We start from the raw sequence: 100,456 nt of genomic DNA on the forward strand, positions 1-100,456 counted from the left end.
ACAAAAAACCCCCAAAAATAGTTATTACAGTGCGAGGCACATAGGCTGTAGGGACTCTGGGGGTGTTGTGGTGCCCCAACCCCCCCACACAACCCAGCCTGAGCCCTCTCGGCATCTAGGAAGGGCAGGCATGAGCGAACATCGCGAGACGACCGGCCGGTGCTATGCGTGCAAGCGCACATTCAGCTTCGACCCGAACGAAGTCATGACTCTCCTGATCGACCCCGAGACCCACATGCCACCGGGAATCACGGTCCTGGGCTCTCTTCGTCCAGCCAAACCGGAAGCCGTGGCCAGGTCTGTTGACGAGCCCATCTGCCCTGACTGCGTGACCAGGGCGAAGCAGTACAGCGAGGAGAACGGATCGGGTAGCTCCTGGGAGAGCTGGCCGCCGAGCAGCAACTGAACCCTTGTGGTCTGGCTCCGCGCCATCGTCGTGATCTGGCTACGGCAGGGACGGTCTGTCGGGTGCGCTGGTGGCCCGGATGAAGCGGGCGCCCCACTCCTGGACGTGTGCGGCGAACTCCGGTGGCCCCAGCACCTCGAACTCGGCACCCACATTGCCCAGCGCCTGGGTCGGCCAATCGAGAGAGGCCGAGGTCATGGTGATCCGGCAGGTGTCGTGGTTGAGCGGTTCGATCGTGCCCCACTGGCCGACCGCCTGCCGTACCCGGGTCGCGGGGGCGTGGACGAGCGCCTGGACCGTGTACGGCGCCGGGGCTCCGGCGGCTGCCTTGACGAAGGCCGCGGCGTCCTCGGCCGGGAGTGGACGCGGCCGGAATCGCGTGCCGGTCCCGGCCGGCTCGGTCAGCCGGTCGAGGCGGAAGCTTCGCCAGTCGTGCCGGGTCAGGTCGTAGGCGACCAGGTACCAGCGTCCGCCGAGGGCGACCAGGCGGTGCGGCTCGACCTCGCGCTCGGTGGGGGCGGAGCCTCTGGCGGTGTAGCCGAAGCGCAGCCGCTCCTGGTCCCGGCAGGCCTGGGCGACCGCGGTGAGCACCTGCGCCGCGACGACCGGCCCGGACGAGGCGACGGAGAGGGTCATCTCCCGCAGGGCGTCCACGCGGGCCCGCAGCCGGGGAGGCAGGACCCGAACCACCTTGGTGAGCGCACGCAGCGACGCCTCCTGCATCCCGGCGATCCCGCTCTGCGCCGCGTCGCCGATGCCCACCGCGAAGGCCACCGCCTCCTCGTCGTCCAGCAGCAGCGGCGGCAGGACGGCGCCGGGCGCGAGCTGGTAGCCGCCGTCGGTCCCCCGGGCCGCGCTGACCGGATAACCAAGCTCGCGCAGCCGGTCGACGTCGCGGCGCAGGGTCCGCTCGGATACTTCGAGCCGTTCGGCCAGTTCCGTGCCGGACCAGTGGCGGTGGGTCTGCAGCAGCGAGAGCAGTCGGAGGGTCCGTGAGCTGGTGTTCGCCATACCGCCCATCCTCGCCGGACTTCCGGTCAGAAAGTGACCGGAAGCCTCTTTAGAGTCGATTTCGAAGGCCCTACCGACATAAGGACCAAGAAATGATCACCCGTGAGATCCAGCTGGCCGCACAGATTGCCGGCACCCCCACGCTCGACCACTTCACCGTCGCCACCACCGAGGTGGACGGCGAGGTTGTGGTGCGGACCGACCAGGTAGGGCTCGCCGCGACCTACCTGGAGCTGATGCGCGCGGACTGCACCCTCCCGGTACCGGCCTGGCAGCCGGGCCAGCGGGTGGGCGTGGCCGCCATCGGCACCGTTGTCCGGTCCGACAGCCCCGAGCTCGCGGTTGGCGACCTGGTGCAGTCGATGACCGGCTGGAGCGAGTACTCGGCGGGCCCGGCCGCCCAGTACCTCAAGCTTGATCCCATCGCCGACCCCGGCTACTACCTCGCTCAGGGACCGACGGCCTACTACGGGATGGCCGACGTGGCGGGCGTCGGCGAGGGCGACGTGGTGTTCGTCTCCGGCGCCGCGGGCGGGGTCGGCTCGCTGGCCGGGCAGATCGCCAAATGCCTGGGCGCGGCGCGGGTGATCGGCAGCGCCGGCAGCCCGGCCAAGGTCGACTATCTGGTGAACGAGCTCGGCTACGACGCCGCGTTCGACTATCACGACGGCTCGCCCGTCGACCGGCTCCGAGAGCTCGCGCCCGAGGGCATTTCGGTGTTCTTCGACGTCGTGGGCGGCGAGCAGTATCAGGCCGCGCCGCAGGCGGCCAGGCCCGGCGCCCGCTTCGCGCTGTGCGGCTCACTGTCCAGCCAGCTCGGCGATGCGGCGGAGCGCTTCCCCGAGCCCGATCATTCCGCGGTCCAGGCCAAGGATGTCGAGCTGCTGCCGTTCTCCTGCTACCACACCCCCGACCAGATCGCCGCCTGGCGGGAACACTTCAGCACCTGGCTGGACGAGGGCCGCTTCGTCTACCCGCAGACCGTCATCAAGGGCGCGGTCGAAGACGTGCCGCAGGCGTTCTTGTCCCTGCTCCAGGGCTCCTACCGGGGCAATGTCTCGGTGCGGCTGTCATGACGACTCTCTCGAACAGGGCCCTGAACCGGGCCCTGCTGGGCCGCCAATTCCTGCTGGCCCGCACCGATCACACCCCGCTGGAGGTGATCGGGCGCCTGGTCGCGCTGCAGGGGCAAGAGCCCAACTGGCCCTACGTCGGGCTGTGGAGCAGGATCCACGGCTTCACCCACTCCGAGCTCACCACGCTGCTGCAGGACCGGAAGGTGGTCCGCTCCGGCCTGCTCCGCAGCACCCAGCACCTCGCCGCGGCCGACGACTTCCGCCGGCTGCGGCCGCTGCTGCAGCCCGTCCTCGACCGCACCGCCCGCTCGGCCTACTTCGCCCGCAACAACGCGGGCCTGGACACCGCCTCACTGATCGCCACCGGGCTTGAGCTGCTGGCGGGCGAAACGACACCGCGAAAGGAGCTGGCTCGACGGCTCGGCGAACGCCACCCAGGCCGCGACGGGCGCCTCCTCGCCGCGGAGGTCGAGCTCAGAACCCCCCTCATCCACAGCCCGGCCACCGGCACATGGGGCTCCTGGGGCACCCGGTCGGCCATCTCTGTCACGCCCGCCGAGACCTGGCTCGGTCGGCCCATGGCTCCGGCAACCGCCAAGGACCTCATCCGCCGCTATCTGGCGGCGTTCGGCCCAGCCGGGATCATGGACGTACAGGCATGGTCCGGGCTGACCCGCCTCGGCGAGATCGTCTCCGACATGCGCGCCGAACTGCGCCACCACCGCGACCCCGAAGGCAGGGAACTGATCGACCTGGCCGACGCGGAACTGCCCGACCCCGACACGCCCGCCCCCGTGCGGCTGCTGCCCGCCTTCGACAACGCCCTGCTCGGCCACGCCGACCGGACCCGCATCATCAGCGACGAGGACCGAAAACGCGTGATGCCCGGCCAGGCACAAGTACGGCCCACCTTCCTCGTGAACGGCCAGGTGCACGGAACCTGGTCCCTCGAAGGCGAGACCCTGCACCTCACTCCGTTCCACGCCCTGACCGCGACCGATCAGGCCGCCTTGGAGCAGGAGGCAGAGCGCCTGCTGCCGTTCGTGGGAGGCAAGAACGTGTCCTGCGGCAGCCCGATCGCGACCCGGTCATCCTCCGGACGCCGGGCGTGACGACGGCCGACCATCCGGTGAGCCGCTCCGGGCCGTCCGACCGGACCACTGCGCCCTGCCGTAGCCCCCACACGACCGCGCGAAGCGCGCCTCGCATGCGACAGCGCCTCCCAGGGGGCGGAAAGCCGCCTGGGAGGCGCTGTCTGGAACCCCGGGCGACGAAGCCGCCCACGGGTGGAAGGCCGTGCTGCTAGCTGGGGCGGGTCCCCGTGACCAGGTAGACGACGTCCGCCGCCACCCGCACCGCGTGGTCCGCGTAACGCTCGTAGTAGCGCCCGATCAACGTGATGTCGATCGCGGGCTCGACCCCGTGCTCCCAGTCCTTGGACAGGATCGAGCGGAACAGCCGCCGGTGCAGCCGGTCCATCGCGTCGTCGTCCTGCTCCATCTCCAGCGCCGACTCCACGTCCCGCGAGGCGATGCAGCTGCCGGTCTTGGTGACGAGGTTCTCGGCGATCTGTCCCATCTCCACGATGGTCGAGCGCACGTCGGCCGGGATCGCCGACTCGGGGTGGCGCAGGCGGGCGACCTTGGCGACGTGGACGGCCAGGTCGCCCATGCGCTCCAGGTCGGTGCCCATGCGCAGCGCCGTGATGACCATCCGCAGGTCGACCGCCACCGGCTGCTGCCGGGCCATCAGGTCGAAGATCGAGGTCTCGACCTCGGCGAACGTCGCGTTCACTTCCTCGTCCCGGGAAATGACACTCTCGGCGAGCTGAAGGTCGGCGTCGAGGAGGGCCGTGGTGGCACGGGAAATGGCCGACCGGACAAGTCTGGTCATCTCGATCAGCTTGTCGGTCAGCGAGTCAAGTTCTTCATGGTACGCGTCGCGCATGTGGCCACCGTACGTGTCTCTCGATGAACGAACCTCTACCGACAGATGAACTTTCCAGGAAAGGGGCCTTCCATCCCTGATGAGAGGGTCTGCCTCTTGGACAAGGCCACCTACCATCGAGAGCATGAGTGAGATGGCCATGAGCTTCGCGGCCCTGGCCGGGTTCGTCGTGGGCGCCCTGGCGGTCCTGTTCTACCGAAACCAGATCGAGGCTCCAAACCGCACTCCGGCGGAGGACGGCACACAGACCGGGAGTGCGCTGCCGCAGGGCGTGGCGTCCGTGCTGGCCGTGCTGCCCTCCTCCGCCGTGGTGCTCGACGCGCATGACAAGGTGCTGCGCGCCAGCTCCGCAGCGCGGGCGTTCGGGCTGGTCAAGGGCGACCGGCTGATGGCCGCCGAGCTGCTGGCGCTGGCCAGGCAGGTACGCCGCGACGGTGAGATCCGCGAGAGCGAGATCGACGTCGCGGGGCACAAGTTCGGACAGGAGACCACGAACTTCGCGGTACGCGTGGCTCCGCTCGGCTCGCACGGCCAGGTCCTGGTGCTCGCCGAGGACCAGACCGAGCGGCGCAGGGTCGAGGCCGTACGCCGTGACTTCGTCGCGAACGTCAGCCACGAGCTGAAGACCCCGGTGGGCGCGATGAGCCTGCTGGCGGAGACCATCCAGGACGCCGCCGACGACCCCGAGGCGGTCGGCCGCTTCGCCGGGCGCATGCAGCACGAGGCCGCCCGGCTCAACTACCTCATCCAAGACTTGATCACGCTCAGCAGGATCCAGGGCGCCGAGCCCATCCCCACCCCCGGACAGGTCTCGATCGACGAGTCCATCCACGACGCCATCGACCACTGCAACACCAAGGCCGTCGCCAAGGACATCACCCTCGTCTCCGGCGGCACCGAGGGCCTGCGCATCTGGGGCGACGACGAGTTGCTCGTGACGGCGTTGCGCAATCTGATCGACAACGCCGTCGCGTACAGTCCGGAGCACACCCGGGTGGTGGTCAGCGTGCGGCCCGCGGGGGACTCGGTGGAGATCAGCGTCAGCGACCAGGGCATCGGCATCCCGGAGGAGGCGCTCGAGCGCATCTTCGAGCGGTTCTTCCGCGTCGACGCGGCCCGGTCGCGGGCGACCGGCGGCACCGGGCTCGGCCTGGCCATCGTCAAGCACGTCGCCGCGGCACACGCCGGCGAAGTGTCCGTATGGAGCAAGGAAGGGTCCGGCTCCACCTTCACACTCCGCCTGCCCGCCTTCGGCGGCACGGCGGTGGCAGTACCACCCTCGATTCCCCTGGAGACAGCCCAATGACCCGCGTACTAGTCGTTGAAGATGAGGAGTCCTTCTCCGACGCCCTTTCCTACATGCTCCGCAAAGAGGGTTTCGAGGTGTCGGTCGCGGCGACCGGGCCCGAGGCCCTCGACACGTTCGACCGCAACGGAGCAGATCTGGTGCTGCTCGACCTGATGCTTCCGGGTCTGCCCGGCACGGAGGTGTGCCGCTCCCTCAGGCAGCGCTCCAAGGTGCCGGTGATCATGCTGACGGCCAAGGACAGCGAGATCGACAAGGTCGTGGGCCTGGAGCTGGGCGCCGACGACTACGTCACCAAGCCGTTCTCGTCGCGCGAGCTGGTGGCCCGCATCCGCGCGGTCCTGCGCCGCCAGGGCGACGTGACGGAGGAGCTGGAGACCGCGGTGCTGGCCGTCGGCCCCGTGCGCATGGACGTCGACCGCCACGTGGTCGCCGTACGCGGGGAGCAGGTGCAGCTGCCGCTGAAGGAGTTCGAGCTCCTGGAGGTGCTGCTGCGCAACGCGGGGCGGGTCCTGACCCGCGGCCAGCTCATCGACCGCGTCTGGGGAGCCGATTACGTGGGCGACACCAAGACCCTCGACGTCCACGTCAAGCGCCTGCGCGCCAAGATCGAGTCCGACCCGTCCAACCCGCGCTGCATCCTCACCGTGCGCGGTCTGGGCTACAAGTTCGACGCCACCGAAGAGTAAAAAACCCTTGTTCCGGTACGGATCGCGTACCGGAACAAGGGTTTTGGCGTTTCCTGAAGGGTCAGTGGGCTTCTTCGGAAGCGGACGCGGAGGCGGACGGCGACGGGGTGGGGGCCGCGGTGGCGTTCGGCGCCGGGGGGTAGTCCTTGAACTCGCGGCTGCGCGTCACCACAGGGACGTTCATGGACACGATCCCGGCGTTGGCGAACTGGAGGTCCAGCTTGATGCTCTCGCCGCCCCTGAGGCTCTTGGGGATCGCCTCGAGCATGATCTGAGGGGCGGGCTTGCCGGTGTTGACGAGCTGCTTGCTCGGGAGCTGGATCGGGGCCGTGACCTTGACCGTGCCCATGTTCCCCGCGGAGACGGCCTGAAGGGTGTCGGGGGTTTCGGCGGTGTTGAGGATGTTCAGGTAGATCGGGGCCGAGCCGCGCCAGGCGATCTGCGCACCGGCGTCGGGGCCGAGGATGAACGCCTGCGGGATCTGAATGCCGCGCGTGCCGTAAGCACCGTTCTCGATCAATACCTGTGCCTCGTTGGGCGCGTACGGCTTGTTGGTGGTTGCGTCGAATCCAGCCCCACAGCCCGCGAGCACGGGGGCTGCCAAGAACGCGGCGGCGACGACAATCCAGCGACGGCTGGTCACGGGCGGGTTCTCCTTGGTGTTGCGGAGGGCTCGCGCATGCGCTAGACGCAGGTGGCGCGCATGCGTGATGTGCAGCGCCCACCATATCCATCCGAATCCATGGTCATATCCACACCCCCGCAGGTCATTCGCTATGTCCGGAAATGCCAGACATAGAGTTGAGCACTTGTCAAGCCCTAATATGCGGCCTTGACCTGCAGTTATGAGGATTTCACTGTTCCGGGAGGCTGTGGATGCGTGGTACCCTGGAGTACAGCGGAAGGGGTACTTGTCACATGACTTTCCAGGTCGGCGACACAGTCGTCTACCCCCACCATGGGGCTGCTCGGATCGAAGCAATCACGAAGCGATCCATCAAGGGTGAGGAAAAGACCTACCTGGTGCTCAAGGTCGACAAGGGCGACCTTACCGTCCAGGTGCCAGCTGAAAACGCAGAACTCGTCGGTGTGCGCGATGTTGTCGGCCAGGAAGGCCTTGAGCGGGTTTTCGATGTCCTGCGGATGCCGCACACGGAAGAGCCGACCAACTGGTCTCGTCGCTACAAGGCCAATCTGGAGAAGCTCGCGTCCGGCGATGTGAACAAGGTCGCCGAAGTCGTTCGGGACCTGTGGCGGAGAGACCGCGAGCGCGGCCTGTCCGCGGGCGAGAAGCGCATGCTCGCCAAGGCGCGTCAGATCCTGGTCAGTGAGCTCGCCCTGGCGGAGAAGACCAACGAGGACAAGGCTGAGGCCCTGCTCGACGAGGTTCTCAACTCCTGAACACGAATCTTCCACGGGTGGGCGTCGGAGTCGACGTCCACCCGTTCGCTTCAGGATCTTCGGGGCGCGAGCTCAACCTCGCCGGCCTGCACTGGCCGGGCGAGACCGGGCTCGAGGGCCATTCGGACGGCGACGCGGCAGCGCATGCCGCGTGCGACGCGCTGCTTTCGGCGGCCGGCATGGGCGATCTCGGGCAGCTGTTCGGGACCGCGGACCCGCGTTGGGCGGGTGCTTCCGGCGTCGCACTGCTGGAGGAGACCGCGCGGCAGGTGCGTGCCGCCGGTTATGAGATCGGCAACGTGGCCATTCAGGTGATCGGCAACCGGCCCAAGCTGGCGCCGCGCCGTGCCGAGGCCGAGAAGACGCTCAGCGCGGCCGTAGGCGCGCCTGTGAGCGTGTCCGCCACCACCACTGATGGGCTCGGGCTGACCGGGCGAGGAGAGGGCATCGCGGCCGTCGCGACGGCCCTGGTCGTCAACCTTTCCTGAACGCCGGGCGTCTTACGTATGGATGCGTGAGGGTGTCCCGGCGGGTTGTCGCGAAGCCCGCTGTATCCGGAGGCGGCGGTTCGTCACTGGCGCGGTACGGACCGCCGTCTCCTTTTGGTTGTTTTGCCTGCTCTGAGGGTATGTGTCCCCACGACATGTGAACGTCTCGGGGGGAGCAGCACATGATCGGCGCGATAGTTTCCGCGATAGTCATCGGTGCCATCATCGGCGCCCTGGCCAGGCTGATCGTTCCTGGCAGGCAGAACATGTCCATCGGGCTGACGATCATCGTCGGCATCGTGGCCGCCTTGATCGGAACGCTGATCGCGCAGGCCGCCGGCGTGGCCGACACGCGAGGCATCGACTGGATCGAGCACATCCTCCAGCTCGTGCTGGCGATCATCGGTGTGCTCCTCGTGACGCGCTTCACCTCGGGACGCACCGGGCGTACACGTGGAACGCCGCCCGGAACACCCACCTGACCTGCTCATTCGTAAATACCGCGCATAAAGGCGGTAGATCGGGTAGCGAGCATCTCCGTGGGAGTGAACCGCTCACTCTCACGGGGAGGTTTCGCACCATGACAATCCAGTCCATCCTTGGCGCCATCGTGATCGGCGCCGTGATTGGCGCAATCGGTCGCCTCCTGCTCCCCGGCAGGCAGGCCATCGGCTGGATCCTCACCATCGTCGTCGGCATCGTGGCCGCCCTGCTGGGCACGGTGATCGCGCAGATGCTCGGCGTGGCGACCACCCCCGGCATCGACTGGATCGAGCTGGTGATGCAGGTGGTGCTGGCCGTGGTGGGCGTGGGCCTGGTCGCCGGGCTGCGCCGCGGCTCCAGCGTCTAGAAATAGCCGGGCCCGCCCGGGGATCGCGCCTGGGCGGGCCTGTTTTCAGTCCTCTGGGGGGCGTGGGGTGCTGCGGAGGCGTTCCGCGGGGGCCGGGGTGTCGTCGTCCTGGATCACCGGGTGGGGGGCGGTGTCCTCTAACTCGTCCTCCCGCGGGCGTTCCCCGTCGTCGGCGAGCTCGGGGCCGTGCCCGGGATCCGGCAGGTCGTCCTCGAACACCGGGTGGGGCTGGGTGTCCGCGTCCTTCTCGTCCTTCTCGTCGACCTCGTTGGCGCGCGGGTGGACCAGGACGTCGGTCGGCCTGACCCGGTCGCCCCAGCGGACGGGGCGGGTCGGGGGCTCGGGCGACTCGTTCTGCACGGGCCACTCCGCCACCTGCGCCGCCACCGGGGCTTCGGCTTCCGCGACTTCCTGTACCGGCTCGTGGATCGGCCGAGTCTCCAGGACCGGCTGGGGTGGCGTTTCCGAGATCCGGTCGGCGTAGACCTCGAGGGGGACCTCGACGGGCGGCCGCTCCGGATAGGTCTCGGTCTCCGCGGACAGACCCGGTTGGAAGGGGACGATGTCCCGCTCGGCGGCGGCCTCCCCGCTCCTCTCCTCCCGGTGCGCCTGCACGTGCTTGATCAGCAGCAGCCAGAGCCACAGGGCCACGGCCAGCATGACCCAGGGCGCCAGAGCCGCGCCCACGGCCACCTGCCGCACGTCGAACGCGAACCGCACCGCCGTCGCCACGTTGGCCGCCGCGGCCGCCACGATGAGCACGACCAGCACTAACGCCGCCTGAATGCGTACCAGCAGCCGGGCGGAGCGCAGGAGCAGCACGTCGATGAGCGCGATCACCAGGAGCGCGTCGAAGGCCGCCGGATAGAGGAAGGCGAGGTCCTGGCGCGCCTCGCCGGTGATGGCCAGCGCGCGCAGGTCGTCGAAGGAGAGCGCGCACGCGGCCCCGGCGAGGGCGGCGACGGCGAGCCCGGCCAGGGCGATGCCCAGGCGGCGGAGCACAGAGGGGGGAGTCACGTCCATGGCGGTTCGAGCCTACAGAAGAATGGAGGTCAGGACCGATCAAGGGAGATACATGGCCGAGCTGTCGGAAGATGCGCGCAAACTCTTGGATGCCCCGAATTATGCGACGGTGACCAGCCTCAACCCTGACGGCGGGCCTCAGTCGACGGTCGTGTGGGTGCGTACGGACGGTGGCGACGTGCTGTTCTCGACCGTGCGGGGCCGCAGGAAGCCGCGGAATTTCGAGCTCGATCCGCGGGCGAGCCTGCTGGTCATCGATCCGGACAATCCGTACAGGTATGTGGAGGTGCGCGGGCGGGTGACCATGACGCCCGACCCCGAAGGGACGCTCATTCAGGAGCTCTCGCACAAGTACCGAGGGATCCCGTGGGAGGACAAACCGGGCGTCGAGCGCGTAATCGTCCGGATCTCGCCGGACAGAGTAACGTTGCGGGGCTGATTTATCGCCGTGACGGTGGGATTTATCGGCCTGACTAGGCCTCTGAGGCGTTAGCCTTGCCTTCGTGAGCCTGCACATCTACGACACCAGTACGCGCGCCATCCGTGAATTCGTTCCGGTCGAAGCCGGCCGGGCGTCGATTTACCTGTGTGGGGCGACCGTGCAGGCTCCGCCGCACATCGGGCACATCCGCTCAGGTGTGAACTTCGACGTGCTCCGGCGCTGGATGACGCGATCCGGTTATGACGTGACGTTCTGCCGCAATGTCACCGACATCGACGACAAGATCATCAGGGTGGCGGCCGAGGAGGGCGTGCCCTGGTTCGTCGTGGCCGAGCGCAACCAGCGGGCCTTCACCTGGGCGTACGACACGCTGGGCTGCCTCCCGCCGACCGTCGAGCCGCGGGCCACGGGGCACGTACCGGAGATGATCACGCTGATGGAGCGGCTGATCGCCCGCGGCCATGCGTACGCCTCCGGCGGCGACGTCTACTTCGACGTCCAGTCCTACGCCGACCGCTACGGCACGCTCTCCAACCAGAAGCTGGACAACATGCGGGCCGCCGCCGACACCGACGACGAGTCCTGCAAGCGCGACCCCCGCGACTTCGCCCTGTGGAAGGGGGAGAAGCCGGGCGAGCCGACCTGGCCGACCCCTTGGGGCCTCGGCCGTCCCGGCTGGCACCTGGAGTGCTCGGCCATGGCGACGAAATACCTCGGCCCGACCTTCGACATCCACGGCGGCGGGATCGACCTGATCTTCCCGCACCACGAGAACGAGATCGCCCAGTCCCAGGCGGCGGGCGACGGGTTCTCGCGCTACTGGATGCACAACGGCATGCTCAAGATCGGCGCCGAGAAGATGAGCAAGTCGCTCGGAAACTCGCTGCTGATCCCCGAGATGGTGCAGAAGGTCCGGCCGGTGGAGCTGCGCTACTACCTGGCCGCGCCCCACTACCGCTCCTCGATCGACTACTCCGAGGAGGCCCTGCTGGAGGCGGCCGCCGCGTACCAGCGCATCGAGGGCTTCGTCACGCGCGCCGCCGAGGTCATCCACGACGTCGACGCGGACGCGCCGCTGCCGCAGGCCTTCGTGGACGCCCTCGACGACGACCTCGGCACGCCACAGGCGCTGGCGGTCGTGCACGAGGTGGTGCGCGAGGGCAACGTGGCCCTCTCGCGCGGCGACAAGGAGGCCGTGGCCCGGCTGCTCGCCGAAACGCAGAACATGCTGGACGTCCTCGGCCTCGACCCCCGCTCACCGCAGTGGCGAGGGGCCGGCTCGGACCTGTCGCCGGTGGTGGACGCGCTGGTGGCGGTGGCGCTGGAACAGCGCAAGGCGGCCAGGGAGCGCAAGGACTACGGGGCGGCGGACGCGATCAGGAACCAGCTGACGGCGGCGGGGATCACCGTGGAAGACACCCCCCACGGCGCCCGCTGGGAGCTCACCCGCTAGCCCCACCACCCACGCCGAGACCTCCGCCGACCCCTGGGCTGTGCCGAGGCACTGCACAACTTGACCCGGCCCGACGCCACGCCACGTGGCGCCGGGCCGAGTCCAGTCTGTGGCCGCTCCGTGGGCCAGTGTCGGCCCAACCAGGCACTGCACCGCCACCGAGCCGGGCACTCACGTACGGACGCTCCGCACCGGGCAGCGATGTACCGCCGCTCAGCGCCGAGCCGGACAGCCGTGTACGGACGCTCAGCGCCGAGCCGGACAGCCGTGTACCGCCGCCCAGCGCCGAGGCGGGCAGCTATGTAGCGCCGCTCAGCCAGCCCCTGAGCACTTGAGGTCAGCCACACGTCCAGCCGCCTCGGAGGACCGAGCACCCGAGCCGCCAGGGACTGGAGCAGCATCAAGGCAACCAGTCCCAGCGGCAGGCCGAGCACCTGCCCGCTCCGAGACGTCTGGAGACGTCTAGAAGGGCCGCTGCCGGCCCGCCGTTACCCGCGGCGTGCGACCTTGTCCCCCTTCGCCTGCATTGCACGGAGCGGCTCGCCAGCACCATCCCTCCCACGCCCCCCAAAGCCAAACTTGAGACGGGACGCCAACTGGGGGCAGGACGATCGACACCCAGCACGGTCCGCGCAGCATCCCGACATCCGCCGCTGACCCGACCCGACCCGGCGTTGATCTGCACGGAATCTTCCACATCCCGAACCCGAAGGAACGCCCCGTTCCCGCCGTGGGATCAGGCGCCCGGCGGTCCGAGTACCCTTGTTTGCATGGCAGCAGGCGGTAGGGCTTCGGGCAGGCCCGCGAAGAAGAAGGGCCCGTCCAAAGGCGCCGGAGGGCAGGGCCGCCGGTCGCTCGAGGGCAAGGGCGCGACCCCGCCTGCCGAAATGCGGCATTGGTACAAGGACAAGGCCCGCGCCGAGCGCATCGCCCGCGAGGAACAGGGTGGCGTCCGGCGTCCCGCTCCCACGCGGCAGCGGCGCTCCGAGGACGCGCCCGAGTACATCGGCGGCCGCAACCCCGTTCTAGAGGCTCTGCAGGCGGGCGTCCCGTCCAACGCTCTCTACGTCGCCCATCGCGTCGACAACGACGACCGCGTACGCGACTCCATCAGGATCGCGGCCGAGCGTGGGATCGCCCTGCTCGAGGTCACTCGCGACAAGCTCGACCGCCTGACGGAGGGCGCCGTCCACCAGGGCGTCGCGCTCCAGATCCCCGCGTACGACTACGCGCACCCCTCGGACCTCGTGGAGATCGCGCAGGGGGCCGCGGAGGTCCCGTTGATCGTGGCCCTCGACTCGGTCACCGACCCGCGCAACCTCGGCGCCATCGCCCGCTCCGCCACCGCCTTCGGCGCCCACGGCCTCCTCGTCCCCTCCCGCCGCTCGGCCGGGGTGACAGGCGGGGCCTGGAAGACCTCCGCAGGCACACTCGCCACCATGCGCGTGGCCCGCGCGTCCAACCTGACGGCGGCGCTGCGGGAGTACCGCGACGCGGGCCTGTTCGTCATCGGCCTCGACGGCGCCGGCGAAACCGACATCGGCGACGTCGACCTGCTCACCGAGCCGCTGGTGGTGGTCGTGGGCTCAGAGGGAAAGGGGCTCTCGCGCCTGGTCCGGGAGCAGTGCGACGTGGTGACCCGGATCCCGATGCAGGCGGCCGCGGAGTCGCTGAACGCGGGTGTGGCGGCCGGAGTGGCGCTGTACGAAGTCGCTCGTCACAGGCGCCTCTAGCGTCTACACTGAAAGGCCGCGCCGACGTAGCTCAATCGGCAGAGCATCTGTCTTGTAAACAGAAGGTCAGGGGTTCGATTCCCCTCGTCGGCTCTGCAACAGGAAGCCCCTGAACAGGCGATTCGCCGTCAGGGGCTTCTGCGTTGTCAGGACAATGTCGAGACCTTGCAAAGCAAGGTGGCTCCCGTCCTCAGCCGTTGACGGCCTTGGCGAAGACGTCGGCGGCGGACGCTGCTTGCTCGTGGATGACGTGGGCGTAGACGCGCAGGGTGATCGCCGGATCGGCGTGGCCCAGGCGGGGCCGCGACGACGTGAACGGGGACGTCGGCCAGGAGCAGGGGCGTGGCGTGGATGTGGCGGAGGTCGTGCAGGCGGGCGTGGGGGGGAGTTGGGCTCTCGGGTTCTGCTTGTTGTGGGTCTCGATGAGCTTGGGCATCAATGAGCTGGGCGTGTCCGGGAAGAGGGGATCGCCCCAGCCCGGTGGCAACTCGCCGCGACGAGCGCCGGTGTGTGCGGCCAGGTGGAAGAAGGCGTACAGACGGTGCTCGTGGGCAGTCATGAAGAACGCGTGGAGCTGAGCCGGGTCCAGATCACGCCCGGTTCGGTGGCCGATTCGGGGTCACCCTCCACGCGGGCAGCGCTCTGCTGATCCTCGCCGTCCTCGACAAAGGCGGCCCCACCGCCCCACATCTACGCCAAACCGAAAACGACGACTTGAGCGGACGCGGCTTCCACCTGGTGGAGACCCTGACCGCACGCTGGGGCGTACCCGGCCGCGCCGCCTGGGCCCTCATCCCTCTCGCGCCTCACGGCAATGCCGCATGAACAACTGTCTCGCTCTGCACCTCCCGGAGCCGCTACCGAACTGCACGCGGCTGGTTTGGTTCACCGCCCGCACCGACCAGCGCTGCAGGACGCTCGTTTGGACTTGTCACTGCGCCCACGTCATCCACGAGCTGTGCACCGCAGGCGGACAGTTGTACTTCCGACGTATCGACCTGAAGACAAACAAGATCGTCGAAACCCGCCGTACGAGCACTCGTGACGGACAGGCTCTGTGGGAAGCCTGCTCTCGGGCCGCACACGGTAGCGATTTGCGCGAAGCGTTTCATCCTCATGTGGCCCGCGTGATGCGGTTATTCACGATCCGTGATGATGTGTAGTTGATCACTGCCAATTGGTTCGTGGTGCGGCGCCCACAAACCCAGTCACTCTTCCCGGAGGGACGTGGCCTCGTCGCAAATTTGTTGTACCTGCTCAGCGGTCAGGCGTCGAACGTCCCACACCAACCCAGCCAGGTCAGCCGCCGCCGAGTGCGCCGGTGGCGCCTCCATGGGAAGACCGATGCCGGTCACGGCGGCCAGGTCGCCGGCGGGGATGCCCAGCACGGTTGCGAGTCTGGCAAGCAGGTCAGGACTTAGCTCTTTACGGCTGTGGCCGATCTGCCCGATCGTGACGCTGGACAGGCCCAGGCCGGTGAGGCTGTACAAGGTCTTGGCCGCAGGCGTCCAGTGCAAATTCCGGTTGGCGAGCATTCGGACGAGCGCCGCGCCAAAGCTCGGATCGTACTGCTCGTACGGCTTCGGCGGTGGGTACGGGCGGGTACGTGGATGTTGTGGGAGCGACCGAGCGAGCCCCCGCAACTGATCGATGAATTCCGGTCGGAGGCACACGGCCTGATTCACCAGTGAGGCGGTCCAACTCCCAGCCTCGGCGTCCAAGGGCGTGAGTTCGTCAGGCACCGGCATCCCCGCGAGCACGAAGAGGTCCACGTCGTGCCAGTGAAGTGCCGGTGCGAGCCGCAGGAGGAGTGATGGACTGGGCCCCACGCCGTCAAGCACGTTCTGAAGCTCCGACTCGGAGACCTCCGCCAGACGAGTCAGGTCGCGGAGGCTCAGTCCTCGGAGATCGGCTAACCGGGTTAACAGCACGCCGAACCGTGGATATCTCATCATCCCCGCCAATGTTGATCAGTGCGTTACTGGACAGACAGACCACTCGCGATCATGCCACTGTCATGCCTTTGTTCCGGGATGGAGGCGATTCTGCGCCGCTGGCCGATGGGAAACATTCCGCTCAGGTGCGCGCGGGCCTAACGCGGCCGGCGCCGCTCGGAGGTGAAGCCGAGCAGGGCCGACAGCACTGCCAGCGTGACCAACTCGGCATCACTCAGCCGCGGTTGCAGACCTACATGAGGTCGGTGAGGTGCCAGATCCGGTGAAGCGATCAGCTGATCGTCGATCTCACGTATATTGCTGTCGCGAGGGTGTTCAGTTCTGTCGTCACAAACGGATCTTGAATGCTCTCGCTTCATGTCCGCAGGTGAACAGCCGAACTCCATCCCTTGGAATCAATCATCTAGCCGGTTGCGTGCTACGGCGAGCGCTGCTGTGAGGTGGTTGGGGCGGTCACCCCACGAAGGCGTTGTGCTCGACAGCGAACGGAGTTCCGTCGACTGGCCAGGTGAGTTGCTCGCGAAGTCGGTCAGGATCGCCATTGCGCCAGTCGGCCAAGGCTCTCTCCATGTCTGCCCGGGCTTCGGTGGGTAGTCGAGGGGAAGCCCAGCGGCGAGGAAGGCTCGGTGATCATCGGCGAACTCGATGCCGAACTCGCCTCCAACGCGGCTGAATTCCGCGTCGGTGAGACCTGTGCCTATCTCGAAGCAGTCGAGGTCTTTGAGACGTTGTGCTGCGCGTGTACCAAGGGGAGCACCGTCTGAGTTGATCACTGGCGGAGGATGGCAGTGCTTCTCGCCGCCAGAGGGAAGTCAGGAGTCGGCTGCCGGACGGCTCCCCTCAAGCAGGCTCTCCCAGAGCTTGTAACTGTAGGTAACGAATCCACCCCTAAGCGGTGACCTCATAGGCCCATAAAGGTGGACCATTAACCAAATTTCGGGCATGCTTGTCTAGATCTTCAGTCAAATCGAAGGGACATCACGTGCGAGTTCCTCGCAAGGCCATCCTCTTCACGACGGCACTGTGCCTGAGTGGCGTCTTGGCAACTCCAGCGAACGCCGCCGCCCAGAGCCCAGAGGGCATCTGCGGGGCGGGTTTCGGCCGCGTCACCGGTGGTACGAAGGCCGTCACGACACCCAGCGGCCGCCGGTACGGCACGGTCTACCTGCTCTACAACGGCAAGACCCAGCAGAACTGCGTGGTCACGATCAAGTCAAGCTTCACCGGTACGAAGACTCCGGTGAGCGCTGAGCTCACCGTCATGCCCAAGGCGATCAAGGACACGAAGCAGAGCCCGACCGTGCGCCGGGACAGCGGCAATTTCAAGTACTATGCCGGACCGGTGAAGTACTGGGCCAAGCAGGCCTGCGTGAAGTTCTGGGGCACGATCAAGCCGCTCGGGCACGACCCGGCCGTGGCACGGGGCGGACGTCAGAGCTGGGGTAACTGCGGCGGATAGGCGGGGGTTCGATCCCGTCTGATCCCGAGTTCAGGTGCCGCGCCGTGCGGGGGGTGTTCTTGCCGGCGAGGCGGCGGGTCATGAGGTCGGCCATGGCGAGGCGGATCATGGCTTCGGAGCGATCGAGCCGGGCGGGCATATCCTGCCGGGTCGGACCGACAGGCGGGCCACACGGACCTGGCAGCAGGAAGTCGGCGAACGTATCGCCTCTCGTAGTGTCGGACGAGAGCAACTCGCATTCCTGAGCCGTAGCCGGATGGCAGCGAGCGACAACTGACGTCAGCCCGGACCGGCGTTCGCACGCAAGAGATCGACATCCCTGAAGCGGAAGCGCTGTACAGCAACCCCGTTTCACTCACTCAGGCGCCACCGGCCTGCGTTCACCGTGTCACCAGAGCCGCAGGTAACTGACGAGGTGCCCGCCCTGCCCTTGTGAACAGAAGGTCAGGGGTTCGATTCCCCTCGTCGGCTCTATGTATTGACCAGGGAGTTCCTTGATCACAAGGGGCTCCCTGAGTCGTCTCCAGAGGCCGGCTGTAGCAGCCGGAATCCGTACGGCGAGGTTCGCCGCAGTTCCCTCTCTGGCGTGGTCGGGTGGCGTCCGGCTTGTGTTCAAGTGAGGCCGGCTTAGACAAGATCGCGACGGTTTGCGCGAATGCCATGTCATGGGAGGAGGCGACGGCGTCCCGCCACGGTGTGAAGCCGTCGCCCACCCGCCGTCCCGGCCCTTGCTTCGCCTATCGAAATTCGATAGATTCTCATCGCAATTCGATGGAAGGGTGGGACATGGGAAAGCTGGCAGTGCGTGCGCTGCGCGCCGTGCTAGTCGTGGTGCTCGCCGGCACCGTGCTCGTACAGGCGTTGATGGTGTGGGTGTTGGTCAGCGGGAGCGACCCGGAGGACGGGTCGCTCCCGCTGACCGCGCTGCGTGTGATCACGATCCTGGGCATGGTGTCGGGCCAGGTCGCCCTGGTCAGCGTATGGCGGCTGGTGACGATGGTGCGACGCGGAACCGTGTTCTCCCACGCCGCCTTCCGGTACGTGGATGCCGTGATCGGCGCGATCGTGGCGGCTGCCCTCCTGTGGTTCGCGGTCACGGCCCTCAATGCGCCGGGTCAGCGGGCCGATCCGGGCGTCACCGTCATCATGGGCGGGATTGGCGTGGCCATCCTGGGGGTCGCGCTCATCGTGCTCGTGCTGCGGATGCTGCTCGCCCAGGCCGTCGCGCGCGACGTCGAAGCGACGCAGATGCAGGCCGAGTTGGACGAGGTGATCTGATGCCGATCACCGTCGACATCGACGTGATGCTGGCCAGGCGGAAGATGTCCGTGGGCGAGCTCGCGGACCGCGTAGGGATCACGCCCGCCAACCTGGCGGTACTCAAGAACGGCCGCGCCAAGGCGGTGCGCTTCACGACGCTCGCCGCGCTCTGCGAGGTGCTCCAGTGCCAGCCGGGCGACCTGCTGCGCTGGGAGGCCGAGGACGCCGCGGGCGTATGACGTGCCCCAGAGCGGGCGTGAAAACGCGTGGCACCACCGGCCTGACCCGGTACGTCGACCGCGTGGACGTGAATCGCCGATCGCCCGAAGCGTCGTCCCGACCTGCACCGCACCGTCCTGGTTGACGATCGCGACCGCCCCACCGCCCCCGTTCTTCCATCGCGGAAGGGCGGGGGTTCGCCGTAGTCACGTGACGCCCGATTCGGGAAGGTCTGTCAGTTCGACGGGATTCGTGACAGGCACGGCCTGGTCGCCGTTCGGATGGCCTCGATCCCCGAAAAAGCCGTGACCAGGTGGAAACACTGCGGGAGATATGATCCGGTCATGCCTTTGACGGTGGATGACGTCGACCGGTTCGAGCTGTCGAGGCCCCGTCTGGAGGCGATCGCCTACCGTCTCCTCGGCTCCGCGGACGAGGCAGAGGACGTCGTGCAGGAGACGTTCCTGCGCTGGCAGGCCGCTGACGTCGACCGCGTCGAGGTTCCCGAGGCCTGGCTGACGAAGGTCCTCACCAACCTGTGTCTCAACCAGCTCACCTCCGCGCGGGCGCGCCGCGAGACCTACGTGGGCCGATGGCTGCCCGAGCCGCTGCTCGCCGGTGACCCGATGCTCGGCCCGGCCGACACCGCCGAGCAGCGCGAATCGGTCTCGTACGCGGTCCTCACCCTCATGGAGCGCCTGTCTCCCAACGAGCGAGCGGTGTATGTGCTGCGGGAGGCCTTCGACTACCCGCACCGGGAGATCGCCGCGATCCTCGACATCACCGAGGCCGCCAGCCAGCAGATCTTCCACCGCGCCAAGAAGCACGTCGCCGACGGCAAGGCCCGCACCGAGATCGACGAGGCCGCTGCCCGGCGCATCGTCGAGGAGTTCCTCGCGGCCGCCACCAGTGGCCGGACCGATGAGCTCGTACGCCTGCTCACCAAGGACGCCATCTCCGTCGGCGACGGCGGAGGGAAGGTTCCGGCCCGCGTCAAGGCGTTCGAGGGCGCCGTCGCGGTCGCGAAGTTCGTGTGGGGCCTGTTCAAGCCCGCCGAGGCCAAGCGCGCCATCGTCGGCGGCTCGCCCGAGATATACGCCTGGGCCGCCAATGGCGAACCCGCCGTTGTGGCTGTCGTGGAAGGCCGGGTCGTCGCCATCATGTGCCTGGAGGTCACCGCCGAGGGCATCACTGCCTGCCGTACCCAGGCAAACCCCGACAAGCTCGAACGCGCGACCGAGCAGTGGGCGGCGGCCGGCCATGGGGAGCCCCTGCTCGTGATGTGACGTGTGTCACCTTTGGTTCCTGTCAGGAAAAGGCTGCCCATCCGGTTCAAGTGACGAATCCGAACCGGACAGCAAGGGAGCCGACGATGAGAGTGCTCGTGGCGGGAGCGACCGGAGCGATGGGCAAGGAACTGGTGCCGCGGCTGGTCGATGCGGGACACGAGGTCTTCGCCATGATCCGCAGCGAATCCGGCAAGGCCAGGGCAGCACAGCTGGGCGCGGTACCGGTCATCGCCGATGCGCTCGATCGCGCCCAGGTCGAGGAGGCCGTGCGCCAGGTGGCCCCGGAGATGATCGTGCACCAGTTGACCGCCATCGGGCACATCGACACCCGCCATTTCGAACGCAGCTTCGCCGCCACTGACCGGCTGCGGATCGAGGGCACCGACAACCTGCTCGCGGCCGCACGCGCCACGGGAGTACGACGGTTCGTCGCCGCGAGCAACGGCGCGTTCACGTACACCCGGACCGGCGGGCCGGTCAAGAACGAACAAGACCCGCTGGATCGCTCACCCGTCAGCCAGATGGCCTCGATGATCGCCGCGGTCGAGCACTTGGAGAAGGCCGTGCTGGGCGCCGGCTGGATCGAAGGGATCGTGCTGCGCTACGGCGCGTTCTACGGACCCGGCACCTCCATGGCACCAGGCTCCGCGCAGCTCGAGATGATCCGCAAACGCAAGTTCCCGGTCGTCGGCGACGGCGGCGGGGTGTGGTCGTTCGTCCACATCGCCGACGCCGCCGAGGCCACGGTCGCAGCCGTGGAGAACGGCGGCCGCGGTGTCTACAACATCGTCGATGACGACCCCGCCCCGGTCGCCGAATGGCTGCCGGAACTGGCAGCGATGCTGGGGGCCAAGAAGCCGATGCGCGTACCGCGGTTCATCGGACGGCTGGCCGCCGGGCAGGCCGGAGTCGTGCTCATGACCGAACTGCGCGGCGCATCCAACGCCAAGGCCAAGCGCGAACTGGGCTGGCACCCGACACACCCCACCTGGCGCCAGGGCCTTCGGGTTGGGACGTGACTTGCTGAGCGTCGTTCTTCCTGGCCCGGTAGGTGTTCGGGGAGCCGAACGCCTGTCGAGCTGCCCTTCGATCGTGCCCGTCAGCAGCACTTTGCTGACGTGGCTTCCTTTCTTCGGGCCTTTCGGCCCTGCGGTACAGGTTCGTGCCATCGACGGGTCGGCGACGCCACCGACCTGAGCCGCTGTGTACAGCAACACCGCTGCCACGTGACCAGGGCAAGGAGCCATCAACTTCGTGACCGGATCCCGTTTGCAAGTAGGAAGTCGGATAACAGGTGGGATCAGAGCCCGAGCGTGAGCGTTCTTCAGGGCGTTTCGTTCTTGCGGGCCGGCCAGACTGACGTCGGTTTCTTCTTGGCGCAGGTCAGAAGGGGCCGCTCTCCGGATAGCCGGCCTTTATGGCGGCCTTGAGGGTCTTCGCGTTGAGTTTCTTCTCGCTGATGACCTTGCCGGCCGCCGGTGCAGTGATCTTCACCTTGGCGCCCCAGCCCGAATACTTGGTATCGGTGTGGAAGACCATCTGGTCATAGGCCGTGCTGTCGTCGTCCGGGTAGGTCGTCGTGTCGATGACCGTGCGGGTGAGCAGGTTGCGTTCATCGAAGTACAGGCTGAACTCGACTTTGCCTTCCCCGGCGGACTTGTCGTGCCGGAAGTCGGCGAGTGTGGCGGTGCCCTGATATTGGCCGGTCGCTACTTCTGATGCGTTGTTCAGCATGAACTGCAGTTCCGCTGGAGTGATGTCCATGTTGAGGATGGCGTTTTCGCGCCCACTGGCCTTCGACTGGATCCAGGAACGACCAGAAGGCAGCGCCTTGGCGATGCCGGCGTTGGTCACGTAGGCGTTTCTGCCCTCAGCGATGACCCGGTATGGAGGGTTGGGCCCTTTCTGGCGTGAGGACATGCGGACCCGGAGGTCGGCAGCCGCTACGTTACCTTTACCGAAAGTGAGAGTGCCGACCGTCTGAGTGTTCACCTGTACCTGCATCGCCTGGTCGTCGGCGGTGAAATCGAGGGTGATGCCGCTTGATTCGGTGATCTTTACGCTTTTGCCCGGGGCCAGTTGGGCCTTCAGGGCTTTCACCGGGTTCGCTGGAGCGGCCTGCTCGGATGCGGCGGATGCTGCCTGAGCGGGTACGGCTACCGCGCACACAGCCGCGACCGTTGCCGCGAGACCTGCTAAGAAGAGTTTCATTAGCGTCCTTGCTTAGTAAGGAGATATAGCAGGGAAAAGAGTAAGAGGGTGGTGCTGGCGAGATAAGGGATTTCTTGTAACAATCCTGTGGAGACCTTTGATCCCGAGTACCGCCTTCTTGGCGAGCTTGGAGAACGTGTCCGGAGCCGAGGGGCTGCCGCGCCGTGAGAGCCGAGGAGGCCAGCGTGTTACTCGCGATGATCCTTTGGTATGCGATACCAGTCGTTATCGTCGTGGCATCGCTCTTTGTGTGGTCCCGTAGCCCGCGACGCAAGGTCCGCTACTTGTCGGTTACTCTCGCCATCTTGATCACGGCGCTCGTGTTCGCCTGGATGGTGGATCGGGAGGAGTGGGGAGTCTGGCTCTTCTTCGTTCTCCCAGCGGCACTTGTCACGGGGGTACGGCTGATCGTCGCCTCCGTCGTTGCGTCCGAGGGCGTCCGTCGGTGACCGAGTTCCGACGTTCAGGACGGACCGAGCACTCGGCCGAGCCTTTATCCGCACGTCGGTGATCCGCCGGCTTCCAAGACACCGTCGCCGCGTCAGTGCCCTGACGCGTTGCCGTACGGCTCACCAAGCAGGTACGCGGGCGGGCTTGCCGGCGGATCACCACGACGAGTATCGGCAGCTCATGCGGGCACTGGCAAGCTCATTTCCGGGAGCGAGTGTGACGGAGGAGGGGATCAGGCCATGCCTCCGGTGGGAGCATTCCGCCAGCGACCGCTCCTGCCAGAGAGAGCCGCTCTTCTCGCGCGGACCGCAAGACGCTACGCTGATCACGATGAATACCTCCAACATCAGATTGGGGGCCCCGTTCACGCAAGGTGAGTGCTGATGCCGCACTCCACCCCGAACGAGGATCCCCGCCTTACCCTCTGGCTGCGCGTGCGCGAGTTCGCCGTGCCGCCCCCCATGATCGAGTCAGCGACCGCCCGCCGTACCACCGGAGACTGGGCAGCAGCGTGCGCGGCAGCACACGTGGACGTCGATCTCAACCTGCGCCGCATAGCGCGCCTCCACGGCCGGGAACTGGCCGCCCACCTCCGGACCGACCTCCGCCATCTGGCGCCTGACCTGCTGCGCTGGCACATGCCGAGGGTCGCCCCCAACGGCCTGATACGTCCGGGCCTGACCCTCTCGCTGGCCCGGTACCACGAGAGGGACAACCCGGTTCACCTCGTGGTCAGGACCCCGCCGGCCTGGGCGGATGCCGGTCAGCGGATCAGCCTGGCGCTCTGGGACGGTTCCCGGTCCGGACCGCATCCGCATCCCCATCCGACTCGACGCTTCCGTCTCGACCTGCATCGCCACCTGTGGGATGCGCGCAGGGCCGGTGAGCTGCGTGCGCGTTCCGAAACGGCGCCGCACGCACGGGGCTGGGCCGTCGATCGGTGGCCGGCCGAGGCCCGCTTGCTGCTCCGTGCCGAGGGGCAGGACGGGGGTACGGTCGCCGTCCGGGTCGGCGGGCGGCGTCAGGTGATGCTCGATGTGGACGCGTCCCAGGTCGGCGACGAAGGACCCGCGCCGCCCCCGATCCTGCCTGACGCGGCGACCTGGGTGCTGCCCGACCTGGCGTTGCTGCGTGCCGGGCTGATCGAGGCCGACAGGCTGCACCCGCTCGTCGCGGCGGCGCTCGTACCCGGCCGTTCGCCGGACGCCAAGCCGCACGGCCACCGGAGCGAGAACGGGCCGCGACTGGTCGAGTGCCGCGGCGCCCAGCACAGGATCGCGCTCGTGAACGGCGTGCTGGTCGCCCTGGATCACGACGCGAGCGAGATCCGGCGCGAGAAACTGCTGGCCGAGTTGACCGGCACCCCGTTGCCCTGTTTGCGACTGATCGAGGAGGCCCACCGCTCCCCGGAGTGCCTCCTCGACGTCCGCGCGCGGCTGGAGCACGGCGACGCCGCCGGTGCTCAGGCCACCGTCGACGGTCTCCTCGGACCTGGCGCGCAGCTGCCCGAGGGCGAGCTGCGCGACGTGCTGGAGAAGGCGGCGCGGCGGCGGATCGACCACGGGGTGTTCCGCGCCGGGCTCGGGTTGGAGCCGGAGCCGGCCGAGCGACCGGACCGCCGCTCCCGTAAGAGCCGGGCGCGCCCGCGCCACGCCACATTCCGCTGACACTTTCTAGACCTCAAAGGTGATTCATCATGCTTTCGTCTGTTCACACGTCGCGCCTTGAAGTCGCCGACGATCTGCTTTCTCTGCTCCGCGACACCACCACGGAGCCGCGTACCGACCCGCAGTTGGAGGCCCTGACCCTGGCCGTGGCGGCCGACCTGCCCGTTCTGCTGTGGGGGGAGCCGGGGATCGGCAAGACCGCGGCGCTGCAGCAACTCGCCGAGGCGCTCAACCTGCCGCTCACGACGGTGATCGCCAGCGTGCACGAGCCGTCCGACTTCTCCGGCCTGCCGGTGGTCGGTGACGACCCCGCGGTGCAGGGCGTCCCGATGGCGCCGCCGGATTGGGCCGTACGTCTGGCTCGCGCGGGCCGGGGGCTGCTCTTCCTGGACGAGCTGTCCACGGCACCGCCCGCCGTACAGGCCGCCCTGCTCCGCCTGGTTCTGGAACGGCGGGTCGGGGCCCTGCGGCTCCCGGCAGGTGTCCGGATCGTGGCGGCGGCCAACCCGCGTTCCTCTGCCGCTGATGGCTGGGAGCTGAGCCCGCCGCTCGCGAACCGGTTCGTCCACCTGCAGTGGCGTCACGATCACGATGTCGTCGTACGCGGCCTCGGCGGAACCTGGCCGCACGCGACCCTGCCGTGGCTCGACCCGGAGCGGCTGTCCGGGGCGGTGGCGTTCGCCCGGCGTGCGGTGTGCGGGCTCCTCACCGCCCGCCCCGATCTCGTGCACCGGCTGCCGAACAACGAGGCGCACCGGGGCGGCCCGTGGCCCTCGCCTCGCAGCTGGGAGATGGCGCTGCGCCTGACCGCCTTCGCCACCGCGGCCGACGCGTCCAAGGACGTGCTGTCCATGCTGGTCAGGGGCACGGTGGGAGACGGGCCTGGGCTGGAGCTGCTTGCCGCCATGGATCGGATGGACCTTCCCGACCCTGAGGCGCTGCTGGCCGACCCGGCGACGGCCGAGCTGCCCCAACGGGGTGACCTGCGTCAGGCCGTACTTGACGGGGTGGTGGCGGCCGTGCGGAAGCGGCCGGAGAAGGGCCGGTGGGACGCGGCATGGGCGCTGCTGGTGCGCGCGCTGGAGACCGGCGCCCCGGACCTGGTGGTCGTGCCCGCCTCCACGCTCGCCGCACTGCGCCGCGCGGACTGGAAGGTCCCGGCCGCGATCGAGAAGCTCGCAGGGGTGGTCGCCTTGAGCAGGAAGGCGGATGAGGTCGCGGCGCGGGTGGCGGGCTGATGGACCTTGAGAAGCTCTTCACCGCCCGGTTGTACGCCGCGCGGGCCCGGCCCTATCTGGCGACGGCGCTGTTCGCGCTGCACCCGGTGGAGTCGCGATCCGTGCCCACGATGGCCGTGGACCGGCACTGGCGGTGTTACGTCTCACCGGCGTTCGTCGCGCGGACCCCCGTTGAGGAACTGGCGAGCGTGTGGGTGCACGAGGTCTCCCACCTGCTGCGCGACCATCACGGCCGCAGCGACCGGGTCGCCCGGCAGCGGGAGCTGACGGGACGGGGAGAGCGGTTGCGGATGAACATCGCCGCTGACTTCGAGATCAACGACGACGTGTACGGTGACGGGCTGGCCTGGCCTGATGGCGTCGTCCAGCCGAAGATGCTGGGGCTGGAGGAAGGCCGGCTCATGGAGGACTATCTGCGCCAGTTCCGGCTCGGGGCGTACACGCAGGATCTGGTCTGGCTGGACTGCGGGAGCGGCGCCGACGGACTCGAACGGGAGTGGGACCTCGGGCCGGAGGGCGCGAACGGGCTCAGCGACCACGAGCGGGAGGCGGTCCGGTTCCGGGTGGCGCAGGGCATCAACGCCCGTCCTGGGAACGTGCCGAAGGGATGGCGGCGGTGGGCAGAGGAGGCGTTCCACCCGCCGCAGCCGTGGCGGGAACTGCTCGGCACGGCCATCCGCTCGGCCGCGTCAGGACCCGGTGTGGGCGAGGACTACACCTACGGCAGGCCGCCGCGGCGCTCGGCCGGCCTGCCCGGCGTCATCCTGCCGAGCCTGCGGCGCAGGCCGCCGCGGATCAGCGTGGTCATCGACACCTCCGCGTCGGTCAGCGACGCCGAACTGGGGAGCGCGTTGCTGGAGGTCTCCGCGATCGTCCGCACCGTGGGCGGTCGGCGCGACCTGGTCAGCGTTCTGTCCTGCGACGCGGCGGCCCGGGTCGCGGAACCGCTGTGCCGGGCAGAGGGGATGACGCTGGTGGGCGGCGGCGGCACGGACCTGCGTGCGGGCATCGCCAAGGCGCTGCGGGCGAGCCCGCGGCCGGACGTCATCGTGGTCCTGACCGACGGGCAGACGCCGTGGCCGCAGGAACGGCCGGCGTCCCGCATGGTGGTGGGGCTGTTCGCCCGGACCAAGCGGTCGTACGAGGACGATCCCGACTACGTGCCGGACACGCCGCCTTCATGGGCGCGGGTGGTCGACATCGGGTAGGTGTGGGCACTCGCTGTGACCGCTCCCGTCGCTGGGCGCAGCGCTACAGCGAGCGGGGTGCCGCCAGGAGGAGCGACCGCTCCAGCAGGCTGTGTCGTACCTGACCCGGACCGAACGGCGCATCATCAATGCCTGGCTACTGCGCCGGTAGGGAACGGCAGTGGGGAATCCAGGGTCGCTGGAAGATGGGGCGGGATTTGGAGCAAACAGCCAGCCCTCCTCATTGCTGGCCGGTTCGGGGAGGGACCAATATGCACGCCGGAAGCCGATGCTTTGAGGGTTTGCCTCAGCGATGTCATGCCTACCTGTGAACAGATCGCCAGAACGCGAGGCACGGTCCCCAACCAGGGCCGAGACGTCACGCTCAGTCAGGAAGTCCCATCGCTGGGACCGGCGAATTCGTCGCCGGTGAGCTGGGATATCGCCCGTTCGAACGCGGCCGAGAGGGGGAGTCGGCTCAGTTCGGCGGCTTGGCCGGTGGCTGTGATCGTCCGCGCGAGCCGGACGATATCTGGGTTGTGGCGTTCGTGCGCCCGCAGAGCCGGCGTGTCCTGAGAACGACGTAGCTGAAAGAGTGCCGAGCACAGGACTTGCCAGGCACTCAACGGTGAGGTGAGTGGCCCGTCCCACGTCGGCCATTTGCGTGCGACATGCTCGTTCAGCTCGGGAAGGGCTTCTAGTCCGGCCCACAGCGGGTCGGCAGCCGCGTACCTCACGGTTCCGATCGAGCAATGGATGACCGCCGTCGTGCACAGCGAGCAGGGCTGGAGCGTGGTGTAGAGGACATGATCGCTGTAGTTGCCGCACGGTAGCCCGGTCAGTGCGTTGACCTCCGCGTGAGCAAGGCTGGTCCCGAAGAGTTGACCGACCGGGCCTGCCACCTCACCCCGACGATTGCGGCCCGAGGCGACGACCTCGCCAGTGGGTGCCAGCACAACGGCCCCAATGGGTGAGCTACCTGACTGAAAGGCCTCCCACGCCAACATGAAGCAGGTGGCCCAAGGCTCACATACCTGGGTCCACTTCACGTCCACCTCCGTGGCTGGTTCCGGGCTGGCGGGCAGTCCGGCTACTGGAATCGCCACAGAGCCGACAGCGCGGGTATGGCTGGATCTGATAGGTCGCGCGCGGACATGGGTTCAGGATAGACCTGCGATGCCCGCACTGCGATCTTGCTGGTACGCATGACCACAACGGCTTCGAATGATCTCGGGCCCTTGGGGATGGACCTGCCCAAGCTGTGCTCAGCCCCTGGCTGCACGTCTGGGAAATTCAAATGCGTGGAGGCGCGGCTGGGTGTTGCATGGTTCAGATGATCGACGAACCGCTGGAGCGGCTCCGCATCGCCGCACGACGCGCTCGGGAGCTGGCCCGAAATCGGGCGGTAACCGGCCTGCGCCACGAGGACGCCGACGACGACGTGGGCACGATCGACACGGACGGGGCTCTCGGGTTCGACCCGTTCCCGCTGCTCGAAGCCCTCCACCGAAACGGCGTCCGGGCCGTGGTGATCGGCCAGGTCGCCGGCATCATGCATGGATCCACCGAACTGACCGGCGATCTGGACCTGCTCTGGGACGGTGTCCCGGCCCACGCCCCAGCCCTGGCGGCGGCCTTCACCTCTGTCAACGCCCAACTCGCCGACGAAACGGGCACCCCTCTTGCAACTGACCCGGATTCCTTTCTTCGCCCCAAGGTTCAGTTCACCTCACCCGGAGCCGGCGGTGACTGCTGCACTCCGGCGCTTCCCTGGGGGACCCTCTCGGTCCGAGAGTTTCTCGACCGCGCGATCATCGCGGTCGATCCGAGCGGCCTGGAGGTTCACTATGCCTCCCGGGAGGATCTGATCCAGATGCGCCGGGCCTTGGGCCGGCCCAAGGACCTCCGCCGAGCAGAAGAACTGGACTCTCTACGCGCCCCCTGACCTGAGTGACGCGCACGATGCTCCCCACGATCACGGCCGCCGGGTGATCCGTGAGGCTCCAGGCACTGCGCCGTCAGGTTGGGATTCGGTGTCGCAGCGCTGCGGCTGTGCGTCGAACCGCCGGTTCAGGGGTCGCGGCGCAGTGAGGACAGGCCCCACAGTTCGGCGATGCGGCCGTCGCGCACGCGGAAGATTTCCAGCATGGTCGGAGGTTGCCAGCCGGGAATGCCGTGCACGCTGGTGCGGACGGCGGCCGTGTCTCCTTCGACGACCATGTCCTCGACGACGACCTGGGCGTCAGGGAATGCCTCATGGAACCGTTGCCACGACTGGGCGACGCTCTCGGGGCCGGTCGTGGCCAGAGGGTGGCTGTAGAAGTCCGCTGTGAAGATCTCCGTCGTGGCGGCGTGGTCGTGGGCGTTGAACGCCGCGTACATGCGTTGGGCTGCGGCCCGCACGTCTTCGGTCATCGGCTCTCCTGCTTCGTCATGTTCGCGCGGACGCGGTGTAGAACGTCCAGCACGATTTCCTGCTGTTGTGGGGTGATGGCGTCGAGAAGCTGCTCCTGGTAGGTCTGGTGTGATCGCTCCAGATCGGCCGCGACCCGTTTGCCTTCGGGGGTCAGCGCGGCCAGGGTATAGCGGTTGTCCGCCGGGTCCAGGCGACGACCGATCAGCCCTTCGGCTTCGAACTCTTTGACCAGCCGGGTGACGCTCGCGCCGTCGATGCCCAGGGTCTGGCGCAGGTCGCTGTGGCTGGTCTCGCCGTCACGCCACAGCCGGATGAGCAGCTGTACTCGGTGGGGGCTCATGCCCACGTGCCGGGCGAATGCCTGCCGCAGCTCGGCGCAGGCCCCTCCGAGCTCTCGGAAGAACGTGTCCTCCGACGTCTCTTCACGCACTATCTCTTTATATCTTCAACTCTTGAAGCCATCAAGAGATGCGGTGCAGGGGGGTTGATTTCCCTCGTCGGCCTGGAGCCGGAAGCGGATTCGGATCCTCGTGCGGTGACCGCGCTGCTCGTCACATGCCCAAGCCGTCGTCGGGAAGTCCGGGCGGCGGAGGAACGCAGTCATGGGCATTGATCCAGACGCCGGCCTGTTCCAGGAGAGGCGTGGAACTCTCGGCGGTTCGGAACACGAAGCTGACACCTGCTGGTTGGGTGCGCAGTTCAAGGCTGCCGGGCGCGTCCTTCGGTTCGGACTGCCAGCGGCAGCCGGCCTCGTTCAAGGCTTCCGTGATCTGCCCGTAGGTCAGGCGAGCAGGAAAGGTTCCTCGGGTGGGAAGCTCGATGGAGTCGTGGCGTGCTTGAACGCTGATGCCCGTCACCGTGCGGCAGCGGCAGACGCACAGCTCGACGTGTCCGTAAGAGAACAGGTGTGGCCACCTCTTGCGCTTGCTGATGCGGCCGAGGTCCCATGGCCGGCCGAGAGTCTTGACGATGTCGTTCATCGATGCGCCGCAGCGTAGGGGGCCAAGCTCGCCTGTCGCACCGAAGAGAGCCAGGGTGGTGAGCGCTGTCACGTGCTGGAGGATAGTCGCGTGGCGGTTCGATCACCGCCGTTGACTCAGGCGACGGCGGGCCGCTGGTCTGGGACGCGGTCGAGCGGGGCGATCCGACGACGCCGAGTGTGGCGGCGGTGTAGAGGTACTGGGCGGGTCGCGTGCAGATGGTCCCGCGGGTGGGGCGCCGCCCGTACCGTCGCTGGGTATGCGGACAGTGGACGTACTGGTCGTGGGTGCGGGCCTGGCCGGCCTGCGCACGGCCCGCCTGCTCGCGCTGCGAGGGTTGGACGTGATGGTGGTCGACCGGCGCAGGTCGCTGTCGACGGGCATCCGTACGACCGGGATCTTCGTGCGTCGTACCCTTGACGACTTCGACCTGCCGGACCAGCTGCTCGGGCCCGGTGTCCGGGACGTACTGCTTTATCCGCCGTCGCGGCGGGCGCCGATCCGCCTGACCAGTGAGCGGGACGAGTACCGCGTGGCTGACATGTCGGCCGTCTACGAACACGCGCGCCGTGCGGCGGAGGCGGCCGGGGCTCGGGTCCTCCTGGGCGTACGGTATGTCGACGCGTCGACGGGACTCGTACGGTTCGAGGGCGCGGAGCCGGTGACGGCCCGGTTCATCGTCGGCGCGGACGGCGCCCGCTCCCGGGTGGCGCGTGATCTCGGCCTGGACGTCAACCGGCGGTTCCTGGTCGGCGCCGAGATCGTCCATCCGATCGCATCGGGCACGACCACCCCGGCGTTCCACTGCGTGCTGGACCCTCGGGTCGCTCCGGGGTACCTGGGGTGGGTCATCGACGACGGCAGGCACGCGCATGTCGGCGTCGCGGGGTATCCGGACGCGATGCGTACCGGCGTCCGCCACCTGCTGGACGCTTTCGCCGCGGACGCGCCCGGCCGGGCGGCGCCGACCGGGCCGGTCGAGCGGCGAGGTGGTCCGATCCCGGTCGGCGGGGTGCTGCGACGGCTGGCGTGCCCCGCGGGGCTGCTCGTCGGGGACGCGGCGGGCGCGGTGTCGCCGCTGACGGCCGGTGGGCTGGATCCGTGCTTACGCATGTCCGAACTGGCCGCGGCGGTCGCGGCCGGGTACCTGCGTACTGGCGACCAGCGCGTGTTGAGCCTGTACGACGGGGGCGCGTTGCGGGCCCGGTTCCGGGGGCGGCTGGTGTTGCGCCGCGTGTTCGCCGGTATCCGAGCCCCTGCTGCGGCAGAGGCGGCGGTGGCCGTGCTGCGCGGGCGTGCCGGTCGTGCCCTCGCGGCGCGGATCCTGTTCGGTGACGGCTCGTTTCCGGCTGTCGACCCACGGCTCGTGGGCTCCGCGGTCGATCACCTCTGCCGGTAACGTCAACGCGTGGTCTGACAGGGCGGGTGAAGCCCGGGCGGAGGAGGGTTCGTGTGGAGGGTGATCGCGGGGCTGTTCCTGGTGCTGTTTCTGGGCTCCTGCGGCCGGTCGCAGGGCGTTCCGCCGGATGAGTTCGAGAGTCGGGCGCGGGAGGTGGCGGAGCGGTGGCAGGGCTCGGCCGACGACCGCGACTGGCGCGGTGGGTTCGTCGCGCTGGAAGTGCTGAACCCGCGAGGATGGGCCCGCGTGGGCTCTGTCCCGGCCTGGGTGAACAGGAGCGCGCACAACGGGGCCTGGCGGCTGGCCGCCGAGCTGCCCGCGGAGTCCCCGCGCCGCGCCGATGTGCGGTGGCCGGACGGTGAGGTCTCGCAGGTGCCGCTCATCACGGCGGCGAGCGCGTACGCGGAGTTCAGCGAGCCGGCCGGTCTCATCGAGGAGGAGTGCCCGGCCAAGGGGTGCCGCCCGCTGCGGGTGACCGGCGCGAAGCTGGGCGAGGTGCCGCTGGAGACCAGCCGGGGCGCGGTCCGGGTGCCCGCCTGGCTCTTCACCGTGGAGGGGGTCGAGCAGAAGAAGGTTCACGTGGCGGTGGATCCCGCGGCGGTCGCTGCCCGTCCCGAGCGGGTGCAGGGGGCGGTTGAAGAGGTGATGGGGTACGACGTCGTCGGCGGCAAGCCACGTGACCTGGTGCTCCGGTACGGATACGGCGCCTGCGACACCGTTCGCGGGGCACGCGCTTATGAGACGGACCAGGTGGTGGTGGTCGACGTGGACGAGGAGGGCCCCGGCTTCGGCAAGATATGCCCGAAAATACTCAAGACGGCCACGGCCATCGTCACACTCGGGCGACCGCTGGGCGACCGCCTCGTGCTCGATTTCAGTACGGGGCTGCCGGTGCTGCGGGGGCTGGGTCGGCGCTGATGGCTCGCCGGTCCGGGGGACGCTGCTTGCTGCCAGGTCGGGGGGCCGTCTCGGCGCACCTGCGGTGAGCACTCCTGTTCGGGTGCCATCGTGGGAGCATGGAACCCACCCCTCCGAGTCGAGGCCCAGGACGCGTCATCATCCTCAACGGGGCCTCCAGTTCCGGGAAATCGACCCTGGCCAAGGCGCTCCAGCGCGCGATCGACGAGCCGTTCATGTACGTCTCCTCCGACCAGTTCGTGGCCAGCGGCATGCTCCCGGAGCGGCGTGAGCGCGAGGGGCCCTTCTCCTGGTGGCTCGAGATGCGGCCACGCTTCTTCAAGGGCTTTCACCGGTGCCTGCCCGCCCTGGCGAGCGCGGGCAACGACCTGGTCGTCGAGCACATCATCGAATTCCCGGCCTGGCGCGAAGACCTGTCGCAGTTGCTGGCAGGTCTCGACGTCTTCCTGGTCGGGGTGCATTGCGATCTTGCGGAGATCGACCGGCGAGAGCGCGAGCGCGGGGATCGCCGCATCGGGGAAGGGCGTGGGCACGTCGAGGTCGACGGCATCCACACGTTCGGCCCGTACGACTACGAGGTGGACACCAGTCCAGGCGTTTCGACGGCACTCGTGGAGTCCGTGCTGACCGCCTGGCGCGCGAGAGGCACGCGACGCGTGCTGACCGCCGCCCCGCAGGACGGTCAGGGGGAAGGGATGCCCGCGATGGCCTGAGCCAGGGCGTTGCTCCCCGCCGGAGTCACCGGTTCGGTCAGGAAGACGGGCGTCTGGGCCATGAACCTCGGCTCGTCGCCTCGATGTTCGTCGGCCGCGTGGACGGTGAGGGGATGGACCAGGTAGATGTCGCCCGGCAGGCCCGTCGCGTAGGCGGTCGGACGGTGCGAGCTGGCCGCGTCCACCATCGGCCCGGCCTCGAACGGGTCCAGCACGCGCCCCGCCAGCGCCGCGGCCGCGTCCCGGTGTGAACCGACCCTGATGCGGGTCGGCGCGTCGTCGGGGCCGACCTCCGACAGCAGGACCAGGAGCAGCAGCGTCTGCGGATGCCCGCCGCACAGATAGCCGCCGTCCGGCTGGACGATACTGGCATCGACATGCCAGCCCCGGTCGTCGGCGGGCGGGAGGCGCGGGAACCGGATCGGCACCATGCCGAGTGAGCCGCGCGGCCCCCAGCCACCGGCGCCGCAGAGCTCGTCGAGCGCCCCGGCGAGGCGGGGGCTCCGGATGAGCTCCCCGAGCGGGCCCTCGCCCGTGAGGTCCGAGGCCCACACCACGGGCTCCTTCCAGGTGGCCGGGTCCTGCGGCGACAGGCCGGTCTGCCGCCACAGCAACGCCCTGGCGGCGTCGCCGACCTCGCGCGGGGCGGCTGCTTCGAGCTTGACGAACCCGTCGGCGACGAAGCGATCAACGTCTACTACGCCCATGCCTGGGACGCTAACAGCCATGTCCATCCATTTTCGGGAGCCGATGGCCATTCGGCCTACTTCCCGCGGCGGAGGCCGCCGGTCGATATCAGGGTTGCCGTGGGTGGTTCCTCCGATGCCGTACTGCCCCGCCATGGCCGATCTTGATGTGGCGGAGGCCGAGAGGCGGGCTCCGGGAGGAGGAGCAACGTGAAGCGGAAGTGTGTCAGTGTGGCCGTCGCGGCGGGTCTGGTCACGTCGACGGTGGTGGCGGCACCTGCTGAGGCCGGGTCGAACGCCGGCGGCCGGGCGGACTACCAGGCGCTGCTGGACAAGATCGTCGATGCCGGTGCGGTCGCGGCGATCGTCGAAGTACGCGACGGGAACAAGGTCTGGCGTGGCACCAGCGGCAGGGCGAGGCTCGGCAGGGCTCAGGCGGCTCCGGCGGACGGGCGTTTCCGGGTGGGAAGCGTGACCAAGTCGTTCACCGCGACCGTGGTGCTCCAGCTCGTGAAAGAGGGCAGGCTGGAGCTGTCCGACAGCGTGGAGCAGTGGTTACCCGGGCTCGTGGACAAGGGGGCCGACATCACGGTCAGGCACCTTCTCCAGCACACCAGCGGCCTGGCCGACTACACGGCGGGCCTGTTCGACGAGGCGAGCGTCCCCAAGGAACGCTTCCGGTCCTGGACGGCGCGAGAACTGGTCGAAAGGTCGGAGAGACTCCCGCGCGAATTCCGGCCCGGAGCCAGGTACAGCTACTCCAACACCAACTACATCGTGCTCGGGATGCTGATCGAGAGTGTCACCGGCAGACCGTACGCGACGGAGATCAGGGAGCGGATCCTGCGGCCGCTCGGCCTGCGGCGCACCCTCCTGCCGGGCGCCTCGCCGGAGATTCCCGGGCCGCACACCCACGCTTATGAGCAGGTCACCAAGGGAGGCAAGGTCGATGTCACCCGGTTCGACCCCACGATCGCCGGCGCGGCCGGTGAGATCATCTCCACGACGGAGGACCTCAACCGGTTCTATCGCGCGCTGTTCCAGGGCAGGCTGCTGCCCGCCGCCCTGCTGAAGGAGATGAAGAACCCCGGCACGACCAAGGGGACGTACGGGCTGGGCCTGGAACTGGCGCCGTTGCCCTGCGGCAGCGCGCTGGGCCATGGCGGGGGCGCTTCCGGCTATCTCACGGTGGCGTTCAGCTCGGCCGACGGGGCGCGGCAGGTGGCTCTGTCGATGACCCCGTTCTCGGGCGATCCCGAGAAGGCGGCCGTGGCGCTGCTGACCTCCGCGCTCTGCCCTGGGCGGTCCTGACTGCATATGCCCAGGTCATGGCCGGTATCAGAGTGTGAATCCCGGGAAATCCGGATACAAGATCTGGCATGGAAACCGCGCCCAGCTTCGCCGCCGACATCAAGCCTCTCTTCCGGGAGATGGACCGGCAGGCCATGCTCGACCATTTCGACCTGTGGAGCTACGACGACGTCTGGCACAACGGCCAGAGGATCCTCGACAAGCTGATCACCGGCGCCATGCCCTGCGACGGCGCGTGGGGCGAGGCGAACGTGGCGACCTTTCAGAACTGGCTGGACTCGGGCATGAACCCCTGAGCCAGGTCGTGGCTCAACGGCAGCCGCGGCGGGTGCAGCTCGTCCCGGTCAGGTACGTCCAGCGCCCGCTGTTCTTCTGGAGCAGGTCCACGGTGACCTCGGTGATGCCGCCACGCCGGTCGTACTGCCGCCGGAAGCCGTGACCCCCCGTCCGGGAGCACACGACCCGCTCCGCCTGCCCGACCAGCGTGCGACCGTGCCAGAACTTGTACCGGGCCTTGGCGCAGTTGTCCTCGTTCGCCTTGAGCGAGGCGCCGAGCTGCACCGTGCGGTTGTACCAGATGATGTTGCCCTTGAGGGTGTACTCGCCCCGCCCGTAGGACAGGCTGTAGTGCGTTCTCGGGTTGACAGCCGCGTTCGCCGCGGGCGCGTCGGGGGCCGCGGCCATGATGAGCAGGCCGCTGATGAGCGTGGCCGGCGCCAGGAGGATCTTCTTGTTCATGCACAGGACGATGGCGCACGCCGGTTGAGGATCCGTTGAGTTCCTGTTGACCTGGCCGGCCGGACCCGGCCCGCCGGACGCGGCCGGCGGGCCGGTGGCTCACCGTACGGGGACGCCGAGTTCGCGGCCCTGGTAGAAGCCTTCGCGCTCGTCGAGGACGTAAGGGCTCATGATCTCGCGCCGGCGGTTCTCGGCCTCGGAGTTCCGCCAGGAGTCGCACGCCTCCTTCGAGTCCCAGAACGACACCCCGGTGATCTCCTGCCCGTCCTCGGACCAGTACGCGTAGGCGTGGCGCAGGCCCTCCGGGTACGGGTCAGGACGCCAGGCCCTTTCGAACTCCTCCAACGCGCCCGGCCTGATGCGGCGCGTCGTCACCCAGACGAAGTGCTCTCTCATCGCAGCCTCCTCCGCGGAGCCGATTCGGCTTTCATTCCACCATAGGCTCCGGAGGTGGTGATATAAGGGAAAATATCGTCGTAAAAGGCTGCTGTTTCTATGCCCTGCCTTGGGGCTTGCTTGACGATCACGGGTAACCGACGTCATCATTGATCCAAGCGATGACACGACGCCCAGATTGAGGCCCGCAGAGATGCGGGCCTCAAATCTTTCACAGGTCGGTGGCGATGATTTTCTCGATGTTCCGCTCGGCCAGGGCCGTGATGGTGACGAACGGGTTCACGCTGGTGTTGCCCGGGATCAGCGCCCCGTCGATGACGTACAGCCCGGGGTAGGCGGCCAGCCGCCCGTAATTGTCGGTCGCCTTGTTCAGGACGGCGCCCCCGAGCGGGTGGTACGTCAGATGGTCGCCCCAGATCTTGTAGACGCCGAACAAGTCGGTGCGGTAAATCGTCCCCTCTTTCGCGTTTATTTTGTCGAAAATGGTCTTGGCCATGTCGATGGACGGTTGTTTCCAGGCCGTTTGCCAGTTCAGGTCGACCTTTCCTGTCGCGGCGTTCCAGGCGAACTGGGCCCGGTTCGGGTTCTTGGTGATGGAGAGATAGAACGACGCGAAGGTCTCGATCCCGGTGGGAAGCGGGGCGATTTCCGCGAAGGCGCCGCCCGCGGCCCAGTTGTCGATGCCGCAGCACGGGATGGACGACTGGAGCGACCCGGTCGGGTCCCAGAGGTGGTTCGCGCGGCCGCACATGACGTTGCCGTTGTCGCCCCAGCCCTTGCCGACCTCGCCGTTCAGGTTGGGCAGCGCGCCGGTGGCCTTCAGCTTGACCAGTAACTTGCTGGTGCCCACGCTGCCGGCCGCGAAGAACACCCGGTCCGCGGTCACGGTCTTGGTGGCCGTGGTGTCGCCGCCGGTGTTCAGCTGCTCGATGGTCACCGTGTAGGCGCCGCCGGAGGCGGGCGCGACCGAGGTCACCCTGTGCAAGGGGGAGATGGTGACCCTGCCGGTGGCCTTGGCCTGGGCGAGATACGTCTTCTGCAGGGACTTCTTGCCGTAGTTGTTGCCGTAGAGGATCTCGCCGGCCAGGGCCGACTTGGTGACCGTTCCGGCCGCTTCCTGCTCCATGTAGTCCCAGTCGTACACGTCCGGCACGAAGGTGAACGGGAAGCCGGAGCGCTGGGCGTGCTTGCGGCCCACCCGGGCGTACTGGTAGCAGTCGGTGGTGTCGAACCAGGCCGGGTCCACGAGGCCGACTCCGAGGCCGGCGTTCGCGCGGGGGTAGTAGGTGTCGTACATCTCGGCGGGGTTCACCGAGGGCAGGATGGCGGCGAAGTTCTCGCGCTTGGGGGTGACGGCCATGCCGCCGTTCACCAGCGAGCCGCCGCCGACGCCGCGGCCCTGGTAGACCGTGATGCCGCTGAACTCCTCGGCGTCCAGGACGCCGGTGTAGCGGGAGATGTCCCGGTCGATGGGGAAGCCGAGGAAGTAGTTGAGCGGGGCTTTCGTCCGGGTGCGGAGCCAGTAGGAGCGGTTGTCCGGCTGGAGCGTGTTGCAGAAGATCTTGCCGTCGGAGCCGGGCGTGTCCCAGGCCATGCCCATCTCGATCATGTGCACGTCGACGCCTGCCTGGGCCAGGCGCAGGGCGGCCACGGAGCCGCCGTACCCGGTTCCGACGACCAGGACCGGTACGCGTGCCCCGTCGGAGATGGGGCCGGCAGCGGCGGCGGCCGGGCGGCCGAGGGCCGCCGCGCCCAGGATGGTTCCGGTGCCGACGAGGAAGCCGCGGCGGGAGATGTCGGGGGAGGAGGTCTTTCCGATGCTGCTCATGCGGTACCTCACTTCATGGTTCTCATCTTCCGGGGGCGGGTGATGAGCCGCCGGTCAGCGTGCACGCGGTGTCGAGGCCGAGTACGTGGTTGAGGCGGCCGAATGCCAGCCACGAGCCGAGGCACATGCTCAGCTCCACGATTTCGAGCTGGCTGTAATGCGCCGCCATCCGGGTCCAGAACTCCTCGTCCAGGCCGTGGTGGTCCAGGGCGTACCGCTCGGCGTACTCGGCGGCCAGGCGGGTGCGGTCGTCGAACGCGCCGGTCGTGCGCCACTCCATGACGGCTTCGGCGAACGTGTCCTCGACCTTCTGCCCGTCCCGCTCCGTACGCCAGTCGAGGCAGAAGGCGCACCCGTTGATCTGCGCGATCCGCAGCCGCGCGGCCTCGAACTCGCGCAGTCCGAGCGTCGTGTGGGTGTAGACCGACATCGAGAACTTCGAGGCGGCGATCCCGATGCCGGGGACCATCTCGCCCCACACGTACGCGATCGGGTCCTTGCCATCGGGGATGTCGATGTTCACGGTCGGTTGCCTCCGAGTCTGCCGGGTCGCAGCGGGACGTCGAGCGCGTCGTACAGGCCGGGTCCGGCCTCCACGAGCCAGTCGATGGCGCCCACCAGCCGGGCGACCGCGGTGGCGTTCCCCCCGGCGGACAGGTTGCCGCCCTCGTCGGTGGCCTCCACCGTGACCTCGATGCGCGGCCGGCCCTCGATGATCACGCGGTGCGCGCCCACGCCGTTCGGCGCCGTCGGCCAGTCGGGCGCGCAGGAGGAGTGGATGCGGGTGACGTGCTCGACGACGATGCGGGGCTCGCCCTCGACGACGCCCTGCACCTCGAACCGCACCGCGCCCTGCGTCCCCGCCTCGAACTCGCCCACCGTGGCGTCGAGCGCGCGCCGGTCCCGGGTCTCGCGGATCTCGTCGAGCTCGACGTCGAGCGCCCTGGCCATCAGCCGGACCTGACCGCCCCACACCATGGTCGGGACCGTCGGCGCGATCATGGGCGGTTCGTAGTCCATCGGCTGGCCCATGCCGACCAGGTATCGGACGGAGTCGGGCTGGTCGTACGTGGAGTAGTCGAAGATCTCCTGGCAGCGGATCGCGTCGATCGTGGAGCCGAGTCCGCTGATCAGCAACGGCAGCACGTCGTTGCCCCAGCCGGGGTCGATCCCGGAGACGAACAGCGAGCCGCCGCCCTCGCCGATCGCGGCCAGCACCGGCTCGCGCAGCTCGGGCGGGGCGTTGCGCTGGTCGTAGAGCGCGTAGAGGGAGGGGGTGACGACGACGGCCCCGGCTCGGACGGCCCTCGTGACGTCGGCGAGGGCCTCCTGGGGGCGCAGGTCGCCGGAGGCCGCGTAGACCACCGCGCGAGGGCTCGCGCCCAGGACTCCTTCGACGTCGTCGGTGGCCGCGACCCCGAGCTCGTGATCGAGCCCGCCGAGGTCGCCGGCGTCTTTGCCGACCTTGTCCCGATCGTGGACGAGTACGGCTGTGAGCTTCAGCCCCGGATGGGCTTCGACCGCGCGAATGGCCGCGCGGCCGACGTTGCCCGTGCCCCAGACAACCGTGGACATCATGGGCGGAGCGTAGCAAGCGCTTGGTTAGTCGTACAGAGGTCAACCGCGCACGGCGCACAGCAAGCGGTTGTTCCCCCGCTGCCAGAGCGTGCCGATCTCTGAGAAGCCGGCCTCTTTGAGCGCCTTGACGTGATGCGACAGGAGGTGCGACTCCGAGCCGTGGTGCGTGGCCCCGGCCGTGGTCCGGCGCGCCTCGCTGAGTTCGGCGAAGGCCGGGTCCGCCGCGACGGCGTCCCACCAGGCCCGCCAGTCCTCCGGCGGGTTCGCGCCGAACGTCCGCTCCGTCTCCCTGTCGTGGACGGCGCGCTCAAGGTGGGCGAGGGTCGGGGCGGCGTCGTCGCTGTCCAGGTGGTCGCCGTTGAGCAGCAGGCCGCCGGGGCGCAGCACGCTCGCCACCTCGCCGTACACCCCCTTGAGGTCCTCGGCGGAGATCCAGTGCAGCGCCGTCGTGCTGATCGCGGCGTCGGCGGGCCCGTCCAGCCCGAGCAGTTCCGTCCAGCCCCCGGTACGCAGGTCCGCCGCGACGAACGTGAGCCCCGGGTACGCCGCCCGCCCGAGCCCGAGCAGCAGCGGGTCGGCGTCCACCGAGATCACCCGCGCCTCGGGCAGGCGGTCGAGCAGCCGCGCCGACAGGGATCCGGGGCCGCAGCCCAGGTCGATCACCACCGGGTCGGGCCGGCCCAGCGCCTCCACGGCGTCGATCAAGGCGGTGAAACGCTCCTCGCGGTCGGGCAGGTAGCCCTCCTGCTGGCGGTCCCAACGCGCGATCCACTCCAATGCGGCATCGTGAGTGAGCACGTACGTCTCCTTGTGACTGTCGTTTATGCTTTGGGCAGTCACAACCTAAAACACGAAGGTGTAACCGGTCAATTGGATTACAACAGTCACACGGATGGCGTGGTCAGGACCACGGTGGCTATCGTCAACGCGCTGACCCCCGGCGAGCAGCGGGGACGGGCCTATCCGGCGCCGGGCAGCGCCGGTGCCGCGGCCGCCGAGAGCCTGCGTACGGTCTATCCGGATCACCGCGAGGTCTCCGACGCGGAGGGCGCCGAGCTGGCAGAGGTGGCCGCCCGCCTGCGCACGGTCTTCGCCGCCGTGGCCGCCGGCGACATCGACGCCGCGGCCACCGAGGTGAACGCGCTGCTGGAGGAGAGCCACGCCAGGCCGATGCTGGAGCGGCACGACGGCGAGCCGTGGCACCTGCACTTCCACGGCCCCGGCGGCACGCTGGCGGGCGAGTGGGCGGCGAGCTGCGCGACGGGGCTCGCGATCGTGCTGGGCAGCGAGTTCAGCGACCGCCTCGGGGTCTGCACGGCGCCGCACTGCGACCGGGTCTACGTGGACGTCTCGCGCAACGGCACCCGGAGGTTCTGCTCCACGGCCTGCCAGAACCGCGTCAAGACGGCCGCCTTCCGCGCCAGGAGCCGGGCCGACTGACGGCTAGAGGGCCCTGATCGGGGCGCCGGCCAGGAAGGCGTCGATGTCCTCGACGGCCTCGCGGAAGTACGTGCCGTAGTTCAGCTCCGTCACGTACCCCAGATGCGGCGTGGCCAGCACGTTGGGCAGCGTGCGCAACGCGTGGCCGGCGGGCAGCGGCTCCGTCTCGAACACGTCCAGCCCGGCCCCCGCGATGCGCCCCGCCCGCAGGGCCGCCACCAGCGCCTCCTGGTCGACGATCGCCGCCCGCGAGGTGTTGACCAGGTACGCGGACGGCCGCATCAGCGACAGCTCGCGCTCGCCGATCAGCCCCCGCGTGCGGTCGCTCAGCACGAGGTGGACGGAGACGACGTCGGACTCGGACAGCAGCGCGTCCTTCCCGGGGGCGAGCCGCACGCCGAGCGCGTCCGTGCGCTCCTCGGTGAGGTTCTGGCTCCACGCCACGACGTCCATGCCGAACGCCCGGCCGATCGCCGCCATCCGGGACCCGATCTTGCCGAGCCCGAGCAGCCCGAGCGTGCGGCCGTGCAGGTCCGTGCCGACGGTGGCCTGCCAGGGGCCGCCCGCGCGCAGGGCCGCCGCCTCGGGCAGCAGGTGGCGGGCGAGGCCGAGGATCAGGGCCCAGGTCAGCTCCACCGGCGCGGTCGAGCCGCTGGCCGTGCCGCAGACCGTCACGCCGTGCGCCCGCGCGGCGGCCAGGTCGACGGCGGCGTTGCGCATGCCCGAGGTGATGAGCAGCCGCAGGTTCGGCAGCCGGTCGAACACCTCGGCCGGGAACGGCGTGCGCTCCCGCATGATGACCACGATCTCGTAGTCGTGGAGGGCGGCCACGAGGTCGTCCTGGGTGGCGAAGTGGTCGCGGAAGCCGGTCGCCCGCACCCTCGACCAGTCGGCCAGGCCGAGAGCCACTCCCTGGTAGTCGTCAAGCACGGCGCAGCGCAGCATGACCAGCAATCCTACGGAGTGCCGATCCGTCCCCCTGCTCCAGCTCCCCCGGTGGGGGAGCTGGAGCCCGCTCATCAGGCGGTCAACTCTTCCGCCTCTTCGTGCAGCGCCAGGATCAGGGCCAGCTCCAGTTGGAGCTCCTCCAGATCGGGCGCCGTGAGACCGTGTAGGACGCGCATGTCGGGCCTCCCTGACCATAGGACGCCCCACATGTCACAACGGTTCACATTTCAGGTCTCGCTCCTGAACCGTTCCCATGCGGATTGCCGCGTCATGCCGAGCGAGGCGCCGATGCGTTCCCAGCTGACGTCCCTGCCGCGAAGGTGTGCCACCCAGTCGCGCAGGTTGTCGTCCACCTGAGCCTGTACGGCGGCGATTTTCGGGAGATGGTCGAGTATTTGGTCCTCTGTCATGGACTCCCACATCGGGAGCCGGGGCTCGGTAGAGGTGGCGAGGCGCTCCTGCGTGAGGATTTCATTGCACAGTTCGATGCATTGGTCGCAAATGTGCACACCGGGACCGGCAATCATCTTGCTCACCTCCGCGCTCTTCTTGTGGCAGAAAGAGCAGCGGATCTTGTCCTTCCAGTCGTCAGGCATGACCTGACACTAGCGCCGTCAGGCCACACCTGACAACCCCAGCTGCTCCTGCAGGATGGCCTGACGCTCCTCGGCGATCTTGCGACAGATCGTCACGTACGCGTCGAGCACCTTGCGGTACAGCCCGCGCGTATGTTCCAACTGGGCGCGCAACTCCAGCACGCGGTCGGCGTCGCCGCGCTGCTCGGCCTCCGCCAGCAGGGTCCGTGCCTCGTCCACGATCTCCTCGGCCCGCAACCTCGTACGGCGAAGCACGGCGGAGCACTGATGCAGCTCTTCCAAGCGAGCCGCGGAGACGATGAACTCGGCAGAGTGCACGGGCGAGTCGTCCGACGCCCGCCTGCGGAGATCCGATGCCATTTACCGCCACCTCCCGGTCAAGGTTGCCTAACTGTAGACGCGCAAGCCCGTCGAGCGGATCACCGGGGGGCGGCCGGGGTTAGCCAAATGCTCCTGGCGGAGAGGTTTCTATTCCTCGGTAGGAAAACCTCATTCCTGAAACTCATTCGGTCCAGGATAAATGTGGTACTGCCAGGGGCTATTAGCGGAATGCCGTAAATCTCCGTTGGCTGCAAATGAACGGGGTGAAGACATACGATCGGCCCTCGCAGGGGCCGGGGCTCGTCACATACTGAAGCGAGACGGCAGCACAACGTGACTCTCTGAAGTGGTGGCGGTGGTGGCGATGTCTGCAACGGGGAACGGTGACGACGCGGTCGATGTCAGCGTCGTCATCCCCGCACACAACTGCCGGGCCTACCTCGACAGGTGCCTCACCTCCGTGCTCGTGCAGCGCGTCAAGAAGGAGATCGTCGTCGTCGACGACGGCTCCACGGACGGCAGCGCCGAGCTCCTCGACCTCTACGCCGCCTATCACAAGGCCAGCGTCAAGGTCGTCCACGTCGACGGCGGCGGCGGCGCGGGCCGGCCGCGCAACATCGGCATCGAGCACGCCTCGGGCCGTTACGTGTTCTTCTGCGACGCCGACGACTACCTCGGCCCCGAGGCGCTGGAGCGCATGGTCGCCATGGCCGACAAGAACGGCTCCGACATCGTCCTCGGCAAGATCGTGGGCCACGGCAGGCGGGCGCCGGTGTCGATGTTCCAGCAGAGCGCCGCCCGGGTGACCCTCGGCGACAGCAACGTCTACAACAGCCTGTGCTGCTTCAAGCTGTTCAGGAGGGACCTGCTGGAGCGCCACCGCATCAGGTTCGGCGAGGGCATGCTCGTCGGCGAGGACATCCTCTTCACCGTCCACGCCTACTGCCACGCCGGGACCATCTCCGTGGTGGCCGACTACGACTGCTACCACCTCGTATCCAGACCTGACGGCTCCAGCATCATGCAGCAGCGCGGCAGTAGAGACCCGCTCGCGTGGCTGGCCATGATCAGGGCGCCGATCCGGCTCATGGCCGAGCACGTCGAGCCGGGCCCGCTCCGCGACCACCTGCTGCGCAGGCACTTCAGGCTGGACGCGTTCGCGCAGCTCGGGGCGGTGTTCCTGGACAGCGACGACGTGCGGCGCAAGGACATCGCGCGGGAGGTGGCCGCCCTCTGCGACGAGTGGTACACCCCCGGCGTGCACGAACTGCTCAACAGCGTCGACAGGCAGCGGGTGACCGCGCTCGACGACATCGACCGCCTCGTGCGCCTGGCGCGCATCGAGAACGCCGCCGTGCGGCGCAGGCTGACCGGGCTGTGCTGGGACGGCGACGACCTCGTGGTGCGGGGCTCTGCCGGGCTCGACGGCATCAGCGCGGACGACGGCCTGGCCGTGGTGCTGCGCGCGCGCAACGAACCGGCCGTCGAGGTGGTGGTCCCGGCCGAGCGCAAGGGGGGCGAGTTCACCGCGCGGGTGGACGTGTCCGCGCTCGGTTCGGGGATCTGGGACCTGCGGGTGGCGGTCGAGATCGAAGGCGTGGTGCGGCTCGGCCGGCTCGGGGCCGAACGCGACAGCGGCGTCAACCGCCCGCCGCCCCGGCTGATCGGCGCCGTCGTGGCCCTGCCGTACTTCACCAGGGACAACGGCAACCTCAGCATCGACGTCGGCGGCCACGTCGTCGGGGTGCCCGGCACGGTGCGGCTCCTCAGGACGCGGTGGGCGCTGGGGCACCGGCTGCTCATCGACGGCGAGGTCAGCGTCGCGGGCGCCGCTCCCGCGGGCTCGGCGGTCAAGCGGGTCGTCTGGCGCGAGCGGCGCAGCGGGCGGGAGCGGTTCGAGCGCGTCGTGGCGCTGCCGAGCGGCGGTTTCGTGGCCAGGCTCGGGGTCGGCTGGCTGCCGCCCGGCACCTGGGACGCGTACCTGGAGCTGGATCTGGGCGGGCCGCCCGCGCGGTTCAGGATCGAGACCGACGCCGAGACGGTGGCGGCGCCGCGGCGGTGGTGGGGCGCGGCGCTGCTGCGGAGCGTGCGTCCGTACGCCACGTCGGGGAAGGGGCGGCTGAGCACCGTCGTGCGGCGGCTCACGGCGCGGACGATCATCCGAAGGATCATGCGCTAATTGCCACCTATATGCAGGTGCAAGGCGATGTCCTAAAGTAGGACCGTTTGCTCTTGCAGGAGGTGTGCTGTGCACGTACCAGATGGCTTCTTCAACGCGGCGACATCCGTCTCGGCCGGAGTCGTCGCCGCGGCCGGATTGGCCGTCTGCCTACGGGGGGCGCGGCGCGAGCTCGATGATCGGACCGCTCCAATGGCCGGGCTCGTCGCGGCCTTCATCTTCGCCGTCCAGATGCTGAACTTCCCCGTCGCCGCCGGCACCAGCGGCCACCTGCTGGGCGGTGCGCTGGCCGCGATACTCGTCGGGCCGTACACAGGCGTGCTGTGTATGGCCGTGGTCCTCCTCGTGCAGGGCGTGTTCTTCGCCGACGGCGGGCTGACCGCGCTCGGCATCAACATCACGATCATGGGCATCGTCACCGTGCTGGTCGGCTGGGGCGTCTTCCGGCTGATCGCGGGGCTGTCCAGGGGGCGCGTGACGGTGGCGGCGTTCCTGGCGGCGCTGGTCTCCGTGCCCGCCTCCGCGCTGGCGTTCACGCTGCTGTTCTGGATCGGCGGCACCGCGCCGATCGAGGTGGGCGCGGTGGCGGCGGCCATGGGAGGCGTGCACGTCCTGATCGGGATCGGCGAGGCGCTGATCACGGCCGCGACGGTCGGCGCGGTGCTGGCCGTGCGGCCCGACCTCGTGTACGGCGCCCGCGGCCTGGCCAAGCCGCTGGTCCTGCGCGGAGCCGAGGGCGCGACCACCACCGTGGGCGAGCCGGAGCCGGCCGCCGCCCCCGGCAGGCTCAAGCCGTTCCTGCTCGGCGGGGTCGGCCTGACGCTGGTGCTGGCCGGGGTCGTGTCGTTCTTCGCCTCGTCCTCGCCCGACGGGCTGGAGGCGGTCGCCGAGAACAAGGGCTTCCTCAGCCAGGCGAGCGACCACCTGGTGACGTGGGGGCTGGCCGACTACGGCGAGGTGGGCGGCATCCCGGTCGGCGTGGCCGGGATCATCGGCGTCGGGCTCGTGCTGCTCCTCGCCGGGGCCGTGGCGTACGCCGCCCGCGGGCGCGCCGCGACCAGGGTGTGACGCGTGGGCGCGGGGCACCATCACCAGCTCTACCTGCCGGGCGACTCGGTCGTGCACCGGCTGCCGCCGCAGTGCAAGCTGCTGGCCGTCTTCGCCTTCGCGATCGTCGTGGTGGCCACGCCCAGGGAGCGGTTCTGGGCGTTCGCGGTCTATGCCGCCCTCCTGGGGGTCGTGGCCGTGGCCGCGAGGGTGCCGGTGACGTACGTGCTGCGGCGCATGGTGATCGAGGTGCCCTTCGTGCTGTTCGCCTTCCTCATCCCGGTCATCGGGCTGGGGGAGCGGACCACGGTCCTGGGCGTCTCGCTGAGCGTCCCCGGCCTCTGGGCGGCCTGGAACATCCTGGCCAAGGCCACGCTCGGCGTGATCGCCTCCATCCTGCTCGCGGCCACCACCGAGCCGCGGGTGATCCTGATCGGCGCGCAGCGGCTGCGGCTGCCGGCCCTGCTGGTGCAGATCGCCATGTTCATGCTGAGGTACATGGACGTGATCATGGACGAGATGCGGCGGATGTGGGTGGCCAGGGAGTCACGCGGGTTCGTGGCGCGTGATCTCCGGCACATCCCCGTGATCGCCCGGTCCGCGGGGGCGCTGTTCATCCGTTCGTACGAGCGGGGCGAGCGCGTGCATCTGGCCATGCTCAGCCGGGGATACACCGGCCAAATGCCGATAATCCAAGATATTTCGGCATCTGTACGTCAATGGGGCATCGCGCTGGCCCTCCCGGCCGCGGCCCTCGCAATATGGGGACTCTCGTGGTGAACTCTCTCGACGTCAGGCAGCTCGCCTACGCCTATCCCGACGGCACGCAGGCGCTGTTCGGCGTGGACCTGTCGATCGCCCGCGGCGAGCGCGTGGCCCTGCTCGGCCCGAACGGCGCCGGCAAGACCACCCTCGTCATGCATCTCAACGGGATTCTCACCCCGGGTCACGGGAGCGTCACCATCGGCGGCACGCCGGTGCGCAAAGACACGCTCAAAGAGGTCAGGCAGCGCGTCGGCCTGGTCTTCCAGGACCCGGACGACCAGCTCTTCATGCCCACGGTCCGCGACGACGTCGCCTTCGGCCCGGCCAACGCGGGCCTGCGGGGCGAGGACCTCGACCGCGTGGTCAAGGACGCGCTGGAGCGGGTCGGCATGCTGGCGGCCATCGACCGGCCGCCGCACCACCTGTCCTTCGGCCAGCGGCGCCGGGTGGCGGTGGCGACCGTGCTGGCGATGGCGCCGGAGATCCTGGTGCTCGACGAGCCCTCGTCCAACCTCGACCCGGCCGCGCGCAGGGAGCTGGCCGAGATCCTGCGCTCGCTCGACGTGACGGTGCTCATGGTCACGCACGACCTGCCGTACGCGCTGGAATTGTGCGAACGTTCGCTGATCCTTTCCGGCGGCGTCATCGCCGCCGACGGCACCACGCGTGAGCTGCTCTCCGACGCGGAACTGCTGGCCGAGCACCGCTTGGAGCTTCCATACGGATTCGCGATCCCTGCGGTGTGAGTGCATTTATCCGCCTCGCGCCCGCCTCTTCGTAGTTTGTGCATGCCCGGGACCCGGGGATGTCGAAGTACAGTGGCTCATCGAGGAGGGGCCAAATGAAGCTGCGGCTTGCGCGACACGCCCTTGGCGATGCCGTGGTGGTGGCCGTTGAGGGAGAGCTCGATCTGTTCACCGCACCGTTCCTGCGCGACGAGGTGCGTGACGCGATCAAGCAGGACAGCGCCAGGCTGGTGCTCGACCTGCAGCAGCTGTCGTTCATGGACTCCAGTGGCCTGTCGGTGCTGATCGAGGCCTGGCGGCTGGCGACGGGGGAGGGTGGCGGCGTGTCCCTGGCGGCGCCCCAGGCGCCCGTCGCGCGCATTCTCCGCACCACGGGGCTCGACCGCCGGATCAAGGTGTATGCCGACGTCGACAGCGCTGTGGGGGAGATTTGACGCCCCCCGAGTAGAACTTCATTCGGTCGGCGGGTTAGGGTCCGGGATATGGACGTGAACGGATCTGCAGCAATCATCTCCGGCGGCGCCAGCGGCCTCGGCGAGGCCACGGCCCGCGAGCTGGCCCGCGCGGGCGCCACGGTCGTCGTCGCCGACCTCAACGAGGAGCGCGGCAAGACGGTCGCCGACGAGATCGGCGGGGTGTTCGTCAGGACCGACGTGTCGGACGACGAGCAGGTGCAGGCGGCCGTGGACGCCGCCGTGGCGACCGGCAAGCCGCTGCGCGTGGTGGTCAACAGCGCCGGCATCGGCTGGGCCGAGCGCACGGTCAACCGGGACGGCAGTCCGCACAACCCGGCCTCGTACCGCAAGGTCATCGAGGTCAACCTGATCGGCACGTTCAACCTCATGCGCGTCGGCGCCGCGGCGATCGCCAAGACGGAGCCGGCCGACGCCGACGGCCAGCGGGGCGTGGTGATCAACACGGCCTCCGTGGCGGCGCTGGAGGGCCAGACGGGGCAGCTGGCGTACTCGGCCTCCAAGGGCGGCATCGTGGGCATGACGGTGCCCGCGGCGCGCGACCTGGCCGCGATCGGCGTACGGGTCAACACGATCTGCCCGGGCATCATCGACACGCCCATCTACGGGTTCACGCCCAACTCGGAGGAGTTCAAGGCCAAGCTGGTGGCGCCGGTGGTGTTCCCCAAGCGCATGGGGCGGGCCGACGAGTTCGCGCACCTGGTGCACTCGCTGATCCAGAACGACTACATGAACGCCGAGGTCATCCGCTTCGACGGCGGCATCCGCTTCCAGCCCAAGTGAGGTCTCGTTGTCTGACGAAGTGCTCGTCGAGGAATCCGAGAACGTCGCCGTAATCACGATAAATCGCCCCAAGGCGCGTAATGCCGTGAACGGGGCGGTGGCGCGGGGGATCGCCGAGGCGCTGGACACGCTCGACGCCCGCCCCGACATTTCCGCCTATGTCCTGACCGGTGCTGGCGGCACCTTCTCCGCGGGCATGGACCTCAAGGGGTTCCTGTCCGGCGACTTCCCGGTGGTCGAGGGGCGCGGCTTCGGCGGGCTCGCCGAGTCGCCGCCGAAGAAGCCGCTGGTGGCCGCCGTGGAGGGGTACGCGCTGGCGGGCGGGTTCGAGCTGGCGCTGTCGTGCGACGTCATCGTGGCGTCGTCGGAGGCCAAGTTCGGGCTCCCGGAGCCCAAGCGCGGGCTGGTGGCGGGCGCGGGCGGCGTCATGCGGCTGCCGCGCCGGATCCCGTACCACGTGGCCATGGAGATCGCCCTGACCGGCGACCACTATCCGGCGGCGCGGCTGTACGAGCTCGGGCTGGTCAACCGGATCACCCCGCCGGGGGAGGCGTTGGAGGGGGCGCTGGAGCTGGCCCGCAAGATCGCCGCCAACGCGCCGCTGGCGCTCGCCGCGACCAAGAAGGTGATCATCGAGTCGCAGGACTGGTCGCTGGAGGAGATGTTCGCCAAGCAGGGGGCGATCGTCGGGCCGGTGTTCGGCTCCAAGGACGCCATGGAGGGCGCGGCCGCCTTCGCCGAGAAGCGCGCCCCGCGGTGGAAGGGCGAGTGACGGGCGGGCGGTAGACCCCTCGCGGCCGGGAGAGCGGCCCACCGCCGCTCTCCCGCACACCTGCCGCGCGGTCGCCACGTGCGTCTGTGGCGCTCTGTCGCGCGGCCACTGCGGTCCGCGTCCATTGCGGCCCCCGTGCGGCCCCCGTGCGGCCGCTGTGCGCGTCTGTGGGCTCTCCGGCGCCTCTCGGGTTGCCCGCCGCTTCCCCTCGCCCACCAGGGATCGGATTTAGCGCGTGCATAAGTGTTCCTGGCTACGGTAAAGAAAGAGAAGGCAACGTACCGGGAGAGCGCATGAGCGACTATTCGGGTTACAGGTTCGAGTCGGCCAAGCGTGGCGCCGGGGCGCTCCTGTCCGGTGCGCTGAGCGCGCTCATCATCGTGGTCGCCATGCTGGCCGTCATGTGGGTCGTCGAGGGCGTCGACTACGTGCTCAACGGCGCGCTCGACCGCGAGTTCGGCATCATCGGCTGGGAGCCCGACGGCCTGATCGGCATCCTGTTCGCGCCGTTCCTGCACGGCGGCTTCGGCCACCTCATGGCCAACTCGCTGCCCCTGCTGGTCCTCGGCTTCCTGGCCGGCCTGCGCGACCTGCGCAAGTTCCTATGGGCCAGCGTGCTGATCATCCTCATCGGCGGCTTCGGCACCTGGCTGACCAGCCCCAACGTCTACACGGTCGGCGCCAGCGGCCTGATCTTCGGCTACTTCGGCTACATCCTGGCCCGCGGCCTGTTCGACCGCAGGCTGCTCGACATCGCCATCGCCGTCGGCGTGGGGTTCGCGTACTGGGGGATCCTGGCGGGCCTGCTGCCCAACCAGCAGGGCATCTCCTGGCAGGGCCACCTGTTCGGGCTCATCGGCGGCGTGGTGGCCGGCTGGGTGCTGCGCCGCAAGCGCCAGCTCCCGGCGTACTGAGGGTCACAGATGTGAGCGCGTGTGCTCCGCGGGGGAGGAGGACAGCAGGCGGTCGATGTAGGCGAGGCCGATGGCCGAGGCCACGAAGGCCAGGTGCATGATCGTCTGCCACATGATCTTGTCGTTGGGCGTCGACTGAGCCCTGATGAACGTCTGCAGCAGGTGCACCGACGAGATGCCGATGATGGCCGTGGCCAGCTTGACCTTCAGCACGTTCGCGTTGACGTGGGAGAGCCACTCGGGCTCGTCGGGATGGTCGTTGAGGTTGATGCGGGAGACGAACGTCTCGTAACCGCCGATGATCACCATGATGAGCAGGTTGGAGATCATCACCACGTCGATGAGCGCCAGGACCGTGAGCATGACCACGACGTCGGCCGACGGCGTCGCCGACGTGGCCGGCGCGGTGTGCAGGAACACCGTCTCGATCAGGTGCCAGAGCTCCAGCGCGAACTGGTAGACGTACACCGCCTGCGCCACGATCAGGCCCAGATAGAGCGGGACCTGGAGCCAGCGGCTGGCGAACATCAGATAACCGAGGCTCTTCGGCCGCGAGATTCCCTGGCCGGAGGTGAGCTTTTCGGGCAACAATGTTTCCTACTAATCGAGCCGGAGGGTTGGTCAGTTGGCGAACCTGGGGTCCCTGGAACGCGCGATCATGGACGTGCTGTGGGATGCCGGTAAACCTATGCGCGTCAGGGAACTGCTGGCCAGGCTCAACGAGGAGCGCGAGCTGGCGTACACGACGGTGCAGACCGTGGCCGAGCGGCTGGTGAAGAAGGGGCTGCTCGTACGCACGCCGTACCGCAACGCCTTCCGCTATGCCACGGTCAAGTCGAGGGACGAGCACGTCACCGACCTCATGCTCGAAGCGCTCTCGGCCGGCGGCGACAGGTTGCCGGTGCTGGCCAGGTTCGCGCAGAGCGTCGAGGAGGAGGACGCGCTCGCCCTCATGGCGGAGCTGTTACGCCGTCAGAGACGCTCGACCACGTAGTCGACGCAGACCGTCAGCGCCTCGATGTCGGCCGGGTCGATGGCCGGGAACATCGCGACGCGCAGCTGGTTGCGGCCCAGCTTGCGGTACGGCTCGGTGTCGACGATGCCGTTGGCCCGCAGCACCTTGGCCACGGCGGCGGCGTCGACGGACTCGGCGAAGTCGATCGTGCCGACGACCTGGGAGCGGAACTCCGGAGCGGCGAACGGCGTGGCGTAGGCCGACTTCTCCGCCCACGTGTAGAGGCGCTGGCTGGACTCGCCCGTGCGGGCGGTGGTCCAGGCCAGGCCGCCGTTGGAGTTCATCCAGTCGAGCTGGTCGGCCAGCAGGAACAGCGTGGCCACGGCCGGCGTGTTGTAGGTCTGGTCCTTCGCGGAGTTGTCGATCGCGACCGGCAGGCTGAAGAACTCCGGCACGAAACGGCCGGTCGCGGCGATCTCCTCGACCCTGGCCAGCGCCCGCGGCGACATGATCGCGATCCACAGGCCGCCGTCGGAGGCGAAGCTCTTCTGCGGGGCGAAGTAGTAGACGTCGGTCTCGGCGATGTCGACGGGCAGGCCGCCGGCGCCGGAGGTGGCGTCGACGAGCACCAGCGAGTCGTCGGAGCCCACGCGCCCGATGGGCATGGCCACGCCGGTCGAGGTCTCGTTGTGGGTGAGCGCGTACGCGTCCACCCCCTCCTCGGTCACGGCCGTGGGGTAGGTGCCGACCTCGGACTTGATGACGCTAGGGTCGGCCAGCCACGGGGCCTTCTTGGTGACCGTCGCGAACTTCGAGGAGAACTCGCCGAACGACAGGTGCTGCGACTTGTCGCGGATCAACCCGAAGGCGGCGATGTCCCAGAACGCGGTGGTGCCGCCGTTGCCCAGCACGACCTGGTAGCCCTCGGGCAGCGAGAACAGGTCGGCGAGCCCGGAGCGTACGCGGCCGACCAGGTTCTTGACCGGCTTCTGGCGATGGGAGGTGCCCATGAGGCTCGCGCCGGAGGCGGCGAGCGCGGCCAGTTGCTCGGTGCGTACCTTCGAGGGCCCGCAGCCGAAGCGGCCGTCGGCGGGCTTGATGTCAGCGGGAATTACGATGTCAGCCACCTGACCAGGGTACTGATCCCGCGCGGCTGATTTGGGACCGGGGCGGGAATCTGAGAAGAACCCCACAGCCAAAAGATCGCAAATGCCAACGAAAAGGGCCCCGGTCGACACGCCGGGGCCCGATTCCGATCCGTCAGTACGTCACTTCCCGGCGACCTCGGCGGCGCCGGGGACGTCGCTCAGGGGACGCGAGGCGGGGCCGATGTAGTTCGCGCTCGGGCGCACGAGGCGGCCCGTGAGCTTCTGCTCCAGGATGTGCGCGGCCCAGCCGGCCGTGCGGGCGCAGGTGAACATCGAGGTGAACATGTGGGACGGCACCTCGGCGAAGTCCAGCACCACGGCCGCCCAGTACTCCACGTTGGTGGCCAGCACGCGGTCGGGCTTGCGCGCGTGCAGCTCGTCCAGCGCGGCCTGCTCCAGCGCCGCGGCGACCTCGTAGCGGGGGGCGTCGAGCTCCTTGGCGGTACGGCGGAGCACACGGGCGCGCGGGTCCTCGGCGCGGTAGACGCGGTGCCCGAAGCCCATGAGCCTGTTGCCCTTGTCGAGCTCGCTCTGGACGTACTTCTTGGCGTCGCCGAGCTGCTCGACGCCCTCGATCATGTGCAGGACGCGGGCCGGGGCGCCACCGTGCAGCGGGCCCGACATGGCGCCGACGGCACCGGAGAGCGCGGCGGCCACGTCGGCGCCGGTGGAGGCGATGACGCGGGCGGTGAACGTGGAGGCGTTCATGCCGTGCTCGGCCGCGGAGGTCCAGTAAGCGTCGATGGCCTTGACGTGCTTGGGATCAGGCTCACCGCGCCAGCGGATCATGAAGCGTTCGACGATGGTCTCGGCCTCGTCGACCCGGCTCTGCGGCACCATCGGCAGGCCGAGGCCGCGCGCGGACTGCGCGACGAACGAGAGGGCCATGACGGAGGCGCGGGCGAGCTGGTCGCGGGCCTCCTCGTCGGTGATGTCGAGCAGGGGCTTGAAGCCGTAGGCCGGAGCCAGCATGGCCAGCGCGCTCTGCACGTCTACGCGGATGTCACCGGAGTGGACAGGGATGGGGTACGGCTCCGCCGGGGGCAGGCCCGGCTGGAACTTGTTGTCGACCAGCAGGCCCCAGACAGCCCCGAACGGGACCCGGCCGACCAGTTCCTCGATGTCGACGCCCCGGTATCGAAGGGCGCCCCCTTCTTTGTCCGGTTCCGCGATCTCAGTCTCGAAAGCTACGACGCCTTCGAGCCCGGGTTTGAAGTCGGACATGTGCGGCCGCCTCCCTTTCCCTTGCCATGTTTGGGCAATGCTGTGTCAATGGTCGCGGCCGCTTCGGAGGTCGTTGGCATCGTTTGCACTCACTCTCTCCCCCCGAGCTCCTCCGCTATGTTGATGTCGAGATACCGGCGGGTCAATTTAACCCCTTCCCAGCTCGTGCTCGGTCTCGGGACCCGCCGTAAGGCCAAACCCGCTGGTGAGGGGGGGTGCATGGGATCTACCACACAAGCGCGCAAGAATACCGTCTCGTGGATGCCACCCCGCGCCCGCCCGTGCTGGCGGGGCTACGCCGAACGTACGAGGGCGAGCCGCTGCTCGAATCCGACCTCGCGTCGGACCCCATAGAGCAATTCACCTTCTGGTTCCAGGACGCGCTCGAGTCCGGCCTGCCCGAACCCAACGCCATGGTCCTGGCCACCGCCTCGGCCGGCGGCCGTCCGAGCGCCAGGACGGTCCTGCTGAAGGGCTACGACGAACGCGGATTCGTCTTCTACACCAACTACGAGTCCCGCAAGGGCCGCGACCTGGGCGAGAACCCCCGCGCGTCCCTGCTGTTCCCCTGGCACCCGATCCGCCGCCAGGTACGCATCGAGGGCACCGTGACCCGGATGTCCCACGAGGAGTCGGCCGAGTACTACAACTCCCGCCCGTACGGCTCGCGCATCGGCGCCTGGGCGTCGCGGCAGTCGGCCGTCGTGCGGTCCAGACAGGAGCTGGACGACCGCTACACCGAGCTGGCGGAGCGCTGGCCGGAGAATCCCCCGGTGCCCGACTTCTGGGGAGGTTTCCGGGTCTATCCGATCGAGATGGAGTTCTGGCAGGGACAACTCGACCGGATGCACGACAGGCTCCGCTATCGGCGCACAAGACCCGGTTGGGCCCTGGAAAGACTGGCCCCTTAGTGTTCATGGAGTGGCGATCGCGGAGCTGGTCAAGCGTCATCTGGTAGACACCCGGCCGCTCGGGGTGCCCGAGTACCGGCGGCTCTGGCTCGGCCAGGCGGTCTCGCACGTGGGCGTCGGGGCGACCGTCGTGGTCGTCGGGCAGCAGGTCTGGGAGCTCACCCACTCCTCGTTCTACGTGGGGCTGCTGGGGATGGCCAACCTGATCCCGCTGATCGTCTTCGGCCTGTGGGGAGGGGCGATCGCCGACGCCGTCGACCGGCGCAAGCTGCTGATCGTCGGCTCGCTCATCGCGTGGTCGGCGACGCTCCTCATCCTCACGCAGGCGCTGCTCGGCCTGGGGAACGTCTACCTGATCTTCGGCGCGGTCGCCCTGAACGCCACCGGCTTCGCGATCACCAGCCCGACCAGGGGCGCGATCATCCCCAGGATCCTGGAGAGGGAGCTGGTGCCCGCCGCGAACGCGCTCAACTCGCTGGTCTTCAGCATCGGCGCGGTCGCGGGTCCGATGATCGGCGCGGTCGTGCTGACCTCCGCCGGCTTCGCGACGGCGTACGCGATGGACGCCCTGCTCTTCACCGCGAGCCTCTACGCGGCCCTCAGACTGCCCTCACTGCCCCCGTTGGGCGAAGTGCGACGTCCGGGTGCCCGGGCGGTGCTGGAGGGGCTCAGCTTCATCGTCAGGAGCCCGGTGCTGCTGATGTCGTTCGTCGTGGACATCATCGCGATGGTGTTCGCCCTGCCGCGCGCGCTCTTCCCGGAGCTGACCGCCGACAGGTTCGGCGGCTCGATGATCGCGCTCGGCTGGATGAGCTCCGCCATGGCCATCGGCTCGGTGGCCGGGGCGCTGTTCTCCGGCTGGGTGGCGCGGGTCTCGCGGCAGGGGGTCGCGCTCGTCATCGTGATCGCCGTCTGGGGCCTGGCCGTGGCCGCCGCGGGGCTGGCGAACGAGCTCTGGCTGGTGGTGGCGTTCATGGCCGTGGGCGGGGTGGCGGACGTGATCTCGTCGGTGTGGCGGCAGTCCATCCTGCAGCTGTACGCGCCCGACGAGATGCGGGGGCGGCTGCAGGGGGCGTTCATGGTGGTCGTGGCGGGCGGGCCGCGCCTGGGCGACCTGCGGGCCGGCGCGACGGCGACGGTGATGGGGGTGAGCGGGGCCTGGGTGGGCGGCGGTCTCGCCTGCGCCGTCACGGTGCTGATCGTGGGCCTGTCCGTGCGCAGGTTCCGCAATTACCGGGCTCGCTAAAGGTCTGAGGTCAGATGACCTGAGCGTCGGGTGCGTAGCGCTGGAGGCAGGCGGCGACAAGATCGTGCTCGTCGGGAAGGAACTCGGCCCCTCCCTTGTTTCCGTCCTTAACCATCGTCGGTCGTTCTCCCAATAGGGTTCCTGTGGCTTCTGTGCCCGCTGCGGACGGGCTCGGTCCCCGCCACGACCGGCGTAACATTTGATTGGGAGGACTGCCTTGACCGCACACGGCCTGATCGACACCACGGAGATGTACCTCCGCACGATTTACGAGCTCGAGGAGGAGGGCATCGTCCCCCTCCGCGCCCGCATCGCGGAGCGCCTGCAGCAGAGCGGCCCCACTGTCAGCCAGACCGTCGCGCGGATGGAGCGCGACGGGCTCGTTCGCGTCGAGGGCGACCGCCACCTGTCCATGACCGATCTGGGCCGCACGCTGGCCACGCGGGTGATGCGCAAGCACCGGCTCGCCGAGTGCCTCCTCACCCAGGTCATCGGCCTGCCGTGGGAAGAGGTGCACATCGAGGCGTGCCGCTGGGAGCACGTCATGTCGGAGTCGGTCGAGGCGCGCCTGGTGACGCTGCTCGACAACCCGACCCTGTGCCCGCACGGAAACCCCATCCCGGGGCTCGCGGAGCTGGGCGCCAAGGAGCCCGCCGAGGGCGGCGCCGGCGTGCTGACATCGATGTCGGACCTGGCGGGTCCGAGGGACACGCCGGTCGTCGTGCGTCGAATTAGCGAACAAGTGCAAAGCGATCCTGCTGTGATGCTTAAACTCAAGCAAGTTGGGATACAACCCGGACGCGAGGTGACGCTCGCGGCGAGCGACGACGGTGTGCGGGTGACAGGTGACGGTGACGCAAACGACACTCCCGCGGAGCTTCCGCGTGATGTCGCCGCGCACGTTTTTGTCTCCAAGCGCTGACGCGCGCGCAGCGGCTTGGTTGAATCCCTCCTGGGAGGCCCTCCACTCTCCCCTGGCCAAGACTGTTGCAGGAGCGCCCGTGGTCCGCTTTGCGTGCATGCCACCCCAAGGAGTGGTCTCCGGATGAATCGATGGGGGGATCTGTCACAGGAAACGGCTGATCACCTGGGTGCCGGATCCGTGCTCGACCACGCTGAAATGGCCGTGATCGTCACCGACCGTTTCAGCAATCTCCTCTATTGGAACCCCTTCGCCGAGAAGCTCTTCGGCCGTCAGGGCAAGTCGACCTCACGCGACGCGTCCGTCCTGTCCCTCGGGATCATGGAGAAGGACCACCCGCTGGCGATCGAGCTGGCCAAGCACGTGCTCAAGGGCGGCGTCTGGGAGGGCACGTTCGACGTCAGGCGCGGCGACGGCACCATCATCTACGTACGCGCCCAGGCCGTGCCGCTGCGCCACGCCTCCGGCTCGGTGACGGGCATCGTCATCATGGCCCGCGAGGCCCTGCGCAGCAACGAGCGCGAGAAGGACCGGTTCGGCCTCCTGGAGCGCATCGGCGAGCGGCTGGCGGGCTCGCTCTACGTCGAGGAGACGCTCAAGCGGGTCGCCGAGATGCTGGTCCCCCAGTTCGCCGACCACTGCTTCATCGAGCTGATGGAGGGCGACCGGCTGGTCCGCCGGGTCTCCCAGCACGTGCAGGGGTGGACACCGCCGTCGGGCACGTGGAAGCCGGTGGGCGCGGAGATCCGCTACCCCTCCGGCCACTACGCGGACACCGCGCTGCGCCGCCAGGAGACGATCCTGGTCGAGAGCTTCGCCACCAGCAGCCACCCGTCCCCCAGCGAGGGCAGCGCGCGGCTGTGCGGCGAGATCGGCATGACCTCCGCCATCGTCGCCCCCCTGCTGGTGCGCGGCGAGACGCTCGGGCTGATGTACCTGGGCCTGTCCAACCTCACCGACCGGCGCAGCCCCCACTACGACGCCTTCGACCGTGACTTCGTGGGCGCCATCGCCACCCGGGTGGCGCTGGCCATCGACAACGCGCTGCTGTTCGAGGAGGAGCGGCACACGGCGGAGTCGTTCCAGAAATACCTGCTGCCCCGGGCGCTGCCGCAGCTCGACGGCCTGCAGATCGCGGTGCGCTACTACCCGGCGGCCCCGCTCGCCTCCCACGGCCAGGGCATCCAGACCCAGGTCGGCGGCGACTGGTACGACGTGATCCCGCTGTCGGCGGGCCGGGTCGGCATCGTGATCGGCGACGTCGAGGGCCGGGGCGCCAAGGCGGCGGCCATCATGGGCCAGCTCAGGGCCGCGCTGCGGGCCTTCGCGCAGGACGACAAGTCGCCGGCCGACATCCTGGCCAGGCTCGACGAGTGGACCCGCATCATCGCCACGCCCGAGCACGACGACAACGGCACCGAGGTCACCATCCCGCCCATCGTGACCTGCCAGTACCTCGTCTACGACGCCTGGTCGCGCCAGCTCTCCTTCGCCAACGCGGGCCACGCGCCGCCGCTGCTGCTGGTCGACGGCCAGTGCGTGGAGCTCGACATCGAGGAGGTCGGCCAGCCGCTCGGCGTCCACGCCAAGGGCCTGCACGCCGACCTGGTCTACAAGGAAGAGACGCGCACGCTGCCGCCGGGCGCGGCGCTGCTGCTCTACACCGACGGCCTGGTGGACCGGCGTCCGGGCCGCGACGGGCGGGTGCCGACCGAGGAAGAGACGCTCGGCGTGCTCTGCGACAAGCTCGCCAAGATGTCCGGCGCCGAGGTCGAGCGCATCGCCGACGCCGCCACGGTGGCCGTGCCCGGCGACATCGACGACGACATGGCGATCCTGGTCGTCCGCTCCAGCGACGTCGACCTCGACGTGGAGGAGCGCACGTTCCCCGCCCAGCCGATCATGGTGGGCGAGGCGCGCCGCATGGCGTCGGAGGCGTTCTCGAGCTGGAACGTGCCGGAGGAGCGGGCCGAGCTGGCCTGCCTGCTCGTCTCCGAGGTCGTGACCAACGTCGTGCTCCACGCCGCCACCGCCACCGTGCCGCGCAGGGAGCTGGTCGTGGAGGGGCCGCCGCTGCCGTTCGACGAGTCCTGGGACATGCCGGGCTTCGAGGACGAAGTGGTCGGCGACAAGGAGTTCACCCTGAGGCTGCGCAGGGGCGAGGAGTCGGTCTGGGTCGAGGTCTTCGACCAGGACCTGCGCCTGCCGCGCATCCGCAGCGCGGGGGAGAACGACGAGGGCGGGCGCGGCCTCTACCTCGTCGACCAGCTGGCCAGACGCTGGGGGTCGCGACCTACCAGGGAAGGCAAAGCCGTCTGGTTCGAGATTCCCACTCGCGGCAGGTGAGTGATTAGCTGGAGATATGGAGCTGGCCTTCGAACGACGGGGCACCGGCACGCCGCTGATCCTCATCCACGGCATCGGCCATCACTGGCAAGGGTGGTTGCCGGTGCTGGACCGCCTGGCGGCCGCGCACACGGTGATCGCGCTCGATCTGCCCGGCTTCGGCAGGTCCCCCGGCCTGCCCGAGGACATCACCTACACCGCTGAGTCGCTGGCCGACGCGGTCGAGTCGTTCTGCGCGCTGCTGGGCGTGCGCGAGCCGCACGTGGCGGGCAACTCGCTCGGCGGCTACATCGCGCTGGAGCTGGCCTCGCGCGGCGTCGTACGCACGGCCACCGCGCTGTCGCCGGCCGGCTTCTGGTCCCGGTCCGAGCTGATCTACTGCCAGTCCATGCTGCGCGCCCTGCGGGCCTCGGCCCGCACGATCCCGGCGAAGCAGGCCGCCAGGGCCGCCGAGATCCCGCTGCTGCGGGCCGTCTCGACCGGCATCCTGGTCGCCCACCCCTCCAGGCTCTCCGTCACCGCGCAGGTCGCGGCCACGCAGGCGCTGGCCTGGGCCGAGGGCTTCGACGAGACGCTGGAGTCGTTCGCCGGCCTGATGCCGCCCGCCCCGCCGAAGTCGCCCATCACGATCGCGTGGGGCGAGCACGACCGGCTCCTGCCGCGCCGCCAGGCCGTACGCGCGGCCCGCTGGTCGGGGCAGCGGGTCAAGCTGCTGAAGGGCTGCGGTCACCTGCCGATGAGCGACGACCCCGAGCTCGTCGCCCGCGTCATTCTGGAATCCAGCGCCATTTCATGAATTTCTCTGCCCCCGGCAAAGGGATGGGATAGGTTTCCCGGTATCGATCGCTCATCCGGTATTGCCATATGGCGGAATTCATGGCGGACGACTCCTGGTACCCGCTGTTGCGAGATTGTCTCCAGCGAACTCATCCTTCCGGGCAGCACGAGCTGCCCGTCATCTTTCTGCTCGGACTGGCGGGCACCGGGAAGACCGCGACCCTCGCGCGGATCTCGGACAGCGTGCGGAAACCGCCCTCTCCGGTGGTCAACCTGCCGTTGCACGCGGAGCTCGGCAGCACGGTCGCCGACGTGATCCAGCGGATCACCTATGATCTGGCGGCGCTCGACAAAGTGCACCTGCCCCGCACGGTCTTCACACTGGTGGTGCTCGGCCTGGATCCGGAATTACCGCGTAAGGAACTCGAAGATCAGCTGCAGCGGAGTCTTCAGCGCAAGGCGCGCATTGATCCCGCTGTCGCGGCACAATTGCGAGATATCGCCTCCTTACTGCCAAAAATTGGGATTTGGCTGAAATTTCTGGTTTATGCCGCGGAGCTTCTCGGGCGCCATCTGGACGCCGCCGATCGGGTTCACCGCGTGGCCAGGACGTGGCTCTCGGAACGTCTCGGTGGCGACGTCCTGAATCTCGTACAGGACCAGAAGGTCGGCGGGGAGCGGGCGGAGGGTGCGCGGGGGATCCTCGTCGAGGCGTTCCTGGAGGACCTCGCCCAGGCGTGGGCGAAGCCGCGCCACGCGCGCAACTGCCTCCTGCTGCTGGACGACGCCGACACCCCGGCGGGCAGCGCCTTCCTGCAGGCGCTGGTCGCCGCCAGGGCCAGGCGCTCGGAAGCCGGTGCGAGCGCGGATCCCCTGGTGGTCGTGGCCGCGTCGCGGACCTGGCCGAAGGGGATGACGGGCTGGGCGTGCCCGGGAACGCCGGGAGCCCGTCGGCCGCCCCCGCTCGCCGAGGCCACGTACGAGGACTGGCTGGGGCGGCGGGACGGCGGGGAGCAGCGCTGGTGGTATCCCGTGCTCATGCCCGGCCTGCGGACCGGCAGGACCGCCGCGGTGCACGCGCGCGCGGTCCACGAGCTGACCGGGGGCTACCCGTACGCCGCCGGCAAACTGGGCGATCTGCTCGGAAACCCCAAGGACGACGACGAGTTCCGCGCCATCCTGTGTGAAAAGGACGCCCTGCGCCGGCTGATGCCCGACCACCTGCCCCGGCGCGACCTGCTGATGGCCTGGTCGGCGGCCAGGAACGTGGACGACGCCGAGAACGCGCTGCCCGACGGGGCGAGCACCGCCTCCCACCTCCGCCGCGAGCTGGCCGAGCGGCTGTGGCTCACCGCGCAGAGCGCCGCGGAGAACCGCGGAGTCACCTGGGAGCACTCCTCCTCCGACGGGGAGAGGATCACCGTCATCCATCCCTGGCTCAGGAGGCTGCTGCTGCACCACCTCGCCGCGGAGCCGGAGCGCTGGGACCAGGTCCACGAGACGATGGAGAGCTTCTACCGCAAGCAGGAGGTGGCCGACGACGCTTCGGCCGTCCATCACACGCTGGCCCGCGTGACGGACGGGGACGATCCGCGCCTGGAGACCGTCGTGGCGTTCCTGAACGAGCGGTTCGCGCAGCTCGACGTGGTCGGCCGCCGCGGCAGCCGCCTGTCGGAGTGGGTCGAGCTCTACGAGCAGGTGACCGCGGCCCCCAACCGCCTGCCCCTCGGCCGGCCCTCGGCGGCGCTGTTCGACTCGCTGGCGGTGAGCTCGGCCGACACGGAACGGCGGGACCGGACCTCCATGATCAGAACGCTGGTGGTGGCCCGCTGGTTCTGGCTCGACCCCGTCCTCGATCCCCCCGGCCGGCGGGCTGCGGAGATCGCGTACGAGTTCAGGCAGCTCGCGGGCCTCAGGACGACCGGCCGGTCGATCTTCATAGGAAAGGCCGAGCAGTATGAGCAACATCACCGTCGCTAGCCCCCGGATCGGGCCGGCCCCCGTCTACGTCACGCGTCGCCGCCGGCGGTTGATCGTCATCGTCGGCCTCGTCGTCGTGCTCGTCGTGGCGGGCCTGTTCTACGTCCTCCGCGCGCCGTCCAGGCTGACCGACGCGAGTGACGCCTTCGACCCGAGCCTGGCCGGCATCATGGGGCGCATCCACGCGGAGAACGCCGACGTGATCGCGAAGCATCCGGGCGAGTACGTCACCATCCTGGTGCTGCTCCCGATGTCGGGTGACGTGACCGAGACGGGGATGGGCCTCGACACCATCCGGCATGCCCTGCAGGGGTCGCATCTGGCGCAACTGTGGCGCAACAGGGAGCAGTCCGCGGCGCCGTACATCCGGCTGCTCGTCGGCAACATCAGCTCGGACGCGTGGGAGGACACGGTCGCGGACCTGGAGGGCCGCGTGCAGGGCGAACGCATCCTCGCCGTCACCGGGCTCGGGAACAGCGTCGACGCCACCAGGCGCGTGATCGACCGGCTCAGCAGGGACAAGATCGCGATGGTCGCGGCCGTGATCACCTCCGACGAGTTGCAGCGTCACCAGGCACTGGTGCGGATGGCGCCGCTGAACAGCGACGAGGCGGCGACTCTCGTGCGCTTCGCCGACCGGTCCGTGCCCACGCTCAAGCCGGTCGTCGTCATGGACACCAAGCCCGGCGACAGCTACAGCCGGACGCTGGGCGAGGCCTACGACAAGACTCTCGCCCGCGTCGTGGACGCCAAGAGACGCGGCCGGGCGCTGACGTTCGACTCGACGGCCAACGCCTCCAGCACGGTCATCGGGAACATCGCGGACACGATCTGCGGCTCCGACGCCAACGCCGTCTTCTACGCCGGCCGCGCCCGCGGCCTGCCCGCGCTGTTACGCGGTCTCAGCCTGTCGCGCCCCTGCGTCCAGCGCGACATCAGCGTCTTCGCCGGGGACGACACCAGCGAGCAGGCCCATCTCGTCAAAAGTCCCATCTGGGAGGACAACGGGGGCAGGATCCGGCTGTACTACACCGCCCTGGCCCATTCCGCGAACGTCACCGACCACGACAGCCGCGTCCTGTCCGCGATCAAGGCGAGATTCGGGAACGGTGACGAGAAAGGGTACGTGCGGCTGTTCCCCGCGGAGTCGCTCGACGACGGCCACGCGATCATGCACCATGACGCCGTGTACGTCGCGATCAAGGCCATCGACAGGTACGCGAAGGACGACCTGGCCAAGCTCGGGCCGCAGGAGGTGGCGGCCATGCTGCGCAGCGGCACCATCGACGTTCAGGGCGCCAGCGGCGACATCACGATCGACCGCGACGGCAATCCGCTCAGGCGGGAGATCCCCGTCCTGCGGCTCACCCCCTACGGGGCCACCGTCTTCGCCGCGTGGTCGTCCCCGGAGCCGGTGGGGGACACGCGCCAGTGATCGAGGTTGGCCGACATGCGGCGGAGCACGTCGACGGTGGCCAGATACTCCTGCGAGCTCACGCCTTCGAGCACCTTTTTCCGGAACTGGCCGACCTTCCCGGAGATCTCCTCGTGCGCGGCCCTGCCCGCGTCGGTGAGCCCGCCGTCCGCCAGCCAGCCCTTGGCGGTGAGCCGTTCCACGGCCTCGTCCACCCCGGTGAACGGCATGGTGTACGTGCTCTCCTGGGCCGCCAGGTTGAGCACCTGCCATTCCCGGCGGGTGGTGGTCTGGAGCGCCTGCTCCATGGCGTCTTCCAGCAGGTTGTCGAGATGCTTCAGCCAGTGGCCGATAGGTTTGTCCATAGATGTAGGATAGCAACAATATGTATGAAGACAACTATGTTGCCGCGGTCGAGCGGGCCATGGTCGCGATCAGGCGGCGGCAGAGCAGGCGGGCGCTGGCGCGGCAGCAGGGCGTCGTGGGGCCGGAGTACGACGTGCTCGACGTGATCGAGGGCGCCGGCGGATCCGTCACCGTGTCCACGGTCGCGCAGGCGCTCAGCGTCGATCAGCCGCGGGCGAGCCGGCTGGTGGCGGCGGCCGTGACGGCGGGCCTCGTCCGGCGGGAGGCCGATCAGGCCGACGGGCGCAAGGCGTGGCTGGTGCTGACCGAGGCCGGGCAGGCGGCGCTGGAGCAGGCCCGCCGGGGCAGGCAGGCGGCGTTCGCGGCGGTCATGGAGGAGTGGCCGGCGCAGGACCGGGCGGAGTTCGCCCGGCTGCTCACCCGCTTCGTCGAGGGCATGCCCGGTTAGATCTTGGTCGGGCCCCTAGATCTTGGTCTGGCCCCAGAGGAGGAGCATGACGATGACGAACACGATCATCACGCCGCCGTAGGCCACCGGCCCCAGGCGGATCGCCCGGCGCACGCGGTTGAGGCCCCAGGCGAACAGCAACGCCAGGAAAGCCAGGAGGATCAGGCCGCCGTCCATGGTGTCCAGTATGCGGTGCCGACCGCCTTCCCGCGCGGTCGGAATCCGAAAGGCCACCCTCCCGCGCGGTCGGAATCCGAAAGACCACCCTCCCGCGCGGTCAGAACCCGAAGGACCGTCCGATGATCTCCTTCATGATCTCGGTGGTGCCGCCGTAGATCGTCTGGACCCGGCTGTCGAGCCACGCCTTGGCGACCGGGTACTCCAACATGTAGCCGTACCCGCCGTGAAGCTGGAGGCAGCGGTCGATGACCTTGGTCTGCAGCTCGGTGGTCCACCACTTGGCCTTGGCCGCGTCCACCGCGTCGAGCTGCCCGGCGTTGAGCGCCAGGATGCACTTGTCCACGTAGTGGCGGGCGATCTCGGTCTCGGTGGCCAGCTCCGCGAGCACGAACCGGGTGTTCTGGAACGAGCCGATGCTCCGCCCGAAGGCCTGCCGGGTCTTGCAGTACTCGATGGTCTCCGCCAGCACGGCCTCCGCCGCGGCCACCGCCGCCACGGCGATCGACAGGCGCTCCTGCGGGAGGTTGTGCATGAGCTGGAAGAAGCCCTCGCCGTCGCGCGGGCCCAGGCGGTTGGCGACGGGCACGCGTACGTTCTCGAAGAACAGCTCGGCCGTGTCCTGCGCCTTCATCCCGATCTTCTCGAGATTGCGTCCCCGCTCGAACCCCTCCATGCCGCGCTCGACCACGATCAGCGTGGTCCCCCTGGCGCCCGCGTCGGGGTCGGTCTTGGCCACGACCACGACCAGGTCGGCGTTGATCCCGTTCGTGATGAACGTCTTCTGCCCGTTCACCAGGTAGTGGTCGCCCTCGCGGATGGCCGTGGTCCTGATGCCCTGCAGGTCGCTGCCGGCCCCCGGCTCGCTCATCGCGATCGCGGTGATCAGCTCCCCGCTCGCGAAGCCGGGCAGCCACCGCCGCTTCTGCCCGTCGTCCGTCAGATCCACGAAGTACGGCGCCATGACGTCGTTGTGCAGCGAGAACCCGAGCCCGCTGGCCCCGTTCCCGATGATCTCCTCGACGATCACGGCGTTGTACCGGAAGTCCCTGACCCCCGCCCCGCCGTACTCCTCCGGCACCGAGAACCCGAACATCCCGAGCTCCCCGGCCTTCTTCCAGACCTCACGCGGGACGATGCCGTCCTTCTCCCACTGAGCGTGGTGCGGCACGACCTCTCGGGCCATGAACTCGCGCACGGTCTCGCGGAAGAGCAGGTGCTCCTCGTCGAAGAGGTCTCGCCGCATGGGTCCTCCCGAATAGAGTTCTGTTACTCGCAGGTATACCCCTTTTCCCAGTGCGGCGGGTACCTGTGGACACGGCTTCATCACAAGTGCTGGACGTTGTCCCGATCGGCATGTGTCGCGGGTGTTTTCGACTCTAAGATCTACCCTCGGTCTATTTGTGGCGTGATCGGAGTCTCCTGTGGATCGATGGCGCAAGGTGTTGATCGCCGCATCGGCGGGCATGGTCGCGTCGGCGGCGTTCGTCGCCACATCCTCGATCCCGGGCCAGGCCGCGGCCTCGCTGGTGGCCAAGTACAGGTGTACGGGTGGCATCGCCGGCGCGAGCGTGGACCTCGAGGCTCGCGTGACTCCCCAGGTTGAGGCGGGCACCATGAACATCCGCTGGGACATGTCGTACAAGAGCCTGCAAAAGTTCGGGTCGCCCGGATTCTTCCCCGAGGGGTCCTCCCTGGACCTGGAGGGTGTCGTGGACATCAGCGGCGCCTGGATCGGCCAGCTCCGGCCCAGGGGCGGCAAGGAGCAGGGCGAGCTGCTGCCGGGTAACTACCTGGAGCTTCCCGAGGGGTTATCGGACAGCGCGTCTCTCACGCGCACCGGAACCATCCGCTTCAAGCCCACCACGCTGACCGTCAGATTCACGCCCGCCGAGGGCGAGGTGAAGGTCAACAACAACAGGAAGATCACCTACACGGGCTCCTGGGCTCACGAGTACACCGCGCCGGAATACTCCGACTTCCTCAACGACGTGCAGAAGACCAGCGAAAAGGATGCCACGGCCAAGCTGGAGTTCATCGGCACGAAGGTGGCCTACATCGGCCGGCGGGCGCCGGGCCTCGGGCCGATCCGGGTGATCCTCGACGGGCAGACCGTCACCGATCCCCTGGTCGAGCCGGGTCTGGACCGTAGCGGGAACGCTATGACGGGCACCGAGAGCCAGGAGGTCCTTTGGGAGTCCCCGCAGCTTGACTACGGGAGGCACACCATCGAGATCGTCAACACCGAGGCCAAGGACGCCTACGTGGACGCCTTCCAGGTGATCACCGGCGACATCCCCGAGCCGCCGACCCACAACCAGGCCACCTGCACGCTCCAGAACGACCCCGGTGAGATCGACGTCACCGTCTCCGGCCCCTCCGGCACGCAGACGCCGACCGTCACCCCCACCGTCACCCCCACCGTCACCCCCACCAGAAGTCCGACGACGAGCCCGACCTCGACGCCCACCGGGACCCAGACCACCCCGAACAACAACAGCGGCAACGACAACGGCCTCGGGCGGGTGATCGTGGTTCCCAATGCCACCGGCACCAGCTCGGCCACGCCCAAGGCCACCGGGCCGACCGCGACCAAGTACTACAGGGCGCAGGTGGCCAACACCCCCAAGGGCGGTGTGGACACCGGTGAGGCGCCGGAGCGCGAGGACGGGCCGTACGGGCTGATGGCCGCACTGGTGATCGGCGGCGCGGGCGGCGGGTTGCTGCTGCGCAGACGCAGGGCCGCGCACTCGGGAGGGGCGCACTGATGACCGAGCAGACACCGATGCAGCGGGCACTGCCCGGATTGCTGATCGCCGGCTCGCTGGGCGGCGTCGGCCTGGTCATGGTGAGCATGCTCTCGCTGTGGCCCACCCCGGACGAGGGCTCGGGCTCGCTGGCGGCGGCGCAGGACCAGCCGACGCAGGTGGAGGTGGCGAACGCGGGCGCGTTCGTCCTCCCGCCCACCGTGGGCCCCGGCGGCAAGGGCGTCCCCCTGACCCAGGCCCGCCTGGACGCGCCGGCCCCGCTCCCGGCGGTCCCGGCCGTGTCCCCGATCCCCTCGGCCAAGACCAAGTCCACCCGGGCCAGGCCGGTCCGCGTCAAGATCCCCAAGATCAAGGTGAACGCGCCCATCGGGGCCGTCACCGTGGACAGCAAGGGCAAGCTGAGCACCCCGCCCCTGACCAAGCCCAACCAGACGGGCTGGTACAAGGGTTCGCCGGTGCCCGGCGAGCTCGGCCCCTCGGTCATCAACGGCCACGTGAGCACCCGCAAGGGCCCGGCCGTCTTCGACCGCCTCCGCGAGCTGGCCAAGGGCGACCAGATCTACGTGTACCGGTCGGACGGGAAGGTCACGCGGTTCACGGTGAGCGGGATCGAGCAGGCGAGCAAGTCGACGTTCCCGACGTCTCGGGTGTACGGGAACACGAGCAACGCCCAGTTGAGGCTGATCACGTGTGGTGGGGTCTTCAACAAGACGGCGCACAGTTACACGGACAACATCGTCGTGTACGCAACGTTGTCGAAGAAGAAAGGCTAGGGTTTTGGCGGTTTACGGGAACTTGACAGGGACAGTTCGTAGGATCTCAACCTAACCGTGACCAATGGCTGGAATTCTGGCACGACTGTTGAACACTGGCTTTGAACGGAGATGGACCCGTGCTTATGTCCCAGGCGTGGCGCCGCCTCGCCCGTAAGACGTCGGCCGTGGGGCTCGTGAGCACACTCGTCCTCTTTGTCGGTTCGGCATTAGCCCTGTCGTCCCCGGCTCAGGCCGCCGCTGTCGACCCGCTGAAAGTTACATACAAGTGCACAGGCGGCTATCTGGCCGCCGAGTCGGTGCAGCTGACGGTCACCGCTCCCACCTCGGTGGAGCCCTCCAAAGCGGCGTCGATCAAGTGGACCTTCCCCGCGATGACGGCGACGAGGGCGATCACCGCCCAGGCGTCCGTCACGACCAGCGGCGGCGACCTCACGGTGACGGGAGGCACGCCGACGCCGCTGAAGGGCAGCGGTAGCGGCACGGTGACGACCGCCGTCCAGGCCAACGGGTCATACACGCCGCCGGAGATGACAGGCTCGGTCAACGTGACTGCCACCACTGGCGGCAATCTGGTCCTGGCTCCGGTGACGACCGCCAGCACGACCGTGCTGACCATCACCGTGGCCGGCGAGGCAACCACCTGCACCTATGTGTCGGCGACGCCCACGAGCATCTCGGTCCCCGTCCAGACCGGCGGTGGCGGTGGCGGGACCGAGGACGTCGTCGCCTATGACTGTGACCTCGCCAGCGGCGGCGGTGACGCCGACTACCCGGCCGACGTCGACATCAAGGTCGTCATGACGCCGCCCACCACCGCTACCGCCAACGCCGACGCCACGATCACCTGGACCGGCACCATCCAGTCCGGCAGCGACCAGCTGAAGGCCCCCACCGGCTTCCCCACCACCAGCCCCAAGATGTTCGTCACCGTCAAGGCGAGCGGCGCCGGAGCCCCCTCCACCGCCACCGGGGAGGCGACGCTCGGCACCGTCACCATCGGCCAGAACATCACGCTGCCCACCAGCGTCTCCATCAAGGTCAAGCCCACCAGCACGGGCACGGTGTCCCTGACCGCCGGCGATCTGGCCTTCGGCACCTCGGCGTCCTCGCCCACGATCAAGTGCCTGGCCCCCACGACCGGCCTCAAGGCGTACACCTTCCAGGTGAGCAGCGCATCCAGCACCCCGTCCTCCACCCCCACGAGCTCCACCCCCAAGCCCACCAAGACCAGCACCGCGACGGTGACCGTCACGCCCTCCAGCAAGAAGTCGAAGACCCCCAAGGCCGGGGCCGACACCGGTGCCGGCGGCGAGGCGGGACCCGACGGGCGGATGTTCATCCTGACCGGCACCGCGCTGGTGGGGGCCGCGGCCGTCGGCGGGCTCTTCATGCGGCGGCGTAACGCCACCAGGGGCTGACGGACATGTCGGGGCACTATCCGTACGGCGGCGGCGGGCAGCAGCTGCCGCCGCCCGCGGACAAGGGGAGCGCGGCGCTCAGGATCGTGCTCATCGTGGCGGCCATCGCCGGCGTCGTGACCGTCGTGGCCGGGCTGCTGATCGTGCTCAGGTCCCCCGAGGAGTACGGGCTCGCGAGCAACAACCGCGACACCCTGAAGCTGCAGGCGCAGCCGGACGGGAAGGCCACCGGGCAGCCCGAGCAGGCGCTCTTCCAGGCGGCTCCCGACGTGCCGCCGCCGCTGCCGCAGATCAACCCCGCGCCCCCCATGATGCCGTCCACGCCCAAGCGGATCGTGATCAAGAGGCTCGGGATCAACGCGCCGATCACGTCCGTCGGGCTGAAGAAGGACGGGACGATCGAGGTTCCTCCGTCGGAGAACCCCAACCTGGCCGGGTGGTACCGGAACATGTCCACCCCGGGTGAGGCGGGGCCGGCCGTGATCCTCGGGCACAAGGACACCCGGACGCGCAGCGCCGTGTTCAGCAGGTTGCCCGAGCTCAAGAACGGCGACACCATCGAGGTCCAGCGCCAGGACAGGACGACCGCGGTGTTCACGGTCGGCGGCATCGAGCAGGCGAGCAAGAAGACGTTCCCGACCCAGCGGGTCTACGGGCCCCAGGAGAACGCCCAACTTCACCTGATCACCTGCGGCGGGGCCTACGATCGCACTATCGGCCACTACGACGACAACGTCATCGTCTACGCGACGATGACGAGCTCCTATCGAAGCTGAACGGCGCGGAGGCGGGCTTATGGGCTGGATGGCGAAGCGGAGACTGCGTACTGGCCCGACGGCGGCCCTTCCGGCCAAGCCGGATCCGGCCGAGTTGTTGCGCATCGTACAGCTCGCGGACCCCGGCGCGAAGAAGGACGGCGACGACATCGTGGCCACCGACGTGCGGGTGCACGCGCCCGTGGAGGCCGAGCCCGAGCTGACCGGTGGCGAGCTGGAGAAGGTGTGGGCGGTCAGGGTGGCCGCCGAGGGGCCGCTGCCGCTGAACTTCTTCGACCGCTACCTCGCCGAGGGCCTGGCCTTCCGGCTCAAGGGGCTCGCGGTGTGCCGGGGCGAGGTGAGCGATCCCGCCGACGACGAGGAGGGCGGGCCCGCCGTCATCCTCCCGTCGCGGCCGACCGCCGAGGAGCTGGCGCCGCTGCTGGAGCAGGACGAGGAGGACGAGTTCGCCTTCACGGCCGGTGACATCCGGGCCGTGCTCGTCCCCCAGAAGGGGCAGCCGCCGGCCGTGCAGGAGCTCCTGCCCTTCGCCGTCGAGCTGACCGCGATCGAGTTGCGCGGTGACGAGCCCGCCAAGCTCGGCGAGCTCGCCCTGGAGCTGGCCGAGTCGCTGAACGGGCTGGTCGTGGACCGCTGGCGGTTCCGGGTGGACGCGGCGGAGGACCTGGTTCCGCCCGCACGTGAGTAGAACGTCATTCTGTTGTAGTCTGCCCCTAGTAACCGAATAATGCTCGGTTTCCAGGAGGCACTGTGGCAGAGGCGTACATCGTCGGGGCGGTCCGCACCCCGGTCGGCAAGAAGAAGGGCGGCCTTTCCACCGTCCACCCCACTGACCTGGCCGCGCACACGCTGAAGGCGCTGATCGACCGCACCGGCGTCGACCCCGCGGCGGTCGAGGACGTCATCATGGGGTGCGTCATGCAGTTCGGCCCCCAGAGCATGGACATCGCGCGGAACGCCTGGTTGTCGGCGGGCCTGCCGGAGACCACCGCCGGCGTCACGATCGACCGGCAGTGCGGCTCCTCGCAGCAGTCGATCCACTTCGCCGCCCAGGGCGTGCTGTCCGGCACCCAGGACCTGGTCGTGGCCGCCGGCGTGGAGTCGATGAGCGTCGTGCCGATGGGCTCGTCGATCACGGCTGCGCTGGAGAAGGGCATGCCTTTCCCGTTCGGCGACAAGTGGGTCGAACGGTACGGCAAGCAGGAGATCTCGCAGTTCCGCGGCGCGGAGCTGATGTGCGAGAAGTGGGGCTACACGAGGGAGACGCTGGAGCGGTTCGCGCTGGAGTCCCACCAGCGCGCCGCCAAGGCCATCGCGAACGGCTACTTCAAGGACCAGATCGCCCCCGTCAACGGCGTCGAGGACGACGAGGGCCCGCGGCCCGACTCGACGCTGGAGAAGATGGCCACGCTCAAGACGCTGAAGGAGGGCGGCCAGATCACCGCCGCCACCTCCTCGCAGATCTCCGACGGCTCCGGCGCGCTGCTGATCGCCTCCGAGCAGGCGGTCAGGGACCACGGCCTGACGCCGCGGGCTCGCATCCACCAGCTCGCCCTCATGGGCGACGACCCCGTCTACATGCTGACCGCGCCCATCCCCGCCACGCGGCGGGCGCTGGAGAAGGCCGGCATGTCGATCGACGACATCGACGTGGTGGAGATCAACGAGGCGTTCGCGCCGGTGCCGCTGGCCTGGACGCACGAGCTCGGCGCCGACCCGGCCAAGGTCAACCCGAACGGCGGGGCCATCGCGCTGGGCCACCCGCTCGGCGGCACGGGCGCGATCCTGATGACCAAGCTCCTGCACGAGCTCGAGCGCACGGGCGGCCGCTACGGGCTGCAGACGATGTGCGAGGGCGGCGGCCAGGCCAACGTCACCATCATCGAGCGCCTCTGAAAGGCATGAAAGGCGCGGGCGCCGCCTCCTGGCGTACGGTGGAGGCGGCGCCCGCCTAACTACCCATCCTGAGTAGTTGTCTAGCGGCCCTTCGGCGGGATGCGCCGGGGCGGCATGATCGGCCGTTGCGGCATCTTGGGCATCGGCCGCGTCACGGGCAATCCGGGAAGGTTCTTTTTCCTGGATGAACGGACTCGCATAGGGAAGCTCCTTTACACAGACTCACGACGCGGCTCATCGAGGCCGGTCTGCAAGCTCAGCTGCCGCGTCTGGACGGTTGACGGGCGGTCTCGCTGCCGAGCAGCGGCGAATCACAGGTAAAGGCGCATGTCCATGACAGTAGGGGCCGGCCGCGAGCCCGTGCAACCGAATTAACGCCGGGCCGCCGCCAGCGCCCGGATCCGGGCCGCCGCCACCGCCGCCCCCGACAGGGCGGCCACCAGCACCGTGATCGACAGGGGCGCGGCGAAGTAGGTGAGCTGGGCCCAGGTCACCGTCCGCCCGTTCATGAGGAACGAGATCAGGTCCGGATAGGCCGCCAGCACGGCCACGGGCAGCAGCACGGGCACCAGCCGCCACCAGTGCCGCCACCAGGCCGGCCCGCCCGCGCGCCGGGCGGCCCAGCGCCGCGAGCGCAGCACGCCCATGACGCCGAGGCCGGCCGCGACCGCCGCCAGCGCGCCCAGCACCAGCTCGAACAGCTGCCGGTCGCCTCCGGGCACCTCAGGGGCCCGGCCCTCGCTCATGGCGGTCAGCCCTTCCATGACGGTGTACGTCTCGTCGGTCAGCGCCGCCCCGTTCGTCATGACGGCGAAGCCGTACCCGGTCTTGGGGGAGATCGCCTCGACGGCGTTGTACGTGAACAGGTTCCCCGAGTGCACGAGTTGCCCGGTTTCGCGCTCGACGCCCCAGCCCATGCCGTAGTCGCGGATCCTGGTGGGCGTGTGCATGAGGTCCAGGCTCTCCCGCTTGACCAGCGGGCGGCCGTCGCCCGACTGCGCGATCAGCCACCTGCCCATGTCGGCGGCCGTGGTGACGACCCCGCCCGAGCCGCTGTCGTTGAGGAAGCCGGGCAGCTCGGGGCGCGGTAGCCAGGCGCCGAAGATCGAGTTGTAGCCGTCGGCCGGCCTGACGACCTGGTCGCTGACGGCACTGGACTTCATGCCGAGCGGCCCGAACACCCGATCCCGCAGGTAGTCGTCGAACCGCTGCCCTGAAGCCACCTCCACCAGCCGGGCGGCCAGGTCGTAGTTGACGTTGCAGTACTCCCACCGGGTGCCGGGGGCGGCGCGGAGCCCGGAGCCGGACAGCCGGGAGGTGTAGTCGGCGAGCGAGGTGGCCTCCTCCACGGCCGCGATGTCGACCGTCGTGTCCGACAGGCCGGAGGTCTGGTTCAGCAGCTGCCGTACGGTGATCGCGGCCGCGCGCGGATCCGCCATCCTGAACCCCGGCAGCTGCGCGGCCACCGGCTCGTCCAGCTTGATCTTGCCCCGCTCCACGAGCGTCATCACGGCCGTCGCGGTGAACGACTTGCTGACCGAGGCCACGCGCATCGGGGTGTTCTCGGTCACGGCCCGCCCCTCGGAGTCGTGCCCGTAGCCGGCCGCGTGCACGACCTCGCCGTTGTGCGTCACGACCACGGACATGCCGGGCAACCCGGTGGACTCCATGGCCTGCCGGAGATAGGCGTCGATGGACTGGGACGTCGGCTGCGGGGCGAGGGCGAGGGTCAGCGCCGTCGAGAGGCCGATCAGGAGGGACTTCACTGCTATCACGGGGAGAAAATCTAGGAAGTCACCCCCGCCTTCCGGATCGGCCGACCGTCCAGTACCACCCCTGACGAAAGTCAGGTCAGGCGCTCCGGGACGGTGTTGTGCACCTGCTGGAAGATCACCGACGTGCGGAAGCCGACGATCTCCTTGCGCTTGCTCAGCCGGTCGAGCAGGAACGAGTGCAGGTGGTCCAGGTCCGGCACCGCCACATGCAGGAGGAAGTCGTCCCCGCCCGCCAGCACGAACACGCTGAGCACCTCCGGCATCGCCGCCGCCGACGACTTGAACGCGTTGATCACCGGCCTGCTCAGCGGGCGCACCTGGACCGACACCATGGCCTGCACGCTCCGGTTGAGCGCGGCCGGGTCGATGTCGGCGTGGTAGCCGCGGATGACGCCGCGCCGGGTGAGCGACCTGACCCGCTCCAGGCAGGTCGAGGGCGCGACGCCGAGCTGCCGGGCCAGCTCGCGGTTGGACTGCCGCGCATCCGTTTGGAGCAGCCGCACGATTTCCGCATCAAGTTCGTCCATGTGTGGATGTTCTCACGAAGTTCCGGCCATTCGTTCGGCCAGCATGGGTTAGGGCCGAATGAGTGCACTAGTTTCAGCGGCATGACGGAACATCGCATAGGCGCAGGACACGGCACGGCCCTGCTGGTGGGAGCGGTCCTGGGGCCGGGGATGCTGGTGCTGCCGCACCTCGCCGCCGCTGCCGCGGGGCCCGCGTCCGTGCTGGCCTGGGCCGGGCTGCTCGCGCTGAGCGTCCCCGTCGCGCTGACCTTCGCCGCGCTCGGCACCAGATACCCCGACGGCGGGGGAGTGGCGAGCGTCGCCGGGCTCGCGTTCGGGAGGCAGGCCGCCGCCGTGGTCGGCTGGTGGTTCTACGGCGCCGTCCCCATCGGCACCGTGGCGGGCGCGCTGGTCGGCGGCCGGTACGTCGAGGCCACGCTGGGCATGGACGCCACCCTGGCCGCCGGCCTGATCCTGGGAGCCGCCTTCGCCGCCAACGCCGCCGGCCTGCGCACCTCGGGGCGGCTGCAGATCGGCTTCGTCGTCCTGCTCGTCGCGCTGCTGGCCACGGCCGTGGTCACCGCCGCGCCGCATGCCGATCCGGGAAACTTCGTCCCCTTCGCCCCGTACGGTGCCGCGGGCGTGGCGGACGCGGCCGGCGTGCTCCTGTTCGCCTTCGTCGGCTGGGAGGCGGCCGGCCACCTGTCGGCCGAGTTCGCCGGCAAGGGGGCCGTCCTGGTCAGGGCCACCGCGGTGACGCTCGTCGTGGTCGGGATCCTGTACGTGGGCGTGTCGGTCACCTCCGTCGGCGTGCTCGGCCCTGGCATGACCGGCGTGCCGCTCACCGCCATGCTGGAGACCGGCCTCGGCCCGGCCGCCCGGCCGGTCACCGGGGTGGTGGCCGTGCTGCTGACCTTCGGGGCGGTCAACACCTACCTGGCCGGGGCCTCCCGGCTGGGCGCGGCCATGGCCAGGGACGGGGCGCTGCCGGGCTGGTTCGCCAAGGGCGGGGCGCCGGGTGAGACGCCGTACCGGAGCCTGGGGCTGCTCGCCGTGCTCAGCGTGCCCGTGCTGGTGTGGGCGGTGGACCTGGACCTGCTCATGCGGGCCACCTCGGCGTGCCTGGCCGCCGTCACGGCGGCCGGGGTGGTGGCGGCCGTGCGGATGCTGCCCGCGGGGCGGCACCGGAACACGGCCGTGGTCGGCGCCGGGCTGTCGTTCGTGGCGCTGGCGTTCTGCGGCGGCTACCTCGTGGTGCCGGCCGTGCTCGCCCTGGTGGCGATCGGGGCTCTGACCGCGAATGCTCGCCGTTCGTACAAAATCCAGCTATAAACGGCGCATGGCGCCGTCAGGCGGGCAGTACTCCTAGCACAGAACGGCGCATCGTCGGGAGGTGCTATGACCGAGCACGCCAAGTACGCGGAATCCAGGGAGGTCGGCGAGCAGGCCCGCGAGAAGGAGTGGACGCGGCCCAGCTTCGCCAAGCAACTCTTCCTCGGCGACTTCCGGCTGGATCTGGTGTACCCCGTGCCGGCGCTGTCCGACGAGGCGACCAAGCGAGGTGAGGAGTTCGTCAGGGCGGTGCGGCGCTACCTCGACGCCCATGTCGACCCCGCGCTCATCGAGCGGACCGCGCAGGTGCCCGACGAGGTGGTCAAGGGGCTCGCGGGGCTCGGGGCCTTCGGCATCACGATCGGCGAGGAGTACGGCGGGCTCGGGCTGCCCTACCTGTACTACTGCCGCACGCTCATACTCGTCGGCTCGTACTGCCCGGCGCTGGCCACGCTGCTGTCGGCGCACCAGTCGATCGGGGTGCCGCAGCCGCTCAAGCTGTTCGGCACCGAAGAGCAGAAGCGGGAGTTCCTGCCGAGGTGCGCGGCGGGCGAGATCTCCGCGTTCCTGCTGACCGAGCCCGACGTCGGCTCCGACCCGGCACGGCTGTCCACGACCGCCGTCCGCGACGGCGACGACTACGTGCTCGACGGCGTCAAGCTGTGGACGACCAACGGCGTCGTCGCCGACCTCCTGGTGGTCATGGCCAGGACCGGCAAGAAGATCAGCGCGTTCGTGGTCGAGGCGGACTCTCCCGGCATCACGGTCAAGCGACGCAACGGCTTCATGGGACTGCGCGGCATCGAGAACGGGGTCACCGAGTTCTCCCAGGTCAGGGTGCCGGCCAAGAACCTGATCGGGCGCGAGGGGCAGGGCCTGAAGATCGCCCTGACCACGCTGAACACCGGCCGCCTGTCACTGCCGGCCACCTGCGCGGGCAACGCCAAGTGGGCCGTCAAGATCGCCCGCGAGTGGGGCAACGAGCGCGTGCAGTGGGGGCGCAAGGTCGGGCAGCACGAGGCCGTGGCCACGAAGATCGCGTTCATCGCCGCGACCGCGTACGCGCTCGAAGCCCTCTGCGAGCTCACCAGCCGCCTGGCCGACGACCAGCGCAACGACATCAGGATCGAGGCGGCGCTGGCCAAGCTGTACGCGTCGGAGCTGTCGTACCAGGCGCTCGACGAACTGGTCCAGATCAGGGGAGGGCGCGGCTACGAGACCGCCGAGTCGCTGGTGGCGCGCGGCGAGCGCGGCGTGCCCGCCGAGCAGATGCTGCGCGACTCCCGCATCAACCGCATCTTCGAGGGCTCCTCGGAGATCATGCGCCTGATGATCACCCGGGAGGCGGTGGACGCGCACCTGTCGGCCGCCGGCGAGCTGATCAACCCGGAGGCCTCCCGCCAGGAGCGCGCCCAGGCCCTGCGCCGGGCCAGTCGCTTCTACGCCAAGTGGCTGCCCACGCTGGTGGCCGGCACCGGCAACCTGCCCACGTCGTACGGCGACTTCGGCCCGCTGGCCGCGCACCTGCGCTTCGTGGAGCGGACCAGCCGCAAGCTGGCGCGGTCCACCTTCTACGGCATGTCCCGGTGGCAGGGCCGGCTGGAGCACAAGCAGTCGTTCCTCGGCAGGCTCGTGGACATCGGGGCCGAGCTGTTCGCCATGACCGCCGTGTGCGTCAAGGCCGAGGAGGACTCCAGGGACCTCGGGCGCCGCCCGTACGAGCTCGCCGACACCTTCTGCCACCAGGCACGACGCCGCGTCGACGCGCTGTTCGACCGGCTCTGGGACAACAGCGACGCCGGTGACGTGCGGCTGGCCGGCTACGTGCTCGACGGCCGCTACGAGTTCGTCGAGGAGGGCATCCTCGACCCCTCCATCGAGGGGCCGTGGATCGGCACGCCGCAGGGCGGGGAGAGCGTCCGGAGAAAAATCCTCTGACGCCCGGTCTAGACCGGTTGTGAGGGTTTGACGCCCTGGACGTTTTCAAACTGATACGAGCCGGTATAGACCGGCTCGCTAATCCAGGCTTACGCTTGCGCAAACGCGTCGAGCTGTACGCTCACGTGCCCCATCCCCCAGGACGGGGTCCGTCAGCTGGTACGGACCAGCACCCGTCCGACGAGAAGGCGGTATCTCCAGTGAACATGAAGCTTGTGGGCGGCGCCGCTCTCGGCCTTGCCACGATGCTGGTCCTGTCCAGCTGCGGCTCCGGCGGTTCCGGCGGCGGCGGAGGCAACACGCAGGCGTCGGGCGGCGGGCCGGTCACCCTGAAGATGGTCGCCGCCGACTACGGCGACGGCCCCGGCAAGCCGAACTCAGGCGAGACGTTCTGGAAGGGCGTCGTGGACGAGTTCCAGGCGGCCAACCCGAACATCAAGGTCGAGGTCCAGGTCATCAACTGGAACGACATCGACAAGCAGGTCGCCACCATGGTCCAGAACGGCCAGGTGCCCGACATCCTGCAGACCGGCGACTACTCCGGCTTCGTCAAGGACGGGCTGCTCTACAAGGTGGACGAGGTGCTGTCGCCGAACGTCTCGGGCGACATGCTGCAGAAGTTCGCCGAGTTCGGCAAGGTCGACGGCACCGCGTACGGCATCCCGTTCGTCTCCTCCGCGCGGGCGCTGTTCTACAACAAGGACCTGTTCCAGAAGGCCGGCATCGCCGAGCCGCCGAAGACGTGGGACGAGCTGAAGGCCGATGCCGAGAAGCTGAAGAAGGCCGGCGTCACGCAGCCGTTCGGCCTGCCTCTCGGCCAGGAGGAGGCCCAGGGCGAGTCGTTCCTGTGGATGCTGGGCAACGGCGGCGGCTACAAGGACGCCTCCGGTAAGTGGGCGATCAACTCGCCGCAGAACGTCGAGACGTTCACGTACATGAAGGGCCTGGTCGACGCGGGCCTGACCACCCCCAACCCGGGCACCAAGGACCGTAAGACGGTCTGGGAGGACTTCGGCGCGGGCAAGGTCGGCATGGTCAACGGCGGCCCCATGTCCATCCCGATCTTCGACGCGGCCGGGCTGAAGAACTACGGCGTCGCGCCGATCCCCGGCAAGAGCGGCCCGCTCGACACCACGCTCGGCGTCATGGACTGGATCATGGCGTTCAACAAGAACGGCCACGCCGCCGAGATCAAGAAGTTCTTCGACTTCTTCTACACCGGCAGCGCCGCCCAGAAGATCTCCGACACGTACAAGCTGCTGCCCGTCACCAACGGCGGCATCCAGAAGCTGTCGAGTGACGAGAAGCTCAAGCCGTTCCTCGACGCGCTGCCCAACGCCAGCTTCTACCCGTTCCAGGACCCCAAGTGGGCCGAGGTGAACCCGGCGATCAAGCAGACCATCGGCGGGGCCGTCAAGGACGACCCGGCCAAGGTCCTCGGTGAGCTGCAGAAGACCGCCGAAGCGGCCGGCTGATCCGTCGGGGGCCCGTGCGGCCGGCGCTCTCACCGGGGCCGGCCGCACCGTCTTGGAAGGTTGCTCATGAGAAGGTTGCGCGCCCTGGAACCCCTCGCGTGGGTCGGGCCCGCCGTGGTGCTCATCGCGCTGGTCGTGCTCTGGCCCGTGATCGAGATGATCAGATCGTCGTTCCTCAAGATCAGCCGGTTCGGCGTGGTCCAGGGGGGCAACGGCTTCGCGAACTACGACAAGCTGTTCGCCGAGAAGGACTTCGGCGACATCATGGTCCGCAGCGTGATCTGGGTGGTCGCGGTCGTCGCGCTCACCGTGCTGATCTCGCTGGCCCTCGCCCAGCTGTTCAACCAGAGCTTCCCGCTGCGCAAGGCGGCCCGGTGGGCGCTGATCGCGCCGTGGGCCGCGTCGGTGCTGATGACGGCGATCATCTTCAAGTGGATGCTCGACCCCGAGGTCGGCGTGATCAACCAGATCCGGCTGAAACTGGGGCTGATCGACGCGATGGGCGGGGCCTCGGCCGACCAGCTCGGCGACGCCTCCACGGCGATGCCGTGGCTGGTGTTCGTGGCGGTCTTCGTGTCGGTGCCGTTCACCACGTACGCGCTGCTGGCCGGGCTGGCGACGATCCCCGCCGACGTCTACGAGGCGGCCACGATGGACGGAGCCGGACGGTTCCGGACGTACTGGTCGATCACGCTGCCGCTGCTGCGCCCCGCGCTCACCGTCGCGGCGCTGATCAACGTCATGAACGTCTTCAACAGCTTCCCGATCATCTGGGCCATGACGCACGGCCAGCCGGGCTACTCCACGGCCACCTCGACGATCCTCATGTTCATCCTCAAGGGCTCGAACATCGGAGAGTCGGCGGCCATGTCCGTCGTCAACTTCGGCATGGTGATCATCCTGACCATGATCTTCCTCAGGGTCTCCCGCTGGAACAAGGAGGTGGCGTGATGGCCGTCAACACCCTGCCGTCACAGGCCACCAGGCCGCGTCAGCACGTCAGGCCGCCGGCGCGGCGCAGGATGCCGCGCCTCAAGACCGTGCTCGTCGCGGCCGCCGCGTACGTCATCTCGTTCGTCTTCCTGTTCCCGTACGTGGTGATGCTGCTCACCTCGCTGCGCTCACAGGAGTCCCTGCGTGAGGTGTCGTTCTGGCCGAAGGAGTGGGTGTGGTCGAACCTCGCCAACTTCTGGACCAGCGGCCTGGCCGGCAACCTGTGGGTGACGCTCAAGGTCGCCGGCGGCTCGACCGTGCTGGTGCTCCTGGTGGCGCTGCCCGCCGCGTACTACTCGGCCAGGCACAACTTCAGGGGCCGCACGGCGTTCCTGATCCTCGTGCTGATCACCCAGATGTTCCAGCCCACGGCCATGCTGGTCGGCATCTACCGCGAGTTCTTCCAGTTCGGGCTGGTGGACTCGATCTGGTCGCTGATCCTCGTCAACGGCGGGTTCAACCTGGCGTTCGCGGTGTGGATCCTGAACGCGTACTTCGCCTCGATCCCGCGCGAGCTGGAGGAGGCCGCGTTCATCGACGGGAACGGCCGCTTCGGCGCGCTGTTCAGGATCACGCTGCCGCTGGCCATGCCCGGCGTCATCACGGCCTTGATCTTCACCTTCATCGCCGCGTGGAACGAGTTCGTGGTCGCCCTGACCCTGACCACGACCCCGGAGAACCAGCCGCTCACGGTGGCACTCAACTCGTTCATCGGTCAGTACCAGGTGGACTGGCAGAACCTGTTCGCCGGGTCCGTGATCGCCACCATCCCGGTGATCATCCTCTTCGCGCTGATCGAGCGGAAGGTGGTGGGCGGCCTCACGGCCGGGTCGATCAAGTAGCCCTTACGCCTTGGGGCTGGGCACCCGTGCCACGCAGAAGACCGTCTGGCCGAACGGTGGCCTGATGAACCGCTCGATGAAGCGGGTCGTCGGGACCACCGTACGGTCGTAGATCTTGACCAGGCGCGGGTCGGGGTAGCCGACGCCGCCCCGGCGCACGGCGGCCCACCAGGCGATGCCGCCCAGGAAGTTGATCGGCTTGAGCACCTCGACGTCCAGGCCCGCCTTGGCGACCGCCGCGCCGAGCGTCTTGGGCGTGTAGCGCTGGACGTGGCCCACCTTGCGGTCGAAGTCCCCGTAGAGCTGCATGTAGCCGGGCACCCAGATGATGATCCGCCCGCCCGGCAGCGTGACCCTGGCCAGCGAGCGCAGCGCCCCGGCGTCGTCCTCGATGTGCTCCAGGACGTTCATCATGACGACGGTGTCGACCTTGTCCTGGAGCGGGATGTCGGTCGGCAGCCCGAACTGCAGGACGTCGATCTCGTCGCGGTCCGCGAACCGCTTTTCGAGCTGCTCGACGCAGTAGGGGTCGAAGTCGCTCACGACCAGCCGGTCGAGGCGCGGCAGGAACTGCTCGGCGAAGTGGCCGAGGCCCGAGCCGATCTCCAGCATCGAACGGCCGACATGCGGGGCGACCATGTCGAACTCGTACTGCCGATAGTTCTTGGCCTCGTCCCCACCCAGGTGGTTCTCCAGGGCCTCGTCACCGGCCGCCGGTTGCACTACACGGTCATACCCAGACATAGTCCCGTTCCTTCTCGGGGGGCTCATGGATTGCCCGAGTCTAGTGCCCCGATCAACGGTGACGTTCACCCGATACGCGAAAGACCCTTCCCCGGGGCACCTCGGATGGGGTGGAATCTGACTCGCCATGGACGACGACGAGGCGATCGAGCGCTCGCTCGCGGGAGACCAGGCGGCCTATGAGGTGCTGGTCGCCCGTTACAGCGCGCTCGCTCACCGTACCGCTTTCATGCTGGGGGCGGGGGACGAGGCCGAGGACGTGGTGCAGGAGGCGTTCGTCAAGGCGTACCGGCACCTGCCCGGCTTCCGCAGGGACGCGCCGTTCCGGCCGTGGCTGCTGCGGATCGTGGCCAACGAGACCCACAACCTGACCCGGTCCCGGGGGCGCCGCTCCGAGCTGGCCTTACGGCTGAGCGTCACGGCGTCCGTGGCCGCGCCCGACGACCCCGAGGGCACCGCGGTCGCCACCGACCGGCGCTCCCGCCTGCTGGAGGCGGTACGCCGGCTGCCCGAGCGGGAACGTCAGGCCGTCGTCTGCCGGTATTTCTTACAGCTGACCGAGGCGGAGACGGCGCAGGTGCTCGACTGGCCCGTGGGCACCGTCAAGTCCAGCACGCATCGGGGGCTGGCCCGGCTGAGGGAGGAGGTGGGCAATGAACTCGCGTGAGCCTTTCGACGACCTGGAGTCCGAACTGCTGGCGCTCGGCGACCTCATCGACGTCCCCAGCCCGCCGCCCGCGGACGTCGCCGCCGCCGTACGCGCCCGCATCGAGCCTGCTCCGGGCGAGGCGCCCGGCCCCGTCAGCACTCCAGAACGGCCGCACACCCCGGCGCGGCGCCGCCGGCGGGCGAGGTGGAAGGTCGTCACGGCCGTCGTCCTCGTCGTCATCGCGATCACGGCCGCGACCCCCCAGGGACGGGCGGCGGTGGTGCGGATCCTGCGGTTCGCCGGGATCGAGCTCCGCATCGGCGACACACCGCCGAAGGTCGTCACCGCCGTCACGCCCCTGCCGTACGAGCACCCCGTGGACGCGGACGCTCTCAAGGCCGAGGTGAAGTTCCAGGTCAGGACGCCGAAGGCGCTCGGCGAGCCCGAGCGCGTCACGGTCGCCGACCGGGGCCGGGTCGTGTCGATGTTCTGGCCGGGCGGCGTCCGGCTCGACCAGTTCGACGGCGGCCTCGACCCGGCGTTCTTCAAGAAGCTCGGCCCGCCCTGGCCCGACTACACCAAGGTCGGGCCCTACCAGGCGTGGTGGATCAAGGGGGCGCACCCCCTCGGCTACCTCAACCGCCAGGACGGCACCGAGATCCCGCTGCGCCAGGCGGGCCCCACCCTCATCTGGCAGCAGGACACGCTGAACTACCGCCTGGAAGGCGTCAAGACCCGGGAAGAGGCCGTCCGCATCGCCACGTCACTCGGGGGATGAGATCGCCGCGTCATTCGGGGAGGGCGAGCTGGTCAGCCACTCGTCCACGCCCGCGAGCAGCTCCTTGCGCACCGGCTCCGGGGCCGCGGAGGACCGTAGGGACTGGCGGGCCAGCTCGGCCAGCTCCGCGTCGCTGAAGCCGTAGACCTCCCTGGCCAGCTCGTACTGGCGCAGCAGCCGCGCGCCGAACAGCAGCGGGTCGTCGGAGCCCAGCGCGATCGGCACCCCCGCGTCGAACAGCCGTCGCAGGGGCACGTCGGCGGCCCGCTCGGCCACCCCCAGCCCCACGTTGGAGGTGGGGCAGATCTCGCAGCAGATCTGCCGGTCGGCCAGCCGGTGCATCAGCCGCTCGTCCTCCGCCGCCCGCACCCCGTGCCCGACCCGGTCGGCGTCCAGGTCGTCCACGCACTGCGACACGCTCCGCGGGCCCAGCAGCTCGCCCCCGTGCGGCACGGACAGCAGCCCGCCCCGCTTGGCGATCCTGAACGCCCGCTCGAAGTCCCTCGCCTCGCCCCGCCGCTCGTCGTTGGACAGCCCGAACCCCACCACGCCCTTGCCGGCGTACTGGGTGGCGAGCCTGGCCAGCGTGTTCGCGTCGAGCGGGTGGCGCGTCCTGTTGGCCGCCACGACCACCGCGATCCCGATCCCCGCGTGCTCGGCGGCCAGGCGGGCCGCGTCCAGCGTCAGCTCCAGCGTCGCCGTCAGCCCGCCGAACCGCTGCGCGTAACCCGACGGGTCCACCTGGATCTCCAGCCACCGCGACCCGGCCGCCGCCTCGTCCTCGGCCGTCTCGCGCAGCAGCCGGTAGACGTACTCGGGACGGGTCAGGACGGACCTGGCGATGTCGTACAGCCGCTGGAACCTGAACCACCCGCGCTCGTCGGTGGCCCGCAGCTTGGGCGGCCAGTCCTGCTCCAGCGCGTCCGGCAGGTGCAGCCCCTGCTCCCTGGCCAGCTCGATAAGCGTGGAATGCCGCATCGATCCGGTGAAATGCAGGTGCAGATGTGCCTTGGGCAGCGTGTTCAGGGGCCTTGCCATTTGCATATCTTGCCACTCAACCCCGGGACCGCTTCGCGCGTTGGGGAGGGCGAAAGGGGACCCTCGCTCATGACAGATGACGATGAAGCGGCCTTCGACGAGTTCCTGGCCGCCCGCAGCACCTCGCTGCTGCGCACCGCGATCCTGGTCTGCGGCGCGACCGTGCACGACGCCGAGGACCTGGTGCAGCACGCGTTGGAGAAGGTCTACCGGCACTGGGCGCGGATCAGGCGCGACAACCCCGAGGCGTACGCGCGCAAGGTCGTCGTGAACGCGGCGATCAGCAAGGCGCGGCGACGCAAGATCGTGCAGGAGATCACCTTCGCCCGGCCGCCCGAGACGGCCGCCGACTCGCCCGACCTCGACCTGCGCGACGCGCTCATCAGGGAGCTGCGCAGGCTGCCGCCCAGGATGCGGGCCGTGCTCGTCCTGCGCTACTGGGAGGACCAGACGGAACACGACACGGCCGCCCTGCTCGGCTGCTCGGTCGGGACGGTGAAGAGCCAGGCGGCGCGGGGGCTCGCCAGGATCCGCGAAAACATGACTCTCGCAGAGGAAGTGACCAGATGACGATCGAGGACGAGCTCACGGACGCCATGGCGGCACACGTCGCCGGCGTGCAGGCCCCGCCGGACCTGGGCGGGTCCGTACGGCGCCGCAACCGCTCCCGCGTGCTCCGGTTTCGCGTGGCGGGCGCGGCGCTCGTCACGGCGGCCGTGGCGGTGGCCGTGCCCGTGGCGCTGAACTCCGGGGAACCCGCCGGCGGGAACGCCGCGAGCGGCCAGAACCGGGCAGTGATGCAGGAGGACGTGACCGTGCCCGACGTGACGGGCAAGACCGCCACCGAGGCGACCGAAACCCTGCGCGCGGCCGGACTGCTGGCCGGCCTGGCGGCGACGGAGGCGCGGAACGACCGGGTGGCAGGTCAGAAGCCCGCGGCCGGGCAGCAGGTCGCGCCCGGCAGCCAGGTCGAGCTCACCCTGGAGCCGCCGCCGGCCACCATGCCGCAGGACCTGGGCGATCTGGGCGACGGGCGGGAGTTCGGCGGCATCCGCCTCGATTACCTGCCGGATGGGCTCGAATGGGGCAAGTGGTCGGGCAAGGACGGGTTCGGCAAGCGCAGCTACACCACCACCTTCGACAAGCCGGGCAATGAGCCGGGGCACTACTCCGTACAGGTGATCGTGTTCGAGGACGCGGCCGCCAAGAGCGCCGTCGCCCGCTTCCCCAAGGACGGCGCCGAGGTCGTGGACCTCGGCGGCGGCCTGAAGGCGCGCCTGGCGACGCTCGGCGAGGGCGGCGAGATCGTGCCGGACGGCGCGGACGGCACGCTCACGATCGCCTGGAAGCTGCGCGACGGGCTCGCGGTCGAGGTGTGCCTCAGCCCCGACTACGTCAAGGACGTGGACGGCCCCGCCGAGGCGAAGAAGATCGCGGAGGGCATCCGCGCGACCGGCTGAACGCGCGGTACGGATGAGGCCGAACGGGGGATCAACCTTGCATGATCCCTGAGGCGCCTTCTGGCATCGGCCAGGGCGGGCGGGCGGCGCTCACGGCACTCGCGTGCGCGGTGACCTCCCTGGTCATCTACGCGCTCTTCTCCTCGGGGTTCGGGCGCCCGCGCCCGGCCCCTGTGGAGAGCCCTGTCATGGTCGGGGCCACCGTCGCCGAGGCCACCCTGGCGGTGGTCTCCGACGATCTCTGGCTCACCTACCTCCCCGCGGGGCTGGAGCGCAGCGGCGGGGGAGCCGTCGAGCCGAAGGGGGCGTGGGCCAGGTTCGGCTCGGGCGGGCGGTTCGTGGAGGCCCAGGTCGAGCCCGCCGCCGACTGGGCGGGCTACGCCAGGAGGACCGCACTCCTCGACGCCCGCCCCATCACCGTACGCGGCCGGGCCGCCGTGGTCGGCAGGCATCCGGACGGGGGCCGGATGATCGTCTGGCTCGAACGTCCGGGCACGGGAGCCTGGATCAGGGTCAGCGACTCCCTCGGCGGCGAACTGGTGGCAATTGCCGCCTCAGTCAAGAGTCCTGTAGGAGACTAGGAGCCTTTTCCGTGCGTTTCTTGGTCCGGGTGGCTCTGGGGGGTCGATGCGGCGTCTGGCAGCGGTGCTCCTCATGTTCGCGCTCGGCGGGTGCGGTGCCGACGACCTGCCCGTGCCCGAGGCGATCGGCACACCGCCGCCGTCCGCGCACGCCGCGCACAAGGGCACCGCGCTGACCTGCGGCCAGACCAGGGTGGAGCTGCCCGCCATGCCCGAGGGGCTGGCCAGGGTGGGCTCGTTCGCCCGCCTGGGGTCGCTCACCCGGCCGCTCGAGGTCAAGGGCCTCATCTGGCGGCGCGAGGACGAGCAGATGTACGTCGGCGTCGTCTGCGGGGCGCGGACCGCCGACGAGTTCGTCACGCTGGTCGCCAAGTCGTCGCTGACGGCGTACAAGGGCATGCCGGCGCTGCGCTGGACCACGCGCACCGGCGTGCGCAACTTCATGTGGCTGGAGCGGCCGGGCACCGCGGTCTACATCGCCGCGACGCCCGGCCTGGCGGCCCAGATCAGGCACATCGCCGCCGGCGTCGGCCTGGACCGGTCACGCTGAACCGGCTAGTGGGCCTCTGACAGCAGCTTGGCCAGGCGGCTGACGCCCTCGACCAGGTCGTCGTCGCCCAGCGCGTACGACAGGCGGAAGTAGCCCGGCGTGCCGAACGCCTCGCCCGGCACCACCGCCACCTCGGCCTCCTCCAGGATCAGCTCGGCCAGCTCGCCGGACGACTGGGGCCGCTTGCCGCGCAGCTCCTTGCCGATCAGGTCCTTGACCGATGGGTACGCGTAGAACGCCCCCTTCGGTTCCGGGCAGAACACGCCCGGGATCTCGTTGAGCATCCGGACCATCGTCTGGCGGCGCCGGTCGAACGCCGTGCGCATCTCGGCCACCGCCGACAGGTCGCCGGACACGGCGGCCAGCGCGGCCATCTGGGACACGTTGGCGACGTTGGAGGTGGCGTGGGACTGCAGGTTGGTGGCCGCCTTGACGACGTCGGCGGGGCCGATCAGCCAGCCCACGCGCCAGCCCGTCATCGCGTACGTCTTGGCCACGCCGTTGAGGATCACGACCCGGTCGCCCAGCTCGGGCACGGCCGTGGCGATGCTGGTGAACTCGGTGCCGCCGTACACGAGGTGCTCGTAGATCTCGTCGGTGACGACCCACAGGCCGTGCTCGGCCGCCCAGCGGCCGATCGCGGTCGTCTCCTGGCGGGAGTAGACGGCGCCCGTCGGGTTGCACGGCGAGACGAACAGCAGGACCTTCGTCCGCTCGGTGCGCGCGGCCTCCAGCTGCTCGACGGTCGCCAGGTAGCCGGTGGACTCGTCGGCCACGACGTCGACCTGCACCCCGCCGGCGAGCTTGATCGCCTCGGGGTAGGTGGTCCAGTAGGGCGCCACGACCAGGACCTCGTCACCCGGGTCGAGCAGCGTCGCGAACGCCTCGTAGACCGCCTGCTTGCCACCGTTGGTCACCAGCACCTGCGACGCCTCGACCGCGTAGCCGGAGTCGCGCCGGGTCTTGTCGGCGATGGCCTGCCTGAGCTCGGGCAGGCCGCCCGCCGGCGTGTACTTGTGGAAGCGGGGCTCGCGGGCCGCCTGGATCGCCGCCTCCACGATGTAGCCGGGCGTCGGGAAGTCGGGCTCGCCCGCGCCGAAGCCGATGACGGGCCGCCCGGCCGCCTTCATCGCCTTGGCCTTGGCGTCCACGGCGAGCGTGGCGGACTCGGAAATAGCGGAGATTCTCGCGGAGACGCGGGGTCGGGTGGACATGGGTCCATGGTCCCATGTGGTCGGTGACCAGGGCGATCGGGATTGGGTTCGACGTACCCGGCAATCACCCGTATGCTTTCGATCGGTCCTTCCGCACAGCATGTCGCCGAGCGGTTCGGTCCATGCAGTGGGTCGATCAGGGTAGTCTGGTCTAACGACATAGGGCACTGGCGCAATTGGTAGCGCACCGGTCTCCAAAACCGGCGGTTGGGGGTTCGAGTCCCTCGTGCCCTGCGAGTGCGGTCCGCGCAATAATGGCGTGTAAGCGCGCCGCATAACTGCGTCGGATACGACAGATTTCAGGTGAGGACTGTGGCGATCGACACGCGCGGCGAGACCGCAGGCAAGCCGAGTGGCGAAAAGAAGACACGCACTTCACCTGCCCTTTTCTATCGGCAGGTCGTCAACGAGCTCCGCAAGGTCATCTGGCCGACACGCAAGGATCTCATCACCTACACCACGGTCGTTCTGGTATTCGTTCTGATCATGGTGGCGATCGTGTACGGGCTCGACAGCGCCCTGGGATGGGCAGTCCTCAAGGTCTTCGGCGGCAGCTGATCCAGCCGTCTCCGGTGACAAGCTGACGGAGTCGCCAGTTCGATACGACGAAAGAGGAAGAGTCACCGTGTCCGAGTCTTCAATTCCGGCCGGCGAGTCTCGCGACGAGCGGGACGACTCCCGCGAGGAGTGGGGCGACGAGCTGGAAGAGGCCGCTGAGGAGGCCGCCGAGGCGGCGCTCCAGGGGGCCGAGGTCGCGGAGAGCGACGAGGCAGCCGAAGTCGAGGCTTCCGCCGTCGAGGACGAGACGGTGCTTCCCGACGTCGACCCCGTCGAAGAGTTCAAGAGCTCGCTGCGTGGCCTGCCCGGTGAGTGGTACGTCATCCACTCCTACGCCGGTTACGAGAACCGCGTGAAGTCCAACATCGAGAGCCGCAACGTGTCGCTCAACATGGAGGACTACATCTACCAGGTCGAGGTGCCGACGCACACCGTCCAGGAGTTCAAGAGCGGCAAGAAGGTGCCGGTCAAGGAGCGCGTGCTGCCCGGCTACGTGCTGGTGCGCATGGAGCTGACCGACGAGTCCTGGGCCGCCGTGCGCAACACGCCCGGCGTGACCGGCTTCGTCGGCCTGTCCAACAAGCCGAGCCCGCTCAGCCTCGACGAGGTCGCCAAGCTGCTGGCCCCCGAGCCGACCGAGGAGACCAAGAAGGCCACGGCCAAGGCCAGCGCCGGCCCCGCGGTCGAGTTCGAGATCGGCGAGTCCGTCACGGTCATGGACGGCCCGTTCGCCACCCTGCCGGCCTCGGTGAGCGAGATCAGCCCCGAGTCGCAGAAGCTCAAGGTCCTTGTTTCGATCTTCGGCCGCGAGACTCCGGTGGAGCTCTCGTTCAACCAGGTCTCGAAGATCTAGGACAATCACATACACTGAGACGTTCGGTCGGTCGCCTGATCGCCCAACAAGAAACCTGCGCGGACTGCCGCTACGGACGCACCAGGTGCGGCCCTGGGGCGGCAGCCCAGTGAGCAGGTTTCTTGCTGGTAGGGCGGCCTCCGACGTGTCAGGGCTGCAATCCGTTGGCCCTGACAGGCATCGCAATCAGGACCCGGAGAAGGACAAATGCCTCCGAAGAAGAAAATCGCCGCTCTGGTGAAGGTCCAGCTCCCCGCTGGACAGGCCACCCCGGCGCCGCCGGTGGGTACCGCGCTCGGTCCCCACGGCGTCAACATCATGGACTTCGTCAAGCAGTACAACGCTGCGACGGAGTCCCAGCGGGGCAACATCATCCCCGTTGAGATCACCATTTTCGAAGACCGCAGCTTCACCTTCATCACGAAGACGCCGCCGGCGCCCGAGCTGATCAAGAAGGCCCTCGGTCTCGACAAGGGCAGCGCGGTCCCGCACCGCGACAAGGTGGGCAAGCTCAGCCGCGAGCAGCTGCGCAGCATCGCCGAGACGAAGATGCCCGACCTCAACGCCAACGACGTCGAGGCGGCCGAGAAGATCATCGCCGGCACCGCCCGGTCGATGGGCATCACCGTCGCCGAGTAACACCCTTTCCCAGACATCGTGGGAGGGCCCTCGGGCCCGCTGACCACTAGGAGTTAGCAATGAAGCGCAGCAAGGCGCACAAAGACGCGGCCGCCAAGGTCGACCGCGACAAGCTCTACTCGCCCGTCGAGGCAGCGAAGCTGGCCAAGGAGACGTCGACCACGAAGTTCGACGCCACCGTCGAGGTCGCGCTGCGGCTGGGCGTCGACCCTCGTAAGGCCGACCAGATCGTGCGCGGCACGGTCAACCTCCCGCACGGCACCGGCAAGACCGCCCGGGTCCTGGTCTTCGCGACCGGTGAGCGTGCCGAGGCAGCCCGCGAGGCGGGCGCCGACATCATCGGCGCCGACGAGCTGATCGACGAGATCTCCAAGGGCAACCGGCTCGGCGAGTTCGACGCCGTGGTGGCCACGCCCGACCTGATGGGCAAGGTGGGTCGCCTGGGCCGCGTGCTCGGTCCGCGTGGTCTCATGCCCAACCCCAAGACCGGCACGGTGACGCCCGACGTCGCCAAGGCCGTGACGGAGATCAAGGGCGGCAAGATCGAGTTCCGCACCGACCGCCAGGCCAACCTGCACTTCATCATCGGCAAGACGTCGTTCGGCGAGCGCCAGCTCATCGAGAACTACGCCGCCGCCCTTGACGAGGTGCTGCGTCTCAAGCCGTCCGCGGCCAAGGGGCGCTACCTGAAGAAGGTGACGTTCTCCACGACCATGGGCCCCGGCGTCCCGGTCGACCCGAACCTCACCCGCGGTCTCACCGCCGAGCTCGAGGCGTAACCGTTTTTCTGATTGAGCCCTGCCCGGTTCGGGCGGGGCTCTTTCGTTTTCCGGCGGCAGTCCGTGGCCGCCCACCCCTGTCCGGCCGTGCCCTGGGCCGGATCCAGCGGGCGTCCTCGCCGTCACCCCGCCCGGCTGCACTCTCCGGCTTCCGGCGTGGAAGGACGTCACGACCGTCTCGGCCGCACCCCTGGGCGCCTGACTCCGTACGGCGGGTGGCGGCGCGCGTTCGCCGGATCGGGCTTGAGGCGCGGCCAGGCGGCGTGGGCGGTGTGTGTGCGCTGGTCCGGTGTGGCTGAGGTGGGTTGTGAAGGGAATGTGTGAGGTGTGTGGGGGATAACCCTGGGTTTTCCCTTATTTGTAGGGGGAAGTCGCTACGGCGATGCCACTTAAACGTAGGGTCAAGACATGCTGAAGCGCACGATAGGACTCACCGCGGCCGGTGCCGCGCTCGTAGTAGCGGCGGTCGCCGGTTGTGGATCGAACGCACAGCCCATCCAGGTCAACCTGGCCGCCTCCGAGGTGCTCGCGCAGGCCGCGCAGAAGACCGCCGAGGTCACCAGCTACACGGTCGACGCCGTGGTGAACGTCACGCACCCGCAGGAGGGCTCCGGCAAGGTGCAGGGGCGCATGCTCTACCAGAGCAAGCCCCAGCTCGCCGTGGACCTCACCCTGGACACCGTCGACATGGGCGGCAGGAGCCTGCCGGGCGGCGTACGCGCCGTGCTGCAGGGCGACACCGTCTACGTCAAGGTCGAGGCGCTCAAGGACCTGGTGGGCGCGACCAAGCCATGGATCAAGGTCCCGCTCGGTGAGATGGGCGACTCGTCCCAGGTGAACGACTACCTGGGCAAGATCCAGCAGTTCGACCTGGGCAACGTGACCAAGCTCGTCACGGCTTCGCAGGACGTGAAGTCGGCCGGCAACGAGAGCGTCAACGGCACGGACACCACGCACTACAGCGGCACGTTCCCGGTGGACGCGGCCGTGCAGCTGCTGCCCGCCGACCAGCAGGAGCAGGCGCGTACGGGCCTGGCGGAGCTGAAGGACGTCAAGTTCGACATCTGGGTGGCCGCCGACGGGCTGCCGCGCAAGCTCGCGCTGAACGGCTCCAAGGAGGGCGCCACGCTGGACGCCACCCTGCTCTTCAAGGGCTTCAACGAGCCGGTCACCATCGAGACCCCGCCCGCCGACCAGGTCGGAGAGATCCCCAAGGGCACGACCAACTGAGAACGATTTGGAAACTCGGCGGCCAGGACGTACTCTGGTCGTTGCCAAAGACCGCCGGTCGTCGTCAGGTGCCTCAAAGCCTGACGACCGAAGGATCCACGTCATGTGGACGGCCCGCGCAGGTGTGATGCGAGTTTCCCACATGGTCTGATCCATGTGTGTGAGCCCCGTGTGCGCCCTGCGCCCGGGGCTGTTCTCATTTCTGGGGCCTTCGCCGGCGGCACATCTGGAAGGAGGCCCATGGCGAGGGCGGATAAGGCGACAGCGGTTGCCGAGCTCAAGAGTGAGTTCGAAGGCAGCGCTGCCGCCGTTCTGACCGAGTACCGCGGTCTCACCGTCGCGCAGCTCAAGGAGCTGCGTAAGTCTCTCGGTGAGAATGCGAAGTTCGCCGTGGCGAAGAACACCCTGACCAAGATCGCGGCCAACCAGGCCGGTTACTCGGGTCTCGACGACCTGCTCGCCGGTCCGACCGCGATCGCCTTCGTCAACGGCGACGTTGTCGAGGCGGCCAAGGGTCTGCGTGACTTCGCCAAGGCCAATCCCCTTCTGGTGATCAAGGGTGGTGTCCTCGAGGGCAAGACGCTCGACGCCACCGAAATCACCAAGCTCGCCGACCTCGAGTCCCGTGAGGTTCTCCTCGCGAAGCTTGCTGGCGCGCTCAAGGCGAAGCAGAGCGCTGCCGCTGCTGTGTTCGCCGCGCTGCCCACGCAGATGGCTCAGCTGGCCGAAGCCCTGCGCGCGAAGCGCGAAGAGCCGGGCGAGTAGCACGGGGGTTGCCGCAACACCCGCGGTCCCGTTTCTAGTTTCAGCAAGTCCCGAACGTAAGGAAAAAGCATCATGGCGAAGCTCAGCACCGACGAGCTGCTCGACGCGTTCAAGGAGATGACCCTCCTCGAGCTGTCCGAGTTCGTGAAGCAGTTCGAAGAGGTCTTCGACGTCAAGGCCGCCGCCCCCGTCGCCGTTGCCGCCGCCGCCCCCGCTGGTGGCGCCGAGGCCCCGGCCGTTGAGGAGCAGGACGAGTTCGACGTCATCCTCGAGGCTGCCGGCGACAAGAAGATCCAGGTCATCAAGGAGATCCGCGCCCTCACGTCCCTGGGCCTCAAGGAGGCCAAGGACCTGGTGGACGGCGCTCCCAAGGCCGTCTTCGACGGCAAGGTCAACAAGGAGCAGGCGGAGAAGGCCAAGGCTGCCCTCGAGGGCGCCGGCGCCACCGTGACCGTCAAGTAAGACGGTTTCTGTTCGCTGAAAAGGGGCGGGGACATCCTGGTGCCGGATGTCCGCCGCCCTTTTTTCGTGCCCTGAGCGGCGTCGCTCAGGAGATTCTCATGTCCGTCTCATCGCGTCGCGAAGCGGCTTGCCTAGCGTGCGAGCTGTGGTTACCGAAGCGAAGTCTCGTTGGGCGCCGGCCGCCCTGCTCATAGGCACCGGAGTGCTCTACATCTGGGGTCTCGGCGCCTCCGGATGGGCAAATTCGTTCTATTCCGCGGCCGTGCAGGCGGGCAGCCAGAGCTGGACGGCGTTCTTTTTCGGGTCCTCCGACGCCGCGAACGCGATAACCGTCGACAAGACGCCCGCCTCTTTGTGGCCGATGGCGCTCAGCGTGCGGCTGTTCGGGCTCAATTCCTGGGCCATTCTCATTCCGCAGGCCCTCATGGGCGTGGGCGCGGTGGCGCTGGTTTACGCGTCCGTGCGCAGGTTGTCCAACGTGTGGGCCGGGCTGCTGGCCGGGGTCGTGATGGCGCTGACGCCGGTGGCCGTGTTGATGTTCAGGTTCAACAACCCCGACGCGATGCTGGTGCTGCTGCTGACGGCCGCCGGGTACTGCGTGGTGCGGGCGCAGGAACGCGGGGCCACGCGGTGGCTGGTGCTGGCGGGGAGCGCGATCGGGTTCGCGTTCCTGGCGAAGATGTTGCAGGCGTTCCTGGTGTTGCCGGGGTTTGCGCTGGTTTATCTCCTTACGGCGCCGGTGCCGTTCTGGCGGCGGATGTGGCAGTTGTCGCTGGCGGGTGTGGCCATGGTGGTCTCGGCCGGATGGTGGCTGCTGGCGGTGGCGCTGGTGCCGGCCTCCGAGCGGCCGTACATCGGGGGCTCCCAGACCAACAGCGTGCTGGAGCTGGCGCTCGGCTACAACGGGATCGGGCGGCTCAACGGCGGCGACTACGGCGGGCTGGGCAATCTGAACCAGCAGGCCGGGTGGCTGCGGCTGTTCGACACCGAGGCGGGCGGGCAGATCTCCTGGCTGCTTCCTGCGGCGCTGGCGCTGCTGGCCGCCGCCACCTGGTTCACGCGGCGGGCGCCGCGGGTCGATCCGGTGCGTGCCGCGTTCTGGGTCTGGGGGAGCTGGCTGATCGTGACCGGGCTGGTCTTCAGCCTGATGCAGGGCATCTTCCACGCGTACTACACCGTGGCCCTGGCTCCGTCGATCGCGGTGCTCGTGGGCATGGGGGCGGCCGTCCTGTGGGAGCGGCGGGCGTACCGGCTGCTGGCGGTGATCACGGCGGGGACGGCGGTGTGGTCGTACGTGCTGCTGTCGCGCAGCGCGGAGTGGAACTCCTGGCTGGGCGCGGCCGTGCTGGTGGCGGGGCTGGGGGCGGCGCTGGCGATGTTGTTCGCGCGCCGGGCCCTGGTCGTGGTGGCCGTCGCGCTGGTGGCGTGCCTGGCGTCCTTGGCGGGTCCGGCCGCGTACGCGGTGGACACGGCGGCGTCCGCGCACACCGGGGCGATCCCGTCGGCGGGGCCCTCCACCGGTGGCTTCGGCAGGGGGTTCGGCGGGCCCGGGGGAGGCGGGCCTGGAGGCGGCGGGCCTGGGGGTGGTGGACAGCAGTTCCGCGGGCTGCCAGGGAACGGGAACGGCTGGTCGCCCGGCCGGCAGGCGTTCCAGGCGCCCGCCGGTGGCCGTGGGATGGGGCGTGGGGGCATGGGCGGGCTGCTCAACGCGGGCACGCCGGCCGCCGAGCTGACCGCGCTGCTGAAGACGGACGCGTCCGCGTACACGTGGGCGGCGGCGACGGTGGGCTCCAACAACGCGGCCGGCTACCAGCTGGCCAGTGGCCGGCCGGTGATGGCGGTGGGCGGCTTCAACGGCACCGACCCCGCGCCGACGCTGGAGCAGTTCAAGCAGTACGTCGCCGAGAAGAAGATCCATTACTTCGTCGGCACGGGGATGGGGATGGGCGGACGCGGCGGCGGCACCGGCGGCAGCGACGACGCGGCCCAGATCGCCGCCTGGGTGCAGGAGAACTTCACCGCCACCACGGTCGGCGGGACGACGGTCTTCGACCTCACTCAGCCCTGAGCGGCGGTGGCGGCACGGACCTGGGAGACGGCGCCGGTGTCCATGTAGTCCCGGGTGTGGATGATCCGGCCGTTCCTGATCCTGAGCACGAGGAGGCCCGGGACCGTGATCGACTGCCCGGCGACCGTGACCAGGGTGTCCTGCTCCACCAGCACGACCTCAGGATCCGACGTCAGGTGGAGCGATACGCGGCGTACCTCGTCGGGTTCGAACGGGAGGGCGCCCCACATCGCCCGGTAGCCGGCGCGGACCTCCTCCCTCCCTTTGAAGGGGGCCAGCCCTCCGAACGGGAACTCGTGCAGCGCGTCCTGCGCGTAGAGGTCGGCCAGTTCGTCGGCGGACTTGTGGAGCATGGCCGCGTGGTAGGCGGTGACGATCTCTTCGACGGACATGAGGGATCCCTCCGATTTCACTCAACAGGCGTTGACTCAACGAGCGTAGAGCGAAAAGGCGGGGCGGGTCAACGCATGTAGAGTCAGGGCGTGGGCGAGAAGGGGCTTCCGCGGGCCGAACGGCGGCGCAGGACCGAGGAGCGGATCCTGGAGTCCGCCAGGGCGCTGTTCGCCGAGGTGGGGTTCGAACGGGCCACCATCAGGGCCATCGCCGGGCGGGCCGAGGTCGATCCCGCCCTCGTGATGCAGTACTTCGGCAACAAGCAGGAGCTCTTCCAGCGGGCCGTGCGGGTGGCGCCGGCCTCGCACGACGAGGTGAACGCCGACGAGGTGGTCGAGCAGCTGCTCGGCACGCTCGGCCTGAAGATGGGCGAGCTGCCCCAGAGCTCGCTGGCCATGATGCGCTCCATGCTCACCCACCCCGAGGCGGCCGTGTCGGCACGCAAGGTGCTGGGCGAGCAGATCGACCGGCTGGCCCAGGCCGTACCGGGCGAGGACGCGAGGCTGCGGGCGGCGCTGATGATGACGATCATGCTCGGCGTGACCGTCGGGCATCAGCTGCTCGACCTCGACGAGCTGCGCGGGGTGCCCCCGGAGGACATCGCGCGGCTGCTGCGGCCCGGCCTGCAGGCGCTCGCCGGTCCGGCCGCCTCATAACCGCGCCGTAACAAGTTATTGGAACGGGTTCCAATTCGCCCGGCCGTCGTTACGGTGGAGAGGCCCCTGAATACTGCCTGCGATCGGAAGGTGTCCAGTGGGAGTCGAAGTCGTGGTCGACGGGTTGACCAAGTCGTTCGGCCGGCAGGTCATCTGGGAGGACGTCTCGCTCACGCTCCCCGCGGGCGAGATCTCCGTCCTGCTCGGCCCCTCGGGCACCGGGAAGTCGGTCTTCCTCAAGACGCTGGTGGGCCTGCTGCGGCCCGATCGCGGCCACATCTGGATCGACGGCTACGACCTGGCCAACTGCAACGAGAACAAGCTCTACGAGCTGCGCCGGCTGTTCGGGGTGCTCTTCCAGGACGGGGCGCTGTTCGGCTCGCTCAACCTCTACGACAACATCGCCTTCCCGCTGCGCGAGCACACCAAGAAGTCCGAGTCGCAGATCCGCCAGGTCGTGATGGAGAAGGTGGAGCTGGTCGGCCTGCTCGGCGCGGAGTCCAAGCTTCCCGGGGAGATCTCCGGCGGCATGCGCAAGCGGGCGGGGCTGGCCAGGGCGCTGGTGCTGGATCCGGAGATCATCCTGTTCGACGAGCCCGACTCCGGCCTCGACCCGGTCCGCACCGCGCTGCTCAACCAGACCATCGTCGACCTCAACGCCGAGATCGAGGCGACGTTCCTGATCGTGACGCACGACATCAACACCGCCCGTACGGTCCCCGACAGCATCGGGATGCTGTTCCGGCGCGAGCTGGTCATGTTCGGCCCGCGGGAGATGCTGCTGTCGAGCGACGAGCCGGTGGTGCGGCAGTTCCTCAACGCCAGGAGGCACGGCCCGATCGGCATGTCGGAGGAGAAGGACCTCTCCGAGCTGGAGGCCGAGGCCCAGCTGGGGCTCGATCCCGGCACGCTGCCGCCGATCCCGCCGCAGCTCATGCCGAGCGGTAACCGGATCCGGCGCACGCAGCAGCCGCCGGGGGCATGGCTGGCGGCCAACGGCGTGATCCCGCCGCAGGGGTCGTTCGTGGACGAACGCGGCCGTAACTGGCTGGAGGAGTATCCCCGCCTGGTTAATGCCTGGCTCCACGGCGTACAGTGACTCCCCGCTCTGCCCGAACGGCCTCCCCGGTCTATCCGGTGGGTGGGGCCGTGCCGGGCGCTCAGCGGGCAGCTGAGGGCCGCCTGAAGGCATATCGGGGAGATCCGGGCTCCTTGCCCGATTCGCGCCGGGGCTGAGGCGGTCCCTTACCGTCTCGGTTGGTTCAGGGGTTCCAGGACGGAGCCGGGGGTTATGATCCGGCGGACCGGCTGGAGAAGGGGGATCGACGTGGCAGGACTTGCCGCCCGGCCCGCCCGCATCCTGATCGCCGTACTCAGCGGAGTGCTCGCGGTGCTGGTCGGTACGGGCGTGTGGATCGCCGCGCAGGCGCGCGAAGAACAGGGCAGGGCAGGCGACAAGCAGGCCGCGCTCCTGGCCGCGGGGACCCACGCGAAGAACCTGATCTCGCTCGACTACAAGACCGTCGACGCCGACCTCAGGCGCATCCTCGACACCTCGACCGGGGCGGCCAGGGCGGAGTACGAGGCCAACGCGGCCAAGCTCAAGTCCACCACGGTCGGGAACAAGGTCGTCCAGCACGGCGTGCTGCGCGCGACGGGGCTGGTCTCCTTGGCCGGCGCCACGTCCAAGGTGCTGGTCGTGGCCGACGTGGAGATCCGCTGGGACGGCTCCAAGAGCCCGCCGCAGGAGCGGTACTACCGGTGGTCGATGGACCTGACCAAGGTCGGCGGCGCCTGGCTGGTGTCCAAGGCGGTGCAGGTGACGTGAGGTCCCGCTGTGGTCGAGGGTGGTGGGGGTCCAGGTGAGGACGATCACGGTCGTGCTGCTGGCGATCCTCGTGGTGGTGGCCGGAGTGCTGGTGCCCACGATGTGGTTCAACCTGCGCGACCTGCGGGCGGCCGACGCGGCGGGGACGCAGGCCATGGCGGCGGCCAAGGAGGTGGCGCCCGATCTGCTCTCTTACGACTATCGGACGGTGGAGGAGGACCTGGCGCGGGCGGGCACGCACACGACAGGGGAGCTGACCACGCACTACAAGGAGCTGACCAAGTCCCTGGTGTCCAGGGCCAAGGCGCAGAAGATCGTGCAGACCGTGACCGTGGCGGGGGCGGGGGTCGAGCGCGCGGAGCCTGATCGTGTAGAGGTTCTGCTGTTCGTGAACACGGGTACGGTCAAGGACGTCGCGGGTGAGACCGCGCCACGGCAACAGTTCACTCAGAACCGGGCCAGGTTCGTCATGGTCCGGCAAGGATCGCGCTGGCTGGTGGCCGACCTGTCGACCCTGTTGGGGACCGCCTGACGCCCCTGGCGCGCCGCTTCTTTCAATTGTTACCAAAAATCAGGTTTAGCGAAGCCTTAGGAACGGGTAACTCAGTCACAGATACACCGGTTGTCGGCATGGGTTCGACCCCCGGTGTGACGGAGCGTTAACCGCCCCCGTTCGCGGGTATCGTCTTGGGCCTGGCGGTAGGCGACCTGTCACACAGGGGAGAAAACCCAGCGTCCGGGCCCCTAGTCGGCTAAAAGTCGGGCTTGTGGGCTTGACGTTTCCGCCTGAACGGGCGATGCTGCGACCAACGTGGAGCATGCAGCGAGAGCGAAGTGGACAGGCGTGTGCCGTTCGGCTACACTGCCCCTTTGCGCTGCCCTTTGACGACCCGCGATGCTTGCTCACGTTGCGAGGTTGTCTGGCGTGCGTGTAGTCAGTCCGCCGCGAGCCCTCGGAAGGACATCTGTTGGCAGCCTCGCGCAACGCCTCCGCCGTACCCGCTGGTCCCCGTCGCGTGTCATTCGCGCGCATCCAGGAGCCCCTCGAAGTTCCTGACCTTCTCGCTCTGCAGACCGAGTCGTTCGACTGGTTGCTCGGAAACGAGAAGTGGAAGGCCCGGGTAGAGGCGGCTCGCCAGGCCGGGCGCAAGGACGTCCCGACTCAGTCGGGCCTCGAAGAGATCTTCGAAGAGATCAGTCCGATCGAGGACTTCTCGGGGACCATGTCCTTGTCGTTCCGCGACCACCGATTCGAGCCGCCGAAGTACTCAGTAGATGAGTGCAAAGACAAGGACATGACCTTCTCCGCCCCGATGTTCGTGACGGCGGAGTTCATCAATAACACCACCGGTGAGATCAAGAGCCAGACGGTGTTCATGGGCGATTTCCCGCTCATGACGCCGAAGGGCACATTCATCATCAACGGCACCGAGCGTGTCGTGGTCTCGCAGTTGGTCCGGTCGCCCGGTGTCTACTTCGAACGCAATGTCGACAAGACGTCCGACAAGGACCTGTTCGGCTGCAAGGTCATCCCGTCGCGGGGTGCCTGGCTGGAGTTCGAGATCGACAAGCGCGACAGCGTCGGTGTGCGCATCGACCGCAAGCGCAAGCAGGCCGTCACGGTGCTGCTCAAGGCGCTGGGCTGGACCAGCGAGCAGATTCTCGAGCGCTTCGGCCAGTACGAGTCGATGCGGGCGACCCTGGAGAAGGACCACACGGCCGGCCAGGACGACGCGCTGCTGGACATCTACCGCAAGCTGCGGCCGGGTGAGCCGCCGACCAAGGAGTCGGCGCAGACCCTGCTGGAGAACCTCTATTTCAACCCCAAGCGGTACGACCTGGCCAAGGTCGGTCGTTACAAGATCAACAAGAAGCTCGGGGTCGACTCGGAGATCTCGCAGGGCACCCTGACCGAGGACGACATCGTCGCCACGATCGAGTACATCGTGCGCCTGCACGCGGGCGAGGAGTCGATGCCGGGCGCCAATGACCGCGAGGTCATCGTCGAGGTCGACGACATCGACCACTTCGGCAACCGCCGGCTGCGCAGCGTGGGCGAGCTGATCCAGAACCAGGTCCGGCTGGGCCTGGCCCG

Annotated in this window: 108 protein-coding genes, 2 tRNA genes and 1 pseudogene; 78 read left to right on the forward strand and 33 right to left on the reverse strand. The window is 68.9% G+C overall.

All coding sequences use genetic code 11. The features are described 5' to 3' along the window. Positions 1-130 precede the first annotated feature (130 nt). Positions 131-406 (forward strand): hypothetical protein, encoded by a 276-nt coding sequence (locus ABZS69_RS53930; RefSeq protein ID WP_355388890.1) that lies wholly within the window; start codon positions 131-133, stop codon positions 404-406. A gap of 39 nt (positions 407-445) precedes the next feature. Here ABZS69_RS53930 and ABZS69_RS53935 read toward each other — a convergent pair whose 3' ends face one another. Then, on the reverse strand, positions 446-1,417 hold the full coding sequence (locus ABZS69_RS53935; RefSeq protein WP_355388892.1) for a YafY family protein: 972 nt from the start codon (positions 1,415-1,417) through the stop codon (positions 446-448). Positions 1,418-1,509: 92 nt separating this feature from the next. On the opposite strand from ABZS69_RS53935, the gene ABZS69_RS53940 reads away from it, so the two are divergent. Both ABZS69_RS53940 and ABZS69_RS53945 read left to right on the forward strand, forming a co-directional pair. After that, positions 1,510-2,493 carry an NADP-dependent oxidoreductase gene (locus tag ABZS69_RS53940; RefSeq protein ID WP_355388894.1) on the forward strand — a complete coding sequence of 328 codons (984 nt, stop codon included), beginning with the start codon at positions 1,510-1,512 and terminating at the stop codon, positions 2,491-2,493. Next, a complete protein-coding gene (locus tag ABZS69_RS53945; RefSeq protein ID WP_355388895.1) occupies positions 2,490-3,605 on the forward strand; it encodes a winged helix DNA-binding domain-containing protein in 1,116 nt (371 codons plus the stop codon). The genes ABZS69_RS53940 and ABZS69_RS53945 overlap by 4 nt, the downstream gene beginning before the upstream one ends. A 190-nt stretch (positions 3,606-3,795) precedes the next feature. Here ABZS69_RS53945 and phoU read toward each other — a convergent pair whose 3' ends face one another. Next, positions 3,796-4,440 carry a phosphate signaling complex protein PhoU gene (gene phoU / locus ABZS69_RS53950; protein ID WP_355388897.1) on the reverse strand — a complete coding sequence of 215 codons (645 nt, stop codon included), beginning with the start codon at positions 4,438-4,440 and terminating at the stop codon, positions 3,796-3,798. A gap of 124 nt (positions 4,441-4,564) precedes the next feature. Between phoU and ABZS69_RS53955 the strand changes: the two genes are divergently transcribed. Then, a complete protein-coding gene (locus ABZS69_RS53955; RefSeq protein ID WP_355388899.1) occupies positions 4,565-5,746 on the forward strand; it encodes an ATP-binding protein in 1,182 nt (393 codons plus the stop codon). Beyond that, positions 5,743-6,435 (forward strand): response regulator transcription factor, encoded by a 693-nt coding sequence (locus ABZS69_RS53960; protein ID WP_185070431.1) that lies wholly within the window; start codon positions 5,743-5,745, stop codon positions 6,433-6,435. The genes ABZS69_RS53955 and ABZS69_RS53960 overlap by 4 nt, the downstream gene beginning before the upstream one ends. 61 nt (positions 6,436-6,496) lie before the next feature. Here ABZS69_RS53960 and ABZS69_RS53965 read toward each other — a convergent pair whose 3' ends face one another. After that, positions 6,497-7,078, reverse strand: a complete 582-nt coding sequence (locus ABZS69_RS53965) for a copper chaperone PCu(A)C (protein WP_355388901.1) — start codon at positions 7,076-7,078, stop codon at positions 6,497-6,499. Positions 7,079-7,353: 275 nt separating this feature from the next. Between ABZS69_RS53965 and ABZS69_RS53970 the strand changes: the two genes are divergently transcribed. From ABZS69_RS53970 to ABZS69_RS53985, 4 genes are all read left to right on the forward strand, one after another. After that, positions 7,354-7,836 (forward strand): CarD family transcriptional regulator, encoded by a 483-nt coding sequence (locus ABZS69_RS53970; protein WP_043624891.1) that lies wholly within the window; start codon positions 7,354-7,356, stop codon positions 7,834-7,836. Between the two features lie 17 nt (positions 7,837-7,853). Further along, positions 7,854-8,324 carry a 2-C-methyl-D-erythritol 2,4-cyclodiphosphate synthase gene (ispF, locus tag ABZS69_RS53975; RefSeq protein ID WP_355388904.1) on the forward strand — a complete coding sequence of 157 codons (471 nt, stop codon included), beginning with the start codon at positions 7,854-7,856 and terminating at the stop codon, positions 8,322-8,324. 182 nt (positions 8,325-8,506) lie between these two features. Continuing rightward, on the forward strand, positions 8,507-8,806 hold the full coding sequence (locus ABZS69_RS53980; protein ID WP_355388906.1) for a GlsB/YeaQ/YmgE family stress response membrane protein: 300 nt from the start codon (positions 8,507-8,509) through the stop codon (positions 8,804-8,806). Between the two features lie 98 nt (positions 8,807-8,904). Then, positions 8,905-9,174 carry a GlsB/YeaQ/YmgE family stress response membrane protein gene (locus tag ABZS69_RS53985; RefSeq protein WP_355388908.1) on the forward strand — a complete coding sequence of 90 codons (270 nt, stop codon included), beginning with the start codon at positions 8,905-8,907 and terminating at the stop codon, positions 9,172-9,174. 45 nt (positions 9,175-9,219) lie between these two features. Here the strand turns inward: ABZS69_RS53985 and ABZS69_RS53990 are convergent, their stop codons facing one another. Continuing rightward, positions 9,220-10,197, reverse strand: coding sequence for a DUF2637 domain-containing protein (locus ABZS69_RS53990; protein ID WP_355388910.1), 978 nt, complete (start codon positions 10,195-10,197; stop codon positions 9,220-9,222). A 52-nt stretch (positions 10,198-10,249) separates the two neighbouring features. Here ABZS69_RS53990 and ABZS69_RS53995 point away from each other — a divergent pair, with 52 nt between their 5' ends. The 4 genes from ABZS69_RS53995 (at position 10,250) to ABZS69_RS54010 (ending at position 13,918) form a co-directional block, all read left to right on the forward strand. Further along, entirely contained in the window at positions 10,250-10,636 is a 387-nt protein-coding gene (locus tag ABZS69_RS53995; protein ID WP_355388912.1) for a PPOX class F420-dependent oxidoreductase, read from the forward strand. 64 nt (positions 10,637-10,700) lie between these two features. Next, positions 10,701-12,092, forward strand: a complete 1,392-nt coding sequence (gene cysS, locus ABZS69_RS54000; RefSeq protein WP_355388914.1) for a cysteine--tRNA ligase — start codon at positions 10,701-10,703, stop codon at positions 12,090-12,092. Positions 12,093-12,862: 770 nt separating this feature from the next. Beyond that, complete coding sequence (gene rlmB / locus ABZS69_RS54005; RefSeq protein ID WP_355388916.1) at positions 12,863-13,825, forward strand: 23S rRNA (guanosine(2251)-2'-O)-methyltransferase RlmB; 963 nt, start codon at positions 12,863-12,865, stop codon at positions 13,823-13,825. A gap of 20 nt (positions 13,826-13,845) precedes the next feature. Continuing rightward, positions 13,846-13,918 (forward strand) — tRNA-Thr (locus ABZS69_RS54010). Positions 13,919-14,015: 97 nt separating this feature from the next. Here ABZS69_RS54010 and ABZS69_RS54015 read toward each other — a convergent pair. Further along, positions 14,016-14,384 carry a hypothetical protein gene (locus ABZS69_RS54015; RefSeq protein WP_355388918.1) on the reverse strand — a complete coding sequence of 123 codons (369 nt, stop codon included), beginning with the start codon at positions 14,382-14,384 and terminating at the stop codon, positions 14,016-14,018. 649 nt (positions 14,385-15,033) lie between these two features. After that, on the reverse strand, positions 15,034-15,597 hold the full coding sequence (locus ABZS69_RS54020; protein WP_355388920.1) for a hypothetical protein: 564 nt from the start codon (positions 15,595-15,597) through the stop codon (positions 15,034-15,036). Between the two features lie 809 nt (positions 15,598-16,406). Between ABZS69_RS54020 and ABZS69_RS54025 the strand changes: the two genes are divergently transcribed. From ABZS69_RS54025 to ABZS69_RS54050, 6 genes are all read left to right on the forward strand, one after another. Then, a complete protein-coding gene (locus ABZS69_RS54025; RefSeq protein WP_355388922.1) occupies positions 16,407-16,544 on the forward strand; it encodes a hypothetical protein in 138 nt (45 codons plus the stop codon). Between the two features lie 275 nt (positions 16,545-16,819). Next, entirely contained in the window at positions 16,820-17,239 is a 420-nt protein-coding gene (locus tag ABZS69_RS54030) for a hypothetical protein (RefSeq protein WP_355388924.1), read from the forward strand. Between the two features lie 786 nt (positions 17,240-18,025). Continuing rightward, positions 18,026-18,517, forward strand: a complete 492-nt coding sequence (locus ABZS69_RS54035; protein WP_355388926.1) for a DUF2975 domain-containing protein — start codon at positions 18,026-18,028, stop codon at positions 18,515-18,517. Then, positions 18,517-18,738: a helix-turn-helix transcriptional regulator gene (locus tag ABZS69_RS54040; protein WP_350733295.1), complete on the forward strand. Its 222-nt coding sequence runs from the start codon at positions 18,517-18,519 to the stop codon at positions 18,736-18,738. The genes ABZS69_RS54035 and ABZS69_RS54040 overlap by 1 nt, the downstream gene beginning before the upstream one ends. Before the next feature lie 324 nt (positions 18,739-19,062). Further along, positions 19,063-20,004, forward strand: coding sequence for an RNA polymerase sigma factor SigJ (sigJ, locus tag ABZS69_RS54045; protein WP_355388928.1), 942 nt, complete (start codon positions 19,063-19,065; stop codon positions 20,002-20,004). A gap of 86 nt (positions 20,005-20,090) precedes the next feature. After that, complete coding sequence (locus tag ABZS69_RS54050) at positions 20,091-21,026, forward strand: NAD(P)-dependent oxidoreductase (protein ID WP_355389085.1); 936 nt, start codon at positions 20,091-20,093, stop codon at positions 21,024-21,026. 364 nt (positions 21,027-21,390) lie between these two features. Here ABZS69_RS54050 and ABZS69_RS54055 read toward each other — a convergent pair whose 3' ends face one another. After that, complete coding sequence (locus ABZS69_RS54055; protein ID WP_355388930.1) at positions 21,391-22,218, reverse strand: hypothetical protein; 828 nt, start codon at positions 22,216-22,218, stop codon at positions 21,391-21,393. 164 nt (positions 22,219-22,382) lie between these two features. On the opposite strand from ABZS69_RS54055, the gene ABZS69_RS54060 reads away from it, so the two are divergent. The 4 genes from ABZS69_RS54060 (at position 22,383) to ABZS69_RS54075 (ending at position 26,781) form a co-directional block, all read left to right on the forward strand. Next, on the forward strand, positions 22,383-22,667 hold the full coding sequence (locus ABZS69_RS54060; RefSeq protein WP_355388932.1) for a hypothetical protein: 285 nt from the start codon (positions 22,383-22,385) through the stop codon (positions 22,665-22,667). A gap of 384 nt (positions 22,668-23,051) precedes the next feature. Next, positions 23,052-24,335, forward strand: coding sequence for a hypothetical protein (locus ABZS69_RS54065; protein ID WP_355388934.1), 1,284 nt, complete (start codon positions 23,052-23,054; stop codon positions 24,333-24,335). 29 nt (positions 24,336-24,364) lie between these two features. Beyond that, positions 24,365-25,573, forward strand: coding sequence for a MoxR family ATPase (locus ABZS69_RS54070; protein WP_355388936.1), 1,209 nt, complete (start codon positions 24,365-24,367; stop codon positions 25,571-25,573). Beyond that, positions 25,573-26,781, forward strand: a complete 1,209-nt coding sequence (locus tag ABZS69_RS54075) for a VWA-like domain-containing protein (RefSeq protein ID WP_355388937.1) — start codon at positions 25,573-25,575, stop codon at positions 26,779-26,781. Before ABZS69_RS54070 ends, ABZS69_RS54075 begins: the two co-directional genes overlap by 1 nt. A gap of 368 nt (positions 26,782-27,149) precedes the next feature. Here ABZS69_RS54075 and ABZS69_RS54080 read toward each other — a convergent pair whose 3' ends face one another. Continuing rightward, entirely contained in the window at positions 27,150-27,767 is a 618-nt protein-coding gene (locus ABZS69_RS54080; RefSeq protein WP_355389087.1) for a nucleoside deaminase, read from the reverse strand. Positions 27,768-28,093: 326 nt separating this feature from the next. Between ABZS69_RS54080 and ABZS69_RS54085 the strand changes: the two genes are divergently transcribed. Then, positions 28,094-28,705, forward strand: a complete 612-nt coding sequence (locus ABZS69_RS54085) for a hypothetical protein (RefSeq protein ID WP_355388939.1) — start codon at positions 28,094-28,096, stop codon at positions 28,703-28,705. Positions 28,706-28,830: 125 nt separating this feature from the next. Here the strand turns inward: ABZS69_RS54085 and ABZS69_RS54090 are convergent, their stop codons facing one another. The 3 genes from ABZS69_RS54090 to ABZS69_RS54100 form a co-directional block, all read right to left on the reverse strand. After that, positions 28,831-29,175: a nuclear transport factor 2 family protein gene (locus ABZS69_RS54090; protein WP_355388941.1), complete on the reverse strand. Its 345-nt coding sequence runs from the start codon at positions 29,173-29,175 to the stop codon at positions 28,831-28,833. Next, entirely contained in the window at positions 29,172-29,606 is a 435-nt protein-coding gene (locus ABZS69_RS54095) for a MarR family winged helix-turn-helix transcriptional regulator (RefSeq protein ID WP_355388943.1), read from the reverse strand. Before ABZS69_RS54095 ends, ABZS69_RS54090 begins: the two co-directional genes overlap by 4 nt. Positions 29,607-29,727: 121 nt before the next feature. After that, positions 29,728-30,228: a hypothetical protein gene (locus ABZS69_RS54100; RefSeq protein WP_355388945.1), complete on the reverse strand. Its 501-nt coding sequence runs from the start codon at positions 30,226-30,228 to the stop codon at positions 29,728-29,730. 187 nt (positions 30,229-30,415) lie between these two features. Here ABZS69_RS54100 and ABZS69_RS54105 point away from each other — a divergent pair, with 187 nt between their 5' ends. From ABZS69_RS54105 to ABZS69_RS54115, 3 genes are all read left to right on the forward strand, one after another. Beyond that, entirely contained in the window at positions 30,416-31,555 is a 1,140-nt protein-coding gene (locus ABZS69_RS54105) for an NAD(P)/FAD-dependent oxidoreductase (protein ID WP_355388947.1), read from the forward strand. Between the two features lie 51 nt (positions 31,556-31,606). Then, complete coding sequence (locus tag ABZS69_RS54110) at positions 31,607-32,473, forward strand: hypothetical protein (protein ID WP_355388949.1); 867 nt, start codon at positions 31,607-31,609, stop codon at positions 32,471-32,473. A gap of 98 nt (positions 32,474-32,571) precedes the next feature. After that, positions 32,572-33,186 carry an AAA family ATPase gene (locus ABZS69_RS54115; RefSeq protein WP_355388951.1) on the forward strand — a complete coding sequence of 205 codons (615 nt, stop codon included), beginning with the start codon at positions 32,572-32,574 and terminating at the stop codon, positions 33,184-33,186. Here the strand turns inward: ABZS69_RS54115 and ABZS69_RS54120 are convergent. Further along, positions 33,156-33,893, reverse strand: a complete 738-nt coding sequence (locus ABZS69_RS54120) for a phytanoyl-CoA dioxygenase family protein (RefSeq protein ID WP_355388953.1) — start codon at positions 33,891-33,893, stop codon at positions 33,156-33,158. The genes ABZS69_RS54115 and ABZS69_RS54120 overlap by 31 nt on opposite strands. Positions 33,894-34,082: 189 nt before the next feature. On the opposite strand from ABZS69_RS54120, the gene ABZS69_RS54125 reads away from it, so the two are divergent. Together ABZS69_RS54125 and ABZS69_RS54130 are read left to right on the forward strand one after the other, a co-directional pair. Further along, positions 34,083-35,183: a serine hydrolase domain-containing protein gene (locus ABZS69_RS54125; RefSeq protein WP_355388955.1), complete on the forward strand. Its 1,101-nt coding sequence runs from the start codon at positions 34,083-34,085 to the stop codon at positions 35,181-35,183. Between the two features lie 68 nt (positions 35,184-35,251). Next, positions 35,252-35,479, forward strand: a complete 228-nt coding sequence (locus ABZS69_RS54130; RefSeq protein WP_355388957.1) for a hypothetical protein — start codon at positions 35,252-35,254, stop codon at positions 35,477-35,479. Between the two features lie 13 nt (positions 35,480-35,492). Here ABZS69_RS54130 and ABZS69_RS54135 read toward each other — a convergent pair whose 3' ends face one another. The 6 genes from ABZS69_RS54135 to ABZS69_RS54160 all read right to left on the reverse strand — a co-directional run bounded on the left by ABZS69_RS54135 (position 35,493) and on the right by ABZS69_RS54160 (position 40,521). Next, a complete protein-coding gene (locus tag ABZS69_RS54135; RefSeq protein ID WP_355388959.1) occupies positions 35,493-35,921 on the reverse strand; it encodes a hypothetical protein in 429 nt (142 codons plus the stop codon). A 99-nt stretch (positions 35,922-36,020) separates the two neighbouring features. Beyond that, complete coding sequence (locus ABZS69_RS54140) at positions 36,021-36,317, reverse strand: antibiotic biosynthesis monooxygenase (RefSeq protein WP_355388961.1); 297 nt, start codon at positions 36,315-36,317, stop codon at positions 36,021-36,023. 211 nt (positions 36,318-36,528) lie between these two features. Further along, a complete protein-coding gene (locus ABZS69_RS54145; protein WP_355388963.1) occupies positions 36,529-38,145 on the reverse strand; it encodes a GMC oxidoreductase in 1,617 nt (538 codons plus the stop codon). Between the two features lie 22 nt (positions 38,146-38,167). Further along, the gene (locus ABZS69_RS54150; RefSeq protein ID WP_355388965.1) at positions 38,168-38,668 is read right to left on the reverse strand and encodes a carboxymuconolactone decarboxylase family protein; all 501 of its coding nucleotides are present in this window, start codon (positions 38,666-38,668) and stop codon (positions 38,168-38,170) included. After that, positions 38,665-39,723 (reverse strand): dihydrodipicolinate reductase, encoded by a 1,059-nt coding sequence (locus tag ABZS69_RS54155; RefSeq protein WP_355388966.1) that lies wholly within the window; start codon positions 39,721-39,723, stop codon positions 38,665-38,667. The genes ABZS69_RS54150 and ABZS69_RS54155 overlap by 4 nt, the downstream gene beginning before the upstream one ends. 39 nt (positions 39,724-39,762) lie before the next feature. Then, on the reverse strand, positions 39,763-40,521 hold the full coding sequence (locus ABZS69_RS54160) for a class I SAM-dependent methyltransferase (RefSeq protein ID WP_355388968.1): 759 nt from the start codon (positions 40,519-40,521) through the stop codon (positions 39,763-39,765). Between the two features lie 72 nt (positions 40,522-40,593). Here ABZS69_RS54160 and ABZS69_RS54165 point away from each other — a divergent pair, with 72 nt between their 5' ends. Next, positions 40,594-41,163: a CGNR zinc finger domain-containing protein gene (locus tag ABZS69_RS54165; RefSeq protein ID WP_355388970.1), complete on the forward strand. Its 570-nt coding sequence runs from the start codon at positions 40,594-40,596 to the stop codon at positions 41,161-41,163. A gap of 3 nt (positions 41,164-41,166) precedes the next feature. Here ABZS69_RS54165 and ABZS69_RS54170 read toward each other — a convergent pair whose 3' ends face one another. From ABZS69_RS54170 to ABZS69_RS54180, 3 genes are all read right to left on the reverse strand, one after another. After that, entirely contained in the window at positions 41,167-42,108 is a 942-nt protein-coding gene (locus tag ABZS69_RS54170; protein ID WP_355388972.1) for a D-2-hydroxyacid dehydrogenase family protein, read from the reverse strand. Positions 42,109-42,338: 230 nt separating this feature from the next. Then, entirely contained in the window at positions 42,339-42,707 is a 369-nt protein-coding gene (locus ABZS69_RS54175) for a ClpX C4-type zinc finger protein (RefSeq protein WP_355388974.1), read from the reverse strand. 18 nt (positions 42,708-42,725) lie between these two features. Next, the gene (locus ABZS69_RS54180) at positions 42,726-43,067 is read right to left on the reverse strand and encodes a hypothetical protein (RefSeq protein ID WP_355388976.1); all 342 of its coding nucleotides are present in this window, start codon (positions 43,065-43,067) and stop codon (positions 42,726-42,728) included. Between the two features lie 325 nt (positions 43,068-43,392). Between ABZS69_RS54180 and ABZS69_RS54185 the strand changes: the two genes are divergently transcribed. From ABZS69_RS54185 to ABZS69_RS54220, 8 genes are all read left to right on the forward strand, one after another. After that, positions 43,393-45,207, forward strand: a complete 1,815-nt coding sequence (locus tag ABZS69_RS54185; protein ID WP_355388978.1) for a glycosyltransferase family 2 protein — start codon at positions 43,393-43,395, stop codon at positions 45,205-45,207. Positions 45,208-45,276: 69 nt separating this feature from the next. Then, entirely contained in the window at positions 45,277-46,275 is a 999-nt protein-coding gene (locus tag ABZS69_RS54190; protein ID WP_355388980.1) for an energy-coupling factor ABC transporter permease, read from the forward strand. 3 nt (positions 46,276-46,278) lie between these two features. Next, positions 46,279-47,034: a cobalt ECF transporter T component CbiQ gene (gene cbiQ, locus ABZS69_RS54195; RefSeq protein ID WP_355388982.1), complete on the forward strand. Its 756-nt coding sequence runs from the start codon at positions 46,279-46,281 to the stop codon at positions 47,032-47,034. After that, the gene (locus ABZS69_RS54200) at positions 47,016-47,765 is read left to right on the forward strand and encodes an ABC transporter ATP-binding protein (RefSeq protein ID WP_355388984.1); all 750 of its coding nucleotides are present in this window, start codon (positions 47,016-47,018) and stop codon (positions 47,763-47,765) included. The genes cbiQ and ABZS69_RS54200 overlap by 19 nt, the downstream gene beginning before the upstream one ends. A gap of 95 nt (positions 47,766-47,860) precedes the next feature. Further along, the gene (locus ABZS69_RS54205; RefSeq protein WP_185070501.1) at positions 47,861-48,199 is read left to right on the forward strand and encodes an STAS domain-containing protein; all 339 of its coding nucleotides are present in this window, start codon (positions 47,861-47,863) and stop codon (positions 48,197-48,199) included. Positions 48,200-48,247: 48 nt separating this feature from the next. Beyond that, positions 48,248-49,021, forward strand: a complete 774-nt coding sequence (locus tag ABZS69_RS54210; protein ID WP_355388986.1) for an SDR family NAD(P)-dependent oxidoreductase — start codon at positions 48,248-48,250, stop codon at positions 49,019-49,021. A gap of 7 nt (positions 49,022-49,028) precedes the next feature. Beyond that, complete coding sequence (locus ABZS69_RS54215) at positions 49,029-49,793, forward strand: crotonase/enoyl-CoA hydratase family protein (RefSeq protein WP_355388988.1); 765 nt, start codon at positions 49,029-49,031, stop codon at positions 49,791-49,793. A gap of 293 nt (positions 49,794-50,086) precedes the next feature. Then, positions 50,087-50,707 (forward strand): rhomboid family intramembrane serine protease, encoded by a 621-nt coding sequence (locus ABZS69_RS54220; protein WP_355388990.1) that lies wholly within the window; start codon positions 50,087-50,089, stop codon positions 50,705-50,707. Between the two features lie 3 nt (positions 50,708-50,710). On the opposite strand, the gene ABZS69_RS54225 is transcribed toward ABZS69_RS54220, so the two are convergent. Then, the gene (locus ABZS69_RS54225) at positions 50,711-51,295 is read right to left on the reverse strand and encodes a TIGR00645 family protein (protein WP_355388992.1); all 585 of its coding nucleotides are present in this window, start codon (positions 51,293-51,295) and stop codon (positions 50,711-50,713) included. A 37-nt stretch (positions 51,296-51,332) separates the two neighbouring features. Here ABZS69_RS54225 and ABZS69_RS54230 point away from each other — a divergent pair, with 37 nt between their 5' ends. Then, the gene (locus tag ABZS69_RS54230; RefSeq protein WP_355388994.1) at positions 51,333-51,701 is read left to right on the forward strand and encodes a BlaI/MecI/CopY family transcriptional regulator; all 369 of its coding nucleotides are present in this window, start codon (positions 51,333-51,335) and stop codon (positions 51,699-51,701) included. Here ABZS69_RS54230 and serC read toward each other — a convergent pair. Continuing rightward, the gene (gene serC, locus ABZS69_RS54235) at positions 51,680-52,789 is read right to left on the reverse strand and encodes a phosphoserine transaminase (RefSeq protein ID WP_355388996.1); all 1,110 of its coding nucleotides are present in this window, start codon (positions 52,787-52,789) and stop codon (positions 51,680-51,682) included. The two genes, ABZS69_RS54230 and serC, sit on opposite strands and share 22 nt — an antisense overlap. A gap of 141 nt (positions 52,790-52,930) precedes the next feature. Next, positions 52,931-54,034, reverse strand: a complete 1,104-nt coding sequence (locus tag ABZS69_RS54240; RefSeq protein ID WP_355388998.1) for a citrate synthase 2 — start codon at positions 54,032-54,034, stop codon at positions 52,931-52,933. Between the two features lie 257 nt (positions 54,035-54,291). Between ABZS69_RS54240 and pdxH the strand changes: the two genes are divergently transcribed. The 7 genes from pdxH to ABZS69_RS54275 all read left to right on the forward strand — a co-directional run bounded on the left by pdxH (position 54,292) and on the right by ABZS69_RS54275 (position 63,651). Continuing rightward, on the forward strand, positions 54,292-54,945 hold the full coding sequence (gene pdxH, locus ABZS69_RS54245; protein ID WP_355389000.1) for a pyridoxamine 5'-phosphate oxidase: 654 nt from the start codon (positions 54,292-54,294) through the stop codon (positions 54,943-54,945). Between the two features lie 10 nt (positions 54,946-54,955). Continuing rightward, positions 54,956-56,191, forward strand: a complete 1,236-nt coding sequence (locus tag ABZS69_RS54250) for an MFS transporter (RefSeq protein ID WP_355389002.1) — start codon at positions 54,956-54,958, stop codon at positions 56,189-56,191. Between the two features lie 217 nt (positions 56,192-56,408). Next, positions 56,409-57,113 (forward strand): metal-dependent transcriptional regulator, encoded by a 705-nt coding sequence (locus ABZS69_RS54255; protein WP_355389004.1) that lies wholly within the window; start codon positions 56,409-56,411, stop codon positions 57,111-57,113. A gap of 123 nt (positions 57,114-57,236) precedes the next feature. Continuing rightward, complete coding sequence (locus ABZS69_RS54260; RefSeq protein WP_355389006.1) at positions 57,237-59,459, forward strand: SpoIIE family protein phosphatase; 2,223 nt, start codon at positions 57,237-57,239, stop codon at positions 59,457-59,459. A gap of 16 nt (positions 59,460-59,475) precedes the next feature. Continuing rightward, positions 59,476-60,255: an alpha/beta fold hydrolase gene (locus ABZS69_RS54265; protein ID WP_355389008.1), complete on the forward strand. Its 780-nt coding sequence runs from the start codon at positions 59,476-59,478 to the stop codon at positions 60,253-60,255. An 80-nt stretch (positions 60,256-60,335) separates the two neighbouring features. Next, entirely contained in the window at positions 60,336-62,216 is a 1,881-nt protein-coding gene (locus tag ABZS69_RS54270) for a hypothetical protein (RefSeq protein WP_355389010.1), read from the forward strand. Continuing rightward, on the forward strand, positions 62,194-63,651 hold the full coding sequence (locus ABZS69_RS54275) for a hypothetical protein (RefSeq protein ID WP_355389012.1): 1,458 nt from the start codon (positions 62,194-62,196) through the stop codon (positions 63,649-63,651). The genes ABZS69_RS54270 and ABZS69_RS54275 overlap by 23 nt, the downstream gene beginning before the upstream one ends. Here the strand turns inward: ABZS69_RS54275 and ABZS69_RS54280 are convergent. Continuing rightward, positions 63,588-63,995: a MarR family transcriptional regulator gene (locus ABZS69_RS54280; RefSeq protein WP_355389014.1), complete on the reverse strand. Its 408-nt coding sequence runs from the start codon at positions 63,993-63,995 to the stop codon at positions 63,588-63,590. The two genes, ABZS69_RS54275 and ABZS69_RS54280, sit on opposite strands and share 64 nt — an antisense overlap. 20 nt (positions 63,996-64,015) lie before the next feature. On the opposite strand from ABZS69_RS54280, the gene ABZS69_RS54285 reads away from it, so the two are divergent. Next, complete coding sequence (locus ABZS69_RS54285; protein WP_355389016.1) at positions 64,016-64,444, forward strand: MarR family winged helix-turn-helix transcriptional regulator; 429 nt, start codon at positions 64,016-64,018, stop codon at positions 64,442-64,444. Positions 64,445-64,459: 15 nt separating this feature from the next. On the opposite strand, the gene ABZS69_RS54290 is transcribed toward ABZS69_RS54285, so the two are convergent. Beyond that, entirely contained in the window at positions 64,460-64,621 is a 162-nt protein-coding gene (locus tag ABZS69_RS54290) for a hypothetical protein (protein ID WP_355389018.1), read from the reverse strand. A 100-nt stretch (positions 64,622-64,721) separates the two neighbouring features. Continuing rightward, positions 64,722-65,867 carry an acyl-CoA dehydrogenase family protein gene (locus ABZS69_RS54295; protein WP_355389020.1) on the reverse strand — a complete coding sequence of 382 codons (1,146 nt, stop codon included), beginning with the start codon at positions 65,865-65,867 and terminating at the stop codon, positions 64,722-64,724. Between the two features lie 178 nt (positions 65,868-66,045). Between ABZS69_RS54295 and ABZS69_RS54300 the strand changes: the two genes are divergently transcribed. The 6 genes from ABZS69_RS54300 (at position 66,046) to ABZS69_RS54325 (ending at position 72,255) form a co-directional block, all read left to right on the forward strand. Continuing rightward, positions 66,046-67,389: a hypothetical protein gene (locus ABZS69_RS54300; protein ID WP_355389022.1), complete on the forward strand. Its 1,344-nt coding sequence runs from the start codon at positions 66,046-66,048 to the stop codon at positions 67,387-67,389. Then, positions 67,389-68,162 (forward strand): class F sortase, encoded by a 774-nt coding sequence (locus ABZS69_RS54305; protein ID WP_355389024.1) that lies wholly within the window; start codon positions 67,389-67,391, stop codon positions 68,160-68,162. The genes ABZS69_RS54300 and ABZS69_RS54305 overlap by 1 nt, the downstream gene beginning before the upstream one ends. A 176-nt stretch (positions 68,163-68,338) precedes the next feature. Further along, positions 68,339-69,583, forward strand: coding sequence for a hypothetical protein (locus ABZS69_RS54310; RefSeq protein WP_355389026.1), 1,245 nt, complete (start codon positions 68,339-68,341; stop codon positions 69,581-69,583). Positions 69,584-69,588: 5 nt separating this feature from the next. Then, positions 69,589-70,359, forward strand: a complete 771-nt coding sequence (locus ABZS69_RS54315) for a class F sortase (protein WP_355389028.1) — start codon at positions 69,589-69,591, stop codon at positions 70,357-70,359. A gap of 28 nt (positions 70,360-70,387) precedes the next feature. Next, the gene (locus ABZS69_RS54320; protein WP_355389030.1) at positions 70,388-71,047 is read left to right on the forward strand and encodes a hypothetical protein; all 660 of its coding nucleotides are present in this window, start codon (positions 70,388-70,390) and stop codon (positions 71,045-71,047) included. A 62-nt stretch (positions 71,048-71,109) separates the two neighbouring features. Then, positions 71,110-72,255 carry an acetyl-CoA C-acetyltransferase gene (locus tag ABZS69_RS54325; RefSeq protein ID WP_355389031.1) on the forward strand — a complete coding sequence of 382 codons (1,146 nt, stop codon included), beginning with the start codon at positions 71,110-71,112 and terminating at the stop codon, positions 72,253-72,255. Between the two features lie 371 nt (positions 72,256-72,626). On the opposite strand, the gene ABZS69_RS54330 is transcribed toward ABZS69_RS54325, so the two are convergent. Both ABZS69_RS54330 and ABZS69_RS54335 read right to left on the reverse strand, forming a co-directional pair. Continuing rightward, complete coding sequence (locus tag ABZS69_RS54330; RefSeq protein ID WP_355389033.1) at positions 72,627-74,030, reverse strand: serine hydrolase domain-containing protein; 1,404 nt, start codon at positions 74,028-74,030, stop codon at positions 72,627-72,629. A gap of 71 nt (positions 74,031-74,101) precedes the next feature. Beyond that, entirely contained in the window at positions 74,102-74,557 is a 456-nt protein-coding gene (locus ABZS69_RS54335) for an Lrp/AsnC family transcriptional regulator (RefSeq protein ID WP_355389035.1), read from the reverse strand. An 81-nt stretch (positions 74,558-74,638) separates the two neighbouring features. On the opposite strand from ABZS69_RS54335, the gene ABZS69_RS54340 reads away from it, so the two are divergent. From ABZS69_RS54340 to ABZS69_RS54360, 5 genes are all read left to right on the forward strand, one after another. Beyond that, positions 74,639-75,868: an amino acid permease gene (locus tag ABZS69_RS54340; protein WP_355389036.1), complete on the forward strand. Its 1,230-nt coding sequence runs from the start codon at positions 74,639-74,641 to the stop codon at positions 75,866-75,868. Between the two features lie 66 nt (positions 75,869-75,934). Then, positions 75,935-77,806, forward strand: coding sequence for an acyl-CoA dehydrogenase family protein (locus ABZS69_RS54345; RefSeq protein WP_355389038.1), 1,872 nt, complete (start codon positions 75,935-75,937; stop codon positions 77,804-77,806). A gap of 206 nt (positions 77,807-78,012) precedes the next feature. After that, on the forward strand, positions 78,013-79,281 hold the full coding sequence (locus tag ABZS69_RS54350) for an extracellular solute-binding protein (RefSeq protein WP_355389089.1): 1,269 nt from the start codon (positions 78,013-78,015) through the stop codon (positions 79,279-79,281). A 66-nt stretch (positions 79,282-79,347) separates the two neighbouring features. Further along, positions 79,348-80,232, forward strand: coding sequence for a sugar ABC transporter permease (locus ABZS69_RS54355; protein ID WP_355389040.1), 885 nt, complete (start codon positions 79,348-79,350; stop codon positions 80,230-80,232). Then, positions 80,232-81,116 carry a carbohydrate ABC transporter permease gene (locus ABZS69_RS54360; RefSeq protein ID WP_355389042.1) on the forward strand — a complete coding sequence of 295 codons (885 nt, stop codon included), beginning with the start codon at positions 80,232-80,234 and terminating at the stop codon, positions 81,114-81,116. The genes ABZS69_RS54355 and ABZS69_RS54360 overlap by 1 nt, the downstream gene beginning before the upstream one ends. 3 nt (positions 81,117-81,119) lie before the next feature. Here the strand turns inward: ABZS69_RS54360 and ABZS69_RS54365 are convergent, their stop codons facing one another. Continuing rightward, positions 81,120-81,860, reverse strand: a complete 741-nt coding sequence (locus tag ABZS69_RS54365; protein ID WP_355389044.1) for a methyltransferase domain-containing protein — start codon at positions 81,858-81,860, stop codon at positions 81,120-81,122. Positions 81,861-81,987: 127 nt separating this feature from the next. On the opposite strand from ABZS69_RS54365, the gene ABZS69_RS54370 reads away from it, so the two are divergent. Further along, complete coding sequence (locus ABZS69_RS54370) at positions 81,988-82,527, forward strand: RNA polymerase sigma factor (protein ID WP_355389046.1); 540 nt, start codon at positions 81,988-81,990, stop codon at positions 82,525-82,527. Then, positions 82,514-83,287, forward strand: coding sequence for a hypothetical protein (locus tag ABZS69_RS54375; RefSeq protein WP_355389048.1), 774 nt, complete (start codon positions 82,514-82,516; stop codon positions 83,285-83,287). The genes ABZS69_RS54370 and ABZS69_RS54375 overlap by 14 nt, the downstream gene beginning before the upstream one ends. On the opposite strand, the gene ABZS69_RS54380 is transcribed toward ABZS69_RS54375, so the two are convergent. Further along, positions 83,273-84,325, reverse strand: coding sequence for an adenosine deaminase (locus ABZS69_RS54380; RefSeq protein ID WP_355389050.1), 1,053 nt, complete (start codon positions 84,323-84,325; stop codon positions 83,273-83,275). The two genes, ABZS69_RS54375 and ABZS69_RS54380, sit on opposite strands and share 15 nt — an antisense overlap. A gap of 69 nt (positions 84,326-84,394) precedes the next feature. Here ABZS69_RS54380 and ABZS69_RS54385 point away from each other — a divergent pair, with 69 nt between their 5' ends. Genes ABZS69_RS54385 through ABZS69_RS54400 form a run of 4 tightly spaced genes read left to right on the forward strand, consistent with a single transcriptional unit; the run spans position 84,395 to position 86,916 of the window. Further along, positions 84,395-84,895 (forward strand): SigE family RNA polymerase sigma factor, encoded by a 501-nt coding sequence (locus ABZS69_RS54385; RefSeq protein WP_355389052.1) that lies wholly within the window; start codon positions 84,395-84,397, stop codon positions 84,893-84,895. Further along, entirely contained in the window at positions 84,892-85,785 is an 894-nt protein-coding gene (locus tag ABZS69_RS54390; RefSeq protein ID WP_355389054.1) for a PASTA domain-containing protein, read from the forward strand. Before ABZS69_RS54385 ends, ABZS69_RS54390 begins: the two co-directional genes overlap by 4 nt. Positions 85,786-85,826: 41 nt before the next feature. Continuing rightward, entirely contained in the window at positions 85,827-86,366 is a 540-nt protein-coding gene (locus ABZS69_RS54395; protein WP_355389056.1) for a hypothetical protein, read from the forward strand. 46 nt (positions 86,367-86,412) lie between these two features. Then, on the forward strand, positions 86,413-86,916 hold the full coding sequence (locus tag ABZS69_RS54400; protein WP_355389058.1) for a hypothetical protein: 504 nt from the start codon (positions 86,413-86,415) through the stop codon (positions 86,914-86,916). 5 nt (positions 86,917-86,921) lie between these two features. Here ABZS69_RS54400 and ABZS69_RS54405 read toward each other — a convergent pair whose 3' ends face one another. Beyond that, a complete protein-coding gene (locus ABZS69_RS54405; RefSeq protein WP_355389060.1) occupies positions 86,922-88,130 on the reverse strand; it encodes a pyridoxal phosphate-dependent aminotransferase in 1,209 nt (402 codons plus the stop codon). A 161-nt stretch (positions 88,131-88,291) separates the two neighbouring features. On the opposite strand from ABZS69_RS54405, the gene ABZS69_RS54410 reads away from it, so the two are divergent. The 9 genes from ABZS69_RS54410 (at position 88,292) to ABZS69_RS54450 (ending at position 95,484) form a co-directional block, all read left to right on the forward strand. Next, a tRNA-Trp gene (locus ABZS69_RS54410) sits at positions 88,292-88,364 on the forward strand. 78 nt (positions 88,365-88,442) lie between these two features. Next, on the forward strand, positions 88,443-88,688 hold the full coding sequence (gene secE, locus ABZS69_RS54415; RefSeq protein ID WP_355389062.1) for a preprotein translocase subunit SecE: 246 nt from the start codon (positions 88,443-88,445) through the stop codon (positions 88,686-88,688). Positions 88,689-88,755: 67 nt separating this feature from the next. Next, positions 88,756-89,541 (forward strand): transcription termination/antitermination protein NusG, encoded by a 786-nt coding sequence (nusG, locus tag ABZS69_RS54420; protein ID WP_355389064.1) that lies wholly within the window; start codon positions 88,756-88,758, stop codon positions 89,539-89,541. A gap of 207 nt (positions 89,542-89,748) precedes the next feature. Then, a complete protein-coding gene (gene rplK, locus ABZS69_RS54425; protein WP_355389066.1) occupies positions 89,749-90,180 on the forward strand; it encodes a 50S ribosomal protein L11 in 432 nt (143 codons plus the stop codon). A 59-nt stretch (positions 90,181-90,239) separates the two neighbouring features. Next, positions 90,240-90,959, forward strand: a complete 720-nt coding sequence (gene rplA, locus ABZS69_RS54430) for a 50S ribosomal protein L1 (RefSeq protein ID WP_355389068.1) — start codon at positions 90,240-90,242, stop codon at positions 90,957-90,959. A 408-nt stretch (positions 90,960-91,367) separates the two neighbouring features. Continuing rightward, positions 91,368-92,189, forward strand: coding sequence for an LppX_LprAFG lipoprotein (locus ABZS69_RS54435; RefSeq protein WP_355389069.1), 822 nt, complete (start codon positions 91,368-91,370; stop codon positions 92,187-92,189). Positions 92,190-92,429: 240 nt separating this feature from the next. Beyond that, complete coding sequence (gene rplJ, locus ABZS69_RS54440; protein WP_355389071.1) at positions 92,430-92,954, forward strand: 50S ribosomal protein L10; 525 nt, start codon at positions 92,430-92,432, stop codon at positions 92,952-92,954. A 72-nt stretch (positions 92,955-93,026) separates the two neighbouring features. Then, on the forward strand, positions 93,027-93,416 hold the full coding sequence (gene rplL, locus ABZS69_RS54445; protein ID WP_350733420.1) for a 50S ribosomal protein L7/L12: 390 nt from the start codon (positions 93,027-93,029) through the stop codon (positions 93,414-93,416). A gap of 145 nt (positions 93,417-93,561) precedes the next feature. After that, positions 93,562-95,484: a glycosyltransferase family 39 protein gene (locus ABZS69_RS54450; protein WP_355389073.1), complete on the forward strand. Its 1,923-nt coding sequence runs from the start codon at positions 93,562-93,564 to the stop codon at positions 95,482-95,484. Here ABZS69_RS54450 and ABZS69_RS54455 read toward each other — a convergent pair. Next, on the reverse strand, positions 95,475-95,876 hold the full coding sequence (locus tag ABZS69_RS54455; protein ID WP_355389075.1) for a nuclear transport factor 2 family protein: 402 nt from the start codon (positions 95,874-95,876) through the stop codon (positions 95,475-95,477). The two genes, ABZS69_RS54450 and ABZS69_RS54455, sit on opposite strands and share 10 nt — an antisense overlap. Before the next feature lie 90 nt (positions 95,877-95,966). Here ABZS69_RS54455 and ABZS69_RS54460 point away from each other — a divergent pair, with 90 nt between their 5' ends. The 5 genes and pseudogenes from ABZS69_RS54460 to ABZS69_RS54480 form a co-directional block, all read left to right on the forward strand. After that, complete coding sequence (locus tag ABZS69_RS54460) at positions 95,967-96,533, forward strand: TetR family transcriptional regulator (RefSeq protein WP_355389077.1); 567 nt, start codon at positions 95,967-95,969, stop codon at positions 96,531-96,533. A 97-nt stretch (positions 96,534-96,630) separates the two neighbouring features. After that, complete coding sequence (locus ABZS69_RS54465) at positions 96,631-97,632, forward strand: ABC transporter ATP-binding protein (RefSeq protein WP_355389079.1); 1,002 nt, start codon at positions 96,631-96,633, stop codon at positions 97,630-97,632. Positions 97,633-97,860: 228 nt separating this feature from the next. After that, entirely contained in the window at positions 97,861-98,361 is a 501-nt protein-coding gene (locus ABZS69_RS54470) for a hypothetical protein (protein WP_355389081.1), read from the forward strand. Positions 98,362-98,395: 34 nt separating this feature from the next. Next, positions 98,396-98,893, forward strand: coding sequence for a hypothetical protein (locus ABZS69_RS54475; protein ID WP_355389083.1), 498 nt, complete (start codon positions 98,396-98,398; stop codon positions 98,891-98,893). A gap of 436 nt (positions 98,894-99,329) precedes the next feature. Then, positions 99,330-100,456 (forward strand): annotated as a pseudogene (locus tag ABZS69_RS54480) (DNA-directed RNA polymerase subunit beta); the annotation flags it as partial.

The sequence above is a fragment of the Nonomuraea sp. NPDC005650 genome (assembly GCF_040605375.1).
GTDB lineage: Bacteria > Actinomycetota > Actinomycetes > Streptosporangiales > Streptosporangiaceae > Nonomuraea.

What these genes read in the sequence shown, in the direction of transcription:
- sigJ (WP_355388928.1), top strand. Translation starts at nt 19,063, where the DNA reads ATGCCTTTGACGGTGGATGACGTCGACCGGTTCGAGCTGTCGAGGCCC.
- ABZS69_RS53985 (WP_355388908.1), top strand. Translation starts at nt 8,905, where the DNA reads ATGACAATCCAGTCCATCCTTGGCGCCATCGTGATCGGCGCCGTGATT.
- ABZS69_RS54075 (WP_355388937.1), top strand. Translation starts at nt 25,573, where the DNA reads ATGGACCTTGAGAAGCTCTTCACCGCCCGGTTGTACGCCGCGCGGGCC.
- ABZS69_RS54400 (WP_355389058.1), top strand. Translation starts at nt 86,413, where the DNA reads ATGCGGCGTCTGGCAGCGGTGCTCCTCATGTTCGCGCTCGGCGGGTGC.
- ABZS69_RS54015 (WP_355388918.1), bottom strand. Translation starts at nt 14,384, where the DNA reads ATGACTGCCCACGAGCACCGTCTGTACGCCTTCTTCCACCTGGCCGCA.
- ABZS69_RS54260 (WP_355389006.1), top strand. Translation starts at nt 57,237, where the DNA reads ATGAATCGATGGGGGGATCTGTCACAGGAAACGGCTGATCACCTGGGT.
- ABZS69_RS54405 (WP_355389060.1), bottom strand. Translation starts at nt 88,130, where the DNA reads ATGTCCACCCGACCCCGCGTCTCCGCGAGAATCTCCGCTATTTCCGAG.
- ABZS69_RS54395 (WP_355389056.1), top strand. Translation starts at nt 85,827, where the DNA reads ATGATCCCTGAGGCGCCTTCTGGCATCGGCCAGGGCGGGCGGGCGGCG.
- ABZS69_RS53980 (WP_355388906.1), top strand. Translation starts at nt 8,507, where the DNA reads ATGATCGGCGCGATAGTTTCCGCGATAGTCATCGGTGCCATCATCGGC.
- ABZS69_RS54340 (WP_355389036.1), top strand. Translation starts at nt 74,639, where the DNA reads ATGACGGAACATCGCATAGGCGCAGGACACGGCACGGCCCTGCTGGTG.
- ABZS69_RS54370 (WP_355389046.1), top strand. Translation starts at nt 81,988, where the DNA reads ATGGACGACGACGAGGCGATCGAGCGCTCGCTCGCGGGAGACCAGGCG.
- ABZS69_RS54335 (WP_355389035.1), bottom strand. Translation starts at nt 74,557, where the DNA reads ATGGACGAACTTGATGCGGAAATCGTGCGGCTGCTCCAAACGGATGCG.
- ABZS69_RS54240 (WP_355388998.1), bottom strand. Translation starts at nt 54,034, where the DNA reads ATGTCCGACTTCAAACCCGGGCTCGAAGGCGTCGTAGCTTTCGAGACT.
- ABZS69_RS53995 (WP_355388912.1), top strand. Translation starts at nt 10,250, where the DNA reads ATGGCCGAGCTGTCGGAAGATGCGCGCAAACTCTTGGATGCCCCGAAT.
- ABZS69_RS54455 (WP_355389075.1), bottom strand. Translation starts at nt 95,876, where the DNA reads ATGTCCGTCGAAGAGATCGTCACCGCCTACCACGCGGCCATGCTCCAC.
- ABZS69_RS54035 (WP_355388926.1), top strand. Translation starts at nt 18,026, where the DNA reads ATGGGAAAGCTGGCAGTGCGTGCGCTGCGCGCCGTGCTAGTCGTGGTG.
- ABZS69_RS54080 (WP_355389087.1), bottom strand. Translation starts at nt 27,767, where the DNA reads ATGTTGGCGTGGGAGGCCTTTCAGTCAGGTAGCTCACCCATTGGGGCC.
- ABZS69_RS53945 (WP_355388895.1), top strand. Translation starts at nt 2,490, where the DNA reads ATGACGACTCTCTCGAACAGGGCCCTGAACCGGGCCCTGCTGGGCCGC.
- ABZS69_RS54345 (WP_355389038.1), top strand. Translation starts at nt 75,935, where the DNA reads ATGACCGAGCACGCCAAGTACGCGGAATCCAGGGAGGTCGGCGAGCAG.
- ABZS69_RS54315 (WP_355389028.1), top strand. Translation starts at nt 69,589, where the DNA reads ATGTCGGGGCACTATCCGTACGGCGGCGGCGGGCAGCAGCTGCCGCCG.
- ABZS69_RS54380 (WP_355389050.1), bottom strand. Translation starts at nt 84,325, where the DNA reads ATGGCAAGGCCCCTGAACACGCTGCCCAAGGCACATCTGCACCTGCAT.
- ABZS69_RS54140 (WP_355388961.1), bottom strand. Translation starts at nt 36,317, where the DNA reads ATGAGAGAGCACTTCGTCTGGGTGACGACGCGCCGCATCAGGCCGGGC.
- ABZS69_RS53955 (WP_355388899.1), top strand. Translation starts at nt 4,565, where the DNA reads ATGAGTGAGATGGCCATGAGCTTCGCGGCCCTGGCCGGGTTCGTCGTG.
- ABZS69_RS54385 (WP_355389052.1), top strand. Translation starts at nt 84,395, where the DNA reads ATGACAGATGACGATGAAGCGGCCTTCGACGAGTTCCTGGCCGCCCGC.
- ABZS69_RS54435 (WP_355389069.1), top strand. Translation starts at nt 91,368, where the DNA reads ATGCTGAAGCGCACGATAGGACTCACCGCGGCCGGTGCCGCGCTCGTA.
- ABZS69_RS53960 (WP_185070431.1), top strand. Translation starts at nt 5,743, where the DNA reads ATGACCCGCGTACTAGTCGTTGAAGATGAGGAGTCCTTCTCCGACGCC.
- rplA (WP_355389068.1), top strand. Translation starts at nt 90,240, where the DNA reads ATGAAGCGCAGCAAGGCGCACAAAGACGCGGCCGCCAAGGTCGACCGC.
- ABZS69_RS53970 (WP_043624891.1), top strand. Translation starts at nt 7,354, where the DNA reads ATGACTTTCCAGGTCGGCGACACAGTCGTCTACCCCCACCATGGGGCT.
- phoU (WP_355388897.1), bottom strand. Translation starts at nt 4,440, where the DNA reads ATGCGCGACGCGTACCATGAAGAACTTGACTCGCTGACCGACAAGCTG.
- ABZS69_RS54085 (WP_355388939.1), top strand. Translation starts at nt 28,094, where the DNA reads ATGATCGACGAACCGCTGGAGCGGCTCCGCATCGCCGCACGACGCGCT.
- ABZS69_RS54175 (WP_355388974.1), bottom strand. Translation starts at nt 42,707, where the DNA reads ATGCCTGACGACTGGAAGGACAAGATCCGCTGCTCTTTCTGCCACAAG.
- ABZS69_RS54320 (WP_355389030.1), top strand. Translation starts at nt 70,388, where the DNA reads ATGGCGAAGCGGAGACTGCGTACTGGCCCGACGGCGGCCCTTCCGGCC.
- ABZS69_RS54040 (WP_350733295.1), top strand. Translation starts at nt 18,517, where the DNA reads ATGCCGATCACCGTCGACATCGACGTGATGCTGGCCAGGCGGAAGATG.
- ABZS69_RS54200 (WP_355388984.1), top strand. Translation starts at nt 47,016, where the DNA reads ATGGGGACTCTCGTGGTGAACTCTCTCGACGTCAGGCAGCTCGCCTAC.
- rlmB (WP_355388916.1), top strand. Translation starts at nt 12,863, where the DNA reads ATGGCAGCAGGCGGTAGGGCTTCGGGCAGGCCCGCGAAGAAGAAGGGC.
- ABZS69_RS54105 (WP_355388947.1), top strand. Translation starts at nt 30,416, where the DNA reads ATGCGGACAGTGGACGTACTGGTCGTGGGTGCGGGCCTGGCCGGCCTG.
- ABZS69_RS54295 (WP_355389020.1), bottom strand. Translation starts at nt 65,867, where the DNA reads ATGCGGCGAGACCTCTTCGACGAGGAGCACCTGCTCTTCCGCGAGACC.
- ABZS69_RS54275 (WP_355389012.1), top strand. Translation starts at nt 62,194, where the DNA reads ATGAGCAACATCACCGTCGCTAGCCCCCGGATCGGGCCGGCCCCCGTC.
- rplL (WP_350733420.1), top strand. Translation starts at nt 93,027, where the DNA reads ATGGCGAAGCTCAGCACCGACGAGCTGCTCGACGCGTTCAAGGAGATG.
- ABZS69_RS54145 (WP_355388963.1), bottom strand. Translation starts at nt 38,145, where the DNA reads ATGAGCAGCATCGGAAAGACCTCCTCCCCCGACATCTCCCGCCGCGGC.
- rplK (WP_355389066.1), top strand. Translation starts at nt 89,749, where the DNA reads ATGCCTCCGAAGAAGAAAATCGCCGCTCTGGTGAAGGTCCAGCTCCCC.
- ABZS69_RS53990 (WP_355388910.1), bottom strand. Translation starts at nt 10,197, where the DNA reads ATGGACGTGACTCCCCCCTCTGTGCTCCGCCGCCTGGGCATCGCCCTG.
- ABZS69_RS54050 (WP_355389085.1), top strand. Translation starts at nt 20,091, where the DNA reads ATGAGAGTGCTCGTGGCGGGAGCGACCGGAGCGATGGGCAAGGAACTG.
- ABZS69_RS54290 (WP_355389018.1), bottom strand. Translation starts at nt 64,621, where the DNA reads ATGGACGGCGGCCTGATCCTCCTGGCTTTCCTGGCGTTGCTGTTCGCC.
- ABZS69_RS54055 (WP_355388930.1), bottom strand. Translation starts at nt 22,218, where the DNA reads ATGAAACTCTTCTTAGCAGGTCTCGCGGCAACGGTCGCGGCTGTGTGC.
- ABZS69_RS54305 (WP_355389024.1), top strand. Translation starts at nt 67,389, where the DNA reads ATGACCGAGCAGACACCGATGCAGCGGGCACTGCCCGGATTGCTGATC.
- ABZS69_RS54130 (WP_355388957.1), top strand. Translation starts at nt 35,252, where the DNA reads ATGGAAACCGCGCCCAGCTTCGCCGCCGACATCAAGCCTCTCTTCCGG.
- ABZS69_RS54185 (WP_355388978.1), top strand. Translation starts at nt 43,393, where the DNA reads ATGTCTGCAACGGGGAACGGTGACGACGCGGTCGATGTCAGCGTCGTC.
- ABZS69_RS54355 (WP_355389040.1), top strand. Translation starts at nt 79,348, where the DNA reads ATGAGAAGGTTGCGCGCCCTGGAACCCCTCGCGTGGGTCGGGCCCGCC.
- ABZS69_RS53930 (WP_355388890.1), top strand. Translation starts at nt 131, where the DNA reads ATGAGCGAACATCGCGAGACGACCGGCCGGTGCTATGCGTGCAAGCGC.
- ABZS69_RS54220 (WP_355388990.1), top strand. Translation starts at nt 50,087, where the DNA reads ATGAGCGACTATTCGGGTTACAGGTTCGAGTCGGCCAAGCGTGGCGCC.
- ABZS69_RS54180 (WP_355388976.1), bottom strand. Translation starts at nt 43,067, where the DNA reads ATGGCATCGGATCTCCGCAGGCGGGCGTCGGACGACTCGCCCGTGCAC.
- ABZS69_RS54065 (WP_355388934.1), top strand. Translation starts at nt 23,052, where the DNA reads ATGCCGCACTCCACCCCGAACGAGGATCCCCGCCTTACCCTCTGGCTG.
- ABZS69_RS54090 (WP_355388941.1), bottom strand. Translation starts at nt 29,175, where the DNA reads ATGACCGAAGACGTGCGGGCCGCAGCCCAACGCATGTACGCGGCGTTC.
- ABZS69_RS54205 (WP_185070501.1), top strand. Translation starts at nt 47,861, where the DNA reads ATGAAGCTGCGGCTTGCGCGACACGCCCTTGGCGATGCCGTGGTGGTG.
- ABZS69_RS54390 (WP_355389054.1), top strand. Translation starts at nt 84,892, where the DNA reads ATGACGATCGAGGACGAGCTCACGGACGCCATGGCGGCACACGTCGCC.
- ABZS69_RS54375 (WP_355389048.1), top strand. Translation starts at nt 82,514, where the DNA reads ATGAACTCGCGTGAGCCTTTCGACGACCTGGAGTCCGAACTGCTGGCG.
- ABZS69_RS54365 (WP_355389044.1), bottom strand. Translation starts at nt 81,860, where the DNA reads ATGTCTGGGTATGACCGTGTAGTGCAACCGGCGGCCGGTGACGAGGCC.
- ABZS69_RS54350 (WP_355389089.1), top strand. Translation starts at nt 78,013, where the DNA reads ATGAAGCTTGTGGGCGGCGCCGCTCTCGGCCTTGCCACGATGCTGGTC.
- ABZS69_RS53940 (WP_355388894.1), top strand. Translation starts at nt 1,510, where the DNA reads ATGATCACCCGTGAGATCCAGCTGGCCGCACAGATTGCCGGCACCCCC.
- ABZS69_RS54210 (WP_355388986.1), top strand. Translation starts at nt 48,248, where the DNA reads ATGGACGTGAACGGATCTGCAGCAATCATCTCCGGCGGCGCCAGCGGC.
- ABZS69_RS54360 (WP_355389042.1), top strand. Translation starts at nt 80,232, where the DNA reads ATGGCCGTCAACACCCTGCCGTCACAGGCCACCAGGCCGCGTCAGCAC.
- ABZS69_RS54135 (WP_355388959.1), bottom strand. Translation starts at nt 35,921, where the DNA reads ATGAACAAGAAGATCCTCCTGGCGCCGGCCACGCTCATCAGCGGCCTG.
- ABZS69_RS54280 (WP_355389014.1), bottom strand. Translation starts at nt 63,995, where the DNA reads ATGGACAAACCTATCGGCCACTGGCTGAAGCATCTCGACAACCTGCTG.
- ABZS69_RS54155 (WP_355388966.1), bottom strand. Translation starts at nt 39,723, where the DNA reads ATGATGTCCACGGTTGTCTGGGGCACGGGCAACGTCGGCCGCGCGGCC.
- ABZS69_RS54115 (WP_355388951.1), top strand. Translation starts at nt 32,572, where the DNA reads ATGGAACCCACCCCTCCGAGTCGAGGCCCAGGACGCGTCATCATCCTC.
- ABZS69_RS54170 (WP_355388972.1), bottom strand. Translation starts at nt 42,108, where the DNA reads ATGCTGCGCTGCGCCGTGCTTGACGACTACCAGGGAGTGGCTCTCGGC.
- ABZS69_RS54285 (WP_355389016.1), top strand. Translation starts at nt 64,016, where the DNA reads ATGTATGAAGACAACTATGTTGCCGCGGTCGAGCGGGCCATGGTCGCG.
- ABZS69_RS54120 (WP_355388953.1), bottom strand. Translation starts at nt 33,893, where the DNA reads ATGGGCGTAGTAGACGTTGATCGCTTCGTCGCCGACGGGTTCGTCAAG.
- ABZS69_RS54070 (WP_355388936.1), top strand. Translation starts at nt 24,365, where the DNA reads ATGCTTTCGTCTGTTCACACGTCGCGCCTTGAAGTCGCCGACGATCTG.
- ABZS69_RS54270 (WP_355389010.1), top strand. Translation starts at nt 60,336, where the DNA reads ATGGCGGACGACTCCTGGTACCCGCTGTTGCGAGATTGTCTCCAGCGA.
- ABZS69_RS54265 (WP_355389008.1), top strand. Translation starts at nt 59,476, where the DNA reads ATGGAGCTGGCCTTCGAACGACGGGGCACCGGCACGCCGCTGATCCTC.
- ABZS69_RS53935 (WP_355388892.1), bottom strand. Translation starts at nt 1,417, where the DNA reads ATGGCGAACACCAGCTCACGGACCCTCCGACTGCTCTCGCTGCTGCAG.
- rplJ (WP_355389071.1), top strand. Translation starts at nt 92,430, where the DNA reads ATGGCGAGGGCGGATAAGGCGACAGCGGTTGCCGAGCTCAAGAGTGAG.